This is a genomic window from Flintibacter sp. P01028 (assembly GCF_041925235.1).
GTDB classification, from domain to species: domain Bacteria; phylum Bacillota; class Clostridia; order Oscillospirales; family Oscillospiraceae; genus Lawsonibacter; species Lawsonibacter aceti.
The window spans coordinates 568,871-679,901 of record NZ_JBHEVC010000001.1; the positions used below are offsets into that span (position 1 = coordinate 568,871).

Annotated in this window: 118 protein-coding genes and 1 riboswitch (2 of these 119 cut by a window edge); of the genes, 35 read left to right on the forward strand and 83 right to left on the reverse strand. The window is 57.9% G+C overall.

The annotated features are described in order from the left end of the window. From ACEVJK_RS02745 to ACEVJK_RS02765, 5 genes are all read right to left on the reverse strand, one after another. Positions 1 to 1,083 carry the start of an ATP-dependent RecD-like DNA helicase gene (locus tag ACEVJK_RS02745; RefSeq protein WP_374739916.1) on the reverse strand. The gene continues 1,137 nt to the left of window position 1, outside the view, so the window shows 1,083 of its 2,220 coding nt (coding positions 1-1,083); it begins with the start codon at positions 1,081 to 1,083; its stop codon lies beyond the left edge, outside the window. A 65-nt stretch (positions 1,084 to 1,148) separates the two neighbouring features. Then, positions 1,149 to 1,481: a hypothetical protein gene (locus ACEVJK_RS02750; RefSeq protein WP_147570881.1), complete on the reverse strand. Its 333-nt coding sequence runs from the start codon at positions 1,479 to 1,481 to the stop codon at positions 1,149 to 1,151. Between the two features lie 75 nt (positions 1,482 to 1,556). Further along, the gene (locus ACEVJK_RS02755; RefSeq protein ID WP_147570882.1) at positions 1,557 to 2,054 is read right to left on the reverse strand and encodes a small multi-drug export protein; all 498 of its coding nucleotides are present in this window, start codon (positions 2,052 to 2,054) and stop codon (positions 1,557 to 1,559) included. Between the two features lie 8 nt (positions 2,055 to 2,062). Then, a complete protein-coding gene (locus ACEVJK_RS02760) occupies positions 2,063 to 2,602 on the reverse strand; it encodes a GNAT family N-acetyltransferase (protein WP_147570883.1) in 540 nt (179 codons plus the stop codon). A gap of 5 nt (positions 2,603 to 2,607) precedes the next feature. After that, on the reverse strand, positions 2,608 to 2,832 hold the full coding sequence (locus tag ACEVJK_RS02765) for a helix-turn-helix domain-containing protein (protein ID WP_147570884.1): 225 nt from the start codon (positions 2,830 to 2,832) through the stop codon (positions 2,608 to 2,610). A 79-nt stretch (positions 2,833 to 2,911) separates the two neighbouring features. On the opposite strand from ACEVJK_RS02765, the gene ACEVJK_RS02770 reads away from it, so the two are divergent. After that, positions 2,912 to 3,160 carry a hypothetical protein gene (locus ACEVJK_RS02770; protein ID WP_374739917.1) on the forward strand — a complete coding sequence of 83 codons (249 nt, stop codon included), beginning with the start codon at positions 2,912 to 2,914 and terminating at the stop codon, positions 3,158 to 3,160. Positions 3,161 to 3,561: 401 nt separating this feature from the next. Here ACEVJK_RS02770 and uvrA read toward each other — a convergent pair whose 3' ends face one another. From uvrA to pyrE, 11 genes are all read right to left on the reverse strand, one after another. After that, a complete protein-coding gene (uvrA, locus tag ACEVJK_RS02775) occupies positions 3,562 to 6,387 on the reverse strand; it encodes an excinuclease ABC subunit UvrA (RefSeq protein WP_147570886.1) in 2,826 nt (941 codons plus the stop codon). 13 nt (positions 6,388 to 6,400) lie between these two features. Next, positions 6,401 to 7,246: a DUF3788 family protein gene (locus ACEVJK_RS02780; protein WP_147570887.1), complete on the reverse strand. Its 846-nt coding sequence runs from the start codon at positions 7,244 to 7,246 to the stop codon at positions 6,401 to 6,403. Then, positions 7,243 to 7,563, reverse strand: coding sequence for a TfoX/Sxy family protein (locus ACEVJK_RS02785; RefSeq protein WP_147570888.1), 321 nt, complete (start codon positions 7,561 to 7,563; stop codon positions 7,243 to 7,245). Before ACEVJK_RS02785 ends, ACEVJK_RS02780 begins: the two co-directional genes overlap by 4 nt. Positions 7,564 to 7,576: 13 nt before the next feature. Then, a complete protein-coding gene (ybaK, locus tag ACEVJK_RS02790; RefSeq protein WP_240286917.1) occupies positions 7,577 to 8,065 on the reverse strand; it encodes a Cys-tRNA(Pro) deacylase in 489 nt (162 codons plus the stop codon). Positions 8,066 to 8,083: 18 nt separating this feature from the next. Beyond that, the gene (locus ACEVJK_RS02795; protein ID WP_374739918.1) at positions 8,084 to 8,827 is read right to left on the reverse strand and encodes a TraX family protein; all 744 of its coding nucleotides are present in this window, start codon (positions 8,825 to 8,827) and stop codon (positions 8,084 to 8,086) included. Next, positions 8,796 to 9,002, reverse strand: coding sequence for a hypothetical protein (locus ACEVJK_RS02800; protein WP_240286912.1), 207 nt, complete (start codon positions 9,000 to 9,002; stop codon positions 8,796 to 8,798). Before ACEVJK_RS02800 ends, ACEVJK_RS02795 begins: the two co-directional genes overlap by 32 nt. Positions 9,003 to 9,136: 134 nt before the next feature. Continuing rightward, positions 9,137 to 9,565, reverse strand: coding sequence for a hypothetical protein (locus ACEVJK_RS02805; RefSeq protein ID WP_262670441.1), 429 nt, complete (start codon positions 9,563 to 9,565; stop codon positions 9,137 to 9,139). 2 nt (positions 9,566 to 9,567) lie between these two features. Then, the gene (gene uvrB, locus ACEVJK_RS02810; RefSeq protein ID WP_374739919.1) at positions 9,568 to 11,535 is read right to left on the reverse strand and encodes an excinuclease ABC subunit UvrB; all 1,968 of its coding nucleotides are present in this window, start codon (positions 11,533 to 11,535) and stop codon (positions 9,568 to 9,570) included. Between the two features lie 115 nt (positions 11,536 to 11,650). Next, positions 11,651 to 12,364 (reverse strand): RadC family protein, encoded by a 714-nt coding sequence (locus tag ACEVJK_RS02815; RefSeq protein ID WP_374739920.1) that lies wholly within the window; start codon positions 12,362 to 12,364, stop codon positions 11,651 to 11,653. Positions 12,365 to 12,369: 5 nt separating this feature from the next. After that, positions 12,370 to 12,645, reverse strand: a complete 276-nt coding sequence (locus ACEVJK_RS02820) for a PF20097 family protein (protein WP_374739921.1) — start codon at positions 12,643 to 12,645, stop codon at positions 12,370 to 12,372. Positions 12,646 to 12,830: 185 nt separating this feature from the next. Beyond that, entirely contained in the window at positions 12,831 to 13,505 is a 675-nt protein-coding gene (gene pyrE, locus ACEVJK_RS02825; protein WP_374739922.1) for an orotate phosphoribosyltransferase, read from the reverse strand. 228 nt (positions 13,506 to 13,733) lie between these two features. On the opposite strand from pyrE, the gene ACEVJK_RS02830 reads away from it, so the two are divergent. From ACEVJK_RS02830 to ACEVJK_RS02840, 3 genes are all read left to right on the forward strand, one after another. Continuing rightward, positions 13,734 to 14,921 (forward strand): DUF4118 domain-containing protein, encoded by a 1,188-nt coding sequence (locus tag ACEVJK_RS02830; protein ID WP_186853309.1) that lies wholly within the window; start codon positions 13,734 to 13,736, stop codon positions 14,919 to 14,921. After that, a complete protein-coding gene (locus ACEVJK_RS02835) occupies positions 14,914 to 15,621 on the forward strand; it encodes a response regulator transcription factor (protein WP_147570895.1) in 708 nt (235 codons plus the stop codon). Before ACEVJK_RS02830 ends, ACEVJK_RS02835 begins: the two co-directional genes overlap by 8 nt. A 501-nt stretch (positions 15,622 to 16,122) precedes the next feature. Further along, complete coding sequence (locus ACEVJK_RS02840) at positions 16,123 to 16,680, forward strand: hypothetical protein (RefSeq protein ID WP_147570896.1); 558 nt, start codon at positions 16,123 to 16,125, stop codon at positions 16,678 to 16,680. A gap of 187 nt (positions 16,681 to 16,867) precedes the next feature. Here ACEVJK_RS02840 and ACEVJK_RS02845 read toward each other — a convergent pair whose 3' ends face one another. From ACEVJK_RS02845 to ACEVJK_RS02855, 3 genes are read right to left on the reverse strand one after another with little or no spacing between them, the layout of a single operon-like run. Further along, positions 16,868 to 17,584: a sigma-70 family RNA polymerase sigma factor gene (locus ACEVJK_RS02845; protein WP_147570897.1), complete on the reverse strand. Its 717-nt coding sequence runs from the start codon at positions 17,582 to 17,584 to the stop codon at positions 16,868 to 16,870. Continuing rightward, positions 17,581 to 18,018 (reverse strand): anti-sigma F factor, encoded by a 438-nt coding sequence (gene spoIIAB, locus ACEVJK_RS02850; protein WP_147570898.1) that lies wholly within the window; start codon positions 18,016 to 18,018, stop codon positions 17,581 to 17,583. Before spoIIAB ends, ACEVJK_RS02845 begins: the two co-directional genes overlap by 4 nt. 40 nt (positions 18,019 to 18,058) lie before the next feature. Next, positions 18,059 to 18,364: an STAS domain-containing protein gene (locus tag ACEVJK_RS02855; RefSeq protein WP_147570899.1), complete on the reverse strand. Its 306-nt coding sequence runs from the start codon at positions 18,362 to 18,364 to the stop codon at positions 18,059 to 18,061. A 236-nt stretch (positions 18,365 to 18,600) separates the two neighbouring features. On the opposite strand from ACEVJK_RS02855, the gene ACEVJK_RS02860 reads away from it, so the two are divergent. Next, a complete protein-coding gene (locus ACEVJK_RS02860; RefSeq protein WP_374739923.1) occupies positions 18,601 to 19,962 on the forward strand; it encodes an MATE family efflux transporter in 1,362 nt (453 codons plus the stop codon). A gap of 51 nt (positions 19,963 to 20,013) precedes the next feature. Here the strand turns inward: ACEVJK_RS02860 and ACEVJK_RS02865 are convergent, their stop codons facing one another. The 8 genes from ACEVJK_RS02865 to ACEVJK_RS02900 all read right to left on the reverse strand — a co-directional run bounded on the left by ACEVJK_RS02865 (position 20,014) and on the right by ACEVJK_RS02900 (position 27,037). Continuing rightward, the gene (locus tag ACEVJK_RS02865; RefSeq protein WP_147570901.1) at positions 20,014 to 20,553 is read right to left on the reverse strand and encodes a hypothetical protein; all 540 of its coding nucleotides are present in this window, start codon (positions 20,551 to 20,553) and stop codon (positions 20,014 to 20,016) included. 65 nt (positions 20,554 to 20,618) lie between these two features. Further along, on the reverse strand, positions 20,619 to 20,984 hold the full coding sequence (locus ACEVJK_RS02870; protein WP_317246521.1) for a type II toxin-antitoxin system PemK/MazF family toxin: 366 nt from the start codon (positions 20,982 to 20,984) through the stop codon (positions 20,619 to 20,621). Between the two features lie 276 nt (positions 20,985 to 21,260). Beyond that, entirely contained in the window at positions 21,261 to 22,400 is a 1,140-nt protein-coding gene (gene alr, locus ACEVJK_RS02875) for an alanine racemase (protein WP_374739924.1), read from the reverse strand. A 69-nt stretch (positions 22,401 to 22,469) separates the two neighbouring features. Continuing rightward, positions 22,470 to 23,054: a hypothetical protein gene (locus tag ACEVJK_RS02880; RefSeq protein WP_374739925.1), complete on the reverse strand. Its 585-nt coding sequence runs from the start codon at positions 23,052 to 23,054 to the stop codon at positions 22,470 to 22,472. Positions 23,055 to 23,086: 32 nt separating this feature from the next. Next, the gene (locus tag ACEVJK_RS02885; RefSeq protein WP_374739926.1) at positions 23,087 to 24,778 is read right to left on the reverse strand and encodes an NAD(P)H-hydrate dehydratase; all 1,692 of its coding nucleotides are present in this window, start codon (positions 24,776 to 24,778) and stop codon (positions 23,087 to 23,089) included. After that, positions 24,775 to 25,299 (reverse strand): hypothetical protein, encoded by a 525-nt coding sequence (locus ACEVJK_RS02890; RefSeq protein ID WP_374739927.1) that lies wholly within the window; start codon positions 25,297 to 25,299, stop codon positions 24,775 to 24,777. Before ACEVJK_RS02890 ends, ACEVJK_RS02885 begins: the two co-directional genes overlap by 4 nt. Positions 25,300 to 25,377: 78 nt before the next feature. Continuing rightward, the gene (locus ACEVJK_RS02895) at positions 25,378 to 26,295 is read right to left on the reverse strand and encodes a SufD family Fe-S cluster assembly protein (RefSeq protein ID WP_374739928.1); all 918 of its coding nucleotides are present in this window, start codon (positions 26,293 to 26,295) and stop codon (positions 25,378 to 25,380) included. Positions 26,296 to 26,308: 13 nt separating this feature from the next. Next, positions 26,309 to 27,037, reverse strand: a complete 729-nt coding sequence (locus ACEVJK_RS02900) for an ABC transporter ATP-binding protein (RefSeq protein WP_147570908.1) — start codon at positions 27,035 to 27,037, stop codon at positions 26,309 to 26,311. Between the two features lie 798 nt (positions 27,038 to 27,835). Between ACEVJK_RS02900 and ACEVJK_RS02905 the strand changes: the two genes are divergently transcribed. The 6 genes from ACEVJK_RS02905 (at position 27,836) to ACEVJK_RS02930 (ending at position 35,266) form a co-directional block, all read left to right on the forward strand. Beyond that, positions 27,836 to 28,855 carry a polysaccharide deacetylase family protein gene (locus tag ACEVJK_RS02905; protein WP_340405294.1) on the forward strand — a complete coding sequence of 340 codons (1,020 nt, stop codon included), beginning with the start codon at positions 27,836 to 27,838 and terminating at the stop codon, positions 28,853 to 28,855. A 27-nt stretch (positions 28,856 to 28,882) separates the two neighbouring features. Continuing rightward, the gene (gene pheS / locus ACEVJK_RS02910; protein ID WP_186853301.1) at positions 28,883 to 29,908 is read left to right on the forward strand and encodes a phenylalanine--tRNA ligase subunit alpha; all 1,026 of its coding nucleotides are present in this window, start codon (positions 28,883 to 28,885) and stop codon (positions 29,906 to 29,908) included. A 156-nt stretch (positions 29,909 to 30,064) separates the two neighbouring features. Next, on the forward strand, positions 30,065 to 32,881 hold the full coding sequence (gene pheT, locus ACEVJK_RS02915) for a phenylalanine--tRNA ligase subunit beta (RefSeq protein WP_374739929.1): 2,817 nt from the start codon (positions 30,065 to 30,067) through the stop codon (positions 32,879 to 32,881). Positions 32,882 to 32,977: 96 nt separating this feature from the next. Then, positions 32,978 to 34,006, forward strand: a complete 1,029-nt coding sequence (locus ACEVJK_RS02920; RefSeq protein ID WP_374739930.1) for a low specificity L-threonine aldolase — start codon at positions 32,978 to 32,980, stop codon at positions 34,004 to 34,006. An 88-nt stretch (positions 34,007 to 34,094) separates the two neighbouring features. Continuing rightward, positions 34,095 to 34,571 carry an RNA polymerase sigma factor gene (locus ACEVJK_RS02925; protein WP_147570914.1) on the forward strand — a complete coding sequence of 159 codons (477 nt, stop codon included), beginning with the start codon at positions 34,095 to 34,097 and terminating at the stop codon, positions 34,569 to 34,571. Then, positions 34,568 to 35,266: a zf-HC2 domain-containing protein gene (locus ACEVJK_RS02930; RefSeq protein WP_147570915.1), complete on the forward strand. Its 699-nt coding sequence runs from the start codon at positions 34,568 to 34,570 to the stop codon at positions 35,264 to 35,266. The genes ACEVJK_RS02925 and ACEVJK_RS02930 overlap by 4 nt, the downstream gene beginning before the upstream one ends. Before the next feature lie 55 nt (positions 35,267 to 35,321). Here ACEVJK_RS02930 and argF read toward each other — a convergent pair whose 3' ends face one another. From argF to ACEVJK_RS03025, 19 genes are all read right to left on the reverse strand, one after another. Beyond that, positions 35,322 to 36,239 (reverse strand): ornithine carbamoyltransferase, encoded by a 918-nt coding sequence (gene argF, locus ACEVJK_RS02935; protein ID WP_147570916.1) that lies wholly within the window; start codon positions 36,237 to 36,239, stop codon positions 35,322 to 35,324. Between the two features lie 79 nt (positions 36,240 to 36,318). Further along, positions 36,319 to 37,497, reverse strand: coding sequence for an aspartate aminotransferase family protein (locus ACEVJK_RS02940; RefSeq protein ID WP_374739931.1), 1,179 nt, complete (start codon positions 37,495 to 37,497; stop codon positions 36,319 to 36,321). Between the two features lie 217 nt (positions 37,498 to 37,714). Further along, positions 37,715 to 38,572 (reverse strand): acetylglutamate kinase, encoded by an 858-nt coding sequence (gene argB, locus ACEVJK_RS02945; RefSeq protein ID WP_147570918.1) that lies wholly within the window; start codon positions 38,570 to 38,572, stop codon positions 37,715 to 37,717. 15 nt (positions 38,573 to 38,587) lie between these two features. Then, positions 38,588 to 38,929: a hypothetical protein gene (locus ACEVJK_RS02950; protein ID WP_186853296.1), complete on the reverse strand. Its 342-nt coding sequence runs from the start codon at positions 38,927 to 38,929 to the stop codon at positions 38,588 to 38,590. A 29-nt stretch (positions 38,930 to 38,958) separates the two neighbouring features. After that, positions 38,959 to 40,182, reverse strand: a complete 1,224-nt coding sequence (gene argJ / locus ACEVJK_RS02955) for a bifunctional glutamate N-acetyltransferase/amino-acid acetyltransferase ArgJ (protein WP_207721990.1) — start codon at positions 40,180 to 40,182, stop codon at positions 38,959 to 38,961. 63 nt (positions 40,183 to 40,245) lie between these two features. Next, complete coding sequence (gene argC / locus ACEVJK_RS02960) at positions 40,246 to 41,187, reverse strand: N-acetyl-gamma-glutamyl-phosphate reductase (RefSeq protein ID WP_374739932.1); 942 nt, start codon at positions 41,185 to 41,187, stop codon at positions 40,246 to 40,248. A 68-nt stretch (positions 41,188 to 41,255) separates the two neighbouring features. Beyond that, on the reverse strand, positions 41,256 to 42,635 hold the full coding sequence (gene argH / locus ACEVJK_RS02965) for an argininosuccinate lyase (protein ID WP_147570921.1): 1,380 nt from the start codon (positions 42,633 to 42,635) through the stop codon (positions 41,256 to 41,258). A 78-nt stretch (positions 42,636 to 42,713) separates the two neighbouring features. After that, positions 42,714 to 43,928, reverse strand: a complete 1,215-nt coding sequence (locus tag ACEVJK_RS02970; protein ID WP_186853295.1) for an argininosuccinate synthase — start codon at positions 43,926 to 43,928, stop codon at positions 42,714 to 42,716. 261 nt (positions 43,929 to 44,189) lie between these two features. After that, the gene (locus tag ACEVJK_RS02975) at positions 44,190 to 44,708 is read right to left on the reverse strand and encodes a DUF4358 domain-containing protein (protein WP_374739933.1); all 519 of its coding nucleotides are present in this window, start codon (positions 44,706 to 44,708) and stop codon (positions 44,190 to 44,192) included. 165 nt (positions 44,709 to 44,873) lie between these two features. Continuing rightward, positions 44,874 to 46,526: an ATP-binding protein gene (locus ACEVJK_RS02980; protein ID WP_374739934.1), complete on the reverse strand. Its 1,653-nt coding sequence runs from the start codon at positions 46,524 to 46,526 to the stop codon at positions 44,874 to 44,876. A 33-nt stretch (positions 46,527 to 46,559) separates the two neighbouring features. Then, complete coding sequence (locus ACEVJK_RS02985) at positions 46,560 to 47,231, reverse strand: response regulator transcription factor (RefSeq protein WP_147570925.1); 672 nt, start codon at positions 47,229 to 47,231, stop codon at positions 46,560 to 46,562. Between the two features lie 86 nt (positions 47,232 to 47,317). Further along, positions 47,318 to 47,959: a phosphate signaling complex protein PhoU gene (gene phoU / locus ACEVJK_RS02990; protein WP_147570926.1), complete on the reverse strand. Its 642-nt coding sequence runs from the start codon at positions 47,957 to 47,959 to the stop codon at positions 47,318 to 47,320. A gap of 1 nt (position 47,960) precedes the next feature. Further along, positions 47,961 to 48,719 carry a phosphate ABC transporter ATP-binding protein PstB gene (gene pstB / locus ACEVJK_RS02995; protein WP_147570927.1) on the reverse strand — a complete coding sequence of 253 codons (759 nt, stop codon included), beginning with the start codon at positions 48,717 to 48,719 and terminating at the stop codon, positions 47,961 to 47,963. A gap of 14 nt (positions 48,720 to 48,733) precedes the next feature. After that, entirely contained in the window at positions 48,734 to 49,579 is an 846-nt protein-coding gene (gene pstA, locus ACEVJK_RS03000) for a phosphate ABC transporter permease PstA (protein ID WP_147570928.1), read from the reverse strand. Between the two features lie 4 nt (positions 49,580 to 49,583). Further along, positions 49,584 to 50,435 (reverse strand): phosphate ABC transporter permease subunit PstC, encoded by an 852-nt coding sequence (pstC, locus tag ACEVJK_RS03005; RefSeq protein ID WP_186853344.1) that lies wholly within the window; start codon positions 50,433 to 50,435, stop codon positions 49,584 to 49,586. Positions 50,436 to 50,599: 164 nt separating this feature from the next. Then, positions 50,600 to 51,502, reverse strand: coding sequence for a phosphate ABC transporter substrate-binding protein (locus ACEVJK_RS03010; protein ID WP_374739935.1), 903 nt, complete (start codon positions 51,500 to 51,502; stop codon positions 50,600 to 50,602). Between the two features lie 238 nt (positions 51,503 to 51,740). Next, positions 51,741 to 51,953: a DUF378 domain-containing protein gene (locus ACEVJK_RS03015; protein ID WP_147570930.1), complete on the reverse strand. Its 213-nt coding sequence runs from the start codon at positions 51,951 to 51,953 to the stop codon at positions 51,741 to 51,743. Positions 51,954 to 52,042: 89 nt separating this feature from the next. After that, positions 52,043 to 52,438 carry a cytidine deaminase gene (gene cdd / locus ACEVJK_RS03020; RefSeq protein ID WP_186853291.1) on the reverse strand — a complete coding sequence of 132 codons (396 nt, stop codon included), beginning with the start codon at positions 52,436 to 52,438 and terminating at the stop codon, positions 52,043 to 52,045. Between the two features lie 12 nt (positions 52,439 to 52,450). After that, positions 52,451 to 53,068 (reverse strand): pentapeptide repeat-containing protein, encoded by a 618-nt coding sequence (locus ACEVJK_RS03025; protein WP_374739936.1) that lies wholly within the window; start codon positions 53,066 to 53,068, stop codon positions 52,451 to 52,453. A gap of 106 nt (positions 53,069 to 53,174) precedes the next feature. Continuing rightward, positions 53,175 to 53,279, forward strand: a riboswitch (TPP riboswitch). A 72-nt stretch (positions 53,280 to 53,351) separates the two neighbouring features. On the opposite strand from ACEVJK_RS03025, the gene thiW reads away from it, so the two are divergent. The 8 genes from thiW (at position 53,352) to ACEVJK_RS03065 (ending at position 58,445) form a co-directional block, all read left to right on the forward strand. Continuing rightward, positions 53,352 to 53,885, forward strand: a complete 534-nt coding sequence (thiW, locus tag ACEVJK_RS03030) for an energy coupling factor transporter S component ThiW (RefSeq protein ID WP_374739937.1) — start codon at positions 53,352 to 53,354, stop codon at positions 53,883 to 53,885. Then, on the forward strand, positions 53,878 to 54,702 hold the full coding sequence (gene thiM, locus ACEVJK_RS03035; RefSeq protein WP_374739938.1) for a hydroxyethylthiazole kinase: 825 nt from the start codon (positions 53,878 to 53,880) through the stop codon (positions 54,700 to 54,702). The genes thiW and thiM overlap by 8 nt, the downstream gene beginning before the upstream one ends. Further along, positions 54,689 to 55,351, forward strand: coding sequence for a thiamine phosphate synthase (gene thiE, locus ACEVJK_RS03040; RefSeq protein WP_374739939.1), 663 nt, complete (start codon positions 54,689 to 54,691; stop codon positions 55,349 to 55,351). The genes thiM and thiE overlap by 14 nt, the downstream gene beginning before the upstream one ends. Then, positions 55,344 to 55,979 carry an HAD family hydrolase gene (locus ACEVJK_RS03045; protein WP_374739940.1) on the forward strand — a complete coding sequence of 212 codons (636 nt, stop codon included), beginning with the start codon at positions 55,344 to 55,346 and terminating at the stop codon, positions 55,977 to 55,979. Before thiE ends, ACEVJK_RS03045 begins: the two co-directional genes overlap by 8 nt. A gap of 1 nt (position 55,980) precedes the next feature. Beyond that, on the forward strand, positions 55,981 to 56,283 hold the full coding sequence (locus ACEVJK_RS03050; RefSeq protein WP_240286870.1) for a thiamine-binding protein: 303 nt from the start codon (positions 55,981 to 55,983) through the stop codon (positions 56,281 to 56,283). Between the two features lie 79 nt (positions 56,284 to 56,362). Further along, positions 56,363 to 57,160, forward strand: coding sequence for a bifunctional hydroxymethylpyrimidine kinase/phosphomethylpyrimidine kinase (gene thiD / locus ACEVJK_RS03055; RefSeq protein ID WP_186853286.1), 798 nt, complete (start codon positions 56,363 to 56,365; stop codon positions 57,158 to 57,160). Beyond that, the gene (locus ACEVJK_RS03060; RefSeq protein WP_262670426.1) at positions 57,157 to 57,768 is read left to right on the forward strand and encodes an energy-coupled thiamine transporter ThiT; all 612 of its coding nucleotides are present in this window, start codon (positions 57,157 to 57,159) and stop codon (positions 57,766 to 57,768) included. The genes thiD and ACEVJK_RS03060 overlap by 4 nt, the downstream gene beginning before the upstream one ends. Beyond that, positions 57,765 to 58,445, forward strand: a complete 681-nt coding sequence (locus tag ACEVJK_RS03065; RefSeq protein ID WP_147570940.1) for a TenA family protein — start codon at positions 57,765 to 57,767, stop codon at positions 58,443 to 58,445. Before ACEVJK_RS03060 ends, ACEVJK_RS03065 begins: the two co-directional genes overlap by 4 nt. Positions 58,446 to 58,519: 74 nt before the next feature. Here the strand turns inward: ACEVJK_RS03065 and ACEVJK_RS03070 are convergent, their stop codons facing one another. The 3 genes from ACEVJK_RS03070 to ACEVJK_RS03080 form a co-directional block, all read right to left on the reverse strand. Next, positions 58,520 to 58,705 (reverse strand): hypothetical protein, encoded by a 186-nt coding sequence (locus ACEVJK_RS03070; protein ID WP_147570941.1) that lies wholly within the window; start codon positions 58,703 to 58,705, stop codon positions 58,520 to 58,522. A 281-nt stretch (positions 58,706 to 58,986) separates the two neighbouring features. Next, positions 58,987 to 62,013: an S-layer homology domain-containing protein gene (locus ACEVJK_RS03075; RefSeq protein WP_374739941.1), complete on the reverse strand. Its 3,027-nt coding sequence runs from the start codon at positions 62,011 to 62,013 to the stop codon at positions 58,987 to 58,989. Positions 62,014 to 62,356: 343 nt separating this feature from the next. Next, positions 62,357 to 63,202 (reverse strand): tyrosine-type recombinase/integrase, encoded by an 846-nt coding sequence (locus ACEVJK_RS03080; RefSeq protein WP_186852168.1) that lies wholly within the window; start codon positions 63,200 to 63,202, stop codon positions 62,357 to 62,359. 334 nt (positions 63,203 to 63,536) lie between these two features. Between ACEVJK_RS03080 and ACEVJK_RS03085 the strand changes: the two genes are divergently transcribed. The 7 genes from ACEVJK_RS03085 to ACEVJK_RS03115 all read left to right on the forward strand — a co-directional run bounded on the left by ACEVJK_RS03085 (position 63,537) and on the right by ACEVJK_RS03115 (position 69,702). Beyond that, entirely contained in the window at positions 63,537 to 64,814 is a 1,278-nt protein-coding gene (locus ACEVJK_RS03085; protein ID WP_147570943.1) for a dihydroorotase, read from the forward strand. Positions 64,815 to 64,845: 31 nt separating this feature from the next. Continuing rightward, positions 64,846 to 65,769: an orotidine-5'-phosphate decarboxylase gene (pyrF, locus tag ACEVJK_RS03090; protein ID WP_147570944.1), complete on the forward strand. Its 924-nt coding sequence runs from the start codon at positions 64,846 to 64,848 to the stop codon at positions 65,767 to 65,769. Between the two features lie 50 nt (positions 65,770 to 65,819). After that, entirely contained in the window at positions 65,820 to 66,386 is a 567-nt protein-coding gene (locus tag ACEVJK_RS03095; protein WP_186852170.1) for a hypothetical protein, read from the forward strand. Positions 66,387 to 66,432: 46 nt separating this feature from the next. Further along, complete coding sequence (locus ACEVJK_RS03100; protein ID WP_147570946.1) at positions 66,433 to 67,209, forward strand: dihydroorotate dehydrogenase electron transfer subunit; 777 nt, start codon at positions 66,433 to 66,435, stop codon at positions 67,207 to 67,209. Then, positions 67,202 to 68,122, forward strand: a complete 921-nt coding sequence (locus ACEVJK_RS03105; RefSeq protein ID WP_240286866.1) for a dihydroorotate dehydrogenase — start codon at positions 67,202 to 67,204, stop codon at positions 68,120 to 68,122. Before ACEVJK_RS03100 ends, ACEVJK_RS03105 begins: the two co-directional genes overlap by 8 nt. Before the next feature lie 70 nt (positions 68,123 to 68,192). Then, complete coding sequence (locus ACEVJK_RS03110) at positions 68,193 to 68,510, forward strand: DUF1622 domain-containing protein (RefSeq protein WP_147570948.1); 318 nt, start codon at positions 68,193 to 68,195, stop codon at positions 68,508 to 68,510. Between the two features lie 37 nt (positions 68,511 to 68,547). Beyond that, a complete protein-coding gene (locus tag ACEVJK_RS03115) occupies positions 68,548 to 69,702 on the forward strand; it encodes a bifunctional histidine phosphatase family protein/GNAT family N-acetyltransferase (RefSeq protein WP_147570949.1) in 1,155 nt (384 codons plus the stop codon). An 8-nt stretch (positions 69,703 to 69,710) separates the two neighbouring features. Here the strand turns inward: ACEVJK_RS03115 and ACEVJK_RS03120 are convergent, their stop codons facing one another. Continuing rightward, on the reverse strand, positions 69,711 to 69,974 hold the full coding sequence (locus ACEVJK_RS03120) for a hypothetical protein (RefSeq protein ID WP_147570950.1): 264 nt from the start codon (positions 69,972 to 69,974) through the stop codon (positions 69,711 to 69,713). A gap of 85 nt (positions 69,975 to 70,059) precedes the next feature. Between ACEVJK_RS03120 and ACEVJK_RS03125 the strand changes: the two genes are divergently transcribed. After that, a complete protein-coding gene (locus ACEVJK_RS03125; protein WP_262669491.1) occupies positions 70,060 to 70,278 on the forward strand; it encodes a helix-turn-helix domain-containing protein in 219 nt (72 codons plus the stop codon). Positions 70,279 to 70,339: 61 nt separating this feature from the next. Here ACEVJK_RS03125 and ACEVJK_RS03130 read toward each other — a convergent pair whose 3' ends face one another. Beyond that, positions 70,340 to 70,957 carry a tRNA1(Val) (adenine(37)-N6)-methyltransferase gene (locus ACEVJK_RS03130; protein WP_374739942.1) on the reverse strand — a complete coding sequence of 206 codons (618 nt, stop codon included), beginning with the start codon at positions 70,955 to 70,957 and terminating at the stop codon, positions 70,340 to 70,342. 110 nt (positions 70,958 to 71,067) lie between these two features. On the opposite strand from ACEVJK_RS03130, the gene rsmI reads away from it, so the two are divergent. Further along, positions 71,068 to 71,898, forward strand: a complete 831-nt coding sequence (gene rsmI, locus ACEVJK_RS03135) for a 16S rRNA (cytidine(1402)-2'-O)-methyltransferase (RefSeq protein WP_262669489.1) — start codon at positions 71,068 to 71,070, stop codon at positions 71,896 to 71,898. A gap of 47 nt (positions 71,899 to 71,945) precedes the next feature. Here the strand turns inward: rsmI and ACEVJK_RS03140 are convergent, their stop codons facing one another. Further along, a complete protein-coding gene (locus ACEVJK_RS03140; protein ID WP_186852175.1) occupies positions 71,946 to 72,206 on the reverse strand; it encodes an AbrB/MazE/SpoVT family DNA-binding domain-containing protein in 261 nt (86 codons plus the stop codon). A gap of 237 nt (positions 72,207 to 72,443) precedes the next feature. Here ACEVJK_RS03140 and ACEVJK_RS03145 point away from each other — a divergent pair, with 237 nt between their 5' ends. Together ACEVJK_RS03145 and ACEVJK_RS03150 are read left to right on the forward strand one after the other, a co-directional pair. Further along, positions 72,444 to 73,022 (forward strand): nucleoside recognition domain-containing protein, encoded by a 579-nt coding sequence (locus ACEVJK_RS03145; RefSeq protein WP_147571002.1) that lies wholly within the window; start codon positions 72,444 to 72,446, stop codon positions 73,020 to 73,022. A gap of 82 nt (positions 73,023 to 73,104) precedes the next feature. Further along, complete coding sequence (locus tag ACEVJK_RS03150; protein WP_374739943.1) at positions 73,105 to 73,629, forward strand: spore maturation protein; 525 nt, start codon at positions 73,105 to 73,107, stop codon at positions 73,627 to 73,629. 38 nt (positions 73,630 to 73,667) lie between these two features. On the opposite strand, the gene ACEVJK_RS03155 is transcribed toward ACEVJK_RS03150, so the two are convergent. The 6 genes from ACEVJK_RS03155 to ACEVJK_RS03180 form a co-directional block, all read right to left on the reverse strand. After that, complete coding sequence (locus tag ACEVJK_RS03155) at positions 73,668 to 75,017, reverse strand: DUF1576 domain-containing protein (protein WP_240286860.1); 1,350 nt, start codon at positions 75,015 to 75,017, stop codon at positions 73,668 to 73,670. 31 nt (positions 75,018 to 75,048) lie between these two features. Next, positions 75,049 to 75,957 (reverse strand): riboflavin biosynthesis protein RibF, encoded by a 909-nt coding sequence (gene ribF / locus ACEVJK_RS03160; protein WP_147571003.1) that lies wholly within the window; start codon positions 75,955 to 75,957, stop codon positions 75,049 to 75,051. Positions 75,958 to 76,019: 62 nt separating this feature from the next. Then, complete coding sequence (truB, locus tag ACEVJK_RS03165; protein ID WP_186852177.1) at positions 76,020 to 76,889, reverse strand: tRNA pseudouridine(55) synthase TruB; 870 nt, start codon at positions 76,887 to 76,889, stop codon at positions 76,020 to 76,022. Beyond that, the gene (locus ACEVJK_RS03170) at positions 76,882 to 77,829 is read right to left on the reverse strand and encodes a bifunctional oligoribonuclease/PAP phosphatase NrnA (RefSeq protein WP_147571005.1); all 948 of its coding nucleotides are present in this window, start codon (positions 77,827 to 77,829) and stop codon (positions 76,882 to 76,884) included. The genes truB and ACEVJK_RS03170 overlap by 8 nt, the downstream gene beginning before the upstream one ends. Continuing rightward, the gene (gene rbfA / locus ACEVJK_RS03175) at positions 77,826 to 78,212 is read right to left on the reverse strand and encodes a 30S ribosome-binding factor RbfA (RefSeq protein WP_240286853.1); all 387 of its coding nucleotides are present in this window, start codon (positions 78,210 to 78,212) and stop codon (positions 77,826 to 77,828) included. Before rbfA ends, ACEVJK_RS03170 begins: the two co-directional genes overlap by 4 nt. Before the next feature lie 39 nt (positions 78,213 to 78,251). After that, entirely contained in the window at positions 78,252 to 78,473 is a 222-nt protein-coding gene (locus ACEVJK_RS03180) for a helix-turn-helix domain-containing protein (protein ID WP_186852180.1), read from the reverse strand. Positions 78,474 to 78,562: 89 nt separating this feature from the next. On the opposite strand from ACEVJK_RS03180, the gene ACEVJK_RS03185 reads away from it, so the two are divergent. Further along, positions 78,563 to 78,745: a hypothetical protein gene (locus tag ACEVJK_RS03185; protein WP_374739944.1), complete on the forward strand. Its 183-nt coding sequence runs from the start codon at positions 78,563 to 78,565 to the stop codon at positions 78,743 to 78,745. Between the two features lie 346 nt (positions 78,746 to 79,091). Here ACEVJK_RS03185 and infB read toward each other — a convergent pair whose 3' ends face one another. From infB to rimP, 5 genes are all read right to left on the reverse strand, one after another. Further along, entirely contained in the window at positions 79,092 to 81,482 is a 2,391-nt protein-coding gene (infB, locus tag ACEVJK_RS03190; protein ID WP_262669485.1) for a translation initiation factor IF-2, read from the reverse strand. Between the two features lie 21 nt (positions 81,483 to 81,503). Next, complete coding sequence (locus ACEVJK_RS03195; RefSeq protein ID WP_262669484.1) at positions 81,504 to 82,118, reverse strand: ribosomal L7Ae/L30e/S12e/Gadd45 family protein; 615 nt, start codon at positions 82,116 to 82,118, stop codon at positions 81,504 to 81,506. Continuing rightward, positions 82,111 to 82,386: an RNase P modulator RnpM gene (gene rnpM / locus ACEVJK_RS03200; RefSeq protein WP_186852429.1), complete on the reverse strand. Its 276-nt coding sequence runs from the start codon at positions 82,384 to 82,386 to the stop codon at positions 82,111 to 82,113. The genes ACEVJK_RS03195 and rnpM overlap by 8 nt, the downstream gene beginning before the upstream one ends. A 79-nt stretch (positions 82,387 to 82,465) precedes the next feature. Beyond that, positions 82,466 to 83,644: a transcription termination factor NusA gene (gene nusA / locus ACEVJK_RS03205; protein ID WP_147571011.1), complete on the reverse strand. Its 1,179-nt coding sequence runs from the start codon at positions 83,642 to 83,644 to the stop codon at positions 82,466 to 82,468. Positions 83,645 to 83,730: 86 nt separating this feature from the next. Then, positions 83,731 to 84,186: a ribosome maturation factor RimP gene (rimP, locus tag ACEVJK_RS03210; RefSeq protein WP_240286845.1), complete on the reverse strand. Its 456-nt coding sequence runs from the start codon at positions 84,184 to 84,186 to the stop codon at positions 83,731 to 83,733. Between the two features lie 304 nt (positions 84,187 to 84,490). On the opposite strand from rimP, the gene ACEVJK_RS03215 reads away from it, so the two are divergent. Further along, positions 84,491 to 84,907, forward strand: coding sequence for a hypothetical protein (locus ACEVJK_RS03215; RefSeq protein ID WP_374739945.1), 417 nt, complete (start codon positions 84,491 to 84,493; stop codon positions 84,905 to 84,907). 92 nt (positions 84,908 to 84,999) lie between these two features. On the opposite strand, the gene ACEVJK_RS03220 is transcribed toward ACEVJK_RS03215, so the two are convergent. Then, positions 85,000 to 87,012 carry a YgiQ family radical SAM protein gene (locus ACEVJK_RS03220; protein WP_374739946.1) on the reverse strand — a complete coding sequence of 671 codons (2,013 nt, stop codon included), beginning with the start codon at positions 87,010 to 87,012 and terminating at the stop codon, positions 85,000 to 85,002. A gap of 398 nt (positions 87,013 to 87,410) precedes the next feature. Here ACEVJK_RS03220 and ACEVJK_RS03225 point away from each other — a divergent pair, with 398 nt between their 5' ends. After that, positions 87,411 to 88,742, forward strand: a complete 1,332-nt coding sequence (locus ACEVJK_RS03225) for an MATE family efflux transporter (RefSeq protein WP_374739947.1) — start codon at positions 87,411 to 87,413, stop codon at positions 88,740 to 88,742. 68 nt (positions 88,743 to 88,810) lie between these two features. Here the strand turns inward: ACEVJK_RS03225 and ACEVJK_RS03230 are convergent, their stop codons facing one another. The 6 genes from ACEVJK_RS03230 to ACEVJK_RS03255 all read right to left on the reverse strand — a co-directional run bounded on the left by ACEVJK_RS03230 (position 88,811) and on the right by ACEVJK_RS03255 (position 93,689). Then, positions 88,811 to 89,050, reverse strand: coding sequence for a hypothetical protein (locus ACEVJK_RS03230; RefSeq protein WP_147571016.1), 240 nt, complete (start codon positions 89,048 to 89,050; stop codon positions 88,811 to 88,813). Positions 89,051 to 89,527: 477 nt separating this feature from the next. Then, positions 89,528 to 89,704 carry a ribbon-helix-helix domain-containing protein gene (locus ACEVJK_RS03235; RefSeq protein ID WP_147571017.1) on the reverse strand — a complete coding sequence of 59 codons (177 nt, stop codon included), beginning with the start codon at positions 89,702 to 89,704 and terminating at the stop codon, positions 89,528 to 89,530. Between the two features lie 202 nt (positions 89,705 to 89,906). Then, positions 89,907 to 90,086, reverse strand: coding sequence for a hypothetical protein (locus tag ACEVJK_RS03240; RefSeq protein WP_147571018.1), 180 nt, complete (start codon positions 90,084 to 90,086; stop codon positions 89,907 to 89,909). A gap of 408 nt (positions 90,087 to 90,494) precedes the next feature. Further along, on the reverse strand, positions 90,495 to 92,279 hold the full coding sequence (locus tag ACEVJK_RS03245) for a sigma-54-dependent transcriptional regulator (protein ID WP_186852186.1): 1,785 nt from the start codon (positions 92,277 to 92,279) through the stop codon (positions 90,495 to 90,497). Beyond that, complete coding sequence (locus ACEVJK_RS03250; protein ID WP_240286840.1) at positions 92,263 to 93,171, reverse strand: AraC family transcriptional regulator; 909 nt, start codon at positions 93,169 to 93,171, stop codon at positions 92,263 to 92,265. Before ACEVJK_RS03250 ends, ACEVJK_RS03245 begins: the two co-directional genes overlap by 17 nt. Positions 93,172 to 93,299: 128 nt before the next feature. Then, the gene (locus ACEVJK_RS03255) at positions 93,300 to 93,689 is read right to left on the reverse strand and encodes a hypothetical protein (RefSeq protein ID WP_262669480.1); all 390 of its coding nucleotides are present in this window, start codon (positions 93,687 to 93,689) and stop codon (positions 93,300 to 93,302) included. A gap of 267 nt (positions 93,690 to 93,956) precedes the next feature. Here ACEVJK_RS03255 and ACEVJK_RS03260 point away from each other — a divergent pair, with 267 nt between their 5' ends. Next, positions 93,957 to 94,856, forward strand: a complete 900-nt coding sequence (locus ACEVJK_RS03260; protein ID WP_262669479.1) for a dihydrodipicolinate synthase family protein — start codon at positions 93,957 to 93,959, stop codon at positions 94,854 to 94,856. A gap of 17 nt (positions 94,857 to 94,873) precedes the next feature. Next, positions 94,874 to 96,400, forward strand: a complete 1,527-nt coding sequence (locus tag ACEVJK_RS03265; protein ID WP_186852190.1) for a UxaA family hydrolase — start codon at positions 94,874 to 94,876, stop codon at positions 96,398 to 96,400. A gap of 71 nt (positions 96,401 to 96,471) precedes the next feature. On the opposite strand, the gene ACEVJK_RS03270 is transcribed toward ACEVJK_RS03265, so the two are convergent. From ACEVJK_RS03270 to ACEVJK_RS03330, 13 genes are all read right to left on the reverse strand, one after another. Continuing rightward, the gene (locus ACEVJK_RS03270) at positions 96,472 to 97,218 is read right to left on the reverse strand and encodes an HpcH/HpaI aldolase/citrate lyase family protein (protein ID WP_340405309.1); all 747 of its coding nucleotides are present in this window, start codon (positions 97,216 to 97,218) and stop codon (positions 96,472 to 96,474) included. Positions 97,219 to 97,502: 284 nt separating this feature from the next. Next, positions 97,503 to 98,534: a tripartite tricarboxylate transporter substrate binding protein gene (locus tag ACEVJK_RS03275; protein WP_207721900.1), complete on the reverse strand. Its 1,032-nt coding sequence runs from the start codon at positions 98,532 to 98,534 to the stop codon at positions 97,503 to 97,505. 29 nt (positions 98,535 to 98,563) lie between these two features. Continuing rightward, entirely contained in the window at positions 98,564 to 100,084 is a 1,521-nt protein-coding gene (locus tag ACEVJK_RS03280) for a tripartite tricarboxylate transporter permease (RefSeq protein ID WP_186852191.1), read from the reverse strand. Between the two features lie 15 nt (positions 100,085 to 100,099). Then, entirely contained in the window at positions 100,100 to 100,624 is a 525-nt protein-coding gene (locus tag ACEVJK_RS03285) for a tripartite tricarboxylate transporter TctB family protein (protein WP_186852192.1), read from the reverse strand. 38 nt (positions 100,625 to 100,662) lie between these two features. Beyond that, complete coding sequence (locus ACEVJK_RS03290) at positions 100,663 to 101,955, reverse strand: lactate racemase domain-containing protein (RefSeq protein WP_186852193.1); 1,293 nt, start codon at positions 101,953 to 101,955, stop codon at positions 100,663 to 100,665. 24 nt (positions 101,956 to 101,979) lie between these two features. Beyond that, entirely contained in the window at positions 101,980 to 102,729 is a 750-nt protein-coding gene (locus ACEVJK_RS03295) for a hypothetical protein (protein WP_340405311.1), read from the reverse strand. Beyond that, positions 102,726 to 103,715 (reverse strand): hydroxyacid dehydrogenase, encoded by a 990-nt coding sequence (locus ACEVJK_RS03300; protein ID WP_262669477.1) that lies wholly within the window; start codon positions 103,713 to 103,715, stop codon positions 102,726 to 102,728. Before ACEVJK_RS03300 ends, ACEVJK_RS03295 begins: the two co-directional genes overlap by 4 nt. 12 nt (positions 103,716 to 103,727) lie before the next feature. After that, positions 103,728 to 104,810: a PdxA family protein gene (locus ACEVJK_RS03305; RefSeq protein ID WP_186852196.1), complete on the reverse strand. Its 1,083-nt coding sequence runs from the start codon at positions 104,808 to 104,810 to the stop codon at positions 103,728 to 103,730. A gap of 11 nt (positions 104,811 to 104,821) precedes the next feature. Beyond that, the gene (gene dapA / locus ACEVJK_RS03310; RefSeq protein ID WP_240286824.1) at positions 104,822 to 105,730 is read right to left on the reverse strand and encodes a 4-hydroxy-tetrahydrodipicolinate synthase; all 909 of its coding nucleotides are present in this window, start codon (positions 105,728 to 105,730) and stop codon (positions 104,822 to 104,824) included. A 23-nt stretch (positions 105,731 to 105,753) separates the two neighbouring features. Then, positions 105,754 to 106,914, reverse strand: a complete 1,161-nt coding sequence (locus tag ACEVJK_RS03315; protein WP_262669476.1) for an iron-containing alcohol dehydrogenase — start codon at positions 106,912 to 106,914, stop codon at positions 105,754 to 105,756. Further along, positions 106,908 to 108,179 (reverse strand): four-carbon acid sugar kinase family protein, encoded by a 1,272-nt coding sequence (locus ACEVJK_RS03320; protein WP_186852199.1) that lies wholly within the window; start codon positions 108,177 to 108,179, stop codon positions 106,908 to 106,910. The genes ACEVJK_RS03315 and ACEVJK_RS03320 overlap by 7 nt, the downstream gene beginning before the upstream one ends. Positions 108,180 to 109,328: 1,149 nt before the next feature. Then, positions 109,329 to 110,609, reverse strand: coding sequence for a GTPase ObgE (gene obgE, locus ACEVJK_RS03325; RefSeq protein WP_240286818.1), 1,281 nt, complete (start codon positions 110,607 to 110,609; stop codon positions 109,329 to 109,331). A gap of 24 nt (positions 110,610 to 110,633) precedes the next feature. Beyond that, positions 110,634 to 111,031, reverse strand: partial view of a PPC domain-containing DNA-binding protein gene (locus ACEVJK_RS03330; protein ID WP_147571020.1) — the 3' portion only. It continues 25 nt past the right edge of the window; the window shows 398 of its 423 coding nt (coding positions 26-423); its start codon lies off the right edge, out of view; its stop codon occupies positions 110,634 to 110,636.

A 111,031-nucleotide genomic window follows, 5' to 3' on the forward strand; every position in this document is an offset into this window, starting at 1 on the left:
CAGGTCTAGTACGCCCCGCAGGCAGGTGGTCTTTCCCGTACCCGGCCCGCCGGTCAAAAGCATGACCTGCCGCTCCGCGGCCAGCTCCACAGCTTGGCGCTGCTGGGGGGCGTATGTGATGCGCTGCTCCCGCTGGATGCGGTCGATGAGCCTGTCCAGCCCATCGGGCGGAAGGAGCCGGCTGGCGCTCATCTCCCCCAAACGCTGGGCGATAAAGGCTTCCGCGTCGTGGAGGGCTGGAAGATAGACCGCTTCCTGTCCGGCGATACGCTCCAGCTCCGCCTCTCCCCGGTCCAGCAGGGTGGTCAGGCAGTCCTCCAGCATCTGGCAGGGCACCTCCAGCAGTACGCCCGTGGCCTCCACCAGCTTGCGCCGGGGCAGGAAGGTGTGCCCGTTGTTCAGGTTATTGTGGGCCATCTCAAAGAGGAGCCCGGCCTCCAGACGCAAGGGGTCCTCATGGCCCACCCCCAGGGCCAGAGCCAGGCCGTCCGCCTGGGAGAATTCCACCCGGAATTCCTCATTGACCAGCAGATAGGGGTTGGCCCGCACCACCTCCAGCGCCACGTCGCCGTAGGCCCGGTGAAGGAGGGCGGCCAGCTCCAGAGGGAGCTGATGCTCGGTCAAAAACTCCACCAGCCGGCGGGTGCCCATCTGCTGGCGGAATGCCTCTCCGATCTGGCGGGCCCGCCTGGGTGAGATGCCCCTTATTTTCGTGAGCTGGGCCGGGTCGTCCTCGATGACTGTCAGGGCCTCCTCCCCGAACTCCTCGATGACCAGCCGGGCGGTGGCCTTTCCGATACCCTTCACAGCCCCGGAGGACAGGTAATGGAAGATCTCCTTCAATCCCTGTGGCAGTCGGCGCTCCACTACCTGGGCCTTGAGCTGCACCCCATAGGTAGGGTGGCGGGTCCAGCGGCCCCGGACAGATAGGTATTCTCCGGGGGCCACACCGGGCATGGTGCCAACTACGGTGACCTCCTCATCCCGTACATCCAGCTTCAGGATGGTGTAGCCGTTGTCCTCGTTCTGGTAGATGACCACGGAAACGGTGCCCTCGACCAGCTCTAATTCCCGCTGTTCCATGGCGTCGTTTCCCTCCTTTGCATCTCCTGATATTGGATAGGGGCGGCCTCCGGCCGCCCCCTGGTTCAGCTCCTCGCTATGTAGTCCGGCAGGTCAGAGGCTGGCCACAGCACTACCCCAGGCCAGCGGGCCGTCAGCCGCAGGGCCAGCTCCCAGCCCTTGGGGGTCAGGCCAAGGTCAGCGATGATAATGGGGCAGTCCAGCAGTCCCAGTCCCCGGAGCCACATAAAAGCCCGCAGGGTCTGCTCCAGGTCCTCCCCCTCCCCCCGGCCGGGGATGAGCACCCGCACTCCCTGACCCGGCATAGGACGAAACAGGCGGCCAAAGAGCCACCAGGCCACAAAGGCCAGTCCCAACACACATACAGCCGCCAGCAGGGTATCCCATATCATCTCCACAGAGCAACACCTCCGGGCCATCCTATGCGGAAGGCGGGCCGCTGGTGTTTCCCCCCGACCCTTCTCTGCCGTCCGCTACATGGTGCCGGAGAATAGGTTGATCCCTACATGGGTCAGAGCCAGCATGATACACCCGGCGGTCAGCACGCCCATGACCACAGCGGGCAGGGCTTTCCTCAACCGCATCCCCAAAAAGGCGGCCGCCAGAGAGCCGGTCCAGGCCCCGGTACCGGGCAGGGGGATGGCCACAAAGATCCACAGTCCCAGATACTGGTATTTCTGGACCTTCTGCCCCTTCAGGTGGGCCTTCTTTTCCAGCTTGTCCACCAGGCCGTTAAGCCTTGGCATATACCTGCGCATTAGCTCAAAGATCCGGCGGATGTAGACGATGATAAAGGGGGCGGGGATAAGGTTGCCCAGGACCGCCGCCGGGAACGCCAGGTAATAGGGCAGGCCGAGAGCCACCCCGAAGGGCAGGCCGCCCCGCAGCTCGATGATGGGGACCATAGACACCAGCATGGTGAACAGGCATTTGCCCCCAGTGGTGTCGGTCAAGAACTGGAAAATATCCATGGAACACCTCATTGTTCGTCCGTTTTACAGTCCGCCATCACGGTGTCCCGCAGGCAGACCCAAAACGTCTCATATGTCCCCCTGTCCCAGGGGGTGGGATAGGTCATCACCGTCAGGGGATGACCTTTGAATTGGGGGCGGTAGGGCGGATGGACATGGAGAAAGGGATTCTCCCAGAAGCCAGCCCGCTGATAAAAGCCCTTTCGGCGGATGGAGAGTTCGTCCACCGGCGGATCGATCTCCAGCACCACGCTTTTGCCCCTGCTGTTCAACAGCTCCAGAGCCCTGGCTCCCAGCCCCTGGCCCCGGAGAGCCGGATCGGTAGCAAAGTGCTCCACATAGGAAAAGCCCTCCTCCTCCCAGTGCAGAAGAATCCCCACAAAGGTTTCTCCCTCCCAGATAACATCGAAGTGATATTCCGGATGGGACAACACTCGCTCCTGCTTCTCTCGTGTACGCTGTTCGTGGAGAGGAAAACTGATTGTATACAGGGCAAAGGCGCGGTCAAAGGCCGGATGGTCCGGGGAGGTAATCCGTTCAAAAGTCATTTGTCTTATTTCCTTTCCTCTGTACGTCCCAATAGATAGTCGGTGGTGACGCCAAAATAGTCGGCCAGAAAGATTAAAGTCGTGGATGGGAGGTTCACTTTGCCATACTCGATTCGTTGATAGTGTTGTACTGTACACTCCAGCATGTTGGCCATCTCTTGCTGGGTTTTATTTTGTTCCTGACGTAATGGCTGCAGCCGCTCCGCAATACCGGGCAAAATAATCTTCATTTCTCTCGTAACCCCTTGACATAACATTAAATGTTGTGTATAATAAAGGCAACTTTAAAAGTTGTCAGCAGGTGTTTATATGTCAGATCTCATGAAATGGATGTACGCCCATTATATCAAGTCCTACATTGAAAGCCAACCCAAGGATGATGGGGAAACCATGTGGTTTGATCTGTTGGAAAACGAACTGGGCCCCCTCCAACGGGAATCTCTGGAAGCGGTGACCACTTTTTTTGCCGTGCAGGGCTTTCGCCTCGGTCTCAAAACGGGGATGGCCCTGGCCGGGGACCTTGAGACCATCCCCCCGACGGCCGGAGGGGCCCACTAGCAGGCCGCCGCCTTCTCCGGCGTGCCAGCGCGGACGATGGTCCCCCCGCCGTCGCCCGCTCCCATCCCGGCGGGCCGGGATGGGGGCCCTTATCATTAAAATCCTCGGCGGAAGTAAATTCCGCCTCCGGAAATTCTCCGCCTTCGGCTCCGAATTTTTGGGGGCTCTGGCGGCGGCGTTATCTCAGCAGCTTTTTCAGATACTGCCCGGTATAGCTGACCGGACAGGCCGCCACTTCCTCCGGCGTGCCGGTACACACAATGGTCCCCCCGCCGTCGCCCGCTCCCATCCCGGCGGGCCGGGATGGGGGCCCTTATCATTAAAATCCTCGGCGGAAATGAATTCCGCCTCCGGAAATTCTCCGCCTTCGGCTCCGAATTTTGGGGGCTCTGGCGGCGGCGTTATCTCAGCAGCTTTTTCAGATACTGCCCGGTATAGCTGGCCGGACAGGCCGCCACCTCCTCCGGCGTGCCGGTACACACAATGGTCCCGCCGCCGTCGCCCCCTTCGGGGCCCAGGTCGATGATGTGGTCGGCTGTCTTAATGACATCCAGGTTGTGCTCGATGACCACCACCGTGTTCCCCCCCTCCACCAGCCGCTGGAGGACCTCGATCAGCTTGTGGACGTCGGCGGAGTGGAGGCCCGTTGTAGGCTCGTCCAGGATATAGATGGTCTTGCCTGTGGATCGCTTGGACAACTCAGTAGCCAGCTTGACCCGCTGGGCCTCGCCGCCGGACAGCTCGGTGGAGGGCTGGCCCAGCTTCACATAGCCCAGCCCCACTTCCTCCAGGGTTTTCAGGCGGTTATAGATGCGGGGCAGATTTTCAAAGAAGGGCAGGGCCTCATCCACCGTCATCTCCAGCACCTCGTAGATGTTCTTGCCCTTGTAGCGCACCTCCAGCGTCTCCCGGTTGTACCGCCTGCCCTTGCACACCTCGCAGGGGACATAGATATCGGGCAAAAAGTGCATCTCGATCTTGATGAGCCCGTCGCCGGTACAGGCCTCGCACCGGCCGCCCCTGGTGTTGAAGGAGAAGCGTCCAGGGCCATAGCCCCGGCTTTTGGCGTCGGGGGTGGAGGCAAACAGGTCCCGGATATCGTTGAACAGGCCGGTATAGGTGGCGGGGTTGGAGCGGGGCGTGCGGCCAATGGGGGACTGGTCGATGTTGATGACCTTGTCCAGAAACTCCTCCCCCTCGATGCGGTCGTGCTTCCCAGCTCTGGTCTTGGTCCGGTTCAAATCAGCTCCCAGCTTCTTAAACAGGATCTCGTTGACCAGGGAGGATTTGCCCGATCCGGATACCCCGGTAACACAGGTAAAGGTACCCAGGGGAAACTCCACATCCACGCCCCGCAGGTTGTTCTCCCTGGCCCCAAATATCTTCAAATACTTCCCATTCCCTCTCCGGCGCTGGGTGGGAACGGGGATTTTTTTGCGGCCGGACAGGTAGTCCCCGGTGATAGAGCCGGGGGTGTTCATGACCTCCTCCGGGGTGCCGGCGGCCACGATCTGGCCGCCATGAACTCCTGCGCCGGGACCCACGTCGATGATATAGTCCGCCTCCCGCATGGTGTCCTCGTCGTGCTCCACCACCAGCAGGGTGTTGCCCAGATCCCGCAGCTCCTTCAGGGTGGCAAGCAGCTTGTCGTTGTCCCGCTGGTGCAGACCGATGGAGGGCTCGTCCAGGATATACAGCACCCCCATGAGAGAGGAACCGATCTGGGTAGCCAGCCGGATCCGCTGGCTCTCGCCGCCGGACAGGGTCCCCGCCTCCCGGCTGAGGGTCAGGTACTGCAAGCCCACGGAGCGTAGAAAGCCCAGCCGGCTTTTGATTTCCTTGACGATCTGGGCGGCGATCATGGTCTGGGTGGGATTCAGCTCCAGCCGCTCCATGAAGTTCAGGGCGTCGCTGACGCTCTTGTGGCAGTAGCTGTCGATATCCAGCCCTCCCACGGTGACGGCCAGGGACTCCTTTTTCAGCCTGCGCCCCTGGCAGGTAGGGCAGGGGCACTGGGACATACACTCCTCCAGCTCCCGCTTCATACCGTCGGACTGGGTCTCCCGATAGCGGCGCTCCAGATTGGTGACGATGCCCTCAAAGGGCTGGTACAGGGTGCCCTGGCCCCTGGGCTGGTCATAGTGGAGGGTCAGCTTTTCCCCGCCCGTGCCGTAGAGGATAACGTCCAGCACCTCCTTCGGCAGGTCCTTGATGGGGGTGTTCAGCTTGAACTTATATTTCTTGGCCAATGCGTCAAAGTACATCCGGGAGATTCCGTCCGACTTGATGTTGTTCCAGCCAGAGGCGGTGATCCCCCCCTCGACGATGGATAGATTCTTGTTTGGCATGATGAGGTCCGGGTCGATCTTCATTTGGGAGCCCAGGCCCATACAGGTGGGACAGGCCCCAAAGGGATTGTTGAAGGAGAACATCCGGGGGGTGAGCTCCTCAATGGATATGCCGCAGTCCTCACAGGCGTAGTTCTGGGAGAACAGGATATCCCGGTCTTCCCCCACCACGTTGATGACCACCAGGCCCCCCGCCAGGTTGGAGGCGATCTCCACGCTGTCGGTAAGCCGGCGTGTGATATCCTCCCGAATGACCAGCCGGTCCACCACGATTTCAATATCGTGCTTCTTGTTTTTCTCCAGCTTGATCTCCTCGGACAGGTCATAGGTGATGCCATCCGCCCGGCAGCGGACATAGCCCGACTTTCGGGCGTCCTCAAAAACTTTGGCGTGCTCCCCCTTCTTTCCCCGGATCACAGGAGCCATGACCTGGATACGGGTGGCCTCCGGCAGGGCCAGCACCTGGTCGATAATCTGGTCTATGGTCTGCTGACGGATCTCCTTGCCGCAGATGGGGCAGTGAGGCGTGCCCACCCTGGCCCACAGCAGCCGGAGGTAGTCGTAGATCTCGGTCACCGTCCCCACGGTGGAGCGGGGATTCTTGCTTGTGGTCTTTTGGTCGATGGAAATAGCCGGGGACAGGCCGTCGATGTAGTCCACATCCGGCTTCTCCATCTGGCCCAGAAACATCCGGGCATAGGAGGATAGGGACTCTACATAGCGGCGCTGCCCTTCGGCGTAGATGGTGTCAAAAGCCAGGGAGGATTTACCCGACCCGGACAGGCCGGTGAGCACCACCAGCTTGTCCCTTGGGATGGACACGTCGATATTCTTCAGGTTGTTCACCCGTGCGCCTTTGACGGTAATATGAGTATGCATGATCTGGTTCTCCTTATTGTTTCCCTTTGGGCGGTCCGGCCTTCAGCAGGACCAGCCGTCGGACATCCTCCAGCTGCTCCTCCCGCTTCACATCCAGCACCAGCCACTTGCCGCCGTTGAACAGCGGGGTATTCTCAAACACGGTTTGAAAGGCCGGGGAAAAGGTGGGCAGCAGGGCGTTCAGTTCCTCCATCTGCTTTGCCCCCACCGTCACCAGGGCGGTAAACCAGCCCGCCCGGATGTAGCAGGCGCACAGGGCCCCGGATCCCTTTTTATACTTCACGTTCCAGCCACGATCCATGGAACACCCGCTGAACTCGATGGCGGGCTTCACCCCGTAAGTGTTCTCCATCCAGCTCTGGAGCCGGAAAAACAGTGGACTGCCTACCCAGCGGGCGATTTCATCCATGTTGGGCTGAATGTTCCGGGGAAATGCCGCATCCCAGGGAGTCGAAGGATCCAGTCTCATTTCCTCCGGTCGGGGCTCCCGGGCGAAGCGGACCAGGTCCTCCCGCACCGCCCCCCATTTCCGGTAGTTTTCCCGGCCCTGGCGCAGGGTCATGCCGCGGTTCTCATCGCTGGGGTCGTCCTCGCCGGGATCAAACAGGTCGTTCTCCCAGAAGCACACCGGACAGATATAGGCCAGGGCCTCCTCTTTGGGCACGGGGAAGGTAAGAAATCCGCAGCAGGGGCAGGGATAAATTCCCGCCGGCTCCTCTGGCTCCGGCTCAGGAGCCGGGCTCGGCCCGGACTCCTCCAGCACCGTCCAGCCCCCCTCCTCCGATTTTCCCAGCAGGAGAAACCCGTTTTCAGCGGTGGGGAGGTATTGGAATTTTTCCCTGTCTGCTTGCTCTCTCATGTCTGCTTCCTCCGTTTCCTGGGCGGTTGACTGTTTGGGGACACCAGCTCCGCCGCCCGGCGCAGGGTTTCCCCGTCGTCCGGGTCCAGGACATAGTGGGGCTTGGCCCCCTCATAGGGGGCGGCGGAGGGGCGGTCTCCCAGCAGCCCTTCCACACAGGGGAGCATCTTGACAAAGGGGGTGTCGTCGCACACCAGCAGCACAGGCCTGTCGTTGAGATACACCATATACTCTCCGAACATCTTGCGGGAGCGGACTTCCCCCGTTCCCTCCAGCTGTTCGCAGAGATAGGTAACAAATTCGGGGCTGGTAGACATAGTCTTCTCCTTTTCAAACAGTCAGATCGGCGGTCTCCGCCCCAACCAGCCCAATCAGGTCTGTGGGTGAAAGCTCCACCTGACAGCCGATTTTACCGGCGGACACGATAATGGTATCCAGAATCTCCGCTGTCTCATGGAACACCGTGGGGTACTGCTTCTTCATGCCGATGGGCGAGCAGCCCCCGTGGACATAGCCTGTCAGGGGGAGCAGCTCCTTCTGGTGGAGCATGGCGACGGACTTTTCCCCTACCGCCTTGGCCGCTTTTTTCAGGTCCAGGCTGTCGGCCACCGGGATGTCAAAGACATACAAGGCACCGGACGCCCCCCGGGCCACCAGCGTTTTGAACACACACTCCGGGTCCTGGCCCATGATCCCGGCCACCGTCACCCCGTCCACCGCCTCCCCCTCTTCGTGGGGATAGGTGTGGGGGGTATAGGGGATCTCTTTTTGGTCCAAGATCCGCATCACATTGGTTTTTTCATCCTTCTGCTTTGCCACGGGATCGCCTCATTTCTCTTACAGTATGTAGATCCACAGCACAGCCAGGATCAAAATATGGACGGGATAAAAGGCATAGCAGAAATATTGGAATCCCCGCCCGCCGGGCCCTCGCCGCCCGTTATACATCCAAATAGGGAGCAAGGCCAGCACGGCCAGCCCCTGCTGCGGGAAGGAGAACTCCAGTCCTCCCAGAGAGATTGGAAACTGCATCCCGCCCATCAGCACGCCGTTGATGATCCACAGCCCAGCCAGCTCCGCCAGCCAGCCAAAGGGCAGCTCCCGGCACACCCAGAACAGCAGCACCGTCAGCACCCCCAGACCGCCGTAGTCCACCATAGACAGCTGGCCCAGAACATAGCCCAGCCAGCAGGCCACTCCAAGGGTCAGATAGCGCCAGAGACCGCCTTTTTCCGCCCCAGCCCGGGCCAGACGCAGCATCAGCAGGGCCAGACAGAAGGTGAACAGCACGTTCTGATGGAAGGGATAGATCACATTCCCCCCGTACATCAGATTAAAGGGGATCTCGGAGATCAGGGCAAACAGAAAGATCCGCCCCAGATATCCTTTGAAATGATGGGTGCGGGCAAAGCCCTCCGCAATCTGGAAGGCAAAGATGGGAAAGGCCAGCCGGCCTATACTGGTCATCCACGCGGCCCCGGGAATCACTGTGGCCCACATATGGTCACACAGCATCAGCGCCATCGCCAATAGTTTCAAATGCAGGGAATTAAGGCATTTCAGCCGGTTGAGCACGGTCATTTTCTCTCTCCATATCACAGTAGTAGCGGTCCTCCCGCCATTTGGCGGGATTGGTGTCGATGTATTGCCAGATGCGTCGATAGTCCCGGTCGTTGCGGATGATGTGGTCGTAATAATCATCCTGCCACACTGGTTCATCCCACGCTACGGTGACAGAGCGTTTTAAATAACGCACCAGCATCGGCCCCTACGGCAGTCCCAAGTGTATGCCTCTTTCCGCAGGTGCAAATCGTGATGAAATAATACCCCGGTCGGCCATAGTCGCAATCGGTCAGGCGGTTTTGTTTGCGCCTGGGCATGACCATTGGCTCATCCCCTCAAACATTCACGCAGGCCGTCCAAAAAGGGTCCCAGGGCGGTCTGATCCCCTGTGAATTCAAATTTGAGGCTTTGGATCCCATACACACCAAACAGCGTACCGCTGACCTGAACATGGCCCATGCGGTCCAGATCGAAGCACAGCCTGCCTCCGTAGGAAACATCTTTGATCTCAGCGTGTTTCCCCTGGAGATGATTCATCTCATCCAGTTGACCCACAAAGTTCCTGACCTCTTCGATCCCGCACATCCAAGAGCCGGTGCCGACATATTCTTCCTCGCTCTCTCCGTAATTGTCCTCGCCATTGGAGCACACACGAACCTTGAACTCGGTGCCGTAGGGATCGTTACTTTCCCGGTCATTACACCAAAAATCGAATATCTCCACACAGTTTCTACCCATAGAAAATTTTGCGCTCACGGTTATTTCCCCCGCAGTTCAATGATCTGGTCCCGCAGGGCGGCCGCCAGCTCGAACTCCAGCATCTTGGCAGCCTCGCGCATCTCTTTTTCCAGACGGGCGATCCGCTCTGCCTTCTGCTGTTTAGTGAGGCCCTGGACCTCGCCCTTCTTCTCCGGGGTATCCTCCCCTTCGGCAGAGATATCCAGCAGAGCCCGCACCGATTTGATGACTGTCTTGGGTACGATGCCGTGGGCCTTGTTGAAGGCGTCCTGCTTCTCCCGCCTCCGCTCCGTCTCATCCATGGCCCGGCGCATGGAGGGTGTGATGGTGTCGGCGTACATGATGACCATGCCCTCGGCGTTTCGGGCCGCCCGGCCGATGGTCTGGATGAGGGAAGTCTCGCTTCGGAGAAATCCCTCCTTGTCCGCGTCCAGAATGGCCACTAAGGACACCTCAGGCAGATCCAGCCCCTCCCGCAGCAGGTTGATCCCCACCAGCACATGGAAGGCACCCAGGCGCAGATCCCGGATAATTTCCATGCGCTCCATGGCATCGATGTCGTGGTGCATATAGCGCACCTTGATCCCCGCCCCCTGGAGATAGGCGGTCAGATCCTCCGCCATCCTTTTGGTCAGGGTGGTGACCAGCACCCGCTCGTTCCTGGCGGTACGCTGGTTTATCTCGCCGATCAAGTCGTCGATCTGGCCCTCTACGGGACGGATCTCAATACGGGGATCCAGCAGACCGGTGGGCCGGATGACCTGCTCCACAATCTGTCCGGAGCGGGTGCGCTCGTACTCCCCAGGGGTAGCGGATACATAGACCACCTGGTTGACCCGCTGCTCAAACTCCGGAAATTTCAGCGGCCGGTTGTCAAAGGCGCAGGGCAGGCGGAAGCCGTAGTCCACCAAGGTGGTCTTGCGGGCCCGGTCCCCATTGTACATGGCCCGCACCTGGGGCAGGGTGACATGGCTCTCGTCGATAAACAGAACGAAGTCTTTTGGGAAATAGTCCAGCAGGGTATGGGGAGGCGAGCCGACGGGGCGGCCTTCAATCACCCGTGAGTAATTCTCAATGCCTGAGCAGTAGCCCAGCTCCTGCATCATCTCCACGTCGTACATGGTGCGCTGCTTGACGCGCTGGGCCTCAATGAGCTTGTTCTCCGATTCGAAGAAAGCCACCCGCTCCTCCAACTCCTTGTAGATCTCCTGGATAGCGGCGTCCATCTTCTCCTTGGGAGTGACATAGTGGGTGGCAGGCCAGATAGGGATATTGGTCAGCCGACGGATGGGGGTGCCGGTGACCACATTGATCTCGCTGATGCGGTCGATCTCGTCCCCGAAAAACTCCACCCGGATGGCCGTGTCCTTCCAGTAGGCTGGCCAGATCTCCACCGTGTCTCCCCGGACACGGAACATATTGCGTTCAAAGGCGATGTCGTTGCGCTCGTAGCGGATGGCCACCAGCTTTTTCAGCATCTCGTCCCGCTCCATCTGGGCGCCCACCCGGAGGGAAACCATCATCTTCTCAAAATCCTCCGGCTCGCCCAGGCCGTAGATGCAGGACACCGAGGATACCACGATCACGTCCCGCCGCTCCAGCAGGGAGGCGGTGGCGGACAGGCGGAGACGGTCGATCTCTTCATTAATGGCGGAGTCCTTTTCGATAAAGGTATCCGTATGGGGGATATAGGCCTCCGGCTGGTAGTAGTCGTAGTAGGACACGAAGTATTCCACCGCGTTGTTGGGGAAAAATTCCTTAAACTCGGCGCACAGTTGGGCGGCCAGAGTCTTGTTATGGGCCAGTACCAAGGTGGGACGCTGGACCTTCTCGATGATCTTGGCCATGGTGAAGGTCTTGCCCGAGCCGGTCACTCCCAGCAGGGTCTGCTCGTCCAGCCCCATCTCGATCCCCCGGGCCAGAGCCTGAATGGCCTCCGGCTGGTCGCCGCTGGGGGTATATTCTGAAACCACTTCAAATTTGGGCATTCCCTTCACCTCGCCAGTAGTCTATACAGATTACTCCTCATTATATCAGAACATTTGTTCCAACACAAGAGTTTTTCGCTCCTCCCACCGTTTTTGCAGGGGGAGGAGCGGGTACTTATAACAGCTGATACATGGGACGGCCCTGCCGGCGCTCTGTCTCCATCAGGGACACCACGTCCCCGTCCACGAAGATCAGATGGTCCTCCAGCGTCACCCCAGCGGGCAGCAGGGCGCTGCGGATGACATCAGTGGCCTGCCAGTCGGCGTCGGAGGGAAGGGCCAGATTGCTGATGTGGTTATGGGCCAGATACAGCCTGGAGGCACGCAGACCCACCGCCTCCTCCAAAATACGCCGGATATTGATGTCACAGGCAGAGATGCTGCCCTCTGACACCAGTCGGACACCCAGGGCCTTTCGCTTGCTGTCCAGGAAGAGGCCATAGACCATCTCGTTTCTGGCTCCAAAAAAATAGGGACCCAGGAGCTCCTCAGCCTGGTGGATGCTGTTGATAATCTTTCCCAGGTCGCTCCTGTCCATCTGGTAGCGCCTGCCCAGAGCGGGGATAAGCCGCAGCAGAAGCGCGGTGTGCTCCCCCACCCCCAGCACCTTTGTCAGCTCGTCCACCGAGGCGTCCAACACCCCGGCCAGAGAGCCAAAGCGGTCGATCAGGTCGTGGGCGGTGGCGTTCACATCCCCCTGGGGAATGGCGTAAAACAACAGCAGCTCCAGCACCCTGTGGTCCGGCCAGCCCTCCAACCCACGGGTCAGAAATTCTGTTTTCATCCGCTGCCGGTGGCCGGCATGGCGGTGCTTTCCTTGTTCTGCCATGGGACCTATTCCTTTCCCTCAGTACCTTGCCCCTCAGCCTGGGACATCAGCTCCTCATAGTCTACCAGCATTTTTTTACATATCCCGCACCAGAACGCACTTGGCCGCTGTGCCCACACAGCGCCAAAGGACTCCGGAGGCAGCAAAATGGCGTGCTTTTTCTTCAGGACAGCCTTGGTCCAGAGCTTGGGAGGCACCTCCCCGGCCGGTAGAATATAGCTGTCTCCCCTGTCGTGGAACGTCCCTTCCAGCATTGATCCGCCACAGTATGGACAGTTCATTCCAGCACCTCCAATCAAAGGCTCTCTCAGCCCTTGGCTCCGTACTCTGCCAGGTACGCCTCCATTCAAAATGCGGGTTTTCTCCTGCGGGAAAAACATATGCGCTTCGCACACCGCATTTTCAGGGGGGACCAGTTACCCCCTGATGCCCCCCATGCTCTCCAAGGGAACGGGGGGTTATGGGTTTATGCTTTGGCCCCGTACTCCGCCAGGTAGGCTTCCATTTTAGCCTTCATCTCGTCGTCAATATAGACTTTGCCATCCACAGGGTTATTATGGAGGAAGGCGATGACCTCCCGGACGGTAACGATGGGGTAAACCTGGATACCATAGTCCTGGCGCAGCTCATCCAGGGTGGAGCAGTCCCGGGTGCCCCGCTCCATCCGGTCCACCGACACGAACAGGGCCTTCATGTTGACCTTGGCCACATGCTTAAACAGCGCGATAGACTCCCGGACGGCGGTGCCAGCGGTGACCACGTCCTCAATAATGGCCACATCATCTCCGTCCTGTGGCTTGTAGCCCACCATGGAACCACCCTCGCCGTGGTCCTTGGCCTCCTTGCGGTTGAAGCAGTAAGGCAGGTCCCGGTCATAGTTCCGGTACAGAGAGGCCGCGGCGGACACCGCCAGAGGGATCCCCTTGTAGGCGGGGCCGAACAGGCAGGTAATTCCCTCCGGCATATGCTCCTGAATGCAGGCGGCGTAGTAGTCTCCCAGCTTGGCCGCCTGGGCCCCGGTCTTGTAGTTCCCGGTGTTGACGAAATAAGGGGTCTTCCGTCCGGACTTCGTGGTAAAATCCCCAAAGGTAAGCACGCCGGAGCGCACCATAAATGTGATAAATTCCTCTTTGTACGTCATCGTTTCGACCTCTTTTCTCCAGTTTGCCCGGCACAGGCCGGAAATCGTATTATTATATCATTTTTCCTCCCCAGATACAAGAAATCGCCGTCTTTTTTCATCCGGATTTTTCTTCGGCTTTTTTACAGTGTCTGTACTTTACGGTTCGGGCCAGGTTTGATATAATATTTTTGCCCAATGCCTCCGCTCCTCTGTGGCGGCAGGGTCCCGGAAGGAGAGAGAATAGATATGTCCGCCCTGACGCAGCGATGCAAAGCCCTCTTTGGCTATATGGACCAGTTGGTCCACCGAATACCTTCGGTCCCCCGGGATATCCTAACCACTGCTCTTCTGCTGTACGCCGCCTACTGGACCAGCGGCATTCTGATCTCCCACACCGGCGGGGAAAACAATTCCGCCCTGGTATTCGTGTTGGCAGTGGTGTGCATCTCCTTTTTTACCACCGGCTATGCCTATGGGATCACCGCCTCCATCATAGGGACCTTCTGCATCAACTACTTTTTTATGGTCCCCTATTCCGCCTTTTCCTTGAGCCATACGGGTTACCCGGTTGCCATGCTGTCCATGGTGGCTATCTCCTGTATCGTGTGCGCCCTTACTTCCCGGGTCAAGCAGCAGGCCATTGAGGCTGTCCGCCGGGAAAAGAACACCAAGACCCTCTATGAGATGAATGAAAAGCTCAACGCAGAAAAAGCGGCCATCCAGTTACAGTCCGCCAGGGAGACGATCCGGGGCAACATCCTCCGGGCCGTGTCCCATGATCTGCGCACCCCTCTGACCGCCATCTCCGGCGCCGCCTCTGTCCTTCTGTCCAGCGAGGACATCCTCCGGTCAGAAAAAAACGCCTCCCTTGCCAACGATATCAAGGCAGACGCTGATGCTCTGATCGTCATGGTGGAAAATCTGCTGTCCGTCACCCGAATTCAAGACGGCACCATACCCCTGAAAAAGCGGGAGGAGATGCTGGAGGAGGTGGCGGGGGACGCCATTCTGACCACCCGGCGCCGGTTCCCCAACTGTCATGTGGATCTGGAGCTGTCCGAGGATATCTTATACCTACCTATGGAGCCCATGCTCATCAAGCAGGTGATGGTCAACCTGCTGGAGAACGCGGTCCGCCACTCCGGCAGCCAGTCCGGCATCCTGCTCAATCTGTTCCGTCAGGACGAGTGGGCAGTGGTGGAGGTCCGGGACCACGGCAAAGGACTGCCCCCGGAGGTGTGTCAGGCCGTCCAGTCTGGCCGGCCTCTGTCCCGAGATCTGAACGGGGATTCCACCCGCGGGATGGGCATTGGTCTATCTGTCTGTCAAAGCATCATCAAGGCCCACAACGGCTTTTTTGCCGCGGGCAATGCCCCGGAGGGCGGAGCGGTGATCCGCTTCGGCCTCCCCATGAAGGAGTCTGACCATGAATGAAAAACGACTGATCCTGGTCATCGAGGACGAGCACGCCATCAGCAACTTTATCTGCCGCGCGCTGGCCGCCAATGACTATAAGGCCATCCCCGCCTCCAGCGGCAAGGAGGGGCTTTCCCTGTTCTTCTCCCACAGCCCCGACCTGGTCCTGCTGGACCTGGGACTGCCCGATATGGACGGGCTGGAGGTGCTGGAACAGCTCAGCGACCTGCCCCGAGAGGTCCCTGTCATCATCATCTCCGCCCGTGACCGCGAGTCGGAGAAGGTTCGCGCTCTGGACATGGGGGCGGATGATTATGTGGTAAAGCCCTTCGGCGTGTCCGAGCTGCTGGCCCGTATCCGCACCACGCTCCGCCGGGCGGATCGTTTGAAGATGTCCCAGGGCGCCCAGAGGGACGTGTATCAGGTCCAGGACCTTGTGGTGGATATCACGAAGCACCAGGTGCTGTTAGCAGGAGAGCAGATCCACTTCACCCAAAATGAATTCAAGATTTTGGAGCTGCTGTGCATCCACGCCGGGAAGGTGCTCACCTACGATTTTATTTTGGAGCACGTCTGGGGGCCCTACGGCGGCAACAATAACAATCAGATTCTGCGGGTCAACATGGCCAATATCCGCCGAAAGCTAAAGGAGGATCCCTCCAAGCCCAAATATATCCACACCGAGCTTGGCATTGGCTACCGTATGCTGGAGGATTGACCCCACCAGCAGAGCAGGCAGACCTTAGAGCAGCCCCGGAGCGGGTCTCTCCCTCCGGAGCTGTTTTTGTCCCCCGACGGTGATTAACGGTTTCTTTACATCTTCCTTTCTTTCATTTACACCCATTTCACTCCCCCGATGCTATAATACAGGTAGGAGCTATTCCCACGCGAAGGCAGACAGTGAATACTTCTCTGCCCGCATCATCCGGGTTTCCTCACTTTTCCCGGACCCTTTCTCTCTCCGGCTGACGCCCCTTTCTCTCTCCCGAAAGCGGTCTGTCAGCCAGCACACACGGACAGCCGCTTCCGCCAAAGCCGGCTGTCTACCTAATATTGGGCCCCCGGTTTCACAGTATGGGACCGGGGTTTTTTTATTGCCGGAGAGGCGTAAATGCCTCCTTGTCAACTTTTTAATCTGGACCTCCTTTTCGTTAACACCCATTTAATTTCTTCTCTGCTATAATCAGGATACAAACAACACAAGGAGGCAATGTACATCATGGACACCCGTTTGAAAAACATCCTCTGGGAAGGAGAAGAAGTCCGCTGGTCTGGCCGCCCCAAGCCCTTCTCCCTGTTCGATCACGACAGCAAAAATTCGATTCTGCTCACCTGGATCGTTTCCGCCCTGGTTCTGGCAGCAGTCATTGTTCTGATGGTCTTCAGCTCTATTACTGGCACCCGCTCCTTCACCGATGTCCTTATTATGGCCATCGTAGCCCTGTTTCTACCTGTGGCCCTCTCCGCTCGGCCCTTCATGGATAAAAAGTGCCTGGAAAAGAACACGCTCTATGCCATCACCAATTTCCGCATCATCGCCTTGGTCAAGGGTGAGGTGATGTACCTCCCCCTGGTCAAAGGGATCAAGACCGCCGTTCAATCCCACGAAGATGGCTTCGGCAGTCTTCGCTTCGGTGAGCTGGTCGGCAAGCCCGCCAAGAAAAGCCGTGACCACGCCGTGATTGGCATGCGAAATGTAGACAGCAGAGAAGATATGGCCGGTCTGATGTTCTATCACATCGATCAGCCCGGCCAGCTGCTTCGTTATCTAGCTTGATGTCCGGCGCTCCCCTCTCCCACTTTGCCGGACAATTCTTCCCTTATTTGGCCTTGGGATGATCTTCTTCTCTCCTTTTCATCCCCTATCCGGCCAAACCCTTTTGGACAGTCCCTCCTCTCCCTGGGACTGTCCTCTCTTTTTCAAAAAATGACCCAGGCCTTTGGGCCTGGGTCATTTTTCCTTTTTATGGGACCAATTCCTGACGTAGGCGGTCCAGCGCCCGACGCTCCAACCGGGATACCTGGACCTGAGACACGCCCAACACCCGCGCCGTCTGAACCTGGGTCATTCCTCGGTAGTACCGCAGCAGCAGCACCTGCTGTTCCCGCTCCGGCAGGGTGGAAAGGGCGGTGCGGAGTGTGAGCCGCTCCACCAGCCCTTCCTCTTCGCCTCCGGCAGTAAGCAGGCCCTCCAGGGTCAATCCCCCATCTCCGGTTTCCGCCTGAAGGGAGATAACAGGTTCCGCCGCGGTCTCCGCCGAGGCAATCTCCTCCGGAGACAACCCGGTGTCCTGGGCCAATTCAGACAGGGTTGGCTCCCGGCCCAGTTGGGTGGAAAGCTTACTCCTGGCATTCCGGACTGACATCCCCCGCTCCTTCAGCCCCCGACTCACCTTCACCGGCCCGTCATCCCGGAGGAATCTCCGGATCTCTCCGGCAATCTTGGGGACCGCGTAGGTAGAAAACTGAGTGCCATAGGACTGGTCAAAGCCGCGGACCGCCTTCAGAAAGCCCAGGCACCCCAACTGATACAGGTCGTCCGGCTCCACACCTCGGCCGTAATACCGCCGAACTACGCTCCAGATCAGACCGTTGTTCTCCTCCAGCACCTGTTCACAGGCCCGGCTGTCCCCATTTCGGGCCGCTTCCAGCAGATCCAGGTCGGAGAGAGTGCCGCTCACCGCCCAGCCCGGCGGGCGATCTTCCGCCGCATGGTCACAGTGGTCCCCTTACCGGGGGCAGAGCGGACCTTCAGCGTGTCCATAAAGCTCTCCATAATGGTGAAGCCCATTCCGGACCGCTCCTCGTTCCCTGTGGTAAACAGTGGTGTCCTGGCCTGGTCCACATCAGCAATCCCCACTCCCCAGTCCCGGATGACGATTTCCAAGCTGTGATCCTCCCGCAGACGCAGCTTCATGGCGATTTTGCCAATGGTGTCTGGATAGGCGTGGACGATGGCGTTGGTCACCGCCTCGCTGACCGCGGTCTTCACGTCGTTGACCTCCTCCAGCGTGGGGTCAAGCTGGGCGGCGAAGCAGGCCGCCGCCGCCCGCGCGAAGCCCTCGTTGGCGGAGCGGCTGGGAAATTCCAGATTCACATGATTTTCAATTTTCATATTATGTAGGTCCTCCTTCGTGCAGGGCGGGCCGCCCCCTCTATTCAAATCGGATGATACGCTGGAGGCCGGCGGCCCGGAACACCTTTTCCGCCTGCCCCGGCGTGTTGATCACCCGCATGGCTCCTCTCACCTGGCCCATCCGGCGGTGTGCCCGCAGCAGCACGGCGATGCCGGAGCTGTCGGTAAAGGTCAACCCTCCCAGGTCCAGAGTCAGTTCCCTGGGCAGTGCGGCGTCGATCCTCCGGTCCAGCTCCTCCATCACCGCTTTGGCCCCATGGTGATCCAGCTCTCCCGTCACCGCCGCGGTCAGCCGGCGCTCCTCTTCAGTGCAGTTCACAGGCATTTCTTGTGGCTCCTTTCCAGGGGAAGGCAGACGGCCGCCCCTATGTCCCAGATGGTTTGATTATAGGACAGGCCCTCTGTCATATCCTGCCTCTTTCTGTCTGTTGACAGTATTTCCCTCCTTTTCCGTTGTCATTCCTTCCCTATCTTTTGGGGTAAAATTTTTTATTTTACAAATTTTGTATTTTGCCGTATAGTAGTATGCGAAGAACGATTGACAACAGGAGGCGCTTTCGGGTGTCACGAGAAATACATCTTACCTCTGGCCCTATTATGCCCCAGCTGGTCCGGCTCTGTCTGCCTCTATTGGCTGCCAACGTGCTCCAGCAGCTGTACAACATCATCAATTCTCTGGTGGTGACCTACTACATCGGGGACAGTGCCTTTGCCGCCCTAGGGGTAGCCGAGAGCGTAATGAACCTGTTTATCTACGTCATCACCGGGGCCTGTATGGGCGCTTCCGTCCTGATCGCTCAGTTTTACGGCGAGGAAAACTTCCCCCGTCTGCGGCAGCAGCTCTATGTGTCCGCCGTCCTCATCGGCGGATGTACCCTGGGCGCCGTCCTGCTGGGCCAGATTTTCCTGCCCCAGTTACTGGGCGTCATCCAGACTCCAGCGGAACTGATGGGAGATGTGTCCTCCTATCTGCGCATTATTCTAATTGGCATGGTAATCACCTTCACCTATAACTATCTGGCCGCCACCCTCCGGGCTGTGGGAGACACCCAGGCCGCCCTGTACTTTCTTCTCGCCTCCCTTGGATACAACCTAGTCTGCGCCTGGCTGCTGGTGGCGGTGCTTGACATGGGCATTCAGGGGACCGCTCTGGCCACCGCTTCCGCCCAGCTGCTGTCCACCCTGCTATGCTTCCTCTACATTCGCAAACGGCGTGCCTTTCTTACGATTCATCGGGGAGATATGAGAATGGACCGCCAGTTGGTCCGGCTGACCAGCAGCTATGCCGCTGTGGCGGCCCTCCAACAGTCCAGTCTCTACCTGGGCAAGCTCATCATCCAGAGCGCAGTCAACGGCATCAGCCTGGTAAGTACCGCTCCCATCTCCGCCTTCACCGCCGCCACCCGTGTGGAGAACTTCATTCAGGCCTTCGGCATAAGTGGATGTGAGTCCATCGCAATCTTTGTGGCCCAGAACCGGGGTGCCTGCCAGGAACTCCGCACCTATCAGGGATTTAGATGGGGGATTTTTACCCTTTTGACCATGGGTCTTTTCTTCTCCCTGACAATAAATCTGGGCGCCTATCCCCTGTCTGCCCTATTCCTGGGCGGCAAGGCGGAAGGGATGGAGCTATGTATCTCTTATTTGAAGTACATCAGCTGGTTCTATTTCCTGTCCTTCACCGGTCACGCCTGGGTCGGCTGGTACCGGGGCGTGGGACGGATGAACATTACCTTCTGGGGCACCACCATTCAGATCGCCATGCGGGTAGCCGGGACCTATCTGCTGGTAGGGGCCATGGGGCTGGATGCGGTGGCTCTGGCCACCGGAGTGGGATGGGTCGCAATCAACATCTTCCACGCCTCTGTCTTTGTCCTGGCAGTCAAGGGCATCTGGCCCAAAAAGTCTCAGTCACCTCAATAAGTGAGAAAGCCGCGGCCCGTGGGCCGCGGCTTTCTCACTTATTCAACAATTTCAGGAAACGGACCAGCCGCCTCGGACCAACAGCTTCACATCACTGGCAGCTGCCTTCAGGGTACGGTCTGGGATGGTGGACATATAGAGGTGGTTTTTCGTGAGGGAGGCGCCGCTGTTCACGGTCCCGCCGGTGGAGATATCAATGAGGGCGGGGCTGGTATTGGACTGGACCGTGGCCGATCCCACCCGGAGTAGGACCTCGCAGCCTACCTCCAGAGCCATGGTCTGACCACTGGTCATCGTGACCAGGGTATAGGAGGCGCTGCCAGAACCGGCAGAACCGCCTGCCGCCTCTATCTCCTGCTGATATTTGGCTATCTGGGCAGCCAGCTGGGTGGATAGCTCCTGCTGCCGGACCTTAGTGTTCTCCTCCACCTTGGCCACCACCTCAGGAATAACCGTTTCATCCAGATAGCTCATGGTAACCAGAGGGTCATTTTGGTCCCCGTTGGCGGCCAGCACCACTCCAGCCCCCAGGCAGAGGGCGGCCAAGATGGCGGTTCCCGCCGCCAGGGTCCATCTCCTGCTTTTTTTCATGATAAGTACTCCTATCTCTGTCGCTGTCTTATGTAGGCTCCGCCCATAGGCGGAGCCGCTTACTTTTACACCATGGTCTCTGGGTGCAGCCCGAAGCTGACCGCGATAGCGGTATCCACCTGCTTCATGACTCCCTCGTCCAGCCGGCCCATCTTTTCCCGCAGGCGACGCTTATCCAGGGTCCGCACCTGCTCCAGAAGGATAACCGACTCCTTGGGCAGCCCGCAGCTCAGAGGTGCCACCGAGATATGGGTGGGCAGTCTGGCCTTCCCTGTCTGGGAGGTGATGGCCGCGGCGATGACAGTCGGGCTATGACGGTTGCCCGTATCGTTTTGGACGATCAGAACAGGCCGCACGCCCCCCTGCTCACTGCCCACCACCGGGCTGAGATCGGCGTAAAAGATGTCGCCTCGCTTCACGCTGTTATCCACGTACATTCACACTCCGCTGGAAAGATAGTACGCGTTACAGGCGCCCACCGGGTCCTATGTAACGCTGTACTATGATTCTCCCACGGAGCGGCGGGGTTTATACTCTCCGCCAAAAAATAGCATTTTTTGCTTTGACCAAGCCCGCCGCGCCTTTGTACCCTGGAGAGGTCCTCCCCTCTCCGCCGCTCCAACTCATCCTATGTGGGTCTGAGCCGGGCGGTCACGGGGCCGGACAGGCAGCGGGCCAGCCTGTCCGGTGGATTTTGGGGGCCAAACTCAACGGATCTCCCTTCCACCATCCAAATAGATACGGGGGACCCGCCGGGAGAGCTGGCACAATAATTCATAGACAATGGTCTCAGCCTGATCCGCAGCGCGCTGGGTCAGCCCAGGGCCATAGATCCGGGCCACATCCCCCGGCACCACGTCGGGCAGGTCCGTCACGTCCACCATGCACATATCCATACAGATGCGTCCAAGGACGGGGCACAGCCTGTCCCCGATCTGGACCTGCAGCTTGTTGGACAGGGATCTTGGCAGGCCGTCCCCATAACCGACCGGCAGGACAGCTACCCTGGAATCCCGCTCCAGCACGGCGGTACAGCCATAGCTGATGGGGCTTCCGGCAGGCATTGGCCGGACGGCGGCCACCCGGCTTTTCAGAGTCATGACCGGGATCAGGCCGGGGGCCTCTATCCCCGGCGCAGGCGGGAAGCCGTATAGGGCGATGCCGGGACGGATCATATCCATGTGGCTCTGCCCATAGTGTAACACAGCGGCGCTGGCGCCGCAATGGTAAATTGCGAAATGAAGCCCCCGGTCCTCCAGAGCCTTCTTCGCCTCCAGAAACCGCCTGAGTTGGGCTGCGGTGTAGGTCTCGTCCTCATCCGCAGCGGCGAAGTGGGTGAACATCCCCTCCACCTCCAGCCCAGGCAGGGCGCACAGGGCGGTCATCTTCTCCAGGGCGGAACCGTTCTCTCCATCCCCCCAGAGAAACCCCAGCCGTCCCATACCAGTGTCCACCTTCAGGTGGACGCGCAGCCTCTTTCCGGCGGCCAGCGCCACTCGGGACAGGGCCTGGGCGGACTCCAGATCCTCCACAGTCTGGGTGATGTTCCAGTCCAGCAGGTCCTGGGCCAGCGCCGGGTCCGTCTGGCCCAGGCAGAGGATGGGCAGGACAATACCGCCACGCCGCAGCTCCTCCCCCTCGGCTGCACAGGCCACCGCCAGCATATCCGCTCCCAGCTCCTGGAGCTTTTTGGCCACTGGAACCGCCCCATGGCCATAGGCATCCGCCTTGACCAGCCCCAAAAATCCGCAGCCCGCCGGGGTCAAGGCCTTTAGGGCCCGGTAATTGTGTGCCATGGCCCCCAAATCTATCTCCGCCCAGGTGCGGGCCTTCCGTCTGTCTGTCATCGGTCATACCTTCTTTTGTATCCAAATAGGGCCTGCTGCCCCATTTTCCTCTCCCAAGGGCCTGTTCCCCTAGGACATAGCAAAATCTGTAAACTCACATAAAATGGCCCGGAATCCGTCCACCGATATCTCGCCTCTGGACAGGGCATGGGTAGAGGCGTCGAACCACAGGGATACCTCGCTTCCGGTGCCCGGAGTTCCCTCCGGGTCCCCACAGTCCATACGGAGCAGGGCGCCGTCCTCCTCCAGCGCGCAGGACACGATGTAGCCTGACCGGGCCCCTTCCAGCAGGGCGGGGACGGCGGACACAGGACTCAACCCCTCCGGGTCCAGCGGGCCCGTTTCCACTGAAAGACCGTCATATTCCAGCTGTCCATCCTGCCCTGTAACGCGGGCCGTGATGCCGGCCACCGTGTCCGGAGCGGACAGTGTCAGAGTGGTCTCCTCGCCGTCCACCGCCACCGCCAGCTCATACTGGTACACCCGCTGCCCGTAGTCGGCGGTAATGGCCGCCTGCCCCGCGCAGGAGCTCATGGCCAGATACTCCCCCCGGATCTGTAAGGCCAGCTCCTCCGCCTCGTTCCCTTCCGCTCCGCCGGTACAGGCGGATAGCAGCAGGATCATCATTGGTACGCAAAACAGAAGTTTGCGCACAGTTTTCCCTCCAAAGCGTCATGAATAGGCTTTTATTTTCGCTCCTCATTCTCCTTCAGCACCTCGGGGAGCATCCCGATCAGGTCAGAGGGCAGCATAGCGTACTCCCCAAACCGTTGAGCACACTTGTCCCCGGCCTTCCCATGAAGCCACACAGCCAGAGCAGTTGTTTCCGACACCGTGGCATGGGGTCCCTGAAGGTGCTTTTGTCCCAGCAGGGCGGCGATCATCCCGGCCAGCACATCGCCGGAACCTCCCTTTGCCATGCCGGGATTCCCGGTGCCGTTGAGCCAAGTGTGGCCGTCTGGAGCGGCAGTGACAGTGCCTCGCCCCTTGAGGACCAACGTGCAGCGGTGATCCTTGGCAAAAGTCCGGGCTGCCGTCACCCTGTCCTGGATGGGGAGGGCACACCCCGTCAACCGGACAAATTCCCCGGCGTGAGGGGTCAGGACCGTGGTCGCCCGCCGTCTGTCCAAACTATCTATATGCCCGGACAGGGCATTTATGCCATCGGCGTCCAGCACCACTGGTATCTCCAGGTCACATAGCAGGGAGCGCACCAGCCGCTCCATCTGCGGATGCCGGCCCAGGCCAGGACCGATCACAGCCACATCACAGGACCGGGCCTTCTCCAATAGTTTATCATACTCCTCCGGCAGAGGAAAGGCCATGGCCTCCTGGCACTTGACAGCCACAATGGGATAGATCTCTCGGGGCACTCCCACATAGACCAGTCCGGCTCCGGTGCGCAGCGCCCCACAGGCGGCCAGCACAGGAGCTCCGGTATAGCCCTCGCTGCCCCCCAAAATAAACACCTTTCCAAAGTCCCCCTTGTGGCCGTCTGCCGGCCGGCGGGGGAGATTCCAGTGCATATAGTCCGGACGGAGCTCTATTGGCTCCGGGCCCCGCCATATCATCTGGTGAACCAGGTCCTGGGGGATGCCGATATGGGCCACCCGCACCTCTCCGGCACAGCCCGCACCAGCGCCCAAATAGAGCCCCGGCTTGGCGCAGGTGAAGGTAACTGTAGTTTCGGCCTGGACAGCCTGGCCCAGTACCTCCCCAGTGTCCCCATCCACCCCGGAGGGCAGGTCGCATGACACTACGGGAGCCCGCCGGCCGTTCATCCACTGGACCGCCGCCAAAAAATCCCCCTCCAGCGGCCGCTTCAGCCCCACCCCGAACAGGGCGTCCACATAGCAGTCGCAGGTCCCCAGCCAGGCCGCCAGCCTCCTGTCCTCCAGGTCCAGAGGCTCCAGCACGCCGCCGGCCTCAATCAGACGGGCCTCCATCGCCTTTGCGTCCGGCGTCATCTTCTCCCGGCCGCCCACCAAAAAGGCGCGGACACGATAGCCCTCCTCCAGCAGGATGCGGGCGGCGGCGATGCCGTCCCCACCGTTGTTGCCAGGACCGCAGAAAACAGCGATCCTCTGGGTGGGGTCGGTATTTTTGCTCTCCACGATGGCCCGGACAGCCTCCATCTCCCGCTGCTCCTCCGGCGTGGGCTCCCGGCTGTCCTCCATCATAATAAATGCTACCGAAACAGCCGACCCAATCACGCCATCCGGCCGTCTTGGCCCCTTCACAGGCCCCACCAGATCGACCACCGCCTGGGCCGCCTCCCGGGCGGCGTTCTCCATCAGCTCCAGAGAGGGGATCCCCCGCTCCTCAATGGTCCTCCGGTCCAATTCCCTCATCTGCTCTGTGGTGGCAAGCATACTCATTTTTCCCGCTCCTTCCATCCCTTTGGCAGCAGCTCCTCCACTGGGACTAATTCCACCACCTGGGCCGCCGCCGTCTTCGATGGGTATACCGTCAGCTCCAGGGCCGGCTCCCACAGCTCCCGGACCTCCTCCCCCGCCAGCAGCCGTCCGGAAAATCGCTCCATACCTTCCGACACCAGGAACACCGCCCCGTCCGGGGTGACGCAGTAAACCCCGTCTCCGATGGATTCCGCCCGGCCATACCAGCCGCCATCCCGGTCCCGGGCGACAAGTTCCATATAGGGCACTGTAAAAAACGGGGCGTTGGGAATGTCCTCGTCCTCAAAGAAAAAGAACACCCCGGCCCGCTCCGCCATCTCCTGATACTGAGGCAGCTCCTTCCGGATCTTGGCCTGCTCGGTGTGGATCACAGTCCCGGCGGGAAGGACCTTCGCCTCGCTGCTTAAGAGCCCCAGCGCGCCAAATCGATTCAGCTCCCCCATGTCAAAGTAGACGGTCCTCACAGTTCTCTCCCCTGTCACAGATTTTTTCCCATTCTACCACACTTCCCCGGACAAAAAAAGAGGGGGAGGGCCTCCGGCCCTCCCCGAATTCAATCTTTATTTCAAAAATCCGTTGACGATCTGTTCCTCGGCCTCTTTCTCCGTCAGGCCAAGGGTCATGAGCTTTGTGAGCTGCTCTCCGGCGATCTTGCCGATAGCCGCCTCGTGGATGAGCTGGGCGTCCAGACAGTTGGCGGTGACCTCCGGGATGGCGGACACCACGCCCTGATCCATGATAATGGCATCGCACTCAGAGTGGCCGTAGCAGGCGGCGTTCCCGTTGATGCGGGCCAGGAACACCTGCTTGGACTCGCCCCGGGCCACAGACCGGGAGATGACATTGGTGTGGCAGCCCTCCCCGTCCAGATCCACTGTGAAATCGGACTTGGCCAGTTGGCGGCCGTGGGTCATCACCTTCTCCTTGATAATAAGGGTGGAATTGGGCCCCAGCTTGGCCTTAGTCGTGCGGATGGTGGAGTCCACTCCCTTGATCTGGGTGGTCTCCATCTCCATGTAGCTGCCCTCCCGCATCTCCACGATGGTGGTGGGATTCATGATATTCTCTCCCAGTCCGTCCCCCTCGCCGTAGTGGCGCTCCACATAGCGCACCCGGGCGTTTTTCCCCACATAGAAGGCATGAATACCAGAGTGCTCCGAGTTCTGCACCCCGCAGTTGTGGATGCCGCAGCCGGCCACGATGGTCACGTCGCAGTCGTCCCCGATGAAGAAGTCGTTGTACACCGTTTCGGTCAGGCCGCTCTCACTGAGGACCACCGGGATGTGGACCGACTGGTTTTTGGTACCGGGCTTGATAATGATGTCGATGCCGTCCTTGTCCGTCTTGGAAACAATATCGATGTTGGCAGTGGTATTCCGGGCAGCCGCCTTCCCGTTGGCCCGAATGTTATAGGCCCCCTCAGGCACGCCGTGGAGCTCCGCTACCTGCTCCAGCAGGTTCTTTTGGATTGCGTCCATAAAAATCCCTCCTTTACCGCACCTTGTCCGTCAGGGCGCTGCAAACCTCAGGCGCCGCTCCCAGCAGCGAGGGCAGGATATCCTTCCTGGGCCCGTCCCGCTGGACCTGGCCGTCCGCCAGGACGATAATGCGGTCAGCGATGTTCAAAATCCTCTCCTGATGGGAGATGATGAGGATGGAGCCGTTGATCTTCTCATGCAAGTGCTCAAACACCTGGATGAGGTTGCTGAAGGACCACAGGTCAATGCCCGCCTCCGGCTCGTCAAAGACAGACAGCTTGGTGGAACGGGCCATAATCATGGCAATCTCAATGCGCTTCAGCTCTCCACCGGACAGAGAGGCGTCCACTTCCCGGTCGATATAGTCCTTGGCGCACAGGCCCACCTCTGAAAGATAGTTGCAGGCCTCCGGCACGCCGATGCTCTTTCCGCTGGCCAGGGTGATCAGATCCTTCACCGTCAGCCCCTTGAAGCGAACCGGCTGCTGGAAGGCAAAGCTGATGCCCTTCCGGGCCCGCTCGGTGATGGACAGGCCGGTGATATCCTCTCCGTCCAGCAGGATGCGCCCCTGGGTGGGCGTCAGGATGCCGGCGATGACCTTGGCCAGAGTGGATTTCCCCCCTCCGTTGGGTCCGGTGATGGCCACGAACCGCTCGCTGATGGTCAAATCGATATCGCGCAGGATGCCCTTGTTGTCGCCGTCCTGTTCCACGTCATAGCTGATATGCTGTAATTCCAGCATGGGAACCCCTCCTATGGTTTCCGGCTCTGGAGCCGGTCTGTCTAAACAGTATCATGCCCCCTGGACTGGGCCGCCAAACAGGGCCTGTCCTTTGAGGCGTCTTTATTCTATCACGGGAGGGAGAATTTGTCTATCCTTAATTTCCTACTTTTTTAATAGGAATTTTATTTTTCAGATTTTATGCTTTATTATCCTGGCCCTCAAGGGATCAGCCCCCTCTTTACAGGGAAGTATATACAGAATGACACCTCTTTTAAAAAGGAGGTCCCGCCATGAGAGATACCGCTCTCCCTCCTCCTGTGTCGCTACGGCGCGGAGCGCCTGGACTGGAAGGGGCTTATACTCTGCTTGATTGGGCTCAATCTTGTCCCGCTCCTCCTTGCGGCCCGCCCCGCCTGGCCCTCCTCTTTGGTTCTCCCGAGGGGCCCTGCATCCGGCCCTTTTCAGGCCTCCTCTTTCTCTGCGGGGCAGCTTTTTCATATTTTTCGTCGGGATGACTTGCATTCCCGGCGCTTTTGTGATATAAGTACCTTTAGTGTAAATTGCGGAGAACAGGAAAATAGGGGAACTGTGTTCGTCAGAGAGGGTAGGTCACCGGCTGAGAGCCTGCCTGGAAACGGCCCCTTGGTTCGCCTGGGAGCGGCCCCTGAGAGGGGGACGGTCTGCCCACCGTTATCGGGGCTTTGAGCGCGTACAAGTGTGTACGAATGCGGGTGGTACCGCGGAAGGCTGGCCTTTCGTCCCTGAATTTTGGGGATGGAAGGTCTTTTTGTTTTTTGAAACATGAGGTGATGTGCCATGAAGCGTCGATTTATCCCGATCCTGGCTGCTTTGACCTGTGTGCTTCTGCTAGCCGGCTGCCAAAAGGCTGGCCCCAGTCCCCTGCCCGGTTCTGATGTCAGCTCCTCTGTCCCTATTCCAGAGACGGAGGATACTGACCAGTCCACGCCCTCCGACACCGGCGATACTCTGCCGGACCTTTCTGTCAATCAGTTCCCCAGTTCCTCTCCCGATGAGCCTGAAGGCCCTGCTGTCCCTGTGGAGCCTTCGATGCCAGACGAACCTCCTGTTCAAGAGGAACCCGCTGAAACGCCGCCGCCTGTGGTGGAGGAGCCGGCGCCGCCCGTGGATAACCACACTCTGTATATCCTGATGTATCACCACTTTGTGCCTGATACCGACGAGGAGCTTAACGACTGGACGCTTACGGAGAGCCGCTTTCGGGAGGACCTGCAGTGGCTGGCGGACAACGGCTATACCACGGTCCTACCCCGGGAGCTGGCAGCGGGAGAGCCCCTGCCGGAGAAGGCGGTCATGCTCACCTTTGACGACGGTTATGCCAGCAACTACCAAATTGCCTATCCCCTGCTTCAAGAATTTCAGGCCAAGGCCGCCATCGCTATGATCGTCCGCCGGACCGTGGACGCCAAGCCCGACTTTCTCACCTGGGAGATGTGCCGAGAGATGGCCCAGTCCGGGCTGGTGGAGTTCGGCTCCCACACCTACGACTCCCACAAGGAGGCAGATCCCCGGGGCATCCTGCATATCAAGGAGGAAACACCAGAGGAATACGCCCAGCGCATTTTCCCGGATCTGCAGGCCAGCATCGACCTCATTGAGGAGAACGTAGGCGTAGAGGTAGACTACTTCGCCTATCCCCACGGGCAGACCGATTCCTGGTCCGACGCCTATCTCACCGAACATTTCTCCGTATCCGTCACCACCCGGCACGGCGCTGCCGATATCCGTAAGGGGCTGTACCAGATGCCCCGGCATAATATCACCATGCGGGCTCCGGTCAGCCAATATCTTCCCTGATCGTCCCCGAACAAAGGAGTTTTATCCATGAAAGAACAGTTAGCGAACATCCGGTCTCAGGCCCTTGCGGCCATCGAGGGGGCCGCCGATCCCGCCGCCCTGGATGCCCTCCGGGTTCAGTACCTGGGCAAGAAGGGAGAGCTCACCAATGTGCTGAAGAGTATGGGCTCCCTCTCCGCCGAGGAGAGACCCGCCATGGGCCAGCTGGCCAACGAGGTCCGGGCCGCTCTGGAAGGGGCCATTGAGGCAGCCGCCAGGAAGCTGGAAAAGCAGGCCCTGGAGCAGAAGCTCCGGGACGAGGCGCTTGATGTGACTATCCCCGGCAAGGCGGTCAAGCTGGGCCACAAGCATCCCATGTATATCGCCCTGGACGAGATCAAGGACATCTTTGTGGGCATGGGCTTTACCGTGCTGGATGGGCCGGAGGTGGAGCTGGCCGAATACAACTTTGACCGCCTGAACGCCGACGAGGGCCATCCCAGCCGGGACTGGTCGGATACCTTCTACTTTGACGAGGACAGCCGGGTGATGCTCCGCAGTCAGACCAGTCCCATGCAGGTACGGGCTATGGACACCATGCCCCTTCCTATCCGCATCATTGCCCCCGGTCGTGTGTACCGTAAAGATGAGGTGGACGCCACCCACTCCCCCATGTTTCACCAGGTAGAGGGCATGGTCATCGACAAGGGCGTCACCATGGCCGACCTAAAGGGCACCCTAAATACGGTGGTGGAGCAGCTGTACGGCAAGGGCACCAAGACCCGCTTCCGCCCTCACCACTTCCCCTTTACCGAGCCCTCCTGTGAAATGGACGTGCAGTGCCACAAGTGTGGCGGCGTAGGCTGTCCCACCTGCAAGGGAGAAGGCTGGATCGAGCTGCTGGGCGCCGGCATGGTCCACCCCCGAGTGCTGGAGATGGCGGGCATTGACCCCAATGTGTATTCAGGCTGGGCCTTCGGCATGGGTCTGGAGCGCACCGCCATGCGCCGCTTCAAGATCGCCGACCTGCGGCTCATCTTCGAGAACGACGTGAGATTCTTAGAGCAATTTTAACTGTTCCAAGAATCAATTAGGAATTAGAAATTAGGAGTCAGGAATTGGGGCGTCCCTTTCGGCGGCCTGATTCCCAGCCATCCGGCGGCAGCCGGACCCCAAAATTCCTAATTCCTAACTCCTCATTCCTAATTCAAACAAAGGGAGTTTTATAATATGAATCTATCTCGCAAATGGCTCAACGAGTTCGTCACCGTTGAGGCCAATGACAAAGACTTTGCCGAGGCCATGACCTTGTCTGGCTCCAAGGTGGAGCTGACCCACGACCTGGGCTCTGAAATTTCCAACGTGGTGGTGGGCCAGATCCGGTCCATGGAGCGCCACCCCGATTCCGACCATATGTGGGTATGCCAGATCGATGTGGGGCAGGCCGAGCCCGTCCAGATCGTCACCGGCGCCTGGAACATCCATCCCGGCGACCTGGTCCCTGTGGCCCTGCACAAGTCCACTCTGCCCGGCGGCAAGAAGATCGAGAAGGGCAAGCTGCGCGGCGTGGTGTCCAACGGCATGATGTGCGGTCTGTCTGAGCTGGGACTGGACGAGCGGGACTTCCCCTACGCTGTCATAACCGCCGCCGCTCTCCTAAACGACTACCACCCTCTGGATAAGGACAAGCCCTCCATCCCCGCCGATATCAAGGCCGGGGACAAGGTATTCGGCCCCGTGGTGTGCGCTAAGGTGTTGGAGGCCTCCGCCCAGCCCAACGGCTCCTTCCACACCTGTCTGGACCTGGGAGGCTCCACCGCCTGCCCCGACACAGCATGCGCCAACCTCCATGAAGGAGATTTAGTGGCCTATAACACTAAGATGGACTCCATCTGCACTCTGGCCGACCTCCACGCCCAGCAGGCAGAGTTCCCCCACTGCATCCCAGACGGTATCTTTATTCTCCGCGAGGACTGCAAGCCCGGAGATGACCTGAAGCCGGTCGTTGGCCTGGATGACCATGTGGTGGAGTTTGAGATCACCCCCAACCGCCCCGACTGCCTGTCGGTCATCGGCTTGGCGAGAGAAGTGTCCGCCACCTTTGACCAGCCCCTGCGCCTCCATCAGCCCTTGGTCAAGGGCGGGGCCGAGGGTTCCCTGGTGGAGCTGCTGGACGTGGAAACTCCGGCGGCCGACCTGTGCCCTCGGTACACCGCCCGGATGGTGCGAAACGTAAAGATCGCCCCCTCCCCCAAGTGGATGCGGGAGCGGCTGCGGGCTATGGGCGTGCGCCCCATCAACAACATCGTGGATATCACCAACTATGTCATGCTGGAGTACGGCCAGCCTATGCACGCCTTCGACTACCGCTACGTAAAGGGGGGCAAGATCATTGTTCGCCGGGCGGAGGAGGGCGAGGAGCTGACCACCCTGGACGGCAACGTACGCAAGCTGACCGCAAACCATCTGGTCATCGCCGATGAGCATCGGGCAGTTGGCCTGGCGGGCATCATGGGCGGTGAGAACTCCGAGATCGTGGCTGACACGGTGGACGTGGTCTTCGAGTCGGCCAACTTTGACGGCACCTGCATCCGTAAGGGGGCCCTGGCTCTAGGGATGCGCACCGAGGCCAGCGCCAAGTTTGAAAAGGGACTGGACCCCCTGAACACCCTCCCCGCCGTAAACCGGGCCTGTGAGCTGGTGGAACTGCTGGGCGCCGGCGAGGTGGTGGACGGCGTCATCGACATCCTCAACTTCGTGCCCCAGCCCCGGATCCTGACGTTGGAGCCGGACAAGATCAACGCCCTGCTGGGTACCGAGATCAGTGCCGCCGAGATGACCGCCATTCTGAAAAAGCTGGACTTCCAGGTGGAGGGGGACCAGGTTACGGTCCCGTCCTGGCGCGGCGACGTGGTGGGTATGGCCGACCTGGCCGAGGAGGTAGCCCGCTTCCACGGCTACAACAAGATCCCCTCCACCCTTGTTCGGGGGGAGACCACCCGGGGCGGCTACTCGCCGGAGCAAAAGCTGGAGCAGACCCTGGGCTCCGTATGCCGGGCCTGTGGGTATGACGAGATCATCACTTACTCCTTTATCTCCCCCACCTACTATGACAAGATACTCTGGCCCGCCGACTATCACGCCCGCAAGAGCTTCAAGATCCTCAACCCCCTGGGAGAGGACACCTCCATTATGCGTACCACTACCCTGCCCTCTATGCTGGAGATCCTGACCCGGAACTACAATTTCCGCAACAAGTCTGCCAAGCTGTATGAAGTGGGCCGGATCTATCTGCCCAAATCTGGCTCCACCCCTGTTTCTCCTGACGCTCCCGCTCTCGCCGCCTCCAAGGAGAAGCTGGAAAATATGGGAGTGAATGGGCTTACGGAAGCCCTTACCGGCGCGTTGAACCAGATGGATCAGGACGACGGCCTAGCCAATGAGGCCAAGGTGCTGTCCATGGGCGCCTATGGCGAGGATATGGATTTCTTCACCCTGAAGGGGACCGTCGAGGCTATTCTGAAGGAGATCCGGGCAGTAGACATCCACTTCGAGGGGCCCACCGGCGCTCCCTCCGACGCCTCCTGGCACCCCGGCCGGGTGGCCACCGTGTGGTCCGGCAGTGACTGTATCGGTATCTTCGGTCAGATTCACCCTCTGGTGGCCCAGAATTACGGGGTGGACGCCGAGCTCTACTGCGCGGAACTGTCCTTCGACGAGCTGATGCTGGCCAAGGGCCCCGATCCGGAGTATGTCCCTCTGCCCAAGTTCCCCGCCGTCACCCGCGATATCGCCGTCGTCTGTGATGAGGCCGTTACCGTAGGGGCCCTGGAGCAGGCAATCAGGAGAGGAGCCAAGGGTCTGCTGAAGGAGGTCTCCCTCTTTGATATCTACCGTGGGAAGGGCGTGGCCGAGGGCAAGAAGTCTGTGGCCTTCAATCTGGTCCTCCGGGCGGATGACCGCTCTCTCACCAGCGAGGAGGCCGACGAGGATGTGAAGGCTATTTTAGCGACTCTCGAGCAAGACTGCGGAGCAATCCTGCGCTGAAGTTTTCCATCTGCCGCTCCCCCGCGGGGTTTCCGCGGGGGAGCTTATATTCTGGCGGGACTATCATCCCGCCTCCCCTTTTTAGGAGGTAATCCCATGGTACGCTTTGAATGTGACTACGCCGCCGGGGCTCACCCCAAGGTGCTCCAGGCCTTGGTGGACACCAATCTGGAGGAGCATCCCGGCTATGGCACGGACCCCCACTGCGACCGCGCCCGGGCCCTGCTCCGGGACCTGTGCCAGGCTCCCGATGCCCATATCCACTTCCTGGTGGGGGGTACTCAGGCCAATACCACCGTGATCTCCGCCGCCCTTCGGCCCCATCAGGGCGTCATCTGTGCCCAGACTGGCCACATCAACGTCCATGAGTCCGGAGCGGTAGAGGCCACAGGTCACAAGGTGCTCACTATCCCCAGCCAGGACGGCAAGCTGACCGCCCACCAGATCGCCCAGTTCTGTCAGGGCCACTATGACGACCCCACCGCCGAACACATGGTCCAGCCGGGCCTCATCTATCTGTCCCACCCCACCGAGCTGGGTACCGTCTATTCTGTTGCTGAACTGGAGGACATCCGCAGGGTGGCTGACCAGTACCATCTGACCCTGTTTGTGGACGGGGCCAGGCTGGTCTATGGCTTGGCCGCTTCCGATGTAACCCTGCCCGATCTGGCCCGGCTGTGTGACGTATTCTATCTGGGGGGCACTAAGGCGGGCACGCTCTTTGGTGAGGCGGTGGTCATCACCCAGGATTCCCTGAAACAGGACTTCCGCTACCTCATCAAGCGGCACGGCGGGCTGCTGGCCAAAGGCAGGCTGCTGGGCGTCCAGTTCGAGGCGCTGCTGGAGGACGGACTTTACCTGGATATCGGCAGAAGGGCGGTGGTCCAAGCCATGCGGCTGCGCCAAGGCTTTTTGGACAAGGGCTGGCCCCTGCTGGCGAACTCTCCCACCAATCTGCAGTTTCCTGTCCTCCCCGACCACGCCGCAGCGGCCCTGTCCCAGCGATACTCCTTTAGTTTACAGTCCAAGCCGGACCCGACCCATACCGCTGTCCGGTTTTGCGTCTCCTGGTCCACCCGGGACGAGGATATCGACGCTCTTCTATCCACGATCCGCGCCTTATAGGCAGAAAGAGCCATGGAAAAATTTTTCCATGGCTCTTTTGTAACAATTTGCCCCAATCTGCATCCTATAAGCAGAAAGGAGGGAGAAGATGGAATCTTTTGAAGCGGTCTACGAGGAGCTGTTCCCACAGGTGTACCGGTATCTGTTGGTCCTGTGCGGCGACCGGGATCTGGCAGAGGAGTTGACCCAGGAGACTTTTTTTCAGGCCATCCAGCACATCGACAGCTTCCGGGGAGATTGCAAGCTCTATGTCTGGCTGTGCCAAATCGGCAAACGGAAATATCTAGCCGGATTGCGGCGGCAGAAGCGGAGCGGGGAGATGCCCGATCTGGAGCGCCAGCCCAGCCCCGACCAGTTGGAGGAACGGCTGCTGGACCGGGAATCCGCCATGGAACTTCACCGCCGGCTCCATGCCCTGCCTGAGCCCTATCGGGAGGTCTTTTCTCTCCGGGTATTTGGAGAGCTGTCCTTTGGAGAGATCGCTCAACTCTTTTCCAGGACAGAGAGCTGGGCCCGAGTAACATACCACCGGGCCAGATCAAAATTAAAGGAGGAAGATCAATGAACTGCAAAATCATTCAGGATCTGCTGCCCCTGTACCGTGATGAGGTATGCAGCCAGGAGAGCCGCCAGGCGGTAGACGAGCATATTCAAAGTTGTCCCCACTGTGCCGAGGTGCTACGCGAGATGGGAAGGGAGGAAAATCTGGACAGGGAGACAGCGGATGTGGACCGGGAAAAGGCCCAAGTCATAGCGGGCGTCAAACGCCGCTTCTCCCGCCGGAAACGCCTGTCTGTGCTGGCCACAGCGGCTGCCATGCTGGCCATGTTCCTGGTGTTCACCGCCGCCGCCGATGTAGAGCGGCCCGTGCCGTACCAGGAGGGCATGGTGGACGTCTCCCTGGCTTCAGACGGCGTCATCGACATCTACTACTATGGGGGAAATTACGCCTCGTTCCGGGTACTGGACCGGGAGATCGATGGACGGACGGCGGTCTATCTGTGCTATACCCAAAATATCAAATCCAACCTTACTCCCCTGTTCAGCCACGCAGGCAGGCCTGAATCCTCCGGCCACTTGTCCATTGGGAATGGGCTGCTGCTGGACACCGTAAAGGGGGCCGCTGTCCAGATCCCCTCCCAGGATCAAATTCAGGAGGTGTATTATCTGGCGGGAGACTATGCCGCTTTAGAGGATATGGGCGAGGCGGAATTTTCCGCTGCCACCGATGGAGCGGTCCTCCTCTGGCAGCGGAGTTAAGCTCCAGGCGACAGCAAAGGCCGGCGCACAGTCTGTGCGCCGGCCTTCTCTACTGTTACTGGTCCTTCATCAACAGGTACATAACTGCCTTCTGGGCGTGGAGGCGGTTCTCCGCCTCGTCGAATATCTCGTTTGCGTGGGCCTCAAAGACCTCGGCTGTGATCTCCTCTCCCCGGTGGGCGGGCAGACAGTGCTGCACCATGCAGCCGGGGTTGGCCAGCGCCATCAGCCCGTCGTTGATCTGATAGCCCGCAAATGCCTTTTCCCGAACGGTCTTCTCCCCCTCCTGGCCCATGGAGGCCCACACGTCGGTGATCAACACATCGGCCCCTGCCGCCGCCTCCTGGGGGGTGCGGAACAGAGAGAAGTGGAAACCGGGGTCGCTCCTGGCAAAGTCCAGCACCTGGGAATCGGGATCGTAGCCCTCGGGGCAGGCGATTGACACCTCCATCCCCGTCTTTAGCCCGCCTACGATCAGGGAGTTGGCCATATTGTTGCCGTCCCCAATGTAGCACAGCTTCAGTCCTTCCAGCACCGCCTTATGCTCTCGAATAGTCAGCAGGTCGGCCAGCACCTGGCAGGGATGGCAGAAGTCGGTCAGGCCATTGATGACCGGGATCTTGGTGTTCCGGGCCAGCTCCTCCACCTCGTCCTGGCCAAAGGTGCGGATCATAATTCCGTCACAGTAGCGGTCCAGCACTCTGGCCGTATCCTCAATAGGCTCCCCTCGGCCGATCTGACTCTCCTTGCCAGACAGGAACAGGGCGTGGCCGCCCAGTTGGAACATCCCTGTTTCAAAGGACACCCGCGTGCGGGTGGAGTTTTTCTCAAAGATCATGGCCAAGGTCTTGCCCTTGAGATAATCCCTGTGGATGTTGTGCTTCTGCTCGTACTTCAACTGGTCCGCCGTATTCAGGATCAGGGTGATGTCTTCCTGGGACAAATCCAGCAGCTTTAACAAATCTTTTTTCATATCAAATCACCAATCTTTGCAGGAGGGAGGCGTGAAGATGGAGTATCTCTCCACCCCTCACTTTTCTCTCTCCACTCTATCATAACAGCGCCGCTTTCATAATGGACAGCCCCTTGTCCATCTCCTCCTGGGTGATGGTCAGGGGGGGCAGCAGCCTCAAGCCGGGTCCCGCGGTGAGAATGAGCAGGCCGCTCTCGATAAGCTTGGCGGCCAGCTGGCTGTTGGTTTGCTCCCCCACCACATCGATGCCGATCATCATCCCCAGCCCCCGAGTCTTGCCCAGGCAGGGCAGCTCCATGGCTTCGATGGCCTGGCGGAGATACGCCCCTTTCTCCTTCACTTGGGCCAAAAAGGCGTCGTCCATCCGGTCCAGTACATGGCAGGCGGCGGCGGCGGCCACAGGGTTGCCCCCGAAGGTGGTGCCGTGAGTGCCGGGAGAGAACACCTCTCTGCACTTCTCATTGGCCATGATGCCGCCGAAGGGCAGTCCGCCAGCGATGCCCTTGGCGAAGGACACCACATCAGGCTGGATGTGATACTGCTGGAAGGCAAACAGGGAGCCGGTACGGCCCATGCCGCTCTGAACCTCATCGACAAGGAGCAGCCAATCCCGCTTGGCGCACAGCTCCGCCACTTTTTGGACGAACTCCAGGTCCAGGGGCAGTACCCCTCCCTCTCCTTGGACCAGTTCCATCATGACGGCGCACACGTCATGGCCGGCCACCGCTTCCACGCTATCCAGGTCGTTGGCATCGGCATAGCGGAACCCCTCGGTGAAGGGGAAAAAGTAGTTGTGGAACTTATCCTGCCCCGTGGCCGCCAGAGTCGTGATCGTGCGTCCGTGGAAGGAGTTACGGAGGGTAATGACCGTTCCGCGGCCCTTGCCATACCGATCAAAGGAGTATTTCCGGGCCAGCTTGATCATGGCCTCGTTGGCTTCCGCCCCGGAGTTGCCAAACATCACATTGGACATTCCGGTGCGGACACACAGCTTGTGGGCCACCTTGGCATAAGGCTCGGTGTAAAACAGGTTGGAGATATGTCCCAGCTTGGCCGCCTGGGTGGAAACGGCCTCCACCCAGCCCGGATCGCCGTATCCCAGCGAGCACACACCGATGCCGGCGGAAAAGTCAATATACTCCTTTCCGTCCACAGCCCAGACAGTAGCCCCTTTTCCGTGGTCAATGGCCACCTGGAAGCGGCCATAGGAGTGCATCACATACTGCTCGTCCAGAGCCTTGATCTCTTCAAAGGTCATGGTGTTCCCCCTTCAATCATATCCCCGCGAAACATCTTTTCCGCAAGGAATTCCGACACTCATCGGCGCGGAATCATAATTTTCTCTCGTTATCCTCCAGGATGGCACCGGAAATGTGCCATCTCCCACGAAATTCCTCCCGACGGTCTCGAAAGAAATCGAGGGTAAATTCATGCGATCCCTCTCCGCCAGATGCCGACGCCATTTAGGGGCGCCTTTAGTTGGTCAGCATGGTGCCGATGCCCGCGTCGGTGAGCAGCTCCATCAGCAGGGAGTGGGCCACCCGGCCATCCAAAATAACCGCCGACTTGACGCCGGAACGGACAGACTCCACGCAGCATTCCACCTTGGGGATCATCCCTCCAGAAATGACTCCCTCCCGCACCAGGGCAGGGACAGAGGAGAGTTGCAGCTCGGGGATCAGGGTGGCCTCATTCTTGGGATCCCGGAGCAGGCCGCGCACATCGGTAAGCAGGATCAGCTTCTCCGCCTCAAGGGCCACAGCCAGCTTGGCGGCGGCAGTGTCGGCGTTAATATTGTAGGACACCTCCGCATCTACCCCCTGGGCCACTGTGGCTACCACAGGGATATAGCCGTCATTCAGGGCGTCAATGACCGGGGCGGCGTCCACCTTGGTGATATCCCCCACCTGGCCGTATTTGTCATCCAGCTTTTTCGCTTGGAGAAGGGCACCGTCCAGGCCGCACAGCCCCAAAGCCCGGCCTCCCAAGCGGTTCAGAGTGGCTACCAGGTCCTTATTCACCCGGCCGCACAGGACCTGCTGGACAATATCCATCGTCTCCTCGTCTGTATAGCGCAGTCCGTCCACGAATTTTGACTCCTTGCCCAGCTTTTTCAGCATCTCGCTGATCTCCGGGCCGCCGCCGTGAACCACCACTACCCGGATCCCCACCAGGGACAGCAGAATGATATCGGAGATGACGGCGTGGCGCAGCTCATCAGAAACCATGGCGTTGCCGCCGTATTTCACCACGATGGTCTTACCAGTGAATTTTTGAATATAAGGCAGGGCCTCAGCCAGCACCTGGGCCCGGTCGATCTCATTAAAGGACATGGGACAGATCCCTCCTCATTTTTTATCAAGCAGCTTCCCCATCCGAGGGATGGCCGCCGCCAAAAGCAACAGCCCGCAGAAAGCGGCCGTTCTGATCCCCTCGTCCCGGAAGCTGGAGCCGTACCAGTAGTAGGACATTCCCACTTTGTCGTTGGGGTACAGGATCACCCCCAAGGCGCGGAGCACGCCGTACAGCAGCCCGGCGCTCAACCCCAGAACGAGAAGGCCAGCGCACCATCTCCCCACCCGGCTTTTTATTCCCCGGCGTGACAGCACCCCTAGGACTACTGCCGGAAGAAGATAGATGGGAAGCTTCAGGAGCAGCTCCGCCCCCAAGTCCTTCACCAATGCAGCCATCTCAGCGCAGCGCCTCCCATTTTCCAGGATCAGGTGCGGTAGTCGCCGTTAATTTTCACATAGTCATACGTCAGGTCGCAGCCCCAGCACTCCGCGCTGTCCTCCCCCTCGTGGAGGTCCACGGCAATGATGACCTCCTTCTGAGACAGGACCTCCTTGGCCTTGGCCTCGTCAAAATCTACGGCCTCACCCTGTTTACAGACCAGGAGTTCCCCTGCGGCAGAGCGGAACGTCACGTCCACATGCTCCGGGCGGAAGGGGGCTTTAGAGTACCCCATGGCGCACAGCACCCGGCCCCAGTTGGCGTCGGCGCCAAACATGGCCGCCTTCACCAAGGAGGAGCCCACCACCGACTTGGCCAGACGCTCGGCGCTCTCCTCGCTGCGGGCGCCGGACATGAGGCAGGTGATCAGCTTGGTGCACCCCTCGCCGTCGGCCGCGATAGACCGGGCCAGATAGCGGCACACATGGTCCAGGGCAGCCACAAAGATCTCGTAGTCTCCGTCCTTCCACTCGATAAGGGTGTTGCCCGCCAGACCGTTGGCCAGCACCGCGCAGGTGTCGTTGGTGGAGGTATCCCCGTCCACGGTCACCCGGTTAAAGGTTCTCGCTGCCACCTGGTGCAAAGCATCAGATAGAAGTTCGTGGGTAATGGCGCAGTCAGTGGTGATAAAGGCCAGCATGGTGCCCATGTTCGGATGAATCATGCCGGAGCCCTTGGCGATAGCCCCCATCCGCACCTCTTTCCCGCCTAGCTCAAAAGAAATCGCAATCTCTTTTTTCGCTGTATCCGTCGTCATAATGGCATTGGCCGCGCTGTCGGAGCCGTCCCTACCCAAAGCGGCGGCTGCCTTTGGCATACCTGCCTGAATCACACCGATGTTGATCGTTTTTCCGATGACTCCGGTGGAGGCCACCACAAAGTCCTCTGGCTGGCGGCCGGTGGCCTGGGCGGCGGCAGCGCACATGGCCTGGGCGTTCTCGTGGCTCAAAGGGCAGCAGGCATTGGCGTTGCCGCTGTTGGCCACCACACCCCAGGCGGTTCCGTCCTCCAGGTGGTCCATGGTGACATACACCGGGGCGGATTTCACCCGGTTCAGGGTATAGACGGCGGCGGCAGCGCACTCCCGCTCCGACAGGATCAGGGCCAGGTCGTTCTTATCCGGGCTGCTGCTGGCCTTGACGCCACAGTGGACACCGGCGGCCTGGAAGCCCCGGGCGGCACACACGCCGCCGGAAATTTCATTCAACATGAGGGATACCCTCCTTTTATTTCATCGGGGCGCACAGTGCGCGCCCCACCGCAGGACACGCTATTACAGGCTAAGTCCGGCAGTTTCTTCAAACCCCATCATAATGTTCATATTCTGGACCGCGGCCCCCGACGCTCCTTTTCCCAGATTATCAAACTGGGCAGTGAGCAGCGTCTGCTCCTGCGTTCCGGAAACCGTGATCTCCAGGCTGTCCTTTCCCGCCAGCTGGCTGGTATACAGCCGGGGACCGGCCCCTCCGAAGGGGGTGACCTGGACCAGCTTCTGGTCCTGGTAGTAGCCGGCCAGCAGATCGTGGACGTCCTGGGCATTGGGCGTGCCCTTCAGCAGATGGTTCTGGAGCATAACAGTGGTCGCCATCCCCTTGTAGATATCCCCCAGCACCGGCAGAAAATTGAGTGGAAAGTCCAGGCCCGCCACCTGACGCATCTCAGGCAGGTGCTTGTGACACAGGCCAATGGCGTAAGGAGCCGGAGAGTCCAGCAGAGGGTCCCGGTCCGGCGCCTCATACTCAGCAATCATCTTCTTTCCTCCGCCAGAGTAGCCGGTGAGGGAGTAACAGGATAAGGGGTAGTCCCTGGGCAGCACCCCCAGCTCTATCAGGGGGGCCACCGTGGACAAAAAGCCAGTGGCGTGACACCCTGGGTTGGCCACTCGGGAGGAGAACTTGATGCGCTGGCGCTGGCCGGGCAGCAGTTCGGCAAAGCCATATACCCAGCCCTCCGCCGTCCGGTGGGCGGTGGAAGCGTCAATAATTCGGGTCTTAGGGTTTTCTATGAGGGACACCGCCTCCACAGCGGCGGCGTCAGGCAGACACAGGAACACCAGGTCGGCGGCGTTGAGGAATTTCTTTCTCTCCTCTGTGTCCTTTCGCTTATCCTCGTCGATAAGGAGCAGCTCGATGTCCTCCCGGCCGCCCAGCCGCTCATAGATCTGCAGGCCGGTGGTGCCCTCCTTACCGTCGATATATACCTTTGGCTTACTCATATGGACCACCTGGATTTCTTTGAAATGATAGTTCTATTATGGTCTAACCTGGGAATTTTTGCAATGGCTTATTTGCGCTCTGCCACAAATTCTTCAATCAGGGCGATCTGCTTCTCCACGCTCTCCTTCGCCGGGCCGCCATAGACCTTTCTTTCATTCACACAGGTCTTGAGGGCCAGGGCCTGGTACACGTCCTCATCAAACAGGGAGGAGATGGCCCGGAAGTCCTTTAAGGTCAGCGTATCCAAGGTGTCCCCAGTCTTGATGCACAGGTTGACCAGCCGGCCCACGATCATATAGGCCTCCCGGAAGGGCAGCCCCTTTTTCGTCAGGTAGTCGGCACAGTCGGTGGCGTTGATGAAGCCGCCGGCCGCTGCCTTGGCCATGTTCTTAGGCCGCACGGTCAGGGTATCCACCATGGCGGCAAACACGGGCAGGCACAGCTCCACCGTGTCAATGGCGTCAAAGACGGCCTCCTTGTCCTCCTGCATATCCTTGTTGTAGGCCAGGGGAAGGGACTTCATCACAGTAAGCAACGTGACCAGGGCACCGTACACCCGCCCAGTCTTGCCCCGCACCAGCTCGGCCACGTCTGGGTTCTTCTTCTGAGGCATGATGGAGGAACCAGTGGAGTAGGCGTCGTCCAGGTCCGCGAACTTGAACTCCCAGGAGCACCACAGCACGATCTCCTCAGAGAACCGAGACAGGTGCATCATCAGGATGGACAGGGCGGACAGCAACTCGATGGCGTAGTCCCGGTCGGACACTGAGTCCATGGAATTGTCGGTTGGTTTTTTAAAGCCCAGAGCCTGGGCAGTGGCGAAGCGGTCCACCGGATAGGTAGAAGTGGCCAGGGCGCCCGCCCCCAGGGGGCACTCGTCCAGCCGCTCCAGGCAGTCCTCCAGCCGGGTGACATCCCGCTTGAACATGTTGGCGTAGGCCATCATGTAGTGAGCAAAGGTGGTGGGCTGGGCCCGCTGAAGGTGGGTATAACCCGGCATGACGGTGTCTAGGTTGGCCTCGGCCTTTTTGACCAGGACCTCCTCCAGCGCCAACACCTGGCCGATGATAACAGGGATTTCCTCCTTGACATACAGCCGGGTGTCCACCGCCACCTGGTCGTTCCGGGAACGGCCGGTGTGGAGGCGCTTGCCCGCGTCGCCGATGCGCTGGGTCAGCATGGCCTCGATGTTCATGTGGATGTCCTCGTTGTCCAGGGAGAACTCCACCTTGTCGTCCTCAATGTCAGCCAGGATGGCCTTCAGGCCCTCTACGATCTTTTCCGCCTCATGTGCCTCGATGATCCCCTGCCTGCCCAGCATCTGGGCATGGGCGATGGAGCCCTGGATATCCTGCCGATACAGCCGGGCGTCAAAGCCGATAGAGGAGTTAAAATCGTTCACCAGTGTGTCAGTTTCCTTTTGAAATCTTCCTGCCCATAACTTCATGTCAGTTACCTCACAAATATTAAGAATAGAATGGAGAGCGAAGATATTGGGCTTATCTCCACTCTCCACTCTTAAATATTACAGCTTGCCCTGCTCTCTTAGCGCCTGTACCTTGTCGGGAAGGCCCCACAGGTTGATAAAGCCCTGGGAGTCCTTCTGGTCATAGTCGCTCTCCTCAAAGGTCACCAGATTCTCTGAGTACAGGGTGCAGGGCGAGGTGATGGAAGAGGTGATGATATTGCCCTTGTAGAGCTTCAGCTTCACAGTGCCGGTGACGTACTTCTGGGTATCCACGGCGAAGGCGGTCAGGGCCTCCCGCAGGGGGGTAAACCACTTGCCATTGTACACCAGATCGGCAAAGTCCACCGCCAGCTTCTGCTTCATGTGCTTGGTATCCTTGTCGATGGTGATCTGCTCCAGCACCTCGTGGGCCCGGTAGAGGATGGTGCCGCCGGGAGTTTCGTACACGCCCCGGTCCTTCATGCCCACCAGCCGGTTCTCCACGATGTCCAGCAGGCCGATGCCGTTGGCCCCGCCCAGCTCGTTGAGCTTGCGGATGATGTCGGACGCCTTCATCTTCTCCCCGTCAATGGCCACAGGCCATCCCTTCTCAAAGTCCAAGGTGACATAGGTGGGGGCGTCTGGTGCCATGGCGGGGGACACGCCCATCTCCAGGAAGCCGGGCTTGTCATACAGGGGTTCGTTAGCGGGATCCTCCAGGTCCAGCCCTTCATGGGACAAGTGCCACAGGTTTTTGTCCTTGGAATAGTTGGTCTCCCGGCTGATCTTCAGGGGGACGTTGTGGGCTTCGGCGTAGTCGATCTCCTCGTCCCGGCCCTTGATGTCCCACTCCCGCCAGGGGGCGATAATCTTCATCTCAGGGGCAAATCTCTTGATGGCCAGCTCGAACCGGACCTGATCGTTGCCCTTGCCGGTGCAGCCGTGGCAGATGGCGTCGGCGCCTTCCTTCTTGGCGATCTCCACCAGCCGCTTGGCAATGATGGGCCGGGCAAAGGCGGTGCCCAACAGATAATCCTCGTACTTGGCCCCCATCATCATGGACGGGATGATAACGTCGTCAACCATCTCGTCGGTCAGGTCCTCGATATACAGCTTAGAGGCGCCAGTCTTGATGGCCTTCTCCTCCAGCCCGTCCAGTTCAGTGCCCTGCCCCACATCGCCGGAAACAGCGATGATCTCAGGGTCATTATAGTTCTCCTTCAACCAGGGGATGATGATGGATGTATCCAGACCGCCGGAGTAAGCCAGCACTACTTTTTTTACTTGAGCCATGATTTTTCCCTCCAAATCTCAGTGCGGGGCGCGCTTTTTCCTCTGTCTGGTGGCCTGCGCCGTCCGCTCTGCTTTCCATGGCAACAGTCTACCACTCCCTTAACGTAATTGCAAGAGGTTATTTGCATTAATATGCATATACTAACAATTATTTTCCATATATATTTACCAAAAATGAATATATATTTGGATATTCCGTTTATTTATTCACTTTAATACAAAAACATCCCCGGTCCGGGGACCGGGGATGTTTTGTGGGCTTTAGCCGGCCTGGATGGCGGCGGAGATGGCGTCAAAGACCGTATCCTGGTCCTCACACATAACCATCAGGATGGTGCCGTCCTCCAGAGTTTCCAGTCTGGCGTTCTTAGCTACCTCGTACTGGTCAGCCAGATACATCTCAAAGCTGCTCTTCTGTTGGTCGATGTAGCCCTGCAGCCCCTCTTTCACAGCGTCGCCCTTCCCCTCGGCGGGCATGACGGCGGCGATGGCGTAAGCCTTGACATTCATCATGGAGGCACTGATCCCAAAAGCGGTCATATCGCCAGTATCCAGCCCCAGCATCTCAAGGAGCATAGCGGAGCCGTCGTCCTCTTTTTTCTCTGTGATCACAGGGTTATACTCCACCATCTCGCCGCCGTTGTCTGTGATGGCAGTATGGTAGAGCTGGGCCAGTTCCTCCGGGCTCTTGTCAGACGTGGTCCCGCCGTTTCCGGAGCAGCCAGACAGCCCGGTGACAGCCAGGGCCAGGACAAGGGCAAGCGTTAAAATCTTCTTCATAACATAATCCTCCGTTTTGTCGTAAAGTTTCAGCCTATTTAGCTTTCCCTCTATTAGACGGCCCCTATCCCAAAAAGTTCCCTCCTTTTCCGTTTTTTATCATGTGCGGATAACAGGCCGGGAGGCCGCCGGCAGAAACCGGCGGCCTCCCGCGGGATGAAAAAATCAGATGGGAAAGATTAGGCGCACAGTGGTTCCATGCCCAGGGGCGCTCTCCAGCCTGATTGCGGCGTTGTGCAGGGCGGCGCCATGCTTGACGATGGACAGGCCCAGACCGGTCCCTCCGATCTCCTTGGAATGGCTCTTGTCCACCCGGTAGAATCGCTCAAAGACCCGCTCCTGGTCCTCGGCCGGGATACCGATGCCAGTGTCGGCCACGGACAGCTCTATCTCTTTCTCCCCTAGGGAGAGGTTCAGTGCCACGCTCCCTCCCGGACGGTTGTATTTGATTGCGTTGTCGCACAGGTTATACACCATCTCCTCCAACACTGCCGGGATCCCGTGGATCGTAGCTGGCATCCCCTCTACGCTGACGCTCACGCCAGCCCGCTTGGCGGCGGGCTCCAGCCGCTCCATGACCCGGCGGCACAGCTCCAGCAGGTCCACCGGCGCCGTCTCCAGCCCCACGCCTCCCTCATCCAGGCGGGACAGGTGGATGATGTCCTCCACCAGGCTAATGAGTCGCTGGCTCTCCTTATAGATATCGCCGGCGAAACCCGCCACATCCTTCGGGTCCACCAGACCATCCTTGATGATCTCGGCCATGCCGGAGATGGCTGTCAGGGGAGTCTTCAGCTCATGGGACACGTTTGCGGTGAACTCTCGGCGCATCCGCTCCCCCTGCTCCCGCTCTGTTACGTCCAGCAGTACCAGGACCGCTCCGCTCACAGCTCCCTCCCGGAACACCGGGTCAGCCAGGAGATGGACACACCGGCCCTGGCGGTCCAGGCGGGTCTGTCCGCGCACCCCGTCCAGCACCTGCTCCACTACTCGGCGGAAGGCATCCGTCCGGTCCAGCGTCAGGACATTGGCCTCGCCCCCCGGCGGGATGGCGCCCAAAAGCCGCAGGGCGCCGGAGTTATAGGAGAGAACGTGGCCCTTTTGATCCAACAGCACAAAGCCCTCGGTCATGTTCTCGGTGAGGGCGGAAAATTCCTGTTGACGCTGGCGGAGCTGGTCCATCTGGCCCCGGATGGTGTCATTCTGCCGCCGGATCCTTGTCAACAGCGGGGAGAGCTCGTCATAGGTATCGCACTCCTCCGGGTGCTCCAGATCCAAGTCCAAAATAGGCCGGATGATCCCCTTGGACAGCCGGTTGGCCAGCACCGCGGCCAGGATCAGGGACAGGACCAGGATGATCAGCAGGGGCTGGACCATGGATACCAGCAGGACCACCACTGTATACTGGGCGCTGGCCAGACGGATGACGGAGCCGTCCTCCAGCCGCCGGGCTACATAAAATGTCTTTTCCGACAGGGTGGCCGACTGGCGCTGGGCCGTCCCCCGGGAACCATTCATCGCCTCACGGATCTCCTCCCGGTCGGCGTGATTCTCCATGGTGGAGGCGTCCGCCACACTGTCATAGAGGACCGTTCCATCCTCCCCTACCCAGGTGATGCGGCTGGAGGACTGGAGGCCGTCAAAATAGTCCATTCCCATGGACTCCACACCCCGGGCCACCAGCCACGCCTCGTTCTCCAGCTCACCGGTGATTTGATCGCCGAAGTATTGGTACAGCACTCCCATGAACAGGGCCACTGACAGCAGAAATACGGACAGCCCTACCGCCATGGAATTGCGAAAGATCTTTGATGTCAAACCGCTACACCTCTCAATTCTGACGGCCTTGTCCTATTCCGATACCTTGTAGCCGATACCCCGGACTGTTTCGATGCAGGCGCCCGCCTCTCCCAGCTTTTGCCGCAGGGTGCGGATATGGACATCCACCGTGCGGCTGGCCCCGTCAAATTCATATCCCCAGATGGTATTAAGCAACTGGTCCCGGGTGAATACGGTGCCTCGCCGCTCCAGCAGCAGGCAGAGCAGTTGAAACTCCTTTAGGGTCAGGGTTACATCCCGCTCCCCATCCCGGACCACATGGCGGCCTGGGTCCACATAGAGAGCGCCCACTTGATAGGTCCTGCCTCCGTTCTCCCCCTGCCCGGAGTGGCGCAGGGCCGTACGGATGCGGGCCATCAGCTCCATCATGCCGAAGGGCTTGGCGATGTAGTCGTCCGCCCCCTGGTCCAGCCCCAGCACCTTGTCATACTCGGTGCTCTTGGCCGTCAGCATCAGGACCGGCAGCCTTCTGGTGTTGGAATCGGCCCGCAGGCGCTTCAGCACCTGCAGCCCGTCCTCCTCCGGCAGCATGATATCCAGCAGCACCAAGTCGGGCTGCCGCTCCTCCAGAGCGCGCCAAAAGCTGGAGGGGCGTTCAAAGCCCTCCGCCTCCATCCCCTGGCTGTTCAGGGTGTATACCACCAGCTTGCGGATACTGGCGTCGTCCTCCAGAATATAGATCAAGGGGTCCACCTCATTCCAGTCTTGTTTCCCCGGCGGGAGAGAGACTGTGCCTTCTTCCCCATGCCGCCGTCCGGCAATCTTCTCTTTCAGTCATCCTCATAGTCCCCGGTGATGGCGTACTCCACCCACTGGGCGATATTGCAGGCGTGGTCGCCGATGCGCTCGAAATACTTGGCGATCATCAGCAGGTCCAGGCAGAGGCCGCCATTCTCCCCTCCGGCGATCAGCGCGGTCAGCTTTTCCCGGACGGACAGGAACAGGCTGTCCACCTGGTCGTCCTGGGCGATGACTGAGTGGGCCAGGGCCAGATCACCCCGGACAAAGGAGTCCACACTGTCCGTCACCATTTTAATGGCAGCCAGGGCCATCTCCTCCATGGGCACCTGCCGCAGAATGGAGCTTTTCTCCATATACCGGGCGATTTCAGCAATATCGGCGGCCTGATCCCCGATGCGCTCCATATCGGAAATCATCCGCAGGGCGGCGGATACGGCCCGCAGGTCCTTGGCCACCGGCTGCTGACGCAGGAGGAGCTTCATACACTGGCTCTCGATATCCCGCTCCTTGTGGTCGATGTCTTGCTCCAGGCTCCTGGCCCGCTCTCCCAGCTCTCGGTCTCCCTCCACATACGCCTTGGTGGCGGCGGAGATGGCCTCCTCGCACAGAGCTCCCATTTTAATCAGTTCTACATTCAGCTGCTCCAGCTGTTCATTAAAACGGTTCCTCATATCAGCCAAACCTCCCGGTGATGTAGTCCTCGGTTCTCTTGTCCTGAGGCATGGAGAATATTTGCTCCGTCTCTCCAAATTCCACCAGCTCCCCCATGAGGAAAAAGGCGGTATTATCTGAAATACGGGCGGCCTGCTGCATGTTGTGGGTCACCATAATGATAGTATAGTCTTTTTTCAGCTCTGAGGCAAGGTCCTCTATCTTGGAGGTAGAGATGGGGTCCAGGGCGGAAGTGGCCTCGTCCATCAGCAGTACGTCCGGCTTGACGGCCAGGGCTCTGGCAATGCACAGCCGCTGCTGCTGGCCGCCGGACAGGCCCAGGGCGGACTTCTTCAGCCGGTCCTTCACCTCTTCCCAGATGGCGGCCCCCCGAAGGGACTGCTCCACGATCTCGTCCAGCTTCACACGGTTGCGGATCCCATGGGTCCGGGGGCCGTAGGCCACGTTGTCATAGATAGACATGGGGAAGGGGTTGGCCTTCTGGAACACCATGCCGATGCGGCGGCGCAAATCGGTTACATCCCTGCCTGGGGCGTATACCTCCTCCCCCCGATAGGTCAGGGATCCAGTGATTTTCACCCCCGGAATCAGGTCGTTCATCCGGTTAATGGTCCGCAGAAAGGTGGACTTTCCGCAGCCGGAGGGGCCGATCAGGGCGGTGATCTGCCGCTCCGGCAGGTCGATCATAATATTTTTCAAGGCATGGTTCTCGCCATAATACAGATTTAGGTCCCGGGCGGACAGGATAGTATGGTCCATGGCTCTGTGCTCCTTTACTTCTTTAGCTTCTTCCCAACCAGGCTGGCGGACAGGTTGATAACCAGGGTGAGAATCATCAGGATGGCCGCGATGGCAAAGGCGATATCCGTCCGGCCCCGCTCGTTGGCGTAAAGGTATAGGGCCACGGTAAGGGTGGCGGAGGAGTTATTCAGCGCCTCGCCAAAGCTGTACAGCACTGTGCCGAAGCCAGCGGTGAACAGCAGGGCGGCCGACTCGCCCACGATACGGCCCACAGCCAGGATACAGCCGGTGACGATCCCGTCCACGGCGTTGGGCAGCACGACGGTGCGAATCATATGCCACTTGCCGGCCCCCAGGCCCAGGGCCCCCTCCCGGTAGCTCTGGGGAACAGTCTTCAGGCTCTCCTGGGTGGTGCGGATGATGGTGGGCAAAATCATGACCACCAGCGTCAGGCCGCCGGCCAGGATGCCCGCCTTCAGTCCCATAAGCTGGATAAAAACCATCATGCCCACCAGGCCGAAGATGATGGAGGGGATCCCGGTGAGGGTTTCGGCGGCAAATTCGATGATAGCGGCCAAACGCCGGTTGGAGGCATACTCCGTCAGATAGATGGCAGCGCCCACCCCCAGTGGCAGGACGATGGCCATGGACAGCACAATGATGTAGATGGTGCTGGCGATGTGGGGCAGGATGCCGGTGGTTCCCTTGAGCATACTGGTCTGGGTGGACAGCAGCTCCCAGGTGACTAAGGGAAGTCCCCGGACGAAGATATAGCCGATGAGAAAGACCAGCAGGGCGCACACCAGCAGACCACACAGGTAGAGCAGGGCACGAAGCCCCCGGTCGTAGAGCCAGCGCCTCTTAGACAGCTTTTCCATGGCTTCAGCCCTCCTTTTTGTTCTTGATAAACAGGTTAAGGATCACGTTGATGAGCATAATGAAGAGGAACAGCACCAGACCCACGGAGTACAGGGCCTGCCGCCACAGGGTACCCACTCCGGCATAGGACATTTCAGAGGCGATAGCTGTGGTCAGGAACCGCACGGGGGTAAACAGGCTGTCCGGCATATTGGGTACATTGCCGGACACCATGATGATGGCCATGGCCTCACCGATGGCCCGCCCCACCCCCAGCACCACAGCGGTTGCCACGCCGGACCGGGCGGCGGGCAGAGTCACCCGGAAGATGGTCTCAATGTGGGTGGCTCCCAGGGCCAGGCTGGCCTCCTCATACTCCTTGGGCACCGCCCGGAGGGAGGTCTCCGCCACGTTGACAATGGAGGGCAGAATCATGATGGCCAGCACCACGATAGCGGCCAGCAGGCTGGCGCCGGAGGCCAGCTCGAAGGTTCGCTGGATGGCGGGGACCAGGACGATCATGCCCACCAGACCGTAGACAATGGAGGGAATGCCCGCCAGCAGCTCCACGGCGGTACGGATGACTTTAGCCGCCTTGGGCGGCGCTACCTTGGCCAGAAACATGGCGGTCATCAGCCCAATGGGCACCCCCACCAGGACGGCGCCGGCCGTGCCGGCCACCGAGGTGAGGATGAAGGGCAGGATCCCGAACTTCTCCTGTTTGCCCGCCCACTCCGTTCCGAACAGGAAGTCGGTGACGCCAATCTCCAAAATGGCGGGCAGCCCGGCAATAATTAGATAAATACAGATAAAAAGCACACAGCCCACCGCTACAAAGCCGCACAATAGGAATACCATCTTGACGATGAATTCCATAGTGTCCCGGCCCCGGCGGAGACTGGAGGCCGGCTTGTGTTCCGCCCTAGAGGCGGCCCAGTCCATGACCTTCTCGCTTTCCAATGCCAAAACTCCTTTCGTTCAGCCCAACAGCCTCCACTCTATCAGCAGAGCGGAGGCTGTCGCGGAAGGATCTCTCAGAATCAGACCATAGGCACCGCGCCGGCGGCACGGATCAGGTCGGAAGCGGCGGCGGAGGTAGCCCAGTCAAACCAGGCTTGGGCGGCCTCACTCAAGGTCTCGCCCTCCTTGGTCACCAGGATGAAGGGGCGCTGGATCTCGTAGCTGCCGTCCAGCACGGTCTCCTCCGAGCAGGCGACACCGTTGACGGTGATGGCCTTGATGCCCTCCTGGCCCTCCACAGCGGAGAGGGAGGCGTAGCCAATGGCCTGGGGGTTATTCTTCACTGCCTCGATGACAGCGCCGGTGGAGGTCAGCTCCTGGGAGAGCACACAGAGGTCCTCCGTCCCGGTGATAGACTCAAAGCCGTCCCGTGTGCCGGAGCCGCCCTCCCGGCCGATGCAGGCGATGGCGCCGTCCGCGCCGCCCATTTCCGACCAGTTGGCGACCTCGCCCTTGAAAATCTGGGCAATCTGCTCCACGGTCAGGTCAGAGATGGCGGAGTCGGCGTTGACGATGATGGCGATGCCGTCCAGGGCCAGGGTGGTGCTCTTCAGACCGTCGGCCACCTCCTCGTCCTTCAGGGCGCGGGAGGCCAGGCCGATGTCGGCAGAGCCGTTCTTGGCGGCCTCGATGCCAGTGCTGGAGCCGGTGGGGTCGTAGGACGCCTTTACATCGGGGTGGTCGATCATAAACTGCTCATTCAGCGTCAGGACCACCTTTTCCATCGAGGTGGAGCCGTTGGTGGTAACGGAGCCGCTCAGGTCAGTCTGTGTATTGTTGTCTGTGCTCTGCGCCCCGGCGGCGGAGCCGGTGTTGGAGTTGCCGGCGCCGTTTGAATTGGAGCTGGAGTTATTGTTGCCGCCGCAGGCGGTCAGGGACAGGGCCATGACCAGCGCCAGACCCAGGCAAGTCAGTTTTTTCATCTTCGTGATTACTCCTTTTTATTCTGTCTTGGTTCTTTTGATCTGTGCTACGGTGCCCAGTATAAAAAAGGAATGTAAAATGCGAAACACTACCTCTGTTAAGTCTTTGTAAAATTCCGTCTCAATGTAAAAAAAGAGGGCTCTAGCGCGTAAAACGCGCCAAGGTCCTCAGAAAAGCCGGCCCGGACCGCAGTGCGGTCCGGGCCGGCTTTATCGGTTATCTCTGACTGCGCAGGGGTCAGCTCCGCTCCTCGACGGGGTCTCGATCCCGGAACAGCAGGGAAACACACCATACAGCGGACAGGCCCACTAGGGCATATACTACCCGGCTGACCAAGCTGCCGGCCCCGCCGCAGGCGAAGGCCACCAGGTCGAACTGGAACAGTCCCACGCTGCCCCAGTTCAGCCCGCCAATGATCAGCAGGGTCAGGGCGATCTTATCCATGACCATATCAGGTCACCTCCTCGGATCAAGTTCCACAGGTAGTTTGACCAGATAAGGGCAGTCTATGCACACGGAAAATATTTCCAATCAACAGTCTACTTCAAGGACTTGGGTCCAAAGCCGTGGGGCAGCAGTTGGGACAGTTTGGTCTCAACGAAGGCGCCGTCCCCACGGGCACACAACACACGCAGATCCGGGGCAAACTCGTAGAGCATCTGCCGGCAGGAGCCGCAAGGCCAACAGTAGTCCTCCCCCCTGCCGGCGATGGCGATGGCGAGGAAGTCCTCCCGGCACCCCTCACTGACCGCTTTTAGCAGAGCGGTGCGCTCGGCGCAGATGGTGGAGCCGAAGGCGGCGTTTTCCACATTGCAGCCGGTAAACACCCTGCCATCCCCGCACAGCAGAGCGGCTCCCACCGGAAAATGGGAATACGGCACATAGGAATATTGGTGCATCTCAAAGGCCTTGTCCACCAGTTCTTGATCTGTCATTCTATTTTCCTCCTATTCCGCCACATCTATCCCCAAGATACGGGCCACCACCGCCGCCTGATGGGGAGCAATCCTGGCTCCCTTCAGCTCGGCGCAGCTGGCCGACAGGGAGATGCTGTCTATGGTGCACCGGGACAAGTCGGTTCCCTTCAGCGAGGTTCTGAACAGCTCCGCTCCCGTCAGGTCCACCTTTTCCAGCGTCAGCTCCTTCACCACAGCGCTGGAGAGGGTGGTCTCCCGCAGGTCACAGCGCTCCAGCTTTGCGCTCCTCCACTGGCTCTCATTGAAGTTGGAGTAACGGAGCAGCGTATCCTTCCAACCGCACTCCCTTATCCTGGCCCCGCGGAAGTCGCCGCCCTCGGCCTTACATTCTAGGAGGGCGGTATCCCGCCAGCAGCTGTTTCCAAAGCGGCACTGAACCAACTGGCAGCTATGGAACAGGCATCGCTCAAGGACAGCGCTGGAAAAATCGCAGTCTGTAAAGCGGCAGCCATGGAAATGGCAGTCCCGCAGCTCCAGCTCCGACAGGTCCAGTCCCTTCAGCTCCTGGCGGAGCTGAGTCAGACGACATATCTGGTCGTCCTCCTCCCTGGCCTGGGCCAGAGCGTCTAAAAATCCTATTTCTTCCACGCTCGCCTTTCCACCTTTTTTATTTTTAGGATACTCCAGGACAAAAAAACTTGCAATCCCATTTTGAAAGTATTATAATGAGGGCCGGCTCCAGCCGTGGGATGGGGCCAAACAACAAGGGAGCTCGCAAACGGGCTGAGAGGAAGCTGTGCGCTTCGACCTGTGACCTGATTTGGGTAATGCCAACGTAGGGAGATAGTTTTTTCGGCTGATGCCGTGGGAACGTCTTTCTAAGAGGTAAAAGACAGGCCCACGGCATTTTACGTTTTAGGAGGAAATATCGATGCAGCAGATCCAAGCAAAAACCCAGCTCCGAACCAAGAAGATGGTGCTTACCGCCATGCTGGCCTGCCTGGCCTTCGTATTGAACACCTATGTCTACTTTCCATCCATGGCGCCCTTCCAGCACTTCGTGGATGTGATCGCCGCCGTCCTGCTGGGTCCGTGGTACGCCTGCGCCGCCGCTTTTCTATGCGGGATCATGCGGATGATGTCCGGCCGGACCATTCAGGCAGTGGTCGGCGCCGTTTTTGGACCCATCCTGGGCGGACTCATCTATCAAAAGACCCATAACATCTGGCTGGTCCTGGTGGGTGAGGTAGCTGGCACCGGCCTGCTGGGGGCCATGACCGCCTATCCGCTGATGAAGCTGTTTTACGGCCTGGACGCCCAGTCCCCTCTGTACTACATCCCCCTCTATACCCCCGCCGCCCTGGTGGGAGGCGGCATGGGGGTGGCCGCGCTGCTCATCTTCAAACGGTCCGGCCTGCTGAACCGGATGCTGGCCGAGCTGGGCCGGGAGGCGCCCCGTGGTTGATTTTTCCAACGCCCTGCACCTGGTCCGTGAGCGGGCTCCCCTGGTCCAGTGCATCACCAATTTCGTCACAGTAAACGACTGCGCCAACATTATCCTAGCCGCCGGCGGCTCCCCCTCTATGGCTCATGACATCCGAGAGGTGGAGGACGCCGTGTCTGGAGTGCGGGCCTTAGTGTGCAACATGGGGGCCATCGAGGACATAGACGCCATGGTGCTGGCCGGGAAACGCGCTAACCAGCTTGGCACGCCGGTGGTACTAGATCCAGTGGCCGCCGGTGGCACCCGCCTTCGGCGGGAATCCGCCAAGCGGCTTTTGGAGAAGGTACGGTTTACCGCCATCCGGGGCAACGCCTCGGAGATCCGCAGTCTGGCCGGCCAGGAGGCGTCCGGCAGCGGGGTGGATGCGGCGGCGGCCGACACCGTGTCTCAGGACAGCCTACCTGCCGCTGTCCAGACGGTCGCGGGGCTGGCCCGGCGCATTGGCGGCGTCATCGCCCTGTCCGGCCCTCTGGATGTCATCTCTGACGGGGAACAGACTATGGTCCTCCGGAACGGCTGCCCCACCATGGCCCGCATCACCGGCAGCGGTTGTATGCTCACCTCCCTGATCGGCGCCTTCTGCGGCGCCATGCCGTCGGACCCCTTTGCCGCTGTCTGTACCGCCATGGCCGCCATGGGCGTGTGCGGTGAGGCGGCCGAGGCCCGCCGGCTGAAAAACGGCACGGGAAACGCCACCTTCCGCACTGATCTCATCGACGCGGTGTTCAACCTGACTGAAAAACAACTGACAGAGGGTGTAAGATATGAAATTTACTAGGGATGAAATCCGCCGGTCCATGCTGCTCTATGCCATCAGCGACCGCACATGGCTGAAGGAGGGGGAGAGCCTGGCCGACGTCTGCCGCCGTGTGCTGGACGGCGGGGCCACCTTCCTCCAGATTCGGGAGAAGGACCTGGAGCCCGGCCGCTTTGCCCAGGAGGCGGAGGAACTGCGCCAGCTTTGCCAGCGGCGGAACGTCCCCTTTGTGGTCAACGACAGCGTGGAGATCGCCCTGTCCTGCGGCGCCGACGGCGTCCATGTGGGACAGTCCGACCTCAGGGGGAGGGACATCCGCGCCCTCATCGGGCCGGACCGCATTTTAGGCATCTCCGCCGGCACAGTGGCCGAGGCTAAGGCCGCTCAGGAAGCCGGGGCTGACTACATCGGCGTAGGCGCTGTATTCGGCACCAGCACCAAGAAGGACGCCCGGAACCTGACGGTGGAGGCCCTGCGGGACATCGTCCGGGCCGTGTCCATCCCTGTGGTGGCCATCGGCGGTATCAACGCAGGCAATATCGCCCAGCTGAAGGGCAGCAATGTGGACGGTGTGGCTGTCATCTCCGCTATTTTCGGCGCGGAGGACCCAGGCGCGGCCACGTCCAAATTGCTGGCGCTGGCAAAGGACATGGTGGCCGCCCATGGATAAAGCCTTTGCCATTTTCGACATGGACGGGACCCTGGTGGACTCCATGGACTACTGGCGTGGTCTGGCCCGGGAGTATCTGGCCCGACAGGGACTTGCCCCCTCCCCCGAGCTGCTGGAGCGGATCAAGCCTATGACCATGACCCAGTCGGCGGAGCTGTTCATCCGCACCTTTGGACTGTCCGGCACTCCCCAAACTCTCGCTGGGGAGATGAACGCCATGATTGAGGCGCACTACCGGGGAGACATCCCCTTGAAAGAGGGGGTTGCCCTCTACCTAGACCGGCTTCGCCGGGATGGGGTGCGGATGTGCGTGGCCTCAGCCACCGCCCTCCCGCTGATGAAAGCCTGTCTGGATCGGCTGGGGGTGCTGGACTATTTTGACTTTCTTCTCTCCTGTGAGGAGGTGGGCTGGGGCAAGGACCGGCCCGACGTGTACCACGAAGCCGCCCGGCGGCTGGGGGCCTCCCCCGGAGAGATCGCCGTTTACGAGGACGCCCTAGGCGCTGCAAAAACCGCCAAAATGGCGGGGTACTATGTGGTAGCCGTCTACGACGGCGGTACCCAGCCCTGGGAGGAATTGAAGAAGCTGGCGGATGAAGCCATCGACAACTGGAAGGAGGAAACTTAATATGAGCGCAAGCATCGCCATTCAGGTACTGCCCCAAGTGGACAACGATGCCGAGGTGTGCCGGATTGTGGACCGGGTCATCGACTATATCAAAAGCACCGGCCTGAACTATCAGGTGGGCCCCTTTGAAACCACCATCGAAGGGGAGAGCTACGACCAACTGATGGATATCGTGAAGGAATGCCAGCATGTGGCCGTTCGGGCAGGAGCGCCCAAGGTCTCGGCCTATGTGAAGGTGGTCTATCGCCCCGACGGCGAGATTTTGACCATCGACCAGAAAATTGGGAAATATCAGCGGAGCTGATTTTTCCGCGGCAGCTCGGGGGCACCACCTGCTGTCGCGTAATAAAACTTCAATGCAAAAAAAGAAAGGAGTTTTCACAATGAAAACAGCATTGACGATCGCTGGGACCGACCCCAGCGGAGGCGCCGGTATCCAGGCCGATATCAAGACCATGACCGCCAATGGCGTATACGCCATGAGCGCGGTCACAGCCCTGGTGGCCCAGAATACGACCGGCGTCAAGAGCATCATGGAGGTCACGCCTGAATTTCTGGCGGAACAGCTGGACTGCGTCTTTACGGACATCATGCCAGACGCGGTAAAGACCGGAATGGTATCCAGCGTGCCTCTGATCCAGGTCATCGCCCGGAAGCTGAAGGAATACCGAGTGGAGAAGCTGGTGGTAGACCCAGTGATGGTGGCCACCTCCGGCGACCGTCTCATCTCCGAGGAGGCGGTGGATGCCCTGAAGGCGGAACTGCTCCCCCTGGCCACCGTTCTCACCCCCAACATCCCGGAGGCGGAGGTCCTCTCCGGCATGACCATCCATGGTCCCGAGGACATGGAGCGGGCCGCCCGCTCCATCAGTGAGCGGTACGGCTGCGCCGTGCTGTGCAAGGGAGGCCACGACCTGAACGACGCCAATGACCTGCTGTGGCGCTCCGGCGAGGCCAAGTGGTTTTATGGCCGCCGAATCGACAATCCCAATACCCACGGCACCGGCTGCACCCTGTCCTCCGCCATCGCCTCCAACCTGGCCAAGGGCTACGACCTAGACACCTCCGTGGAGAGGGCCAAGACCTATCTCTCCGGCGCCCTGGCCTCCATGCTAGACCTGGGGCAGGGAAAAGGGCCGCTGGATCATCTCTTTAACCTAGAGGGGGAGTTTGTTAAATGACCCCCTCCACCATGATCACCGCTGTCTTTACCGTCGCCTATCTGGCCGTCACCGCCTGGCTGTGCCGGGGACTGCGCCTAAACACCAGGTCTGTGTGCTACGGCGGATTGACGTGTGCCGCCACCCTGGTTTTGGGCTCCTTTCTGCTCTACCTTCCCACCGGGGCGGCCATCAGTCCGGGCTCCTGGATTCCCCTGATGCTGCTGGCCCTCACCTATGACTGGCGGCTGGCCTGCGTCACCGGCTGGGTCACTGGTATTCTGGCCATCTTCCTCATCCCCGCCTGGGCCCCCGTCCACTGGGCCCAGATTTTCGTGGAGCACCTGGTTGCCTTCTCCGCCCTGGGCTATGCCGGGATCTTCGGCAACGACAAGAAATGGAAGGTGCTGTGCGGGGTACTGCTGGCCATCCTGCTGCGGTTCATTGGCCAGATGCTCTCCGGCGTAGTCTTTTTCTCTCAAAACGCCTGGGACGGCTGGGGGGCCTGGGGGTACAGCATCACCTACCACCTGTCCTGCAAGATCCCCGAGGGCACCGCTACCACGCTGATTATGCTCGCCCTGCCGCTGAAGACCATCCAAAACGCCATAGGAGGGAAACAGTCATGAACTTTTTAGAGGAGTGCATCCAGGACAGCCTGCCCATCTGGGAGTCCTGCCTGAATACAAAATTTTTGAAGGGTGTGGCCGATGGCTCTCTCCCCGAGGAGTGCTTCAAGGGCTACATCGTGGACGACAGTCTGTACCTGCGGGAGTATTCCAAGGTATTTGCCTGGGGGATGATCCACTCCCGGGACATGGCGGAGATCCGTAACTATTACTCCCTGCTCTCCTTTGTCAATGAGAGCGAGGATGCCACCCGACGTTACTACCTGAAACGCTACGGCATCACGGACGAGGAGATCCAGCCCCTCCCCCTCCGGCCGGAGAATCGGGCCTATGTGGACAGTATGCTGGCCGCCGCCCGGGACGGGGAGGGGGCCGCCGAGTGCATGATGGCCTGTCTGCCCTGTATGTTGAGCTATGGCTGGATCTTTGGCGAGCTGATCCGCCGCTCCCCCGGAGTGGAAAATACTCCCTACTGGCCCTTTGTCCGGGACTACGCCGGCAACCGCTACGACGCCATCTGCCGGGCCTGGTCCGAGTTTACCGACCAGGCCTGCCAAGATCTGGCACCGGAGCGGGCAAAAAAGTGCAGGGAGATTTTCCGCGCCTGCTCCCTCCATGAGCTGCATTTCTGGGAGATGAGCGCTCACCCCAGGGAGGACCTCCCTACATCCCCCTGAAGACTGGATTCAGAAATCGGGAACCTGCAAAAACAGAGCCGGGCAGTCCAGGACTGTCCGGCTCTGTTTTGCCTTTACAGGTCCATGGCCTCGGCCAGGTTTTCCACCGCCTCATTGACCCGCTTGGCGGCCATATGGGCGGCCCGCTTGATCTGTCGGTGGGATGGCGCCATAGTCATGCCCAGGGCCGCGCCCGCCGCCATTCCAGTGGCCACGCCCAGAACAAATTTTCCGCATCCTCCACAACCGCTGTTGTTCATTCTCCTCGCTCCTTCCCTGTTTTCAAAAGGCGTGGAACGCTTTGTTCCACGCACCATTATTCTTTCCCAAAATTTCAAAAAATCTGTTGTCAAATTTTTAGCAGCTTCCTGCTACACCCCGTGTTCTGGTAAAACTTGCGGCAAAACAAAAATTTCTCTTTTTGCCACATCTCCACAAATCCGCACGGTCGTCATATCATTTATGGTTGCCAAGCAAAAGAAGGGGCCGCTCCATGATGGAGCGGCCCCTTTGCCAGTACACGATTGGAATAAAATCGGCCTTACTTTGCGATATCCTCACAGAAGTTCATGAAGATCTGTGCTACCTCGGCACGGGTGGCCCCGGCGGTAGGCGCCAGGGTGTTGTTCCCCTTGCCGGACAGCAGACCAGCGTTTACCGCCCAGTCCATGGCCTTCACGGCATAGCTGGAGATGGAGGAGGCGTCCAGATAGCCCTCTGTCCCCTTGCCGCTCTGGCTGGTCTTGTACCCCTCGTTCTGGGCGTAGCGGTACAGGATGGCCGCCAGCTGCTCCCGTGTAATGGGATCGTTGGGGCCGAAGGTGTCGCCGTAGCCGGACACGATGCCCTCACCGGCCGCCCAGGAAATGGCGTCGGCGTACCAGGCGCCCTCCGCCACGTCAGCGAAGTCAGCGCTGCCGGCCGCGGGCTTGCCCTCCAGGCTGTACAGCATCTGGGCCACCATGGCGCGGGTCAGGGTGCTGCCGGGGGCGAACTCCCGGTCGGACACACCGGACATCAGGCCGTTGTCCAGGGCGTAGTCCACCGCCTCATGGTACCAGGCGTCCTCGTCCACATCCCGGAAGCCGGCGGCGGGGCAGGTATCCTGGTGGTCGATCTCCACGAAGGAGGCCTCAATGGTCACCTTGGACCGGGGCATCTTGAAGGTATACTTGCCGTCGCCCTTGTCGGTCAGCTTGATCTCGTCCCCGTTCTTGTCGGTGACGGTCAGCTCGTCCAGCTCATAGCCCTCGTCGGCCTTGACAGTGATGGTCACCGTCCGGCCGCTGGAGGCGCTCTTGGGGGACACGGTCACACTGCCGTTGTCAATGTTCTTGTCCACGCTGATGGAGTAGCTGCTGGAGCCGCCTCCGCCGCCGCTAGAAGGAGGTATATAAGTATTTAGATCATCAGGCTCCATTTCAGGTCGCAGATAATACTCATTGTTGCTGACTTGACTTTCACTGCCCGCCGCAGGCCTATATTCAGCAGTTCCTTCTCCAAAGCTGAATTTGTCCCCGTCGCTGGAGGCGTCCTGTACCTTAGGCTCGGATACAGTACCGTTGAAGTTGTAATAGTTTTTGTTGATGTCATAGATTCCGCAATCCTTATTTCCATCAGGATTCAGCTCAAAGGCAAACCGCACATCAATAAATCTATTCTGATTGAAGGTCAGACTCTCGGCCTCCAATGTAGAGTTGTCCACGGCCAGGGCTCTGTTCGCATTCTTAAAAGTGTTATGCGTAATCTCAACTGCGCCTTTTCCAGCGGCAGCACATAGGGACAGAATACTGGTTCTGCTGTCAGTGTCACCATGGCGCTCACTAATCAGGTCAAAGGTATTGTGGGTGATGACGCTGTTGTTTCCGATACCAACGATGGCCGCTCTGGAGTTTGCATTCACGGTATTGTTGGTAAAAGTAAGGGAATAGGTTTCGTCCGTTGCCGGTTTTCCTTCTCCCATAATGAGGTTGCCCGTTTTTGTTACCCCTGCAGCCATTGTGAAATCACAGTTATTTATATGCAGAGGCCCCGCACTGTGGTAAATATACCATGTTTCGCCTGTGGCTTCCAGATTCAGATTTTCCAATGTAAAAACTCCAGCCCCGCTCTGGCTAAACAGGCCACTTGAACCGCTGACTTTGACCTTCGTGTCGTCTCCCTTTACCGCTCCCCGGAACGTCAAAGTCTTTTTAGGAGAAATGGCGGATGTGACAGTGATATCCTGGAGTATCATAATCGTATCACCGTCCTTGGCGGCCTCCACGGCGGCCGCTAAAGTGGTGTAACCTACGTTGCCGATGGAAGCTACGGCCTTGCTCTCATCAACAACCACGTTGCCGCTTTCGTCCTGAGTGGTGCCCTCAGGAAGATAGCCGCTCACATCTACCTTACCGCCGTCGGCATTCTGGAAAGTGCCGCCGGTAACAGATATACTGCCGCTGCCATCGGTATTCACGATCTTATCGGAGGCGCTTGTGCTTGAGGTGGAAATTACAGCATCGCCGCTGATGCTGACGGACGCATTGTCCTCAGCATAGACAGCCTGTTTTTCCGTGGAGATCTTTCCACCAGTGATATTCACGGTTGCATTTTCTTCCGCAGAAATCACACCGCTTGTTGTACTGGTAGTGGTGGAGCTGATCTCGCCGCCGCTGATGTTGACGGTGCTGGTTTCACCACAGGAGATTGCGCTGGAGCCACTTGAACTCAGGTTTCCGCCCTCCACATTGAGGATGGTGTTCTCCTGGACCTGAACAGCATAACTACTGGTAGATTCAATTTCTGCGGTGCCGTCAATGGTGACGGTAGCTCCCTTATAGAGCTGAATGGCACCGCTCATGCCGCCGGTATGGGTCAGCTTTCCGCCGGTCATGGTGAACTGGATGGAGTCCGGGTCGCCGTAGCAGGAGATATACACGCCGGTGCGCCCGTTGCTCACTAGCTCACCGCCGGTAATGGTCACCTTAGTACCGTTTCCACGAACACCTAATACATTGTCCGTGGTGCTGATAAGTTTACCTCCAGCAATATCGACGATACAATTAGAGGTACTGTCGTAAATGTCCACTGTTTCCTGGGTAGTTTCAATCGTACCAGCCTGGAGCGTAAAGGAGCTTTCGCTGTACAGCCGAATCCCGTAACCATAGCTGCTATCTGTTGCCTCGATCTTGCCGCCTTTATCCGCAGAGTTATCGGTAACGGTCAGAGAGCCGCCATTTTTAACCGTCATGATGAAGTTGTTCATTTCGCCGTAAGAACTGCGGATGGTGCAGTTATTCAGATCCAGCACAACTTCTTTTCCGTCGACAGTCCAGTTCTGTTTCTCACTCACTTCAATGCTTGCGGTCAGTTTGATATTGCCGCCGTTGGTCAGAGCGGCGCCCAGTGCCTCCGCGCCGCTGACCTCAGTCCATCCATCTTCCGTGGTGTCCGGCTCCTGGCCGGACGCCTCTGTGGCCGTGGTCCCGCTGGACTGCGGGTCAACGCTTTCCTCCAGTGCCGCCGCTGGGAACATTGACAGCACCATAATCATCGCCATCAATGTGGACAACAGCTTTTTCTTCATGTTTTTTCTCCTCCTCTTCTGTCCAAATTGGACTAAATGATTATTTTGCGGTGACTCTTGCTGTTGACATATGCCTATTGTGTAACAAAATGATTATTTGGTCACACATCCGCTAACAGAGCCGACCATCCATGGCATTATTGTAACGCACTCCAAAAGAGAATGCAAGTTTAACAGTATAAAAACCGGACCGTATGAGAATTTTTTCTCCGACGGCTTAACTTTCATACACATTTTTCCAATTTTTTCCTTGATTTTCCTTTTCCTCTTTAAGTACGGGAGAAAAATGTCTGACCTAAATCGCTTTCCGGCGGCTTTCCTATTGACAAAATAATCATTTTGTCTAGCAGACCAGACGGAGCCGGTCCAGGGTTCGGATGTGTTCCGCCCCGGAGGTCAGCAGATAGATGCGCGTCGTTTCGATGCTGGAGTGGCCCAGCACATCAGCCAGCTTGACGATATCCCCACAGGCCCGGTAAAAGACGGTGGCAAATAGGTGCCGCAGGTTGTGGGGAAAGACCTTGGACGGCTCCACCCCGGCATGATGGCACAGGTTCTTCATCTCTGACCATATCTGTTTTCTGGACAGGCTTTTGCCGCCGCCGGTGCGAAACACCTCGCCGGAGGCGATTTTTTCTTTTCGGGCATATTTTAGAAGCTTGCGGCACAGCTTGCCCGGAAGCAGAATGGTGCGGATCTTCCCCTTTAGGGATATCTCGGCCCGGCCACTCCGGGCGGCCTCCACGGTGAGATAGCGGACCTCAGACACCCGGACCCCGGTGGCCCCTATGGTTTCCAGTACCAGGGCAAGGCGCTCCCGTCCCAGCAGGCGGGCCGTTTCGATCAGGTGTTCATACTCCTCCCGCGTCAGCTCCCGGGAAGGGTCACGGAATGCCCGCCGCTGGACACGCAGCGCCTTCACCCGGCACTCCTGCCAACCAAAGTAGGAAAAGAAGCTGTTGAGCGCGGACAACATTCCATTTATAGTGGCCGGAGCGTAGCGGCAGGACACCAGATGCTCCTTCCATTCGACTGCCTTCTCTCTGGTCACGGCACGTCCGGCCAGCCAGAATACAAAGCGGTCTACATTTCGCAGATAGTTTTCGACGGTACCGGGGGCGCGCTCCTCCTCCCTCAGATGCTCGCCATACCTGGCAATCTGTTCGGCTGTGATTGTGTGAGCATTCATACTAAGCCCTCCCATCAAAGTAATATTCCTATTTTAACTTGATGAGGCGCTGTTATACGCTCTTATGTTCCCTTTTGTGAAGGCTAAAAAGTGATCAGACAGCAGGCTGCCGGCCCTTGCCCGCTCTCAAAAACGCCCCGCCTTGGCTTTTTGCCAAGGCGGGGCGCTTCTACAAAGCTCTGCGTGCCTGACGGCCTCCCCGCTCCAAATTTAATTGTAAAATCCGTTGCGAAATTTTGCGCCTTCCGCTATAATTTACAGTTAGATAGATATGCGTTTCGGCGCGCCGAAACAACACGGCTGAAAAATAGCTTTTCATTTCCGGAGGGACCTCATGAAACTTTTAATCAAAAACGGGCGGGTGGTCCACCCTGTGACCTCCGCCGTCATACTTCAGGATATCCTGATTGAGGACGGAAAGATCGTCCTGATTGAGCGCGGCCTGGAGGCAGAGGCTGACCAGGTCATCGACGCCTCCGGTCTGGCCGTCTCCCCTGGCCTGGTGGATATGCATGTCCACCTCCGGGACCCCGGCCTCACCTATAAGGAGGATATCATCACCGGCTCCAACGCGGCCGCCCGTGGCGGCATCACCGCCATGGCCTGCATGGCCAACACCAGCCCCACAGTGGACTGCCCCGAGCAGGTCCAGTATGTGCTGGACAGGGCCAACCAGGGCTCTGGGGTCCAGATCTTCCCCATCGCCGCCCTGTCCAAAGGGCTCCGCGGGGAGGAGCCCACCGATGCCGACGCGCTGAAAAAGGCGGGAGCCATAGCTCTGTCGGATGACGGGAACAATGTGGACAACGCAAATCTCATGCGGGATGTATTGATCCAAGCCGGCCAGTTGGACATTCCGGTCCTGTGCCACTGCGAGGACACCTCCATGGTGGAGGGGCGGGCGGTGAATGAGGGCAGCGTATCCCGACAGCTTTGGCTGGAGGGACGGCCCGCCATCGCCGAGGAACTGGTGGTCATGCGGGACGCCATGCTGGCCGAGGAGACCGGGGCCCACGTCCATATCTGCCATGTGTCCACCGCCCGCAGCGTGGAAATCATCCGAAAGATGAAAAAGAAGGGCATCCACATCACCTGTGAGACTTGCCCCCAATACTTCACCCTCACCGAGGACGAGGTGCTGGTCCAGGGTTCCCTGGCACGGGTCAACCCGCCCCTGCGCACCGCCCAGGATGTCAAGGGCATCATCGCCGGCCTGAAGGACGGCACCATAGACGCCATCGCCACTGACCACGCCCCCCACTCCGCCGAGGAGAAGGCCCGCCCCCTTGTCCGGGCGCCCAGCGGCATGATCGGGCTGGAGACCAGTCTGGCCATCACGCTGACCCAGTTGTACCACACGGGCAAAATGGAGCTGCCTGAAATCATCCGCCGCATGAGCACCAACCCCTCTGACATCCTCCACCTGCCCAAGGGTCGGATGTCCCTTGGGGTGGACGGGGACCTAACCATCTTCGATCCCAATGAGGAGTGGACCGTTGACCCGGAGCGGTTCGCTTCCAAGGCCCGGAATACTCCCTTCGGCGGCTGGAAGGTCAAGGGCCGGGTGAAATATACCATTGTCAAGGGCCGGGTCATCTACCGCCAGGCCTGAGCCATCACATAAACAGAGGAGGAAGGACGCTATGTCTTTTGACGTATTACAGGATAAGATACGCGCCATGAAAAACCCCACCGTAGCCGGGCTGGACGCCCGGATTGAGTATGTTCCCGAACACATCCGCCGGGCCGCTTTTGAGGAGCACGGCGTGGGGCTGAAGGGGGCCGCCGAGGCCATCTACCAGTTCAACGCGGGCCTGATTGACGCCCTGTGCGACGTCGTTCCGGCGGTGAAGCCCCAGTCTGCCTACTACGAGAATCTGGGCTGGCAGGGCATGGAGATGCTGGAGCGGACCATCCGCTACGCCAAGAGCAAGGGGCTGTTCGTCATCGCTGACATCAAGCGGGGGGACATCGGCTCCACCGCCGCCGCCTACGCCGAGGGCTGGCTGTCCGGGGCCAGCATCGAGGGCCAGCAGTTCAAGTCCTTTGACGCCGACTGCGTCACCCTGAACGGATATATGGGCTCTGACTCCATCAATCCCTTCCTGAAGGCCGCCAAGGAGGAGGGCAAGTGTGTTTTTGTCCTGGTCAAGACCTCCAACCCCGGCTCCGGCGAGCTTCAGGACATCGTGGCCGGGGACCGGCTGGTCTACCAGGTAATGGGCGACCTCAACGAGCGCATCGCCGCCGGCACCGAGGGCAAATACGGCTATACGATGGCTGGGGCCGTCACCGGAGCCACCTACCCCTCTGACATCCGGGCCCTGCGGAAGCGGCTGGAGCATACCTTCTTCCTGGTCCCCGGTTACGGCGCTCAGGGGGGCACCGCTGACGATGTGCGGTACGCCTTTGACAAATATGGCCACGGGGCCATTGTCAACTCCTCCCGTGGCATTATGTGTGCCTGGCAAAAGACTGGTGGGGATGGCCATGATTTTCAGGAGGCCGCCAGAAACGCCGCCATCGCCATGCGGGATGATATCAAGCAGTTTGTGACCATCGTTTAACGGGAGAGACGGAGGACCCCGCCCCGGTGCGGGAACAAGGAGGCGGTATCATGGCAAATTGTGTCCTATGCGGCCAGAAGCTGGGTATGTTCGACAAGGTAAAGATAGACTTTCATAACACCAAGCAGTCTGTGTGCTCGGACTGTGCCAATCGGCTGGACAATACCGTGGGGCCGGAACGGGCGGAGCTGTTCCGCCAAATTTTGGATTCCCCCTATTTGGAAAACGGGGAGGACATCCGCGCCGACATCAACACTGGCAAGCCCTGCCCTGCCTGCGGCGCCATCCTCCACCGGAAACTGCGGAATTTCTCCATCGGCTCCGACGGGTACGGCGGGCTCTCCTCTTTGGGTCTGCCCAGCTATGAGGTGGACCTGTACGCCTGCCCCCAGTGCGGCAAGGTGGAGCTGTACACCGCCGCCCCTGGCGCCTGGGCCGCGCTGACCGACCAGCCGGAAGCGGAGCAGGTCACCTGTCCCGACTGCGGGACCCGCCACAGCCCCCTGATCGGCTGTCCCAGCTGCGCTGTGCGCCAGGCTGGATTGGGCCGGACTTTCCCCCAGGAGGAGAAGCAGTCTACCAGCAAGAGGTCCAAAAAGGTCCCCTGGGAGAAGTGACTATCCCTTTTCCCGGTTCAACACAGTATAGAAAGCAGAGATGTCTATGAAAGTAGAACGAGAATGTAAGATTGTGTCCAAGGAGCAGGTGGGTGATGCCGTCTATATGACACTGGAGGTGGGAGACATGATCCGCGCCTCCTTCCGGGCCCCCGGTCAGTTCGTCCATATCCGGTGTGGGGAGGGGCTGCTGCTGCGGCGGCCCATCTCGGTGTGCTCCTGTATGGAGGACGAGCCCGACGACCTGTTGTCCATCGTCTTTGAGGTCCGGGGAGAGGGGACCCGGTGGCTGGCCGGCCGGGAGCTGGGGGACAGTCTGGATGTGCTGGGTCTGGCGGGCAACGGCTTTGATCTGAAGCCGGAGGGCCGCTACCTCCTGGTGGGTGGCGGCATCGGCATCCCGCCTATGCTGGGCTGCGCCCAGTACACCGGGGGAAGGGCCACCGCCATCCTGGGAGGCCGCTCCCGGGACAAGATTATTTTAGAGGATTTCTTCCGGGAGGACTGCGCCAAGGTTCTGTGCGCCACTGATGACGGCTCTCTGGGACATCACGGCTTTGTGGACGCCCTGGTCCGCCGGGAGCTGTCTGAGGACAGGGGCTATGACGGAGTGCTGGCCTGCGGCCCCAAGCCCATGCTGCGGAACGTGGCGAAGGTAGCGGAGGAGTTTGGCATCCCCTGCCAGGTGTCTATGGAGGAGCGGATGGGCTGCGGCGTGGGGGCCTGTCTGGTGTGCGCCTGCGACATGGCCGACGGCAGCCGGAAGCATGTATGCAAGGACGGCCCGGTATTTGATTCCAGGGAGGTAGACTGGGATGCCTGATGTGAATTTGTCCGTCACGCTGGCGGGGATGACCATGAAAAATCCGGTGGTGGTGGCCTCTGGTACCTTTGGATTCGGCCGGGAGTACAGCCAGTTTTTTGACCTGTCGGAGCTGGGAGGCATCTGTGCCAAGGGCCTGACTCTGCTCCCACGGGAGGGCAATCCCGCTCCTCGCATCGCGGAAACCCCTATGGGTATCCTCAACTCCGTGGGCCTGCAAAATCCCGGCGTTGACGCCTTTATCACTGAGGAGCTGCCCTTCCTGCGGCAGTACGACACAAAGGTGATCGCCAACATCTCGGGCAACACCCCGGAGGAATACGGCATTATGTGCGAAAAGCTGGCTGGGGCCGGAGTGGACATGATAGAGGTGAACATCTCCTGCCCCAACGTGAAGGCTGGAGGGCTGGCCTACGGCACCCGGCCGGAGCTGGCCGCTGAGGTCACCCATGTGGCCAAGGCCCACGCGGGGCAGGTCCCTGTGATGGTCAAGCTGTCCCCCAATGTCACTGACATCACCGAGATCGCCAGGGCAGTGGAGGGCGCCGGGGCGGACGCCATTTCCCTCATCAACACCATCCGGGGGATGCGGATCGACGTGAACACCCGCCGCCCCATTTTAAAGATGAATACCGGCGGCCTGTCCGGCCCCGCTGTGCTGCCCGTGGCGGTGCGGATGGTGTGGGAGGTGGCCCAGGCTGTCAAGGTGCCCATCTTGGGCATGGGCGGCGTGTCCAAGGGGGAGGACGCGGCCCAGCTGATGCTGGCGGGGGCCAGTGCCGTGGCGGTGGGCACCGCCCTGTTTGCCGATCCCTATACCCCCTTAAAGGTCCGGGACGGGCTGGCCGTCCTCGCCGCCGGGCAGGGCCTTGCGGCGGTCCGGGAGCTGACGGGAAAGGTCCTCCCCTGGTAAGTCGGCCGGGTTGATCTCCTGGAAACCTGCATATACTATCCCATCTCTGTGAAGATGGGAGGATGAGCCTGTGCTCCATCTGGTCATTGAGCGCACCCTGCCCACAGTCATCTCCCTGTGTGAGTTGATGGGCATTTTCGTGGTGGCCGTGTCCGCCCTGGGGGGCTTTTTCCGGTACTGCCGGGGACTGATCACCCACCGGGCGGTCAACATCAAGGCCGACCTGGCCAATGGGTTGGCTACCAGCTTGGAGTTCAAGATGGCCGCCGAGATCCTCAAAACCGTGCTGGTCCGGGACCTGAACGAGCTTCTGGTGCTGGGGGCGGTCATCCTGCTCCGGGCCCTGCTGTCCCTGCTCATCCATTTTGAAATGAGAGGCGGGGGGTGAATGCACCCCCCCCGCCGTACATAAAGGAATGTAGCCTATGACCACCATCTATCTCATCCGCCACGCCGAGGCCGAGGGCAACCTCCACCGGCGCATCCACGGCTGGTATGACGCCTTGATTACAGAAAATGGCTTTGCCCAGATCAAGGCTCTGGAGGATCGCTTTCGGGATATCCACATCGACGCGGTCTGGTCCAGCGACCTGTACCGCACATGTACCACCGCCCGGGCCATCTATGTGCCCAAGGGTCTGCCCCTCCACACTGACCCCCAGCTCCGGGAAATCAATCTGGGGGACTGGGAGGACCAGACTTGGGGGCAGGTGCGGCACTTTGATCCGGCGGGGATGGCGGCCTTCAACCGTAGCGACCCTGCCTGGCGGGCCCCTGGCGGCGAGAGTCTGGCCGAGGCGGGGGATCGGCTGGAGCGGGCCTTGACCTCCCTGGCACGGCAGCACCCCGGTCAGACCGTCGCCGTATTCAGCCATGGCACGGCTATCCGCCAATTTCTCGCCAATGTGAAAGGCATCTCCCCAGAGGACTGGCACACCCTCAGCCACAGCGAGAACACCGCCGTCAACTGCCTCACCTTTGACGGAGAGCGGTTCCAGGTAGTCTTTGACAGCGACGCCTCCCATCTGCCGCCGGAGCTGGCCACCCTGGGTAAGCAAGCCTGGTGGCGGAAGGACAAGCAGAAGGCGGAGGACGTGAACCTGTGGTTCCGCCCCATCCGGTGGGATACCGAGCGGGAGCTGTATCTGGGCGCTCGGCGGGATGCCTGGGAGTCCACCCACGGTCTGGAGATCCCCTTTGATGGCGCGGGCTTCCTCCGGGACGCCCAAAAGCACCTGGACCAGTCCCCCTGGGGGGTGACGGTGGCCATGGCCGGGGAGGAGCCGGTCGGCCTGCTCCAGTTGGACCAGGAGCGGTACAGTACCGACAACGCCGGGTACATCCCCTTCTGCTACATGAACCCTCAGCGGAGGGAGCAAAACTTAGGCGTCCAGTTGGTTGGGCAGGCCGTTTCCTACTTCCGCCCCCTGGGACGGGACAGGCTCCGGCTGCGCTGTGCCCCCTACAACGACCGGGCCCAGCATTTTTACCGCAAGCACGGCTTTGTCAAGATTGGGGAGGAAACGGGGAGCCGGGTCCCCCTGGACATCATGGAGAAGTACATCGGCTACCAGCGGTAGGGCCCCCCTCACCCCAGCATCTGGCGGATCAGCTCCTGCCGGAGGCCCAGTCCGAAGGCGTAGTAGCCCCCCTGGAGGTAGCTGCCAAAGTCGGCCAGCTTGGCGAAATAGTCCTCGTACGCCGGGAGCCCCACCGCCGCCTCGATCTGCCGGGCCGCCTGCTCATACTCCCGTTTGGCGGCCTGATAGGAGGGCACCGTGTCCAGAAAGCGCTCCACCGCCTCGGGCACTTCCCCGTTGAGCCAAAAGAGCTGGGCTAAAAGTTGTTGCATATTTAACACCTCATTTTTATGGACTTTAAGCAAGTATTATTATATACTTGCTTAAAGTAGGTGTCAAGAGATTTCGGAGGGAAATATGGCCCTATTTTGTGAACGGTTGAAATTATTGCGAAAAGAAAGAGGTCTGAAGCAGAGGGAGATGGCCGAACAGCTTGGTCTGGCCCTTAGCTCCTATCAATGCTATGAGTATGCCCAGCGCTTTCCCGACTTCCACGGCCTGATCGCCATCGCTGACTTCTTCGATGTCAGTCTGGACTATTTGGTGGGCCGCTCGAATGTCCGGGAGCGCCGGTGACCTCTCTCCTCCATATGGCAAAACAAAGCCGGGACCGTCCACAAACGGTCCCGGCTCTGTTTTATCCTTCGATGGTCAGCCCCGGCTTCCCCTGCCGCACCCCCTCCACCAGCAGGAGGGAGGGCGGATGGCCCGGCCCGTGGGACACCAGTTTGAGCCGCTTAGGCTCCAGCCCGCTGGCCCGGAGGATGCACACCACATCCGTCAGCCGTTCAGGCCGGTGGCACAGGGCAAACCGCCCCCCATTCCGCACCAGTCGGGCGGCGGCGGCGCACAGCTCCTCCAGGGCACAGTGTTCCTCGCTCCGAGCGGCACCGCCGCTCCCTCCACTGCCCAGGGAAAAATAGGGTGGGTTGGACACCACCAGGTCAAAGGCCCCGGCAGGCAGAGGGACGGACCGCAGGTCAGCGGGCAGGATCTCCCCCGCCAGACCGTTGCGCTCCAGATTGTTCCGGGCGGTTCGGGCGGACAGGGGGTCCAGCTCCACCCCGGTAAGGGACAGGCCCTCCGCCCTCCGGGCCAGCAGCAAAAGCAGGACGCCGCTCCCCGTTCCCAGGTCACACACCCGCCACCGGGGCCGCACAGTAGCGAACTCCCCCAGGGCAAGGGCGTCGCCCCCCAGTGGAAATACCCCTTCCGGCCAGGAAAGGTTGTAAGGGCCAAGCTGTTCCGTCTTCATGAGCTTTCTCCCGCCTCTCTCAAACAGATAAGAAAAGAATACCACAAAAGAGAGAACTATGGTATAATACGGAGGAATCTTTTGACACTGACAGAGGAGGCGAAGGGCATATGGCCGGAACCTTATATCTGGTCCCCACCCCCATTGGCAATCTAGGGGATATCTCCCAGCGGATGGCGGACACCCTGGCTCAAGCGGACTTCATCGCCGCCGAAGACACACGGGTATCCATCAAACTGCTCAATCACCTGGGGCTGAAAAAGCCCATGGTGTCCTATCACCGCCACAATACCGACAGCGGCGGCCGGGCGGTGCTGGACCGGCTGCTGGCTGGAGAGAATTGCGCCCTGGTGACCGACGCAGGGATGCCCGCCATCTCCGACCCCGGCGAGGAGCTGGTGGCCCAGTGCGCCGCCCTGGGGATCCCAGTGTGTCCCATCCCTGGTCCCTGTGCCCTGGTAGCCGCTCTGGCGGCCTCCGGCCAGCCCACAGGCCGCTTCACCTTTGAGGGCTTTTTGCCCATGAACAAGAAAAACCGCCGCTCCCACCTGGACTCCCTTCGGGGGGAGGAACGGACCATGGTGTTCTATGAGGCCCCCCACAAGCTGGCTGCCACCCTCCGGGACCTGGCGGACACCTTTGGAGCGGACCGCCCCATCTCCCTATGCCGGGAGCTCACCAAGCTCCATGAGGAGATCCGCCGCGCCACCCTGGGGGAAGCGGCCGACTACTATCGGGACAACACCCCCAAGGGGGAGTTCGTGCTGGTGGTCCGGGGCTCAGAGCCGACGGAGGAGGGCGAGGTCACCCTGGAGGACGGGCTGCTGCTGGTGGACCGCCTGCGGGGAGAGGGACTATCCCTCCGGGACGCTGTCCGCCAGGCGGCCAAAGAGCTGGGCCTGCCCCGGAAGCAGCTCTATGACCGGGCCGTGGACCGATGAAAAACAAACAGGCAGTCATCCGTTTGGATGACTGCCTGTTTTTGTCTTCACTCCAGGTCGGACTGGCTCAACAGCTGAAGGCCCGCGGCACATTTGCGGCAGACATTTTTCCCCCGGAACGAAAAAATGTCCTTCTCACTATCACAAAAGACGCAGGAAACCTGATACTTTCTCAAAACGATGCTGGGCCCATCCATATAGATCTCCAGCGGATCTTTCTCCTCGATCCCCAAAGTACGGCGCAGCTCGATGGGCAGTACGACCCGGCCCAGTTCGTCCACTTTCCTCACGATACCGGTGGATTTCATCGCTCTCTTCCTTTCTATATATTTCTCCGGCCCACGGGGAGGGGGCCGGCGGATTGTTTGAAATCATTGTATTGGTTAAAGTTTACTTTGTCAATGTTTTCCTGTCGAAAAAGGGCGAAAAGGAAAAATTTACCTGATATTTTCCTAATTTTTGTCCCATATTTATCCAATTCTCAAAAGGCAGGCATACCGGCCGGGGCCCGCCCGTATAAATGGGGACAAGAGGGGGTGGGCAGTATGACGATGACGGTAATCTGGACAGGGATGGTGGTCATCTCTGTGCTGTGCGGTCTGGCCACCGGCCGAGGGCCGGAGGTGGCCGCCGCCGCGGTGGAGGGCACCTCGGCAGCGGTGGAGCTGTGCCTCTCCATCGCCGGGATGATGTGCCTGTGGACCGGAGTGATGGAGGTCATGCGCCGGTCCGGTCTGGCCGATCGGCTGTCCCGCCTGCTGGGTCCGGTGCTCCGACGGCTCTTTCCCCAGATGGCCCGGGATCGGGCGGTGATGGACAGCATCTCCGCCAATGTTTCGGCCAACCTTCTGGGACTGGGAAATGCCGCCACTCCCCTGGGACTGGAGGCCGCACGGGGCATGGCCAAAAAGAGCCCCGGCGTGGCCTCGGACAGTTTGTGTATGCTGGTGGTGTGCAATACCGCCTCCATCCAGCTCATCCCCACCACAGTGGCCACCGTGCGGGCGGCGGAGGGGTGCGCCTCTCCCTTTGACATTCTTCCAGCGGTGTGGCTGGCTTCCGCCCTGTCTGTGAGTGTGGGGATTCTGATGTGCAAAATCTTGGCAAAGCTCTGGCCAGAGTGAGTTTGGCTTATTCTGGCCGCCGCCTGTTTTTTCCCCTTGAACTCTATTCAAATCTGTTTCCGTCAGGGAGGTCTTCCGGACTGTGCAGCTCTTTTTCAACATGATCGTCCCCTTTACCATCTGTGGGGTGGCCCTCTATGGGGCCTTTCATCGGGTGGATGTGTACTCCTCCCTGGTCCAGGGAGCGGGGGAGGGCCTGTCTACTCTGGTCCGCATCGTCCCCTCTCTGGTGGGGCTGATGACGGCGGTCTATATGCTCCGAGCCTCCGGCACCCTGGAGCTGGCCGCCCTGGCTCTGGCCCCTCTGCTGGAGCGGGTGGGACTGGACCCGGAGCTGCTGCCCCTGATGCTGGTCCGGCCCATCAGCGGCTCCGCCGCCCTGGGTGTAGGCGCGGAGCTCATTTCCACCTACGGTCCCGACTCCCAGCTGGGCCGGACGGCGGCGGTAATGCTGGGCTCTACAGAAACCACCTTCTACACCATCGCCGTCTATTTCGGGGCCGTTGGCATCACCCGTACCCGGTACGCTGTCCCGGCGGCCCTTTGCGCCGATCTCACCGGCTTTCTGGCCGCCTCTTGGGCTGTGGGCCTGCTGTTTGGAGGATAAGAAAGAGGATGCGGGAACCGTCCCGCATCCTCTTTTTGCTATGTATCGTCCTCTTCGGTCAGCTGCTGTGGGTCCGGAGGCACCAGGGGCTCATCGTGCTCCAGGGGGTCAAAGTAATCCTGATCCTGGATGACAGGCTTGCGGTGCCGGGCGATGGCGACGATAGTGGCATAGAGCACAATGGCCACCAATCCGCCGGAGAAGCCGTTGTTGTACAAGTTCATCCCCGCCACTGGGGAGCCGGTATACAGCACCACCGAGGAGTGGATGAAGCCGGCCAGCACTCCATAGGGCCAGCCGAAGTACCCGGACACCGGGGCCAAGGTGGTGCAGAACAGGCAGGCCAGTTGGACCGCCGGGTCATTGAGAGACCAGTGCATCACAAGGCTGCCCAAAAAGACGCCTCCCATCACTGGGATGATATTGAAGGCATGTTTACCAAAGGCGGAGAAACCCATGATGGTCAGGATGCCGCCGATGGTCGGACCGTTGAGTTCGCCCCCTCCGGCCAGAATAAAGGTCATCCCAATCAGGCCGTTGACTCCCGTGTTGATAAGCACTGGGGCGGCGCCAAACATACGAAGATAATCGCTGGGGGCACGGCCGCTGGTCTGGAGCAGACGACGGTATCCCGCCCACGCCGCCCACACCGGCCTTTTGCAGAAAAACAGCCCGGCCAGAATCAGCAGCAGGCACAGGGCGGCCAGCATGGGGGCGAAAATATGGTCATAGCCAGTCGCCCACCGATAGTAGGTGGTGGGATCGGCCCCCATGGAGCTCATGAGGGGAACCAGGATAAAGGCCACCAGCCCACAGGCAAAGCCGATGTTGTACAGGTTCATACCATTTTGCACCTTGTAGGTATAGGCCGAAAGCGGCGGCATAATGAAGCCAATGAGCACTCCTACCAGCACCCCGGAGGCGGGGGTCCCCCAGCCGTTGTCCAGGGCGATGTAGCTGACCACTGGGGCTAGGGCGGTAGCCATCAGGCCAGTGGCGGCGTATTTGCCGAAGGGCTCCTTCCGGCTCTTGGCATACAGCCAGCTGCCCAGCAGTATGGGCCAGATGTTCACCGGGTTTTTGCCGAACAAGGAAAAGCCGGACATCAGGCCGATGACCACCAGGCTCATTCCGTTCAGGGGCTCCCGTGAGGCCCGGAGGACCAGAATGGAAATGGCGGTCACCAAGGCGGAGTTGACCAGAGCCGGCCCCGGCCCGGACACTAGGATATAGTCGGTGATCAGGGCGTCCTCCGTGAGGACGATACGGGCCAGGCCGGACAGCACATCCCTGGGACCGGCCCACACCAGACCAGTAAAAAACAGGATAGCGGTGTAGATCCATAGGCAGGGGTACATCTTTTCATAGCGCCAGTGGTGATGTTCCAATGGACAAGCCTCCTTTCTTTCCGGGGGCGGGTCAGTTCAGGGAGCGGAAATAGGCTCGGGTCTGATCGGCGTTGCGTCCAATCTCGTCCGCCAGGGCCTCCAGGGAGGGAAACCGGCGCTCTCCCCGCAGGCGCTTGAAGAACTCCACCCGGATCTCATGGCCGTACAGGTCCCCATCAAAGTCCAGGATATAGCTCTCCACCGTCACTCGGCCGTCGTTGTCCTCTACCGTGGGCCGGACGCCTACATTTGTCACGCCGTTCCGGCACTGGCCGTCGAACCAGACGCGAGTGGCGTACACCCCAAAGGCCGGGACGATAACCCCTGCCGGCACCCGCAGATTGACCGTGGGAAACCCCAGGGCGGAGCCGCCGATCTTCTTCCCATGGGCCACCCGGTCGGTGAGCGTATGGGGGTGGCCCAGAAACTCCCCAGCCCGCTCCATCTCCCCCTGGGCCACCAGGGTACGGATATAGGTGGAGGAGATGGTGATGCCGTCCTGCTCCACCCTGCCGATGATGTCACACCCCAGGCCGAGCTGGGCGCATTTCTCCCGCAGCCGCTGGGGATTTCCTTTCCCCATATAGCCGAAGTGGAAGTCATGCCCAGCCACCACATGGACCACATTCAGCTCCCGAACCAGATAGTCGGTGATAAAATCCTGCCAGTCCATCCGCTGCATGGCGTCAAAGGAGGCCACTATCACCTCCTGGATGCCGTAGTACCGGCGCATGAGCCAGATTCGATCTTCCACACTGCTCAACAGCGGGACCATCTGTCCAGTGATGACGGCGGTAGGGCTTCGGTCGAACGTAAAGGCGCAGGGAGCGGCCTCCAGCTTGTCGGCGGCAGTCCTCACCGCCCGGAGCAGCTCTCCGTGGCCCAGATGAACCCCGTCGAAAAAACCCAGGGCAATCACACGTTTTGGTTTATCTGCCATATCTCTTTTCTCCTCTGCCGCCCGACGGCGTGCGTCCGGGCGCTGTTTCCATAGGGGGCCAGTCAAACCTGGAAAAAACTTTTGATTGTCGTCAGCTTGCCGCTCCCAGCCCGACACAGGGCCAGAAATTCACCATTCTGGCCATACACCCGATATTCTCCGGTCGCTAACCTGGGCATAACCACTGTCATGCCGTTGCGGACTTTCCGCTCTGCCGCTGGGTCTAGGACCAGCTTCTCCCGGTCAGCAAAAAAGGCGTCCACAGGGCGCAGCAGGGCCGCTGGGTCGGCCGCCTCCCCTGCCTGGTCTAAGGTCAGGGCATCCTCCAGGCCGAAGCCGGCAGCCATTGTCCGCCGCAGGGAGGACATACATCCGCCGCAGCCCAGGGCCATCCCGATATCGTGGCACAGGGTCCGGACATAGGTGCCCTTGGAGCACCGCACCCGGATGGTAAACTCGTCGGGGGCGCTCTGCCCTTCCACCATAAGGGAGCGGATGGTCACCGGCCGGGGCGGCCGCTCTACTTCCCTCCCTTTCCGGGCCAACTCGTAGAGCTTTTTTCCATTAATCTTAATGGCGGAATACATGGGAGGCACCTGGAGGATATCTCCCCGAAACTGCCCCAGCACCTCCTCCAGCCGGTCCGGCGTAACGGAAACCGGGCGCCGCTCTTCCACCTGGCCGCTGGTATCCTGGGTATTGGTGATAACTCCAAGTTTTAATCCAGCAATATATTCCTTATCGGACTTATCAGCAAACTCCACCGCCCGTGTGGCCCGGCCGACGAACACCGGGAGCACTCCGGTCGCCATGGGGTCCAGTGTGCCGGCATGGCCCACCCGCTTCTCATGAAGGATACCTCGGAGCTTGGCGCACACGTCCATACTCGTCCAGCCCTGTGGCTTATCGATGATAACGATCCCATTAGCCATTCCGCACCTGCTCAATCGCGTCGATGACTGCCTGACGGGCCTGGGCCATAGTACCCTGAATGGTGGCTCCGGCGGCGGCGGCGTGGCCGCCGCCGCCCATCCGGGCGCAGACGGCGCTGGCGTTCAGGTCCCCTGGGTCGGTACGAAGAGACAGCTTGCATACCCCCGGCTCCAGCTCCCGCAGGGTCACCCCGGTCTTGACGCCCTCCACTTGGCCCACAAAGGCAGAGATATCTTCGATATCCCGCTCCTGGGCCCCTACCTGGGAGAGCATATCCAGAGTCAGAAAGACCAGCGCCGTTTCTCCTCTATCCCGCAGTTCCATCCCGGCGGCCAGCAGTCCCTCCAGTTTCAGCCGCTTGAAGGACTTTGTCCGGAAATGCCGCCGATTGACAGGATAGGGGTCAAAGCCGCTGTCCATCAGGTCGGCGGCGACACGGTGGGTGGCGGCGGTGGTATTGCTGTAAACAAAGCAGCCGCAGTCTGTGGAAACAGCCACATACAGGGCCTCCCCTATCTCTGGAGAAATCTGGCAGAAATGTTGTACGATCTCATACATCAACTCGCCGCAGGCGGCTTTTTTTTCATCCAGACAGGTCTCATGGGCGAAAAACTCTTGGGACGGGTGGTGGTCGATGGCCAAGTCCACCCGGTCTACATATTTCACAGCATTGTCTGGAAACAGGGAGCGGGCGGCGATATCCACCGAAATCACCGTTTTGGGCTCATAGCCCGACCGGGCCAGCAGTCCCTCCAGATAGGGGGTAAAAAGGGAGGTAGCCTCTGGATTTTCCAGCACATAGGCCTCCTTCCCAACCCGGCGCAGAGCCCGGCACAGGCCGGCGGCACAGCCGATGGTATCCCCGTCGGGACGCAGGTGGGTCAGGATCAAAAAGTTATCGCGGGCCATTAAAAATTCGGCCGCCTGTTTGGCTGTCATATGCCCTTGTCCTCCTGATAGGGATTGTCCGGGTTGACCGGCTTGACCACCTCAGGGTCCCGGAGCAGCTCCAGGATGTGGGCTCCCTTGACAATGGAGTCGTCCTGGACAAAGGACAGCTCTGGGGTGTAGCGCAGCTGGAGCGCCCGGCCCAGCTCCCGGCGCAGATAGCCGGAGGCGGACCTCAGCCCCTTGAGCACCTGGGCGCAGTCCCCCTTGTCCAGTACGGAGATATAGACCTTGGCGTACCGCAGATCCGGTGTGGTCTCCACCGCCGTTACTGAGATCATGCCGGTAACCCGTGGATCTTTTACATTGGGGATCAGAGAAGCCAGCTCCCGCTGGATCTCCTCATTGATCCGGCCGATTCGATTGCTTGCCATAAATGTTTCCTCCTTTTGGGGATGTCTTCGGGCAGAGGTTCACCGCTCCTCGTCCTGAAAGCCCAGCAGATAGTCGGCGGACACCTGGTAGTGCTCGCAGATCAGAGCAAATTTTTCAAGGGTCGTACTTCTCTTCCCGGTTTCCATATCACTAATCTGTGTAATAGTCACATCTAATATAGCAGCCAAATCTCCTTGGTTTTCATTGGCCCGCTTTCGAAGTATCCGCAGACGTTCCCCGAATTGATTTTTATTGAACACAAAATTCCCCCTTGACTTTTAGCTAAAAGCTGATATACTAAAGACGATTAAGCTTATAGCTAAATTTACGTGAGGTGAATAGGATGACTATGCTCTTTGAACTCTTGTACCATTACTGGTGTGTCCCGTACGACCCGGAGCGTTTCCCGGAATACCTACGCAAAGATCCGGTCCACGCCTATGGGCAGTACGCCTTTGAGGAGGGCTTTAAGCTGGGGGCCCAGCTGACCTGTCTCTCCCTTCACAATCCGTATATGCAGACGCTGGAATAAGCGGCACAGGGCGGGCACTTTGTGCCCGCCCTGTGCCATATTGTATTATACAATGATTTTCGGAAGATTAAAAGGGAAATTTTCAGGCCGGGGCCGCCTTCGGCGGCCTTTTCCCTTAAACCTCGATCTGTTCCATAACGAAGGCCTCGATAATGTCGCCCTCTTTGATATCCTGGAACTTCTCGAAGGTGATGCCGCATTTCCCCACGGGATGTCCCATCCCGCGGGGACCCCTTTGATTTGAAATGCTCGGGCGGAATAAATCCGCCCTCCGCAAATCTCAGCCTTTGGCTTCGATTTTACGCGCCAAAGGGCGCGCCCCGCTACGCGGGGTACTCATGCGCCATCAGCGCTCCACTTCCTCCATCAGGAAGGCCTCAATGACGTCGCCTTCCTTGATGTCCTGGAACTTCTCGAAGGTAATGCCGCATTCGTAGCCGGCGGCCACCTCCTTGACGCTGTCCTTGAATCGCTGGAGGGAGGCAATAGCGCCATCGTAGATCACGATGTTGTCCCGGAGCAGGCGCATCTGAGCGTTGCGCTGCATCTTTCCGTCCAACACATAGCAGCCGGCCACCATGCCCACGCCGGTGATACGGAACACGTTGCGGACTTCGGCCCGGCCCAGCTCCACTTCCTTGAACTTGGGCGCCAGCATCCCCTTCATGGCCGCCTCGATCTCGTTGATGGCGTCGTAGATGACCCGGTACATCCGCATATCCACATGATTGCGGGCGGCGTTCTCCTTGGCGTTGGCGTCCGGGCGGACATTAAAGCCTACGATGATGGCCCCGGAGGTGGTGGCCAGCATCACGTCGCTCTCGCTGATAGCGCCTACAGCGCAGTGGATGACCCGGACCCGGACCTCCTCGTTGGACAGCTTCTCCAAGCTGGCCTTCACCGCCTCGGCAGAGCCCTGGACGTCGGCCTTGACAATGACGTTTAGATTCTTCATCTCCCCGGCCTGGATCTGGCTGAACAGATCCTCCAGAGATACCTTGCCCACAGGGGCGGAGGCCGCGTTCTTCTGTTCGTGCTTGCGCTGCTCCACCAGTTCACGGGCCATGCGCTCGTCGGCCACGGCGTGGAAGTCGTCGCCAGCGCCGGGCACCTCGCCCATGCCGATGATCTCCACAGGGACGGAGGGACCGGCCTCGGTCAGCTTGCGGCCCTTGGCGTCAGTCATGGCGCGGACACGGCCTACGGCGGTTCCGGCGATGATCACGTCGCCCTGCTTCAGGGTCCCGTTCTGGACTAGCAGGGTGGCGATGGGGCCGCGGCCCTTGTCCAGCCGGGCCTCAATGACCGCGCCGTGAGCGGAACGGTTGGGGTTGGCCTTCAGCTCCCGCATCTCGGCGGTGAGGACCACCATGTCCAGCAGGTTGTCAATGCCCATGCCTGTCTTGGCGGAGATAGGACAGACAATCGTTTCGCCGCCCCACTCTTCGGGCACCAACTCATACTCGGTGAGCTGCTGCATGATGCGGTCGGGGTTGGCGGTTGGCTTATCCATCTTGTTAATGGCCACAATAATAGGGATCTCGGCGGCCTTGGCGTGGTTGATGGACTCCACGGTCTGGGGCATAATGCCGTCATCAGCGGCTACCACCAGGATGGCCACGTCAGTAATCATGGCGCCACGGGCCCGCATGGCCGTAAATGCCTCGTGGCCGGGGGTATCCAGGAAGGTGACCGGGCTGCCCTTTACCTCCACCTGGTAGGCGCCGATGTGCTGGGTGATGCCGCCCGCCTCGCCGGACACCACGTTGGCGTTGCGGATGTAGTCCAGCAGGGAGGTCTTGCCGTGGTCCACGTGGCCCATGACCACCACCACGGGGGCACGGGGCTCCAGATCCTCGGCCTTGTCCTCGGCGGTGTCGATGAGCTTCTCCTCGATGGTGACGATGACCTCCTTCTCCACCTTGCAGCCCATCTCCTCGGCGATGATGGCGGCGGTGTCGAAGTCGATGATCTCGCTGAGAGAGGCCATCACACCGTTTTTCATCAGGCACTTGACCACCTCGGCGCCCGTTTTCTTCATCCGGGAAGCCAGCTCGCCCACGGCGATCTCGTCGGGGATCAGGACCTTGACCGGAGCCTTCTTGGCGATCTCAAGCTGGAGGCGGCGCATCCGGTCCTGCTCCTCCTGCTTGCGCTTGTTGCCGAAGGAGCCCGCCTGCTTACCGCCCCGCTGGCGCTGGGCGTTGCGGCCCTGGAACTTCTGCTTTCCACCCCGGTCCTGCTGCTTCTGATCCGTAAAGGACTCCAGGCGCTCGTCGTACTTATCCAGGTTGACGGTGCCACTGCCCCTGGTATCCACCACCTTCTTCTCCCTGGTGGTGGGGCGGGGCGCCGACTGCTGCTGCTTGGCCTGATGCTGCTGAGTCTGGGACTGGGGCTGGGGCTGACGGCCCTGCTGAGGCTGGGCGGCCTGCTGGCCCTTCTGCTCGGCTTTGGGCTGCTCCCTGACCTCTGCCTTAGGGGCGGAGGGAGCGGGCTTTTTGGCATCGGGGTCATGGTAGATATCAGCATAGACCGATTCAATGGAGTCAATCTGGTTATTTTGAGTCAGATACTCAAAGACGATGGACAGCTCCTCGTCGGTCAAGGGCTGCATATGGTTCTTAGGCGGGTGTCCATACTGGGTCAAGATGTCCATGACCGCCTTGGAGGGCAGGTCCTTGCCTCCCTTTTTAAAATCCTTTGCTACTTTATGGAGCGGATATTTTATCATCATAGATAGAAGCCACCTCGTTTCTTAGCTATCATGCCGGAGCTTACCAGACAGGCGCCGGCCGCCGGGGCCTGTCTTGCGGGTACGGTCAGTCCGGCGGCCGCCGGTCTTGGCCAAACGGGGCCCGCTCCCCTCTTGGGGAGCCTTGGGTCCAGCTTTTTTCCTGGCGGGGGCAGGGGGGGCCTCCTCCCTCTTGGGAGGCGGGGCCCAGGGCTTTCGTTTGCCCTCCCGCAGGTTTTTCTCGTGCTGCCGCTTCTCCCGCTGACGCTGGAGGGCCCGGTCGGCCTTCTCCCGGATCTGCTGGGCGGCGGGGCCGTATTTTTCCGGATCGCGGGCGGCCAGCTTCTCCAGGATGGAGGCGGCAAAGCCCGAATCTGCCAGGGCGACCATGGCACAGGACGAGCGGCCCAGCGCCAGCCCCAGTTCCGCTTTGGAAAAGGGGAGGGCCAGCCAGAGCACGTTGCCCGCCTGGCCGAAATGGGCGGCCCTTCGGCAGGTGTTAGGGGCGGCGTCAGCGGCCAGCAGCACCAGCTTGGCCTGCCGGGCCCGGCACAGGGCCCCCACCGGCTCCTCACCGACCTCCAGCCTGCCGGCCTTTTTGGCCAAGCCCAGCAGGTGGAGGATGGGATCATTAGCCATCCGCCGGCACCTCCTTCATCTGCTCCTCCAGCCCAGACCAGACCTCATCGGGCATCTGGGCGGAGAAAGCCCGCTCCAGTGCTCTGGCCTTTCTGGCCTTTTTCAGACAGTCTGGATTGGGGCACAGATAGGCTCCCCTACCGGGCAGCTTGCCCTTAAAGTCCAGGGACACCTTTCCCTCAGGGGAACGGACCACCCGGATCAGCTCCATTTTTGGTTTCATTTCCCGGCAGCCAAGACATTGGCGCATGGGAATCTTCTTGGGCACGGTCCGCACCACCCTTTTGGTCAGAGTTGAGAGCAGCGAGCTAAGATAGGAGATATCTTCACTCTCCACTCGATTCAAATCAGGCTTCTTCCGGAGCCTCAGCGTTATCGTTCTCAGTGATCTCCCCCGCAGGCAGGTCCTCCTCAAGAGCCTCAATGGGCTCCAGGGGGGCGGAGGCGGGCTTGATGTCGATCTTATATCCAGTCAGCTTGGCGGCCAGGCGGGCGTTCTGCCCCTCCTTGCCGATGGCCAGGGAGAGCTGGTCGTCGGGCACCACCACCCGGCAGCTCTTGCCGTCGGGCAGCTCCTCCACCGAGAGAACGTCGGCGGGGGACAGGGCGGCGGCGATATACTCCGCCGGGTCCTCAGACCACTTGATAATGTCCATCTTCTCGCCCTTCAGCTCATCCACAATGGTGTTGACCCGCTGGCCCCGGGGGCCGACGCAGGCGCCGATGGGGTCCACGTTGGGGTCGGCAGACCAGACGGCCAGCTTGGTGCGGGAGCCGGCCTCCCGTGCCACAGACTTGACCTCCACGGTGCCGTCATAGATCTCAGGCACCTCCAGCTCGAACAGCCGCTTGACCAGTCCAGGGTGGGTCCGTGAGATGAGAACCTGGGGACCCTTGCTGTTGGGACGGACCTCCACGACATAGACCTTCAGCCGCTGGCCCTCCACATACCGCTCGCCCTTCACCTGCTCATTGGCGCCCAGATAGGCGTCGGTGAACTCAGAGCCGGAGTGGATGCGCAGGGACACGGCACCGTTCCGGGGATCGATACGGGTAACCACACCGGTAACCAGCTCCTGCTCCTTGGAGCAGAACTCGTCATAGATCATCCCCTGCTCCGCCTCACGGATGCCCTGGATAATGACTTGGCGGGCGGTCTGCGCGGCTACCCGGCCGAAGTTCCGGGGCTTGATCTCCATGCGGACCACATCGCCCAGTTGGGCCTGGGGCAGGGCGTTTCGTGCCTCGTCCAGGCTGATCTCCGTGGCGGGGTCGTCCACCACCTCCACCACTTCCTTCTTCAAAAACAGGCGGACAGTGGCGGTCTCCTCATTGGCCTCGATGACCAGATTTTCCCCCATCCCCTCGTGGTCCTTCTTATAGGCGGACAGAAGGGCCTGGGTAATCTTCTCCATCATATAGCCGGGCTTGATGCCCTTCTCCTGCTCGATCTGGGCGATGGCGGCAAAGAACTCCTTGCCGTCCAGCTCATTGCTGTTGACTTTTTTGGTTGCTCTCTTAGCCACGATAGTTTCCTCCTAAAACAGCGGAAGCGCCGCCGTTCATTGTATAGCTTTTGCGCAGCGGGCCGCCCCAATGGCGGTCGTGTCCGTCAAAACCGGGGATACAGCCGGACCAGGGCGATCTCCTTCTTTTCAAAGTCCACCGGGCTGCCGCCCACCTCCAGGGTCACATTTCCGTCCTCAAAGGCACGGAGCAGACCCACATGGTCTTTGCGGCCATCTCTGGGGCGGTAGAGCTTTACCTCCACCTCGGCCCCCAAGAATTGGGCGAAATGATCCGGCTTTTTCAACACTCGGTCCGCCCCGGCAGAGGACACCTCAAAAGTGTAGCTGCCCTCAATGGGATCGGCCTCGTCCAGCAGGTCGGACAGGGGCCGGGAAACCGCCTCGCAGTCATCGATGGACACGCCGCCCTCCTTATCGATGTAGACGCGGAGGAACCACTCCCCCGCCTCCTTCACATATTCCACATCCCAGAGGGTGCATCCAGCCCCCTCCACCACGGGGAGGGCCAACGCGGCCACGGTATCGGTAACTTTTGCCATAAAGTTCCTCCTATTTTGCCCCTCACTCCCGGAGGTTCGGCCCATTTGGTCAATCAAAAAGAGCGGAGCCTTGACCCCACTCTCACCAATACTACCTTAATAACATCATGACTATACCACAAACCAAGGCGGATTGCAAGAGCTGGAGAAAAGTTTTTTCCAGATCAAGGGCTTTTTCCAGCGCAAAACATAGAAAAAATTGTCAATGAGAACAGTCATTACCGGATTTTTCGGCAGACAAAAGACACATACTACCACCCGGATGGAACTTCCGTTGGACAAACAGGACGGGAGGAAGTTGAGAATGAAACGATATCTAATGGCTCTTGGCCTGGCTGTGACCATGGTGGCCACCCTGGCCTCCTGCGGCAACACGGACGGGAATACCAACAGCGGTACCAATGGCCCTGCCAACGGCTCTGTGTCCGGTTCCGCCCAGACCAGAAACCGGCGTACCACCTATGACCGCAGCAACGCCTATGACTATCTGGAGGACGGCCGCTATTCTGCTGACGCCAATGGGCGAGTATACGGCAGCCGGAACGACAACATGGGCCGAGACCTGACCCAGGGAGCGCGGGATCTGATCCGCGGAGCCGGTGATGCCATCGGCGACGTGGGCCGGGGTATCGGCGATGCCGCCCGAGACATCACTGGCGGGACCACCGGCACCCCCAGCTGGGAGCCTAATCCCGGTAACCGGAGCACGATGAATTATTAAAAAAGAGGCAAACCCCAAAGGGGTCCGGCAAAACCAGTTTGCCGGACCCCTTCTCATTCTATTCACGTCTTTTTTCAGCCCGGTCCAGGGTCTCATTTCTTGCGGCCTCCCTTTTTGGGCTTGGCCTTAGCCCAGCCCGCCTTACGGGCCGGACGGGCCTCCTTCTTCTCCACCCTCTGCCGGCTGTGCACGCTCTCCCGCCGGGTGGTGCCGACGCCTTTCTTGCCAGCTGATTGGCCGCCGCCCTTTCCCTTGGCGGCTGGAGCCCGCTCCCCCGGTCCGTCCGAGGAGCGCGCTCCTCTGTCCGGTCGGACCAGACAGTGCTTGCCGTAGCCGATCAGGTCCTCCCGGCCCGTCCGGTGGAGGGCCTCCAGCACCAGCTTACGGTTTTGGGGCTTGCGCCACTGCATCAGCGCCCGCTGGAGGGCCTTGTCGTGGGGCGTCTTAGGGACGAACACCGGCTCCATAGTCCGGGGGTCCAATCCGGTGTACCACATGCAGGTGGCCAGGGTGCCCGGTGTGGGATAGAAGTCCTGCACCTGTTCAGGCATATGGCCCTGCCTGTTCAGCCACTCGGCCAGCTTTACCGCGTCCTCCAGAGTGCAGCCTGGATGGGAGGAGATGAGGTAGGGCACCAGATACTGGTCCTTGCCATACCGCCGGTTGAGCTTAAAATACTTTTCTCGGAATTTTTCATATACCTCAATGTGGGGCTTTCCCATGTAGTCCAGAGTATGGGCCACACAGTGCTCCGGCGCCACCTTGAGCTGGCCAGAGATGTGGTGCTGGACCAGGTCGGTAAAAAACTCCCCGCTGGGGTCCTTCATCAGATAGTCAAACCGGATGCCGGATCGGATGAACACCTTTTTCACCTTGGGGATCTCCCGCAGCTTGCGCAGCAGCAGCATATAGTCGGTGTGGTCCGCATCCAGGTTAGGACAGGGCTCCGGGGCCAGGCAGGCCCGGTTTTTGCACATCCCGTGCTTGAGCTGCTTCTGGCAGGAGGGCCGGCGGAAGGTGGCCGAGGGGCCGCCTACATCGTGGATATAGCCCTTGAAGCCGGGGTGCTCCGTCAGGGCCTTCACCTCACGGATGACCGACTGGTGGCTTCGGCAGGAGATGGTCCGTCCCTGGTGAAAGGCCAGGGAGCAGAAGTTGCACGCCCCAAAGCATCCCCGGTTGTGGGTGACGGAGAAGCGCACCTCCTCGATGGCGGGCACGCCCCCCATCTCGTCGTACATGGGGTGGGGCTCCCGGACATAGGGCAGCTCGGCCACCCGGTCCATTTCCTCTGTAGTCAGGGGGAAGGCCGGGGGATTGACCAGCAGGAACTGGCGGCCGTGCTTTTGCAGGATGGCCCTACCCACCACAGCGTCATGCTCCTGATACTCCACCATATTAGCCTTGGCGTAGGCCTCCTTAGAGGCGGACACCTCCTCGAAGGAGGGCACCTCCACCCTGGGATATATACACACATCCGGGTACTTCACCGCCACACAGGTGCCCCGCACATCGGTGATCTCCCCCACCGGAGTGCCACTGGCTAGCCGGGCGGCGATCTCGATGGTGGCCCTCTCCCCCATACCGTAGGTCAGCAGGTCCGCCTGGGCGTCGAAGAGGATGGAGCGGCGCACCTTGTCCTCCCAGTAGTCGTAGTGGGCGAAGCGGCGCAGGCTGGCCTCCAGTCCGCCGATGACCAGGGGGATGTCCCCAAAGACCTCCCGCACCCGGTTGGAGTAGACAATGGTGGCGTGGTCGGGGCGCAGGCCCGCTCGCCGTCCGGGGGAGTAGGCGTCATCATGGCGGCGCTTTTTGGCGGCGGTGTAGTGGGCCACCATGGAGTCGATATTGCCCGCGGAGAGGAGCACCCCCAGCCGGGGCCGCCCCAGGGCGGCAAAGGCTTCCGGGTCCCTCCAGTCGGGCTGGGCCAGCATGGCCACCCGATAGCCCTCGGCCTCCAGCACCCGGCCGATGATAGCCGGACCGAAGGAGGGGTGGTCCACATAGGCGTCCCCGGTAATTAGCAGAAAGTCATAAAAGTCCCAGCCCCGGCGCTCCATATCCTGGATGCTCACCGGCAGGAACCGCTCTCGGTCAAAACTCATGGTCATTTCCTCGATTTCATGAAAATCAGGGTAAAACAGCGCGCAGTCCTCGCCCCAGGCCCTCCGCCACCGCCCATGGGGAGGCAGCAGGATCGAGCTCCCGGCCCCATCATGATCTTCAGCCGGCGGGCCAACAGCATAGAGATCACTCTCTCAAGAAAGAGCATATCACACCAGGGGCGGAATTACCACTGTTTTCTCCCGTCCAGACTGGCCCCTTGAACCCCCCCCTTGACAACCCGCTTTTCTCTCGGTATAATCCTTTCGGTCACTCGGAGGGTACGCCATTCGACAGAAGAAATGGTACGCTGGATAAGGTGACGGGCTGAAATGCCCGTTGGCTTATCCGGCTTTTTTGTTGTCCTTCGGACCGATCTCACAACTGGGAGTGATCTTCTGTGGACCTGCTGACAGGAAATGTAAAAAAGCTCTATTTCCGGTATCTGGGCGCCGCCTTTGGCAGCGCCATCATCTCCTCCATCTATGGGCTGGTGGACACCGCCATGGTAGGCCAGTACCACGGCCCTCAGGGGGCGGCGGCAATGGCGGTGGTGGCCCCGGTGTGGAATATCATATACAGCCTGGGCCTGCTGGCTGGCATCGGCGGCTCCGTGCTGTTCAGCACAGCCCGCGGCCAGGGCCAGAGCCGGCAGGAGCGGGAATATTTTTCCGCCGCCCTGCTGGGCGTGTCCGGGCTGGCTATTATCAGCTGGCTGGTCATCTTCCTACTGGACGCCCCCCTTCTCACCCTGTTCGGGGCTGACCAGGCGCTGCTCCCCCTGGCCCAGGCCTATCTTCTTCCGGTCAAGTGGGTCGTGCCTGTCTTTCTGTTTAACCAGATGCTGGCCGCCTTTCTCCGCAATGACGGAGACCCCGGCCGGGCGGCGGCGGCCGTCCTGTCCGGGGGTATCTTCAACATCTTTGGGGACTACTTTTTTGTCTTTGTGCTGGATATGGGTATCTTTGGGGCCGGGCTGGCCACCGCTATTGGCTCGGTGATTTCCCTGCTGGTAGCCCTGACTCACTTCCTGTCCCCAAAAAACACGCTGCGCTTCCTGTGGCCCAGCCGCCTGCCCCAAAAGCTCCGCGCCATCCTGGTCACCGGCTTCTCCACCTTTTTCATCGACATCGCCATGGGCATCCTCACCACCCTGTTCAACCGGCAGATCATGTCCTGCCTGGGGACAGACGCCCTGGCGGTATACGGCATCATCGTCAACGTAAGCACCATTGTTCAGTGCTGCGCTTACAGCGTGGGCCAGTCCGCCCAGCCGATCCTGTCCATCAACTTCGGCGCCCACCAATGGGACCGCCTCCGCCAGACGCTCCGATATGCCTTGTGGGCCGCCGCCTTTTTCAGTCTGGCCTGGACCGCCCTGATCTGGGCGGCTCCCAATGGGTTTGTCCGTATCTTCATGGACGCCGGGCCGGATATCTACGCCATTGCCCCGGCCATCCTCCGGACCTACGGCCTGTCCTTCCTGCTCCTCCCGCTGAATATCTTTTCCACCTACTACTTCCAGTCCCTCCTGCGCCCCGCCGCCGCCTTCTTTGTGTCGGTGGCCCGGGGGCTGGTCATCAGCGGCGGGCTGATCCTCGCCCTCCCCGCCCTTCTGGGGCCGGAGGCGGTATGGCTGGCTATGCCGGTGACCGAGGGGGTAGTGGCCCTGGCGGTCGTCCTTCTGATCCGCCGGTACACCGGCGGCCTGGGGAGGGCGGAGGTGGGCTGACCCTCTCCCCGGCACAAGGGAGGCGGCCGCCCGATGGACAGCCGCCTGATGCCCTTTGCCCGTTCCCCTTAGTCCTGGGCGGGGGCGCTCCCCTTGTGCTCCGCCTGACACAGCTCTATGCAGGCATAAAATTGGGTGTGGAGCCTGTCGTACATCTGGTCCAGGTAGTCCCAGAGGGCATGAAATCCGCTGGACAGATCGCTGTCCTCCCGGTCCACCGCCAACGACATGACCCAGAGGGCGCAAATGCCGTCCCGCAGGCGGTTCATCGGGTCCTCCATCTCAAAGAGGACCTTATGCAGTTCCATCTGAAAACCTCCTTGTGTTTCCCCCGGAGGTGTGGTATCATAGATTTGCCAGACCTTCGGGGATGGTGTTTGTGGGGTGTTGGTGTGCTTGTCAGGTGGGCCAACACCCTATTTTATTTTCTCATAGACCTCACGAATCCCTTGACGAATCACATCCGCCTTTGTCATGCCGGTTTTCTGGCAACAGATCTCCAGCAACCGGATATCCTCGTCTGACATGCGGATTCTTGTTTCGTGATTCTTTGGCTCCGATGTCGGCCTTCCCCTTGGTGACAAATTTTTCGCCTCCTTTTTGTATCACCAAAATAATTTTAATATATGGTGATACAAAAGTCAAGTATTATTTTTCTGTTCTCCTATCTGCCTGCCATCGTGTCCTCCTTGTATTTTCCCTGGAGGTATGATATCATAGATTTATCAGACCTTCGGGGATGGTGAGGGAGTAGTCGTTGACACTTGTCGGGTGAGCGGCTACTCTCATTTTTTAAGGCTCTTTTCCACCAAATCAATTCCCTTTTCGATGACCTCGGTCCGAGATATTTGAAGCTTTTCCGCACACATTTTCAATTTATCAGCGGTTTCCGGCGTCAATCTCACACCGAGGTTCACACTTTTGGTAATCTCTTTGGGCGGACGGCCAGTCCGTGGAGACATCTTCTCACCTCACTTTTTGCTCCTGCAATAATTATATTATTGTATGAGCAGAAAGTCAAGTATTATTTTTTTGTTCTCCTATCTGCCTGCCATCGTGTCCTCCTTGTATTTTCCCTGGAGGTGTGGTATCATAGATTTACCAGACCTTCGGGAATGGTGTTTTAGGAACAGTCCGTGACTTTTTGAGGGTGGCGGGCTGTTTCTATTTTTCTTGGTAAAGTTCCTCATCCAGCTTTTCACGGAACCATTCTGTTCTTCCGATCCCCTTTTTTGCCAGCTTCTGGTCCAGCTGTTCCGCCTTTTCCCGGTCGACCATGAATACAAGCTGCTTCATGTTCTTCCGCCGCTCTCTGAAGTACTCTGCCCTGCTTTTATCAGCCACATATTTACCTCCTTTGTAGCTAACTACATTATATACTTGTAGTTAGCTACTTATCAAGAGTTTTTTTTGCTGTGATCTTTTCTTCTATCTTCTTTTTGCCCCTTTTCATAATAGGTGCTGTCAGCAGGAGGCCCACGGCAGGTAGGGCATGACCGCCGGGCACGCCCAAAGCACGGTCCAGAGAGAGCGGCGCGCCGAGGTCGCCGCGCTCTACCCGCAAATCGTGACATTTCCCCTAAAAGGAGCTTATCATCATGAGGCCGTTTTGATCCGTTTTCCCTTTCCCACACAAAAAGCACCGTTCCGCAATTACGGAACGGTGCTTTTATAGATAAAATTACCTTTTGTATTCAAACTCCAGGTCGTACATGGACACGATATCCCTAACAGCTTGATCACCAGTTCTCCTTAGTTCTTAAGCATTCTCCACAGCGTGGTTCGGCTGATTCCCAGCCTTTCCGCTGTTCGGCTCTGGTTTCCGTTCTCCCGCTCTAAAGTCCGCAACACAATGTCCCGATTGATCTCCTGCAATGTCCGGTTTAAATCCAAGGGCGCCTCAGTATCCTCCCCCCTGTCCCCTACCGGCACTACAGAGCCTTCCCGTTTCAGCACCTCCTCAACAGCTTCGGCGGTGATATAAGGCTGTTCAGTCATCATGGCCAGTTCTTTTACAATACGCTGGAACTGAGAATAATTTCGCGGCCAGTCGAATTTTTGCAGCTTTCGCATCGCCTCTGCCTCTATACCCGATACCTGCTTGGTCATAGTGGTATTCAGATGGCTGAGATACATATTGACAATGGCCGGAAACTTCTCGACTCGCTGACGCAGCGGGGGCAGATAGAGGGTAAGACAACTCAGCACCTCAACAAACTCTACCCCGGCGTCAGGCATTGCCTCGTCCTTTTTGCACACACAGGAGAATATGAGCCGGTTCATCTTATGCACGTTCATGGCAATAATGTTAGCCAATAGCTGCCCCCGCTGGTCCGAGGTGAGCACGTCTATATTTTTGATAAAAATGGTACATTCGCTCCTGGTCAATGGCGAATTATGGTGGTTCATCAGATAGCTCCACCCCTTTGTATTTAGCAGGAAGCAGTCTACCACCACCAGCGGCGAATCCCACCAGTCGCTCTGCAGGTACAGATAATTGACGGCCTGCTCTTTGCATGTCCCCTCCTCGCCAAATACCATAACAGGCTGGCTGGTACGGTTGATGTTTTGGATCGTATGATACAGATCTCTCAGCAGTCCTACCACTGAGTACAGGCTGCCCGAATACTGCTCTTCCACCTCAGATTGGCCCGAATAGCGGATGCCACGGCGGATATCCGACAGCGGCACCTGACTTTCGGAGAAATAGTAGGCGGTATAATGCTCATTGCCCACAGTTTCTCGGTGTGAGCGGATAGAATATTGAATATTGTCTATCTGCTTCAGGATGTGCTTCTGACTGTTTGTTTCGCCTCGAAGGCTTTCTTGACGCAGGTAGTCTATAATAGCAGTGCCGCTGTCCTCGATGGTGGAGAAAAACAGTTCCCCCTGGTCATTAAACACTACGGTTTGATTGATCTGATTCCAAATCAAGCTCCGCAAAAAACGGTTCTCTGCCCTGAGATTTCGGTAATTCCCGTACAGTTGAATCGTCTGGGTAAACGCCATACGCACTCCCTCTGCTCCAGAGGTGATAAGCACTACATCCAGTCCCAGCTGCATTGCCGTGGTGTGCGCTACCATATCACATAGGATGGCCTGGGTCCCCTTTTCTCGGATAGACTGTAAGACAGGCTCAACCTCCGCAGCGTTGCGAATAGTATAGATGTCGATTTGGTATTGCATCACCTCACACAGCAGCCTTGCGCTTGTGGTCACATTGGGAAAACCTACAATCGCATAGTGGTCTGATACCTGCTCCGCCAACTGCATTGCCCGGAGCAGGTCGAAGGGCAGAATCGGAATCTCAATAACCGGAAGATCCAGCCGTTCTCGAAGCATGGTAGCGGTCCCGCCCCGGGAGATAATGACATCATAATCGTTATAGAAATTCCGGCGGGCCATCTCTACCCCCTTCTGCAGATCTCCTACATAAACTGTCAAGTCGATGTCCTGATACTCCTTGGAAACCTCCAACATTAAGGGGCGCATCTCCGAATAAGGGGCTATGCCCAGCAGTCTAATTTTCTGTTCCATCGACGATCCTTTCTGATGGTTCCGATCCAATACCATTACGTAAGGGGATCTCAAATTCTCCCTCCGGCGTATTTTGGTTATAAATCACATTTACAGGGCGGTCCGACTTCACCCGATCAATATACTCTGAAGGAGGAATCCCAGTCATTTGTTTAAACAGGCGACTAAAATAATGGATACTCTGATAACTCAGTTTTTCAGCGATCTGGCTCACATTTAATTCTGAGTAAAGCATCAGTTCCTTGGCCCTCTCGATCTTCCGGTGGTTGATATATCGGTTTGGCGGCACTCCCACTCGTTCCCGGAAAATTAGCCGGAAATAGTTTGCACTATATCCACATCTGGCTGCCAAATCCTTCACCCATAGCGGACTGTCAATATTCTCTTCAATCATCTGGAGGATCTTCCGCATTTCCGGATCTTCTCGCTGGGCAGCTAGATCATACAGCTGCCAGTTCTCCATCTCCTTGTGTTCCCATCTCATCAAGGAAATAAGCAGTTCATACAAGCGCAGACTAATTACTTCGTCATAATCCTGATTCTGGTTGATCGCTTCCTCAAAAATATCTCGCACCATGCTCCCTACAGGCTCCACTGTGGACGCGAAGAATAGTGGTAACTTTTTCACCCGCTCTTCCAACTCCCTAGAGCAGGTAAATTTCAAATCCAGGCAGCAGGAAGTGTCCAGGCTCGTGATAGAGTGGCATATCTCTGGTGGAACCAGAACCAGGCTTCGTGGTCCGGTTTCAAATCGTTCCTGCCCAACCCGCACACAAGTGTGTCCGCTCAGACAATATATATAATGAAAAAAGTTGTGCCTATGGGGCTCGATATACTGCCCTGCCATCTTTTTGTTTTTTACTACTCGGTGAACTGACACATCGTTGCGCATAAAATTACTCCCATAGGTCTTTCTACTGATCATACACTCTTAAAACATTTGCTTGTCTCCCCAAGGATCCGCAAGTCTGCAACAGAAATATTCAAGCCATTCCTGACCGCTGTAATATTTCTTCTTATTCACTCTTGGATCCCAGAGATCTCCTCAGGCCGGATATTGGTTACCTGGCCATAGATACACAGAGCATCCAGGAATCCTCCTTCATCATATCCAAACACATGCCACTCCAGCTCTGGAAAATGCATTATATCTCCCGGGCAGAGCCACTGTTGATGTTCTAAGCTGTCTGGCCCACTCCCCCATTTCACATATGCCCTCGCGCAGTCCAGCACTACTACAGACTCCTCCGCGTGGTTATGAGGGGCCATAGGGCCGCTGTCTGCGCAGTAACGGCAGTAACTTACAGTCATTTTCGCGCTGGCTATGGCGCTGTCTTTGCCTACGGCATTTTGTACTACCCGTCCTGGCAGACTAGTTCTGAAAATCTCATCTCTATGCTTAAAATCCATCTGTATTACCTCCTGATTTTTTTCATAGGCTTTTTTCTTGTGGCGGTGACATTACAGGAAATCATTATAGTCAATGCACGCTTTTATTGTATTTATCTTTTTCGCCTGTACCCGTATCCTTTTCAACTTTTCCATTTTCACTGGTACTAATCCTACCGTTCTGATAATAGATAGAGCGAAAAGTATAAATGAAAGAGTGCTTTATATCAATACTTTTCTCTTGTCTATCCTTATACTGGATACATCAAATATCAGGAGGTATTCCTTATGAGCAAGAAAGAGATTATCGGCGTCATTCCGCCGATCATTACTCCTATTGACGATCAGGAAAAGGTAGATGAAAAGGCTCTGCGGGCCCTAATTGACCACTGTATCAACAACGGTATCCATGGTATTTTTGTGTGTGGATCAAACGGCGAATGTATGGCTTTGACACAGGAACAGCGGGATCGAGCCATTCAAATCACCTTGGACCATTGTGCTGGCCGAGTACCTGTTATTGCCGGTTGTATGGACTCCAGTACCCAGCGCGCCATAGAAAATGTAAAGCGTTTTGAAGATATGGGTGGCCAGACTGCTGTGATTACTCCTGTGTTCTATGCCCGTCACGCAACACAAGATGAAACCGTCCAGCATTTTGAGCAAATCAGCCGCAACACCAGCGCAAATCTGATGATATACAACATCCCGCCTTTTACCGGTCAGTTGCTTACAGCAGATACCATCATCCAGTTATCTAAAATAGACAAGGTCATCGGTGTAAAAGACACATCTGGTAATTATCCTCTTTTTATCAAGCTGCTTAATCACTTTAAAGGCACAGATTTTCTAGTACACCAGGGCTCTACAAATCTGGCAGTCCCCAGTATGCTTATGGGAGCCGACGGGTATATCCCTTCTCTGGCCCCCCTGTTTCCAAAGGCTCACATCAAACTGTATGAATATGGAAAGGCCGGTAATATTTCGGAAGCCATGAAATGGGGCGCCATTGTAGATGAGATCTGTAAGCTTTACCCTATGGCGAAGAGTCAGACCGCTTCCACCAAGTACGCCATCAGCACCCTCGGCTTTGCCAGCGAACGGGTATGCCGCCCCACTGAACCTATCACTGTTGAGGAGCGAAAGCGCATCGATGCCCACATTGCCACGCTGAGGCAATATATGTAGAAACGGGGGTGAGTGACATGGCCGACAACTTCATCCTGATTCATCTGGATCCAGCCGACAATATAGCAGTGCTCCGTGCCGCAGCGGAGGCTGGCACTGTACTTACCCCAGATGGTCTGACCATCCGGCAGGACATCCCTATCGGGCATAAGGTGGCCATACGCCCCATCGCCCAAGGTGAGCCAATCTTAAAATACAATACAGTCATCGGCTATGCTTCCCAGAATATCTCTCCTGGAGATCATGTCCATAACCACAACATCCGTTTTGATACCATCAAAGAAGTCTACCATTACTGTGCTGATTACACCCCAGTCCCCATTCTACCGGCCCAGGAACAGCGTACTTTTCTGGGCTATGTGCGGCCTAACGGGCTAGTCGGCACACGGAACTGTATTGCTGTCACCGTATGTAGCAATTGTGCCGCAACCGTGGCCAGAAAAATTGCCAACCACTTTACCCCAGAGATATTGTCCGCTTATCCCAATGTAGACGCCGTGGTTCCCCTCATCACATCTTCCGGTTGCGGTCTGGAGAAGTCCGGTGACCCCATGATCTATTTGCGCCGGGTACTGGGCGGCCTTATCAAGAACCCCAATATAGCAGGTGCCCTTGTATGTGCCCTGGGCTGTGAGTCTAACAATATCGACAACTTTTTTCAGGAAGCAGGTCTAGTCCCCAGTCCCACACTGGGTCGCTTGGTAATCCAAGAGGAGGGCGGCTCCCGAAAATCAGTGGAAAAGGGCATCTCTATGGTAGAGGCCATGCTTTCCCTCGCCAATCATTCTGTTCGCCAGGAGGTACCTGTTTCTCATCTGAAGGTCGGACTGGAATGTGGCGGCTCCGACTCTTTCTCTGGTTCCTCAGCCAATCCAGCGCTGGGCAAGGCAATCGATCTTCTGATCCAGAACGGCGGTACCGCAGTCCTCACAGAACCCACCGAGCTACTCGGTGTGGAAGGAGCACTGGTCCGACGCGCCAGATCTCCCCAGGTAGCGCAAAAGCTCATCGACATCATGCGGTGGTGGCTGGACTACTGCCGTGGAAAGGACTCTCAAATCTATGGCAAAGTTACCCCCGGCAATAATGCTGGCGGCATCACCAATGTCCTGGAAAAAGCTCTTGGAAGCGCAAAAAAAGGCGGGAGCACCCCACTCAACGATGTAGTTGGCTATGCGGAACCTGTTACCACTCCCGGCCTTAACATCATGAACTCTCCTTCTTATGATCCGGTATCCGCTGCAGCCATGTTTTCCGGCGGCTGCAATCTTTGCGCTTTTACCACTGGCCGGGGCTCCTGCTATGGCAGCCAGCACTTCCCCACTCTAAAGATTTCTTCCAATACCCCCCTCTATCTCCGCCAAAAGGATGATATTGACCTCAATGCCGGCGCTGTTATCGATGGGGAAAAAACTTTGGAGCAGATGGGGCAGGAAATTTTCGATGCTCTCATCGAAGTGGCCTCTGGGAGGCGAACTAAAAGCGAGCTGTTCGGAATGGGTGGCGATGAGTTTATCGTTTGGTGGCTTGGCATCACCGCTTAACTCAGTCCCAGCATATAGAATGCCAAACCTGCTGGAAGGGGAAATCGGCCAAGCCGGTTTCCCCCATTTTATCAATCCAGACTTCTGGAAATGTCCCTCATCTCTTTCCCCTGGCCATTCCAGAACTCCCGCAGCTTTGCCATCTGATCTCCAAGGCTGAAATGCCGGACGCCCAAGTCGATGTAATACTGGGCCTCTGCGGGCGAATTGATCTCACATCTCGGCTGAACACCATGCCGCAAGGCCGCTGAGATGACCTGTCGTTCAGCCTGCTTAAACTCCTGTGTATGATCCGCTCGATTCCAGCCACGGCTCATGCAGTAGTCCGCCGGGCCAAATTGCACCATATCTACGCCTGGGATATCGCAGATCTCCTCAATCCGTTCCACAGACTCCCGCTTTTCGATCATGAAGCATAGTACAATATCGTTAAGCCGTTGAATATGCTCCAACTGGGATACTCCATTCGGGCTGCTGATGAATCGCCGGTTTGGACATCCATATACGCCATCTGTGCCTTCTACCAACGGACGGATGGCTCTGACAGAAGCATACACATCCTCCGGAGTCCGGCAATCAGCAAAATTGACCCCTTGGAATCCAGAGGCTACCGCCTTTTGTGACACATAAAATCGATTTTGAAAATCCACCTTTATCATAGTGCCCATTTCATACAGTTCAGCTGCCCGGGCCATGTTCTCCAGATCCATCTGTGTGAATGGAGCGTATTCCGCTACAAATTCCATGTAGTCAAAGTTTCCGCAGGCACCTAAAGTTTCGGTGAAGATCGGCCAAGTGGACCACATACGAGTACTCACCGATGTCTTTCCTTCCTGTAAGATCCTGCGCAGTTTGTTTTCTCTCATCATTTCTTTTCCTCTTTCCCATAGAACGCAAGACATGTAAGCATACTACTATTACAGCGGGCCTGCCAGCGGTAAAACCATGCGGCTGTGTCTCGCTCATTCATATCCCCAATGGCATTTTTACCATAGCTGACAGCACTGGGATGATATCTAACCGACCAGGTGTTCAATCACTTTTATACAGGAGGGGCCCCCGCTTTGGCGGGGGCCCCTGTTGTTTATTCGACGGCCTCGAATCACAGGAAGGGCACAAAGCTTTGGAACAGGTCACGCTGCTCCTTCAAATTCGCAAGGGTTTCCTCCACGTTAAGTACAAAGGGATTCTGGAAGCAGTAATCATTCACCATTTGTTTCCAATCGTCCGTAGCGGTAACGTCTAGGATGGCGGCATTCATAGCCTCAACAATTTCAGCAGGAGTCCCCTTAGGCGCCAGAAGAACATACTCCGTATCTAGCTTCAGCTCAGGGATCAACTCGCTGGCCGCAGGCTGATCTGGGATCAGGTCAGGGGCCTTGGAAAGTACGGTGCATAGGCTCTTCAGCTGACCGTTCTCAATATAGTCAGCCGCAGTGGAATAGGGCAGGGAGGTAGCGTCGATCTCGCCGCCCAACAGAGCAGTCAGACGAGTGGCGCCATCGCCTGCGTCAATAATATTGAATTGAGCGCCACCCAGGTTGGCCAGAACACAGGACAGAATGTATACGCCACCGCCGGTAGAGATGCCCAACTTGATCTGACCAGGATTGGCCTTGGTGGCTTCGATCAGTTCCTCCAAGGTATTATAGGGGGAATCCGCGGGAACAACGATATTCTCACCGGACTGCATTCCATACACCGCTACTGGCTCAAAAGCATCATAGCCGAAGTCCACCATGCCGGTCGCTTCGTTGCCGTTTAGCGCCGCAGTATTAGTGGCAATAAAGGTGTAGCCGTCGGTCTCGCCATCCTTATATTGCTGCATACAGGTAGCGCCGTTGGCGCCGGTCACATTGGTGACGACCACAGACACGCCCAACTCACTTTCCAGCGCAGTGGCCAACTGACGCCCCATATAGTCAGTATCACCACCGGCTCCGTGGGTCATATAGATGTTGATCGTCTTGTCGGGCCAACCCTCCGCAGCATTGGGATCGCTGGGAGCATTTGAAGTAGAGGCGCTGGTAGTGCTCTTGTCATCCCCCGAAGAGGGTGTTCCAGGATTGGCGCAGCCGGTAGCCATAACCAGCACCATAGCTGCACTCAGCATCAGAGAGATCATTCTTTTCATCTTGTTCTTCCTTTCTTTTTGGCTTTTATTTATTCATCACCGCTGGCAGCCATCTTGATAGCCTCAGCTTCTTCTGCACGTTTCGCGTCTTTCAGGTTCGCACGGGCAGAGAAGATGACCACCAAGACCGTCGCAATGATCAATACACAGAAAATCGGATGATTCCAGAAGGGATCGCTAGAGGCCAGCTGAGATACGCGGCGCAGGTTCTGCTCAAAGGTCGGGCCTAAAATAAATCCAAGGATCATAGGGACCGTTGGGATCTTGGCTTTTACGAGCAAATAGGACATCAGGCCAAATAAAACCATGGCATAGGTATCAAAGAGCATATTGGCGTTTCCGATAGCGCCAATGGCGCATAGCACTACAACCACCGGAAGCAAATAATTCTTGGGTACTTTTAATACAGATATGAAAAATCGCATACCCAGCATCATGAACACCAGCATAAAAATCGCGGCTAATACCATAGCAAAGAAGATCGCATAGACCACCACGCCGTTCTTCTCATAGATCAGGGGCCCTGGCGCCACATTATGCACCTGGAGTCCACCTAGTAACATTGCGGTAACAGCATCGCCGGGAATACCCAGGGAAAGGAGAGGGATCATAGCGCCGCCTATCGTTCCATTATTGGCGGTCTCAGAGGCTACCACGCCATCCATGATACCTGTCCCGTACAGTTCGCGGCGTTTAGAGGTGTTCTTGGATACAGTATAGGAGATCATACAAGACACACCGCCACCGATGCCTGGCAGAATTCCAATGCCGACACCGATCAGCGCGGATACAATGGCGTTTGGAATATTACTCACAAACTCCTTCATAGAGAAGCCAACGCCCCTGATCTTTACGTCCTGTCGAATGGTGTAATCCTGTTTTTGGCGCACTGTTTCGGCATAGGCCATGACCTCGGAAATGGCAAACAGACCGATTAACAGAACTACAAGGGCAAAACCGTTGTTCAACTGATACATACCGAAGGTAAACCTAGGCTTGGAGTCAATGGGCGAAAGGCCAACTGTAGCCAGCAAAGCCCCCAGCACAGCGGAAATCAGGCCCTTCGGCATATCATGTCCTGTAAGGGCGACAACCATGGACAGGGAGAAAACAGCCAGGGCACAATACTCATATGCCTGGAACTTAAGCGCAAAGTCACACAGCACAGGAGCCAGTACCACAAGCAGGCCAATGCCAATGACGGTTCCAATAAATGAGAACACCACACCGGTGCCTAGCGCTTTGCCTGCCTCGCCCTTGTCTGCCATTGGTTTTCCATCAAAACAGGTGGCTACAGAGGAAGGTGTACCGGGAATATTCAACAGAATAGCGGAAATCAAGCCGCCGGAAATACCGCCAATGTAAAGTGCCATCAGCATCGAAATACCTTCCGAGGCTGTCATTGAGTAAGTGACCGGCAGGAACATAACAATAGCCATGGTGGCGGTCAAGCCTGGGATGGAACCAAAGATGATACCCACCACTGTACCTATGGCTATTAGAGCAATAGTCATGGGCTGAAGGACTTCCATTAAGCCTTGAACAATCATTCTTTTAGCCCTCCTTTACAGTCCGAATATACTCAGGAGTCCAATGGGAAGTAGGACATTCAGCATGTATCTGAAGATATAGAACAGGAGACAGCCTGTAATAATAGCTGTAATCGCTGCGGGCAGCACATTCTTTTTCCGATGTTCGCCCGGAGTAAGCACCAGGATCTGTACAAATACATACAGGATTGTAGTAGGTACAAACCCAATGGGCCCCATTAATCCCACATACAGGCCCAGAGCCACGAAACTGACCACAACCTCTCGCTTCTCGACCAATGCTGCTATCATAGAATTTTTTTGCGTCACACCGCCTTCGGCCTTATAGGCTTTGCGCTTCTTCATCCCTCTTACAATCAGCCACAGACTCAACACCAGCATGGCCCCACCCCATAGATAAGGCACAAAGTGGTTAGTCAAGGGAGTGGCTCCCAGGCCGGTGAAAGTGGGGATCCCAGGGATATTGAGCAAATACCATATCGAGAAAATAAAAATTACCGTACCGGGGATAATATCCAGCCTATACTTGCTGTTTTTCATATACCCTTTTCTCTTCCTTTCTGATCAATCTATCCTGTTTATATCAAATCCAGCAAGTTGCCCTTCTGGTCAAAACGCAGGGGTCTCGCTTCTTCTAATATCTCAATATCTTCTCTGCCTCTCATCTGCTCCAGAAGCGTTTCAGAAATCATGATCGTTTCCAGGGACAGCGTGTTTTTGATATAAACCATCCGAACATGATTCTTGTCCGCTTTTGTCAGCGTACGTACCGCGACTTGAAGTGCCATTTTGTCGTCCTCCAGCACCATCGGAATCTTTCCCACACCCAGCACAGTCGAGGTGATCATGTTGAAATAGGTGGCATTGGTATCTAGCTTTTCAAACACGCGCTTTGTCGTCGTGTCCGCATTTCCAAGTCCAATATAGCTGCCGTGACTTTCGGGGGAGATGTCCAATACTACTACCCTCTCTTTTTTAATACCGCCAGTAGCATAAGGCGTCCCAAAAGTCCCTGTCACATTAGGATCCATGCCGCTGCCTGAAAAATTTTTCCCAATCTCTCTCACCAGCAGCACGTCCGTTTCCGGCATTAGAAGCCGGGGAAGGCGGCTTTTAGCAAAAAGCAGCAGTTCGGGCTCTTTGTCAAAGATTTCCTCCGCGGGAAGGACCTCGATCCGGCAGGTCTGATCAAATTCATTTTCGATAGTACCTACGCCAAAAATTATATTGGTGTGATCAAAAATCACCTTGGCATATTGTGGAAGCCGTTCCCCCATCCATTGAAATCCCGCCCGGTGCAGGGAGTCTGCTCCCTCACGTTTTCCCATACCAATGGCCATCATCTTGACCAGGCCTGACTCATAAGCTCCCCGGAATGCTGTATGGGCTTTGATCCGCCCCACAACGATGACTGCGTCCGCCTCATACGCAAAGCGATCCACTCGCACTTCATCGCCGTTGGAGAGAGAACCCACCTGCACAGTTTCCATACTGGAGAAGATGGGGCATCGACAGGCCTCCTCTGTAATTCCATAACTCTCTAGGATCTCCCGTTGTCCTTCCGCCGTAGCACCTCCGTGACTACCCATCGCTGGTATGATATAGGGATGAGCGCCTTGCGCCCTCACATAGTCAGCCAATTCCCTCAGGATCAGCGGCATATTGGCAATCTTTCTACTGCTGCCGGTGAGAACCACCCGCATTCCAGGCTTAATACGGGACCGCAAGTCCTCTCGATCCAGCTTTTCCATCAGATAGGCAGCAACATCCTCTATTCCATCTCTGGGGAATTTTTGTCTAATCATGGCCATTCGCGGCAATTCTACATCTGCTAGCACCGCACGAAGACCAGATTGTTCTTTAATTTCCATCGTATTTTCCTTTCCAACGGCAAGTCACATCTCTTCCCTCTTGTGCAAGCGAACCAACTGAAGCGCCCACCCCAGCTCTGGAAGAGGGTTATACGTTATGCTGCGCTCCGTGATAGGCATCAAAGGATTGATCCGATATCCGAGGAATCGCCCCCGCAGAATCAGTTCCAGTCTGTCCCCTTTTATGCAAAGAAATAGGCCATTGGCCGCCATAGATCCAATCTGTTTAATCAGCTTCTTTTCCTGTTTGGGCAGTTCCGGCATTTCCTCTCCCTCTATCCAAAGGGGGACAAATTGAATCCCCGGATAGGTTATCCTGATATAGCACCCACTGAGCATAGCGTTCAAGCCATTTTCCACAACAGGAAACGTCACATCTGCCAACTCCACCTGGATGTCTCCCATTTGGCCCCGGACTAGCTCTCGGCTCAAAAAAGCTCGTCCGCTACCAGAGCAGCCCAAACCGCCCGACAGAACCGCGGCCTGGTCCACGCCGTCTTTAGGGCTGTACTCAAATTGGTCCAAGCAGGCGCAGACAGCATAGGTCAAGATGGCCCCACGGACGCACCCAATATATCGGCGGTTCAGCGGCCTGACCAGCAGCAGGTAGACAGCCAGCAGAATACCTGCCACCATATAGCCCATCGGCCCGATCCCTACCAAGAAAAGCGCAACTCCCGCAATGAGAAGAGCCAGAAAGTACAGCAGATTTGCCGCCATCATGATCAGCCGTTTTCGGCTCAAATTCTTTATAGCTGTTTCTATGGGACTCATACCTGGGCCCAATCTTTGCCTGCCCATCTGGGATGATCATATGCTGCTTTGTCTGCTACATACGGCCATTTCTCCCCTCGGCATACTGCCAGACACCCCTTAACGCACATCTGCGCCATCTTAATGACTGCCTCCCGGGTCTGGGCGGCTGAGTGGGGGCTGAGGACCAAGTTTGGACAGGTAAGCAGTGGATCATCTGCCCTGGGTGGTTCACTACAGAACACATCGGTACCTGCCCCAGCGATAACACCTTCTTTTAAAGCTTCCACTAAATCAGACTCATTGACGATCCCTCCCCGGCTACAATTAATAAGTAGAGCTGTCGGCTTCATCATAGACAGTTGTCTCTTAGAAATCATGCCTCGGGTCTCCTCTGTAAGAGGGACATGGATAGTAACTACGTCGCTGATTTTCAGCAGATCTTCGTAATTTTCATAGTAGTCAGCTCCCAAAGCCTCAATCTTTTCTTGTTCCAGGAAGGGGTCATAACCGGCCAGTTTCATGCCGCAGCCCCGGCATATCTTGGCAGTTTCCCGGCCAATGGCGCCTAACCCAATTACGCCAACTGTTTTTCCTTCCAACTCAAAAGCCTTCTTGGCCCCACGAATCTCCCAGTTACCCGTGCACATTTCGTTTTGCCCCTCTATTAAATTTTTAGACAGGGCAAATATCATGGCTACAGTATGTTCGGCTACACTTCGGTTGTTTGCCCCCGGAGTAATTACAACCGGGATGCCCTTTGCGGTCGCAGCTGCTATATCTACTGTGTCATAGCCCACTCCGGTCCTGCCGATAACCTTCAGGTTGGGGCTATGCTCAATAGCATGTCCATCACATTTGGCGATTCTGACAATAAGTGCATCCGCATCCCGCATTTGGTCCAAATAGTTATTAGGGTCCTGGTCATCTGCCACATAGATGTCAGCTGTATCCTTCAGCAGCTCCATCCCCTCTGGACAAACAGCCTGGGTCATAACGAATTTCATAGGGTCCCCTCCTTACCTTTTCTTATGGTTCGCCAGAGTGATTGCATAATCCATGGCGTTGACCAAGCTCAACTCATTTGCGTGTCCGTTACCTGCATGGCCAAAGCCAGTACCATGGTCCACACTGGCCCGGATAATAGGAAGTCCCAGAGTAACATTGATTCCCGCTACAGCATCCCAGTGCCTCTCAGCTTTGTTATAGACAAATCCCTTCACTTTCAGGGGGATATGGCCTTGGTCATGATACATGACTACAACAATGTCATACCAGCCGCCCAGCGCCTTCGAAAACACGGTATCAGGCGGTGTAGGTTTTTTCTCAGGAATCCAGATTCCTTCAGCCATGGCCGCGTCAACAGCGGGCTGTATCTCCTCAATCTCTTCTCGACCGAACATCCCGTTCTCCCCGCAGTGAGGATTTAAGCCTGCCACGCCGATCTTAGGCTTCTCAATTCCTAAAGCTTTACATCCCTCATTAGCAATGCGGATACATTCCAGTACCCGCTCCTTTTTCACAAGATCGCAGGCCTCTCTCAGGGAAACATGGGTCGATACATGAACCACCCGCAGGTCGTTATGGGCCAGCATCATAGTATACTTGTCAGTTTTGGTATAGTCAGCATAAATCTCAGTATGACCGGAGTAGTGATGACCGGCCATATTGATCGCTTCTTTGGCTAAAGCATTAGTAACAGTAGCATCTATCTCGCCCGCCATGGCCATTTGAATCACTTTCTCCACATACCGAAAGGATGCCTCACCACCTAACCGGCAAGCGCCTATGCCGAAAGGTTGCGGCACATCCTGGTCAGCAGTATCTGGAATTTGATCTACAGCTACTAATCCCAGGTCTAGCACGTCGATAGTTCCATATGTAAACTTGGCTTCTTCCACACACTTGACTGGGTTAAGGGTCAGCGTGGCGCCTCTTACTTTCTTGGCCACCCGAAGGGCATAGTCCATGCTGCTCATATCCCCTACAACCAGGGGCCTGCAGCGGTCATAAATGCCCTTGTTCGCCAAGGCCCGGACCGTAATCTCCGGGCCATTGCCGAAGGGATCCCCCATTGAAATACCCAAAATCGGTCTGTCCATTTTCTTCCTCCTCAGCACATGCCCTTATCCGCGTTTTCTTTCAGCACCTTTCTCAACTCCTCTACCCCCTCGTCACATAGGTAGTTGAAGGGGCGTCGACAGTCGCCCACCGGATAGCCCAGCATGGAAACAGCCTTTTTGACTACGGTGTTGGGATTTCCATATTTAAATATCGCCCGGAATGAAGCGATGGATTCCTGGGCCACTTCAGCTTCCTCCAGTTTACCGGCTTTAAACAAATCATAAATGGAGGCCAATACATGGGGATACACATTAGCACAGCCCGCAATACCACCGGCCCCTCCCGCTTTCAAGCATGGAAGGATTAAAGAGTCGTTTCCAGACAGGACTTTAAAGCCCTTGTCCAAATCCCTGGTCAGGTTGATATATGCCTGCAAGTTGTCCCAGTCGCCGCTGGAATCCTTGGCCCCCATAATCACATCCACATCCTTCGCCAGCTTGGCAACGGTTTCCGGCAGCAACTTGTTGCCAGTACGTGCCGGGATATTGTACAAAACGATGGGAATATCCACATGCTTGGCCACCTCAGCATAGTGGTTATACAACTCCTTCTGAGAGGCCAGGGCAAAGCTCGGGGTAATAATGGACAGAACATCCGCGCCCAATTCCTGAGCCTTTTTGCTCATTCGAATCGTGTCAGCAGTGGAAATACAGCCTGTGCCGGCATAGACGGGTACCCTGCCATTTACTTGGTCAATAGTAACCTCCAGCACCTCAATCTTTTCCTTTTCACTTAGTATATAGCCCTCACCATTTGTTCCAAAGGGAAACAGGCCGTGAACGCCGCCCTCAATCATTCGTTCAATTTGCTCCCGCAGCACATCCAAGTTAACGGACTCATCCGAATTCATAGGAGTGAGGATTGGCGGGATAATGCCTTTTAACTCAATCTGCATCATTTTTGCTTCCTTCTTCCTCTAAATTAAAGTATTTCAAGATACAATGCCCTGGCATCCTCAGGAGTAACCTGTCGCATATTGTTGACCAGTAGTCTCTGGACCTGCATCCCAGCCTCTACTAAGCCGTCTAGGTCTTCCGCCGGAACGCCAAACTCTTTTAGACTGGTTGGAATGTCCAAATCCTTGACGATCTTCTCCATCCAGGCCAGCATGTACGCGCTCTTTTCTTCCACAGTCACACAGGTCTTCTCTCCATGGACACAGCGGTCATAAGCGACAGCAAATCTTTCTCGGCACTCAGGCTCATTGAATCGCATGACAGGGGCCAGCAGGATTGCGTTAGAAACGCCATGGGCAATATGGTACTTGCCGCCCAATGGATAGCTCAGTGCATGAACCGCTGTAGTACCAGAGGCCGTGATGGCTAATCCCCCATAATAAGCGGCGATCTGCATCCGGTTTTTGGCCTCCATGGCCTCCGGATCGTTACAAGCATCCATGATATTATTCAAGATTAAATCCAGACCTTCTAGGGCATACAAATCACTGAAAGGGTTCGCTTTGTTGCTAGTAAAGCACTCGATACAATGGGCTAAGGCATCTACCCCAGTAGCCGCCGCAATTTTCCTGGGCAAATTTTTGATCATTCTGGCATCCAAGATCACATAGTCTGCAATCATATTTTCGTTAACTATACCCACCTTCAAGTTCTTTTCTGGTACGGCCACGATAGCATTTGGGGTAACCTCTGCCCCCGTTCCAGCAGTCGTAGGGATAAGAATGATAGGGACACACTTCTGTGCCTGACCAGGCTTGTCCAGCAGCTCCTTTACACCATACTGGTCTGTTACTAATACGCTAGCGAGTTTTGCTGCGTCCATTACCGATCCGCCACCGCAAGCGACAATTAGGTCTGCACCGGATGCCTTGAATTGGTCAACTAACTTTTGAACTGCTTTATAGGAAGGTTCTGCGGGAAGATCATCCAGCACATAGTAGTCGGCACCAGATGCCTTCACAGCTTCCTCAGGTAAGGCGAACAAGCCGCAGCCTTCGATGCCTTTATCTGTAAACATAGCTACCCGTTTTGCTCTACAGTTTTGAATAATAGCAGTGATGTTCCCGATGGCATTCTCTCCACCATATACTGCGTGGGGCATTTTCAAATTGTATTCTTTCAGCATACTAATTCCTCCTCGCCACTGTGGGCAATTATTTTGGCTAGATCAGTCAGCAATTCCGCTGAACCAAATCCTCCGGATTTTGAAATTAGATCGATTCGTTTCCCATTGTACTCTGTTCGGGAAAGAACCACCCCAGGCACCAGTTCACACACTGGAATCAAACTGTCTTGATTAATTTCCCTCATAAATGCCAACAGTGTGTCACCACCAGTCAGCATCAGTGTCGCTTCCAAACCGCCTTCGAGCATCCGCTCTAATAGTCTTCCCATAGACTGGGCAATAGCGCTTCTTGTCGCTTCTATATTCATATCCCTAGTCAGCGCATAGCTGCGGGTCTCCTCAGCTTCCTCCGGTCCTCCACAATCGATTATAGCGGCTGTACTATGTTGGAGCTTGTTCAGCCATTGAGCAAGAACACACTCTCCATCCTCACTCTCCAACCAGGTGGGATCCAATTTCTGTTGTGGTGTCAATCGGATACGATGCATGCCATTCTTTTCCGCAGTGTCCAACTGCTCTATAGTGATGGGATTGATGCTACCACACACGGTGATGAGGCGTGGATTCATAGCGGGTCGTCTACAGTCATACTGTGTCAGATTTAGCAATTTTGGCAATACCGCGGCTAATCCGGCACAACCCGCCAGCAGTTTCAGCTGATGGCAGTCATTCAATCTTTGAGCGATTTGAAGAAGGTCCTCGTCGGTGACTGCATCATAAATCAAAATACCTTCTTTATCGGGTATGTCTTCTCCCGCAGCGACTAAATATGTTGGTATATTACTTTGCTCCCCAATTATGTTCTGGATATTTGAGTGCCTGACTGGCTCAAAAGGGTCAGAACCGAACACGCTGTCTGCCACTGGGACCTGCCCAATATAGTGGATGCCATTTACTGTTACTCGATTCATTTTAGGAAAGGCCGGAATAAAATGGAGCTGTTTACCATGGGCCGCAGCCCGCATAGCAGAAAGTTCACTGCCTATATTGCCCCTCAATGCGGAATCTATCTTTTTATAGATACAGGAGACAGAGGCCTGCTGGGCCTGACTCACGATCTTTGCCACGATCTCTCCAGCCTCTGCTGGAGGCATATGCCGAGTCTCAGCAACAATAATAAGCACTTGGACTCCCTGTTCCAGCCCAGCAAAAATATTCTGGTTTTGGGGGGTATATACTCGAACCAAGGTCCCTTTAGCCTTAAATTGTATTCCTGTGTCCAAAGCCCCAGTAAAATCATCTGCAATAACCAGTAGCTTAATCATGACATTCCCTCATTCAAACTGCTTTATTTTGGAACATCCTTAATCTTTGAAAATGAGTTTGAGAAAAGACATCCCTATATATCATTTACTTAATCAAATCCTAACTTTTGTTTCTTTTCATATCAATCCATTTGACTTGTAAAAATTGTTTATATTTGAAACGATTTCTCTAGCGTTTTATGCAAAAATATATCTCGCCGCCCTCTCATATAGGAAAGCCCTCTATCATCATTGGGCAGTATGACCATATCTAATTGCTTATGGGCATAAAAATCCCCCCGCGGATACCGTGGAGGGATCTTGGGGGCATTTCCTGTTGTCAATCTACGCTAACTCGGCTTCACTGGTATACATTTTACCATTTCACTGTTCCCTCTCCTATGGTGTAGCCGTTTTTATTCCTGGATGTAAGGTAGAAGGAAAAAGGTAGAAGAAAGAAGGCGCGTAACTTTGTCATGACCTTTGGATAATGGGAAGACAGCAATATAAATCGTTTCATACCATATCTAACATACGCAAGGGACCAAATTTCCTTCTGACACATATTCGGCAGTAATAGCAGTAAAATAGTGTATGTCTTATATAAATAGACCTACCCCCCATTTTTAAGTACAGATACTTCCTCTATCAACAAACTTATAGAAATAGATGCAGGTCCGTCCTAGTCTTTTGATAGCCCTCCTAAATTCATTACCCAACTATTCCTGTATGGACTGTTCACTCTATTTTTGCCCTCTTTGGGTAGCCAAATGTATTGCTAAACATTTGCTTAACCGTACGAATACAAATATCGGTTTTCTTGCTGGCGGCCTCGTAATCGTCTATATTGTTGCCTGTATATTTTTTTATTCTGTTAGTTGACGGCAAAGCTGGATTTTACCAATAGACTTACTACGTCTTGGTTTACACTACTTTACTGTGTGCATAAAGTTATACCGTAATATACCAAAAGCCCTTCAAAAAACAACTAGTCGGAATTTCAGGAATAACGGATCTTCTACTATTTTTTAGGAAATATAGTAACGGGCAACAAAATTTTATATAAGATTCTAAAATCAAAAGCTTTATGTAAATACAGTACGAAAAAATTTCCTCCATATACGAAAAACACCGTTCCGAAATTATGGAACGGTGTTTTTATAGATAAAATTACCTTTGGTATTCGAACTCCAGGTCGTACATGGACACGATATCCCCGTCCTTGATGCCCATCTCCTCCAGCTTGTCGAACAGACCGGACTGGCGCAGCTTCTGGTCGAACCAGTTGCGGCTCTCATAGTCGGAGAAATTGACGTTGGCGATAAGCCGCTGGAGCCAGGGGGCGTCCACCACCCAGGTGCCGTCAAACTCCTGGATATTGACCTCTCCCTCGGTATCCACCTCCGGGGGCCGCTCCACATAGGTGGGCTCGTACACCACCACGGGAGGCAGCTGGGCCAGCTCCTGGGCGCATCGCTTTATCAGCTCCTGGGTGCCCTGGTGGGCGGCGGCGGACATCTCAAAGAGCTCCAGTCCCTTTCCCTCCACATGGGCCCGCAGCTTGTCCAGCAGGGCGGGGTCCTCCATGATATCCACCTTGTTGGCCACCACCAGCATCTTCCGCCCAGCCAGTTCGGGGGAGTATTGGGCCAGCTCCTCATTGATGGCCTCAAAGTCGGCCACTGGGTCCCGGCCCTCGCTGCCCGACACGTCCACCACATGGACCAGCAGCCGGCAGCGGTCGATATGCCGCAGGAAATCGTGGCCCAGGCCAGCGCCCTCCGCCGCCCCTTCGATGATGCCGGGGATGTCGGCCATGACGAAGGACACCCCATCCTCCACATAGACCACCCCCAGGTTGGGAAACAGGGTGGTAAAATGGTAGTTTGCGATTTTGGGCTGGGCCCGGCTGACCACCGACAGCAGGGTGGACTTGCCCACGTTGGGGAAACCCACCAGCCCCACGTCGGCCAGCAGCTTCAGCTCCAGCACCACATCCCGGCTCTCTCCGGGCAGGCCCGCCTTTGCGAACCGGGGCACCTGCCGGGTTGGGGTGGCAAAGTGCTTGTTGCCCCAGCCGCCCCGCCCCCCTTTACACAGGATGAAGGGCCTGTCGTCGGACATGTCCCTGATGATCTCCCTGGTCTCGGCGTCCCGGATGATAGTGCCCCTGGGGACCTTGAGGACCAGGTCCTCCCCGTCCCTGCCGGTACATCGCTTGCCGCTGCCGTCGCCCCCATTTCCCGCCACATACTTCCTCTTATAGCGGAAATCCATCAGGGTGGACATATGGTCGTTGACCTCTACCACAATATTTCCGCCCCGGCCGCCGTCGCCCCCGTCGGGGCCGCCGGCCGCCACATATTTCTCCCGGTGGAAGGAGACCACACCGTTTCCCCCGTTGCCAGAGCGGACGGTGATCTTTGCGGTATCTACAAAAGGCGCTGCCATCTGGGGCACCTCCTCACTCTCAAATCAAAATTCCAGCAGGTTCAGCCCCACTGTATCGCTGAATTTCCGCCCTACCTGGCCGTCCCACACCTGGAGGAACAGCTCCAGCGTGGCGCTGATGGTGGCGGAGGACAGGTGGCCGGCATGGACCTGGCCGGTGACCGGATTGCCGATGGTAATGTGGAGGTGGAGATAGGGCTCGCCCTCCTTACGGGTGACATTCCCCACCAGAGCGGAAATTTCATAGTCCCCCTGGTATCGCTGGGAGTAGTATTTCTTCTCCACTGTGTTGAAAATACCAATGGTCACGTCGTTGGCCGCCCCAAGAGCGGATACGCTGGCCAGTTGGATACTCTCCTGCTCCACCAGCCGGGTCAGGCTGCCCACGATCTCCTCGCCGGGGTCCAGGCGAAGCACATAGC

Coding starts and splice junctions, on each gene's coding strand:
- ACEVJK_RS02755 (WP_147570882.1), bottom strand. CDS start 2,054: ATGGATATTTTCCAGTTCTTGACCGACACCACTGGGGGCAAATGCCTG.
- ACEVJK_RS02760 (WP_147570883.1), bottom strand. CDS start 2,602: ATGACTTTTGAACGGATTACCTCCCCGGACCATCCGGCCTTTGACCGC.
- ACEVJK_RS02765 (WP_147570884.1), bottom strand. CDS start 2,832: ATGAAGATTATTTTGCCCGGTATTGCGGAGCGGCTGCAGCCATTACGT.
- ACEVJK_RS02770 (WP_374739917.1), top strand. CDS start 2,912: ATGTCAGATCTCATGAAATGGATGTACGCCCATTATATCAAGTCCTAC.
- uvrA (WP_147570886.1), bottom strand. CDS start 6,387: ATGCATACTCATATTACCGTCAAAGGCGCACGGGTGAACAACCTGAAG.
- ACEVJK_RS02780 (WP_147570887.1), bottom strand. CDS start 7,246: ATGAGAGAGCAAGCAGACAGGGAAAAATTCCAATACCTCCCCACCGCT.
- ACEVJK_RS02785 (WP_147570888.1), bottom strand. CDS start 7,563: ATGTCTACCAGCCCCGAATTTGTTACCTATCTCTGCGAACAGCTGGAG.
- ACEVJK_RS02795 (WP_374739918.1), bottom strand. CDS start 8,827: ATGACCGTGCTCAACCGGCTGAAATGCCTTAATTCCCTGCATTTGAAA.
- uvrB (WP_374739919.1), bottom strand. CDS start 11,535: ATGCCCAAATTTGAAGTGGTTTCAGAATATACCCCCAGCGGCGACCAG.
- ACEVJK_RS02815 (WP_374739920.1), bottom strand. CDS start 12,364: ATGGCAGAACAAGGAAAGCACCGCCATGCCGGCCACCGGCAGCGGATG.
- ACEVJK_RS02820 (WP_374739921.1), bottom strand. CDS start 12,645: ATGAACTGTCCATACTGTGGCGGATCAATGCTGGAAGGGACGTTCCAC.
- pyrE (WP_374739922.1), bottom strand. CDS start 13,505: ATGACGTACAAAGAGGAATTTATCACATTTATGGTGCGCTCCGGCGTG.
- ACEVJK_RS02830 (WP_186853309.1), top strand. CDS start 13,734: ATGTCCGCCCTGACGCAGCGATGCAAAGCCCTCTTTGGCTATATGGAC.
- ACEVJK_RS02835 (WP_147570895.1), top strand. CDS start 14,914: ATGAATGAAAAACGACTGATCCTGGTCATCGAGGACGAGCACGCCATC.
- ACEVJK_RS02840 (WP_147570896.1), top strand. CDS start 16,123: ATGGACACCCGTTTGAAAAACATCCTCTGGGAAGGAGAAGAAGTCCGC.
- spoIIAB (WP_147570898.1), bottom strand. CDS start 18,018: ATGAAAATTGAAAATCATGTGAATCTGGAATTTCCCAGCCGCTCCGCC.
- ACEVJK_RS02855 (WP_147570899.1), bottom strand. CDS start 18,364: ATGCCTGTGAACTGCACTGAAGAGGAGCGCCGGCTGACCGCGGCGGTG.
- ACEVJK_RS02865 (WP_147570901.1), bottom strand. CDS start 20,553: ATGAAAAAAAGCAGGAGATGGACCCTGGCGGCGGGAACCGCCATCTTG.
- alr (WP_374739924.1), bottom strand. CDS start 22,400: ATGACAGACAGACGGAAGGCCCGCACCTGGGCGGAGATAGATTTGGGG.
- ACEVJK_RS02885 (WP_374739926.1), bottom strand. CDS start 24,778: ATGAGTATGCTTGCCACCACAGAGCAGATGAGGGAATTGGACCGGAGG.
- ACEVJK_RS02895 (WP_374739928.1), bottom strand. CDS start 26,295: ATGGACGCAATCCAAAAGAACCTGCTGGAGCAGGTAGCGGAGCTCCAC.
- ACEVJK_RS02900 (WP_147570908.1), bottom strand. CDS start 27,037: ATGCTGGAATTACAGCATATCAGCTATGACGTGGAACAGGACGGCGAC.
- ACEVJK_RS02905 (WP_340405294.1), top strand. CDS start 27,836: ATGAAGCGTCGATTTATCCCGATCCTGGCTGCTTTGACCTGTGTGCTT.
- pheS (WP_186853301.1), top strand. CDS start 28,883: ATGAAAGAACAGTTAGCGAACATCCGGTCTCAGGCCCTTGCGGCCATC.
- pheT (WP_374739929.1), top strand. CDS start 30,065: ATGAATCTATCTCGCAAATGGCTCAACGAGTTCGTCACCGTTGAGGCC.
- ACEVJK_RS02920 (WP_374739930.1), top strand. CDS start 32,978: ATGGTACGCTTTGAATGTGACTACGCCGCCGGGGCTCACCCCAAGGTG.
- ACEVJK_RS02925 (WP_147570914.1), top strand. CDS start 34,095: ATGGAATCTTTTGAAGCGGTCTACGAGGAGCTGTTCCCACAGGTGTAC.
- ACEVJK_RS02930 (WP_147570915.1), top strand. CDS start 34,568: ATGAACTGCAAAATCATTCAGGATCTGCTGCCCCTGTACCGTGATGAG.
- argF (WP_147570916.1), bottom strand. CDS start 36,239: ATGAAAAAAGATTTGTTAAAGCTGCTGGATTTGTCCCAGGAAGACATC.
- ACEVJK_RS02940 (WP_374739931.1), bottom strand. CDS start 37,497: ATGACCTTTGAAGAGATCAAGGCTCTGGACGAGCAGTATGTGATGCAC.
- argB (WP_147570918.1), bottom strand. CDS start 38,572: ATGTCCTTTAATGAGATCGACCGGGCCCAGGTGCTGGCTGAGGCCCTG.
- ACEVJK_RS02950 (WP_186853296.1), bottom strand. CDS start 38,929: ATGGCTGCATTGGTGAAGGACTTGGGGGCGGAGCTGCTCCTGAAGCTT.
- argJ (WP_207721990.1), bottom strand. CDS start 40,182: ATGTTGAATGAAATTTCCGGCGGCGTGTGTGCCGCCCGGGGCTTCCAG.
- argC (WP_374739932.1), bottom strand. CDS start 41,187: ATGAGTAAGCCAAAGGTATATATCGACGGTAAGGAGGGCACCACCGGC.
- argH (WP_147570921.1), bottom strand. CDS start 42,635: ATGAAGTTATGGGCAGGAAGATTTCAAAAGGAAACTGACACACTGGTG.
- ACEVJK_RS02970 (WP_186853295.1), bottom strand. CDS start 43,928: ATGGCTCAAGTAAAAAAAGTAGTGCTGGCTTACTCCGGCGGTCTGGAT.
- ACEVJK_RS02975 (WP_374739933.1), bottom strand. CDS start 44,708: ATGAAGAAGATTTTAACGCTTGCCCTTGTCCTGGCCCTGGCTGTCACC.
- phoU (WP_147570926.1), bottom strand. CDS start 47,959: ATGAGGAACCGTTTTAATGAACAGCTGGAGCAGCTGAATGTAGAACTG.
- pstB (WP_147570927.1), bottom strand. CDS start 48,719: ATGGACCATACTATCCTGTCCGCCCGGGACCTAAATCTGTATTATGGC.
- pstA (WP_147570928.1), bottom strand. CDS start 49,579: ATGGAAAAGCTGTCTAAGAGGCGCTGGCTCTACGACCGGGGGCTTCGT.
- pstC (WP_186853344.1), bottom strand. CDS start 50,435: ATGGAATTCATCGTCAAGATGGTATTCCTATTGTGCGGCTTTGTAGCG.
- ACEVJK_RS03010 (WP_374739935.1), bottom strand. CDS start 51,502: ATGAAAAAACTGACTTGCCTGGGTCTGGCGCTGGTCATGGCCCTGTCC.
- ACEVJK_RS03015 (WP_147570930.1), bottom strand. CDS start 51,953: ATGGTCATGGATAAGATCGCCCTGACCCTGCTGATCATTGGCGGGCTG.
- cdd (WP_186853291.1), bottom strand. CDS start 52,438: ATGACAGATCAAGAACTGGTGGACAAGGCCTTTGAGATGCACCAATAT.
- thiW (WP_374739937.1), top strand. CDS start 53,352: ATGCAGCAGATCCAAGCAAAAACCCAGCTCCGAACCAAGAAGATGGTG.
- thiE (WP_374739939.1), top strand. CDS start 54,689: ATGAAATTTACTAGGGATGAAATCCGCCGGTCCATGCTGCTCTATGCC.
- ACEVJK_RS03045 (WP_374739940.1), top strand. CDS start 55,344: ATGGATAAAGCCTTTGCCATTTTCGACATGGACGGGACCCTGGTGGAC.
- ACEVJK_RS03050 (WP_240286870.1), top strand. CDS start 55,981: ATGAGCGCAAGCATCGCCATTCAGGTACTGCCCCAAGTGGACAACGAT.
- thiD (WP_186853286.1), top strand. CDS start 56,363: ATGAAAACAGCATTGACGATCGCTGGGACCGACCCCAGCGGAGGCGCC.
- ACEVJK_RS03060 (WP_262670426.1), top strand. CDS start 57,157: ATGACCCCCTCCACCATGATCACCGCTGTCTTTACCGTCGCCTATCTG.
- ACEVJK_RS03065 (WP_147570940.1), top strand. CDS start 57,765: ATGAACTTTTTAGAGGAGTGCATCCAGGACAGCCTGCCCATCTGGGAG.
- ACEVJK_RS03070 (WP_147570941.1), bottom strand. CDS start 58,705: ATGAACAACAGCGGTTGTGGAGGATGCGGAAAATTTGTTCTGGGCGTG.
- ACEVJK_RS03075 (WP_374739941.1), bottom strand. CDS start 62,013: ATGAAGAAAAAGCTGTTGTCCACATTGATGGCGATGATTATGGTGCTG.
- ACEVJK_RS03080 (WP_186852168.1), bottom strand. CDS start 63,202: ATGAATGCTCACACAATCACAGCCGAACAGATTGCCAGGTATGGCGAG.
- ACEVJK_RS03085 (WP_147570943.1), top strand. CDS start 63,537: ATGAAACTTTTAATCAAAAACGGGCGGGTGGTCCACCCTGTGACCTCC.
- pyrF (WP_147570944.1), top strand. CDS start 64,846: ATGTCTTTTGACGTATTACAGGATAAGATACGCGCCATGAAAAACCCC.
- ACEVJK_RS03095 (WP_186852170.1), top strand. CDS start 65,820: ATGGCAAATTGTGTCCTATGCGGCCAGAAGCTGGGTATGTTCGACAAG.
- ACEVJK_RS03100 (WP_147570946.1), top strand. CDS start 66,433: ATGAAAGTAGAACGAGAATGTAAGATTGTGTCCAAGGAGCAGGTGGGT.
- ACEVJK_RS03105 (WP_240286866.1), top strand. CDS start 67,202: ATGCCTGATGTGAATTTGTCCGTCACGCTGGCGGGGATGACCATGAAA.
- ACEVJK_RS03115 (WP_147570949.1), top strand. CDS start 68,548: ATGACCACCATCTATCTCATCCGCCACGCCGAGGCCGAGGGCAACCTC.
- ACEVJK_RS03120 (WP_147570950.1), bottom strand. CDS start 69,974: ATGCAACAACTTTTAGCCCAGCTCTTTTGGCTCAACGGGGAAGTGCCC.
- ACEVJK_RS03125 (WP_262669491.1), top strand. CDS start 70,060: ATGGCCCTATTTTGTGAACGGTTGAAATTATTGCGAAAAGAAAGAGGT.
- ACEVJK_RS03130 (WP_374739942.1), bottom strand. CDS start 70,957: ATGAAGACGGAACAGCTTGGCCCTTACAACCTTTCCTGGCCGGAAGGG.
- rsmI (WP_262669489.1), top strand. CDS start 71,068: ATGGCCGGAACCTTATATCTGGTCCCCACCCCCATTGGCAATCTAGGG.
- ACEVJK_RS03140 (WP_186852175.1), bottom strand. CDS start 72,206: ATGAAATCCACCGGTATCGTGAGGAAAGTGGACGAACTGGGCCGGGTC.
- ACEVJK_RS03145 (WP_147571002.1), top strand. CDS start 72,444: ATGACGATGACGGTAATCTGGACAGGGATGGTGGTCATCTCTGTGCTG.
- ribF (WP_147571003.1), bottom strand. CDS start 75,957: ATGGCAGATAAACCAAAACGTGTGATTGCCCTGGGTTTTTTCGACGGG.
- truB (WP_186852177.1), bottom strand. CDS start 76,889: ATGGCTAATGGGATCGTTATCATCGATAAGCCACAGGGCTGGACGAGT.
- ACEVJK_RS03170 (WP_147571005.1), bottom strand. CDS start 77,829: ATGACAGCCAAACAGGCGGCCGAATTTTTAATGGCCCGCGATAACTTT.
- rbfA (WP_240286853.1), bottom strand. CDS start 78,212: ATGGCAAGCAATCGAATCGGCCGGATCAATGAGGAGATCCAGCGGGAG.
- ACEVJK_RS03185 (WP_374739944.1), top strand. CDS start 78,563: ATGCTCTTTGAACTCTTGTACCATTACTGGTGTGTCCCGTACGACCCG.
- infB (WP_262669485.1), bottom strand. CDS start 81,482: ATGATGATAAAATATCCGCTCCATAAAGTAGCAAAGGATTTTAAAAAG.
- ACEVJK_RS03195 (WP_262669484.1), bottom strand. CDS start 82,118: ATGGCTAATGATCCCATCCTCCACCTGCTGGGCTTGGCCAAAAAGGCC.
- rimP (WP_240286845.1), bottom strand. CDS start 84,186: ATGGCAAAAGTTACCGATACCGTGGCCGCGTTGGCCCTCCCCGTGGTG.
- ACEVJK_RS03215 (WP_374739945.1), top strand. CDS start 84,491: ATGAAACGATATCTAATGGCTCTTGGCCTGGCTGTGACCATGGTGGCC.
- ACEVJK_RS03220 (WP_374739946.1), bottom strand. CDS start 87,012: ATGAGTTTTGACCGAGAGCGGTTCCTGCCGGTGAGCATCCAGGATATG.
- ACEVJK_RS03230 (WP_147571016.1), bottom strand. CDS start 89,050: ATGGAACTGCATAAGGTCCTCTTTGAGATGGAGGACCCGATGAACCGC.
- ACEVJK_RS03235 (WP_147571017.1), bottom strand. CDS start 89,704: ATGTCTCCACGGACTGGCCGTCCGCCCAAAGAGATTACCAAAAGTGTG.
- ACEVJK_RS03245 (WP_186852186.1), bottom strand. CDS start 92,279: ATGGAACAGAAAATTAGACTGCTGGGCATAGCCCCTTATTCGGAGATG.
- ACEVJK_RS03250 (WP_240286840.1), bottom strand. CDS start 93,171: ATGCGCAACGATGTGTCAGTTCACCGAGTAGTAAAAAACAAAAAGATG.
- ACEVJK_RS03255 (WP_262669480.1), bottom strand. CDS start 93,689: ATGGATTTTAAGCATAGAGATGAGATTTTCAGAACTAGTCTGCCAGGA.
- ACEVJK_RS03260 (WP_262669479.1), top strand. CDS start 93,957: ATGAGCAAGAAAGAGATTATCGGCGTCATTCCGCCGATCATTACTCCT.
- ACEVJK_RS03265 (WP_186852190.1), top strand. CDS start 94,874: ATGGCCGACAACTTCATCCTGATTCATCTGGATCCAGCCGACAATATA.
- ACEVJK_RS03275 (WP_207721900.1), bottom strand. CDS start 98,534: ATGAAAAGAATGATCTCTCTGATGCTGAGTGCAGCTATGGTGCTGGTT.
- ACEVJK_RS03280 (WP_186852191.1), bottom strand. CDS start 100,084: ATGATTGTTCAAGGCTTAATGGAAGTCCTTCAGCCCATGACTATTGCT.
- ACEVJK_RS03285 (WP_186852192.1), bottom strand. CDS start 100,624: ATGAAAAACAGCAAGTATAGGCTGGATATTATCCCCGGTACGGTAATT.
- ACEVJK_RS03290 (WP_186852193.1), bottom strand. CDS start 101,955: ATGGAAATTAAAGAACAATCTGGTCTTCGTGCGGTGCTAGCAGATGTA.
- ACEVJK_RS03295 (WP_340405311.1), bottom strand. CDS start 102,729: ATGAGTCCCATAGAAACAGCTATAAAGAATTTGAGCCGAAAACGGCTG.
- ACEVJK_RS03300 (WP_262669477.1), bottom strand. CDS start 103,715: ATGAAATTCGTTATGACCCAGGCTGTTTGTCCAGAGGGGATGGAGCTG.
- ACEVJK_RS03305 (WP_186852196.1), bottom strand. CDS start 104,810: ATGGACAGACCGATTTTGGGTATTTCAATGGGGGATCCCTTCGGCAAT.
- dapA (WP_240286824.1), bottom strand. CDS start 105,730: ATGATGCAGATTGAGTTAAAAGGCATTATCCCGCCAATCCTCACTCCT.
- ACEVJK_RS03315 (WP_262669476.1), bottom strand. CDS start 106,914: ATGCTGAAAGAATACAATTTGAAAATGCCCCACGCAGTATATGGTGGA.
- ACEVJK_RS03320 (WP_186852199.1), bottom strand. CDS start 108,179: ATGATTAAGCTACTGGTTATTGCAGATGATTTTACTGGGGCTTTGGAC.
- obgE (WP_240286818.1), bottom strand. CDS start 110,609: ATGGCAGCGCCTTTTGTAGATACCGCAAAGATCACCGTCCGCTCTGGC.